This window comes from Halopiger thermotolerans, from assembly GCF_054654555.1.
Map to the genome: position 1 here is coordinate 1,498,509 of NZ_BAAIEU010000004.1, position 108,252 is coordinate 1,606,760.

Genomic DNA, 108,252 nt, shown 5'->3' on the forward strand with positions numbered 1-108,252 from the left:
CTCCCAGCCGGCCTTCTGCGAGCACAGCAGCGAGAGCGCCGGCTGGTCGGTCGACAGTTCGACGGTGTGGACCGGCGCGCCGTCGATCTCGCCGAGTTCGTGGCTCGGCGTCGCCAGCCCGGCGGTCTGAATCTCGGTGAGCAACAGCCCCGCCTCGATACCGCCGTCGAACTCGACCCCGAAGTCCAGCACCGTCGCCTCGTTCTCGAGGTCGTAGCCGCCGATATTGAGCTCCTCGGCGTAGTCGAGGGCTTCGTCGACCAACTCGATCGCCATGCGATTGAGACTCTCCATACTCCACGCATCCGTCCCCGGCGTAAAACAGTTTGTCAGTTCTCGTCTGACCAGCGTCAGACGGCGCGTAGAACGCCGAACGGCGCCCTTCGATATCGAAGCCGCCCGTCAGACTGCGGGCTCGTATCCCGCGTCCGCGATCGCGTCGGCGATCTCGGCTTCGTCGACCGCCGCCTCGTCGTGCTCGACGCGGACCTCGCCGTCCTCGTGGCTCGCCGTCGCCGCCGACACCCCCTCCAGCGCTTCGAGCGCCTCGGTGACCGTCGCTTCGCAGCCGTCGCAGGACATCCCGCGCACCTCGAGCGTGGTCTGTTCCATGGGTGTGGTAGCCCCTCGAGGGGGTTGAGGGTTGTGCCCGCGAGACCCCGGCGGCCGGGAGACGCGTTCCGGAGCGGAACGGGCGCTACTCCTCGCTTTCGGCTTCGTCCGCGTCTCTGTTCGTCGCCGATCGGCCGAGTTGTTCTTCCACGGCCTCAACTTTCTCCGCGGCCGACTCGTCGCTGGTTCGCTTGTCGTCGATCTTCAGTACGGTGCTGACACGATCGGCGTCGACCGCCTCGTGGGCCGCCTGCGCGGCCGCGAACAGTTCGTCCGTCGATTCGGCTTCGATCACCGTCCCCATCGGATTGGTCTCGTACTCGACGTCGAACTCCTCGAGGGCGTCGACGGCCTTGGCGACCTCGCCGGACATGCTGCCCTCGATCACCGGTGCGACGCTCAGCAAGGCGATTACCGTCATACGTACACCTCACGGTCGGTGCGGTCCTAAAACCGTGCCATGACGGATCGCGGTGACCCGTCGGTACGGACGGGGTGACGCGACGGAAGAAAGTGAGCGGATGTGACGGACCCGGATTCGGGGTCGGGGTCGGAGTCGGACCCGTACTCAGCGTCGTCGATACCGTTCTTTCAGTTCGAGGAGCCGCGAGCCCGGTTACGGCCGCGTCCGGCCTCCGAGGGCGGGTAGACGATAACGTCGCCGTTCGCGTAGACGTACACCTCGTGCTCGAGGGCGGTGAAGGCGACGTGGCCGCCCGTGCGCTCGGTGCCGTCGGCCTTCTTGCTGAAGAGCCGGTCGAGCGCGTCGGGGTCGACGCTGTCGTAGAGGGAGAACTCGCCCTGCGAGACGTCCGTCTCCGCGATCGAGGCGAGCGCGTGGACGATCGTCGTCGTGATCGTCGCCGTCCCGTCCGGGTCGTGGTGGAAGACGTAGCGGTCGTTCGTCTGGTCGTACCGCAAGTCGTCGCCGGCGTCAGTTGAGAGCTCAGTTTGCATGGAAGATCTGCGAGTCAATCGTCTATTGATTCGTAGTTACTCGGAGTATAAAAGGTGATCGCAGCCGATATCGGTAAACGAACGTGACGGAATTCGACACTAATAGTTCAGATTCGTGGATTGTTGCTACCAGAAACGAATCGCGGGCGCCCCGACGCCGTCCTCGCAATCGGCGACGAACGGAAAGCGTCGCTTACTCGCAAAGACGCGACCCTGTTCGGACCGATCGGTCTCCAATCGGCGATTAGATCGGTCGAACCGACGGCGACCGCCGGGGGAAACCCGACCGCGGATCGGAACCGACGGCTCGGCACTCGACTACTCCGGGGTCGCGTGGAACTCCTCGAGAATGTCGAGGCCGCGTTTGGTTTTGACGAACTCCGGGATGGGTCGTTCGGACGCGCAGTGCTCGCAGACGTATCGGTTGCCGGGCGACGGGAGGTCGGCCGGATCGGCCTCCCACTGGTCGCCGCAGTCGGGGCACTCGAGTTGGATCCAGCCCTCGCGCATACACGCGGTAGTAGATGACGAGTCCTCTTAATTCGATCGCGAAACCGCGTCCCTAGACCGGCGGGATCGCCGTCCCGCGACGAGTCGAGGGCTTGCCACGGCCGCCCGCGAACTTATTCGAAGGGGCCCCTGACCGGGACGTATGGCAACCGGATCGACGGACGACATCAGTGCCGCGCTCGAGGAGTTCGAGGACGACATTCCGGCCACGATAGATCAGGCTGCGCTCGACCGCATGCACACCGTCGCGCGCGTGCTCGACGAAGGTGCCCGCGTTCCCGGGACGGACTTCCGGCTCGGACTCGATCCGATCGTCGGTATCCTCCCCGGCGCCGGCGACACCGCGATCGGGGTCGTCTCGCTGTACATCGTCGCTGAAGCCGCCCGGCTGGGGGTCTCCCTGTCGACGCTCGGGCGGATGCTCGCGAACATCGCCGTCGACGTGGTCGGCGGCTCCGTCCCCGTTCTTGGCGTTCTCTTCGACGCGTTCTGGAAGGCCAACAAGTGGAACGTCGTGCTGGCGCTCGAGGACCTCGCCGAGACCGAGCGTCACCCACAGACCAAGACGGAGCCGGAGACGGTGACGATCGAGTAGGACGGATCGACGATACGGTAGGCTCTGCGTTCTCCGACTCGAGTAGCCAAAAGTTCGAACCGGCCCTGCGACCGGAAGAACCGAGTTCTCCTTCAAATTCAGGGCCGATTTCCCAACTTCACGTACTCTCGCGACGCGCTGTCACAGTCGCTCGAGAGTTTGAGTTCGGAGAGAAGTGCGCTGGCTGGGATTTGAACCCAGGTTGTGACCATGGCAAGGTCACGTGATACCACTACACTACCAGCGCCCTGTGGTGCTTCGCTGCACTCATTTCTACTGTCGGGTGGATATATAAGGCCTACGAATCGGACCGCCATCGGTATGGTAAACCACACTGACTGTCGGTGAAACGCGAGTCGAATCGGCCGCAACTACCGGCAAAACCGTACTGATTCTCGCGCGGGCGGACGCGATCCATAACCGGTCGAGAGTGTGTGTCCGTTCGGCACGAATTCGCGGGTGTGAGGCGTTGTCAGCCGGAATCGAATCCGCTATTCTTTTAAGACCCTATCCGCAATACATCGCTACAGTCTAGTGACGCGGCGCCGAAGCGTCTCGGCATGACCGTCAGCGTACTCGTGCCGTCGTCGCTCACCCGGGAAGCCGAGGACAAACGCGAGGCTACTCGCAAACTCGGATACGTCGCCCGCGCGGCGACGATCTTCCGGGCCGATCGCCTCGTCGTCTATCCAGATCCGGATGGCGAAACGGGGCGGTTCGACGGCGGGTTCGTCAGCACCGTCCTGCGGTACGCCGCAACGCCACCGTACCTCCGCAACGAGGTATGGGGGATGCGGGACGAACTGGAGTACGCGGGCGTCTTGCCGCCGCTGCGCGCCGTGTCACAGACCGGCTCCGAATCGAACGATTCGGGGTCGATAAGACAAGGGATCGTGACCGAGGTCGGACCTGAAGGGCGCGTCCGGGTCAATTGCGGACTGCAACACCCGATCTCCCTCAACACGCCTCCAGACATGGAGGTCGAGGAGGGGGAGCGCGTGACCGTCAGGATCTCTTCGCGACGACCGGTCCGGGCCAAGCTCGTCGACGAGCCCCTTCCGGGGCTTTCCGTCGAGCGGACGGACCTATCGGCAGCACTCGGCCGTGAGGACGCCGGCGTCCGAATCGCCGCCTCTCGACACGGTGAACGACTCACCGTCGGGCGGCTCGAGACGCTGGCCGGACGCGTCGACCGCGACGGTTTGACCGTCGCTTTCGGCGCGCCCGAGAGAGGGCTGCCGGCCATCCTCGGAATCGAGGCGTCCGAGGTCGCCGCCGTGTACGGCGGTGACGCGGGCGATGGCAACGTCGAACCCACAGCCGATCCGAGCCCGGATGACGTTCCGGGACCAGGGTTCGACCTCTGGCTCAACACGGTTCCGGATCAGGGAAGCGAGGTCGTGCGAACGGAGGAGGCTCTGTTCGCCACCCTCGCGCCCCTCTCACTACGAGAGTGATAGAATGCCACAATCAAACGCACCACGCAAAGGCTCACTCGGGTTCGGTCCACGGAAGCGCGCCTCCTCGGAGGTGCCGCGCTTCAACTCGTGGCCGGACGACGAAGGACAGCCGACGCTCCAGGGTTTCGCGGGCTACAAGGCCGGCATGACCCACGTCGTCATGGTCGACGACCAGTCGAATTCGCCGACCGAGGGGATGGAACAGACCGTCCCCGTGACGATCGTGGAGACGCCGCCCATGCGCGCCGTCGCCCTGCGAGCGTACGAAGATACGGCGTACGGGAAACAGCCGATCACCGAGGTCTGGACCGACGAGTTCGTCTCCGAACTCGATCGCGTCCTCGACCTCCCCGGTGACGACTACGACCCCGACGCCGCCGAAGACGAACTCCGCGGCTACCTCGACGAAGGCCGCGTCGACGACGTTCGCGTCATCACGCACACGGTGCCGAGCGACGTTCCCTCGGTGCCCAAGAAGAAGCCCGACGTGATGGAAACGCGCGTCGGCGGCGGCTCCGTCGAGGAGCGCGTCGACTTCGCCCTCGAGCTGCTCGAGGACGGCGGCGAGCACGTCATGAACGACGTGTTCCGCGCCGGCGAGTACGTCGACGCAAGCGGCGTCACGAAAGGGAAAGGGACCCAGGGCCCCGTCAAGCGCTGGGGCGTCCAGAAACGCAAGGGCAAGCACGCCCGGCAGGGCTGGCGCCGCCGCATCGGGAACCTCGGTCCCTGGAACCCGTCCCGCGTCCGGTCGACGGTCCCCCAACAGGGCCAGACCGGCTACCACCAGCGGACGGAACTGAACAAGCGCCTCGTCGACATCGGCGACGGGGCCGACGCGACGGTCGACGGCGGCTTCGTCAACTACGGCGAAGTCGACGGACCGCACGCGCTGATCAAGGGCTCGCTCCCCGGGCCGGAGAAGCGCCTCGTGCGCTTCCGCCCGGCGATCCGACCCGGAGACCAGCCGCGCCTCGATCCCGAGGTGCGCTACGTCTCCACCGCATCCAACCAGGGATAACATATGGAAGCAACAGTACGCGACCTGGACGGCTCCGACGCGGGCTCGGTCGAGCTCCCGGCGGTCTTCGAGACCAACTACCGCCCGGACCTGATCGCCCGCGCCGTGCAGGCCGCCCAGGCAAACCGGAAACAGGACTACGGTGCCGACGAGTTCGCCGGCCTCCGCACGCCGGCCGAGTCGTTCGGCAGCGGCCGAGGGATGGCCCACGTCCCGCGACAGGACGGACGCGGTCGCCGCGTTCCCCAGACCGTCAAGGGACGCAAGGCCCACCCGCCGAAGGCCGAGAAGGACTGGACCGAATCGATCAACACGAAGGAGAAGAAGCTGGCCGTCCGCAGCGCGATCGCCGCGACGACCGACGAAGAACTCGTCGCCGAGCGCGGCCACGAGTTCGACGACGACGCCGAGATTCCGGTCGTCGTCGACGACGAGTTCGAGGACCTCGTGAAGACGAAGGAGGTCGTCTCCTTCCTCGAGGCCGCCGGCCTCGCGGATGACATCGAACGCGCCGACGAGGGTCGCAGCATCCGCTCGGGTCGCGGGAAGACCCGCGGACGCAAGTACAAGACGCCCAAGTCGATCCTGTTCGTCACCTCCAGCGAGTCCGGTCCGTCCCGTGCGGCCCGGAACCTCGCCGGTGCCGACGTGACGACCGCTGCGGAGGTCAACGCGGAGGATCTCGCGCCCGGCGCGCAGCCGGGTCGACTGACCGTCTGGACCGAAAGCGCTCTCGAGGAGGTGGCCGAGCGATGAGTTCGATCATCGAACACCCGCTCGTCACGGAGAAGGCGATGAACGACATGGACTTCGAGAACAAGCTCCAGTTCGTCGTCAACCCCGACGCCACCAAGCCCGAGATTCGGGACGAAGTCGAGGAGCGCTTCGACGTCTCCGTCGACAACATCAACACCCAGGTAACGATGAAAGGGAAGAAGAAAGCGACAGTTCGCCTGTCCGAGGACGACGACGCCCAAGAAGTCGCCTCGCGAATCGGGGTGTTCTGACGATGGGACGACGCATTCTCGGACAGCGACGCGGTCGCGGTACCTCCACGTTCCGCGCCCCGTCGCACCGATACAAGGCAAAGCTCGATCACAAGAAGGCCGAGGACGACGACGTCGTCCGCGGGACGGTCGTGGACATCGAACACGACCCCGCGCGATCGGCGCCCGTCGCCGCCATCGAGTTCGAGGACGGCGAACAGCGCCTCGTCCTCGCACCCGAAGGCGTCGCCGTCGGCGAGGAGATTCAGGTCGGCGTCTCCGCGGAGATCAAGCCGGGCAACACGCTCCCGCTCGCGGAGATCCCCGAAGGGGTGCCGGTCTGTAACGTCGAGGCGAACCCGGGCGACGGCGGTAAGTTCGCCCGCGCCTCCGGCGTCAACGCGGACCTGATCACCCACGACCGCAACGCCGCGGTCATCCAGCTCCCCAGCGGCGAGGTCAAGCGCCTCGATCCGCAGTGTCGCGCCACCATCGGCGTCGTCGCCGGTGGCGGCCGCACGGAGAAGCCGATGGTCAAGGCAGGGAACAAGTACCACAAGATGAAAGCGCGCGGGACCAAGTGGCCCCGCGTCCGCGGTGTCGCGATGAACGCCGTCGACCACCCGTTCGGTGGCGGCGGCCGACAGCACCCCGGGAAACCGAAGTCCGTCTCGCGGGACGCCCCGCCGGGACGGAAGGTCGGTGACATTTCCTCGCGCCGTACCGGCCGAGGTGGGAACAAATGAGCCAGGAGTACCGAACCGGCCGCGAAGGTGAGGAGTTCACCTACCGCGGTCACACGCTCGACGAGCTGCAGGACATGGAGCTCGAGGAAGTCGCGGAACTGCTGCCCGCACGCCAGCGGCGAAGTATCCAGCGCGGTCTCTCCGTCGAGAAGCGGAAGCTTCTCGAGGAGGCCCGCGAGAAAGACGAGGAAGAGACGGCGAACGCGCCGATCCGGACGCACCTGCGCGACATGCCGGTGCTGCCGGAGTTCGTCGGACTGACCTTCGAGGTCTACAACGGTCAGTCCTTCGAGCGCGTCCGCATCGAACCCGAGATGATCGGACACTACCTCGGGGAGTTCCAGCTGACCCGCCAGTCCGTCGAACACGGACAGGCGGGGATCGGCGCGACTCGCTCGTCGAAGTTCGTCCCACTGAAGTGATCTACGCATGGGAATCAACTACTCAGTCGACGCGGACCCGGACGAGACCGCGAAAGCGATGCTCCGGGAGCGTCACATGAGCCACAAGCACAGCAAGGAGGTCGCCCGCGAGATCAAGGGCCGAACCGTCGGCGACGCGCAGGAGTACCTGCAGGACGTCATCGACCAGAAGCAGTCGGTGCCGTTCAAGTCGCACAACGCCGGTGCCGGCCACCGCTCCGACATCGAGGGCTGGGACGCCGGCAAGTACCCCGAGAAGGTCTCCGGCGAGTTCCTCGACCTCCTCGAGAACGTCGAGGCCAACGCCGACCACCAGGGCTTCGACGGCGAGTCGATGGAGATCGTCCACGTCGCCGCCCACAAGGTTGGCGAATCGGTCGGACGCAAGCCCCGCGCGATGGGGCGTGCGTCCTCGTGGAACACGCCGCAGGTCGACGTCGAGATCGTCGTCGCGGAACCCGACACCGACGAGGACGACTCCGACGAGGGTGATAACTAATGGCTGACGAACAACAATTCATCGAGAACGGCCTGCAGCGGTCCCAGATCGACGAGTTCTTCCAGGAAGAACTCGGCCGCGCGGGCTACGGTGGCATGGAGGTCGCCAAGACGCCGATGGGCACCCAGATCGTCCTCAAGGCCGAAAAGCCCGGGATGGTCATCGGCAAGGGCGGCGAGAACATCCGGAAGGTCACGACGGCCCTCGAGGAGAAGTTCGACCTCGAGGATCCCCAGGTCGACGTGCAGGAGGTCGACGAACCCGACCTCAACGCGCGCATCGTGGCCGACCGGCTGGCCAACGCCCTCGAGCGCGGCTGGTACTTCCGCAAGGCCGGTCACACGACGATCGACCGGATCATGGAAGCCGGCGCGCTCGGCGCCGAGATCGTCCTCTCCGGGAAGGTCACGGGCGCCCGTTCGCGCGTCGAAAAGTTCAACCGCGGCTACATCAAGCACAACGGCGAACCCGCCGAGGAGATCGTCGACGAGGGCCAGGCGACGGCCGTCATGAAGCTCGGGACGATCGGCGTCACGGTCAAGATCATCCCGCCGGGCGCCGAACTGCCCGACGACTTCGAGGTCAGCGAGGACGTCGACCCCGAGGAACTCGTCCCCGAGGCCGTCGAGGCCAACGAGGCCGAAGGCGTCGAGGAACTCCTCGAGGGCGAACCCGAGTCCGAGGAAGCTAGTGCCGAGGCCGCCGAAACCGAGGCGGCCGAACCCGAGGCACCCTCCGACGAGGCCGACGTCGACGAAGAGGTCGTCGAGGAAGTCATCGAGGAGGAAGTCGACGCCGACGCCGACGAGGAGTTCGACGAGGTCGAAGTCCCCGAAGGCGACGCGGACGTCGAGGAAGAACTCGACGAACTCGAGGAGGACGTCGAAGCCGAAGCCGAAGAACTCGTCGAGGAGATGGAATCCGAAGACGACGAAGACGAGGGAGGTGACGCCTGATGGCGATCCTGCACGTCGAAGAGATCCGCGACATGACCCCTGCTGAACGGCAGGAGGAACTCGAGGAGCTCGAGACCGAACTGCTGAACGCGAAGTCCGTCCTCGCCGCCGGTGGCGCCCCGGAGAACCCGGGCCGCATCGGCGAGCTGCGTCGCACCATCGCGCGGATCAAGACGGTCCAGCGCGAGGAAGGCGACCTCGAGGACGAAGAAGCGGAATAACACACTACTATGGCACTGACACCCGAGACCCTGCCGCGACACGAACTCAACGGCCTGCCGGTCCGCGTCGTCGAGAGCACCGACGACTCGCGGGTCGGGATCGCCGGTCGTGTCGTGATCGAGACGACGAAGACGCTCTCGATCGAGATTCGCGACGACGGCGAGTCTCGGGTCGTCACGGTGCCGAAATCGGGCTCGACGTTCGAGTTCGCGATCACAGATGACGCCGCCGACTCCGCCAAGGGGTCGGGGACCGCGTCCAAACTGGCCGACACTCAACCTGCCTCGTCCGCCGATTCGGACGGGACAGAAAGCGCTGGCGAGGGCGCGGCCTACGTTACGGTCGATGGATCGCGCTTGCTCTCACGACCCGCCCGACGCACGGAAACGAATGGTGATTCACCATGGCAATTGGACTAGACGTTGAAACCCCTCCGGAACCAGAAAACCCGGAGGAATACGACTACGAGAAGTGTCCGTTCTACGGCGAGCTCTCCGTTCGAGGCCAAGTCCTCGAGGGGACCGTCGTGTCGACGGACATGGAGAAGACCGTGGTCGTCGAGCGAGAGTACGACGTGGCTGTACCGAAGTACGACCGGTACATGAAGCGTCGCTCGCGCATCCCGGCCCACGTGCCGGGCGTGCTCGAGCCGCTCTCGGTCGGTGACACGGTCAAGATCGCAGAGACCCGACCACTGTCGAAGACCAAATCGCACGTGGTCGTCGAAGTAACCGAAGAAGCGACTGCGGAGGACATCGCCGAGCTCACGAGCCAGGCCGAGCCTGAGCCGGAGCTGTCGGCCGAAGACCTCGCCGCAGGCGAAGCCGAAGATGAGGGTGATCAGTGATGGAGGCGATGAAAGCCGATGTCACCCAGGGGCTCAAGAAGGGCTCGCTGGTCACGTGCGCCGACAACACCGGCGCGCGCGAGCTGAAAGTCATCAGCGTCTCGGGCTACCACGGCACCAAGAACCGCCAGCCGAAGGCGGGGCTCGGTGACAAGGTCACGGTCTCCGTGACCAAGGGGACTCCCGAGATGCGCCGCCAGGTCCTCGAGGCCGTCATCGTCCGCCAGCGGAAGTCGATCCGCCGGCCGGATGGGACGCGCGTCAAGTTCGAGGACAACGCGGCGGTCATCATCGACGAGAACGAGGAGCCCCGCGGGACGGAGATCAAGGGCCCGATCGCTCGCGAAGTCGCCGAACGGTTCGGCGCGATCGCCTCCACCGCGACGATGATCGTATAGAACCATGACAAAGCAACCACACAAACAGCGAACGCAGACGGAGCGGGCGCCGCTGCACAAGCGGCAGAAGCAGCTCCACGCGACGCTGTCCGACGACCTCCGCGAGGAGTACGACACCCGTCGCACCCGCGTCAACGCGGGCGACACGGTCGAGGTCATGCGCGGGGACCACGCCGGCGAAGAAGGCGAGGTCCTCAAAGCGATCCTCGAGGACGGCGTCATTCACGTCGAGGACGTGACGGTCGAGACGGCCGACGGCGAGGAAGTGCCCCGGCCGCTGGACCCGTCGAACGTCCGGATCACGGAGCTCGACCTCGAGGACGAGCGCCGCGAGGCGCGCCTCGAGGGCGATTCCGAAGCGGAAGGTGATAACGAATGACGAAACACCAGAAACGACTTTCGGTCCCGAAGACCTGGCCGGTCGAGCGCAAGACCGAGACCTTCACCGTGAAGGCCGGCGCCGGCCCCCACGGTGAGGAGGGCGTGCCGCTCGTCGTCCTGCTACGGGACGTGCTCGGCTACGTCGACTCGACGAAGGAAGCGCGATATGCCCTGAGCGAGGACGCGATCCTCGTCAACGGGCAGCCGATCAACGACGAGCAGCGTCCGATCGGCATCTTCGACATCATCGCGTTCCCCGGCCGCGAGGAGTACTACCGCGTCTTCCCCGACGAGGGCGGTCGGCTCGCGCTGACCGAGATCGACGCCGAGGCCGCACAGAGCCGTCTCGGCAAGATCGACAACAAGCAGCAGGTGCCCGGCGGCGATACGCAGCTGACGCTGCACGACGGGACGAACGTCCTCGTTGAGGACGGCGCCGAGTACAGCACCAGCGACTCGATCGTCATCGACAACGACGACAAGTCGATCGTCGCGCACTTCCCCTACGAGGAAGGCGCGCTGGTCACCGCCATCCGAGGCAACCACGGCGGCAAGATCGGCGAAGTCGAGACGATCGACGTGACGCCCGGCAGCGGCTCGAACACCGTCACCGTCGACACCGAGGACGGCGGGTTCGAGACCATCGAGGAGTACGTCGTCGTGATCGACGAGAACTTCACGGGTGATGACGAATGAGCGAAGCCGACACTGAGGCCGACTTCCACGAGATGCGCGAACCGCGCGTCGAGAAGGTCGTCGTCCACATGGGCGTCGGTCAGGGCGGTCGCGAACTCGGCAAGGCCGAGGACATCATCGAGGAGATCACCGGGCAGGAAAGCGTCCGGACTCAGGCGAAGAAGACCGAACCCGACTTCGGCATTCGCCAGGGCGACCCGATCGGCACGAAGGTCACCCTTCGCGGCGACGACGCCCACGAGTTCCTCGAGAAAGCCCTCCCGCTGGCCGACCTCTCGGCGAACCAGTTCGACGACACGGGCAACTTCAGCTTCGGGGTCGAGGAACACACCGACTTCCCGAGCCAGGAGTACGATCCGAACGTCGGGATCTACGGGCTGGACGTCACCGTCAACCTGGTGCGTCCGGGCTACCGCGTCTCCAAGCGCGACAAGGCGACGCGGTCGATCCCCTCGAAACACCGACTGAACCCCGAGGACGCCGTCGCGTTCCTCGAGTCGACCTTCGACGTCACCGTGGAGGGATCCGCAGATGAGTGAAAGCGAAACCGAAACCGAGGCCGAAGCCGAAACCGACGCCCAGACCGAGGCCGACGCTCCCCGAACGGGCGAGCACGCGGCCAAGCGCACCGGCCAGATCGAGGAGTGCCAGCGCTGCGGTCGCAAGCAAGGGCTCGTCGGGAAGTACGACATCAACCTCTGTCGGCAGTGCTTCCGCGAGATCGCTCGCGACATGGGCTTCAAGAAGTATCGATAACATGACCGGGAACGATCCACTCAGCAACGCGCTTTCGGGCATCGACAACGCCGAAAGCGTGGGGCATCTGACCCACGAGGTAACGCCCGCCTCGAACGAGATCGGCAGCGTGCTCGAGGTCTTCTACGACCGCGGGTACATCGACGGCTTCGAGTACGTCGACGACGGCAAAGCCGGTCGGTTCGAGGTCGAACTGAAAGGAGCGATCAACGAGTGCGGCCCCGTCAAGCCCCGCTACAGCGCCGGCGCCGACGAGTTCGAGAAGTGGGAGAAGCGATTCCTCCCCGCTCGAGACTTCGGCGCGCTCGTCGTCACGACGAGCAGCGGCATCATGAGCCACTACGAGGCTCGCGAGCAGGGCATTGGGGGCCAGGTGATCGCATACGTCTACTAACCATGCGAGTCGAACTGGAAATCCCTGACAACGTAACCGTCGAGATCGACCACCTCGACGTGACCGTCGACGGACCGGAAGGCAGCGTCACCCGCCGCCTCTGGTACCCCGACGTGAGCGTCGACGTGGAAGACGACAGCGTGGTGATCGAAAGCGAGTCCGAGGACGCGAAGACGAACGCGACCGTCGGCACTTTCGAGAGCCACATCGAGAACGCGTTCCACGGCGTGACCGAGGGCTGGGAGTACGAGATGGAGGTCTTCTACTCCCACTTCCCGATGCAGGTCCGCGTGGAGGGCGACGACGTCGTCATCGAGAACTTCCTCGGCGAAAAGGCACCGCGACGTACGACTATCCACGGTGATACTGAGGTTACCGTCGACGACGAGCAGCTCGTCCTCTCGGGTCCCGACAAGGAGGACGTCGGGCAGACGGCGGCCGACATCGAGCAGCTGACTCGCGTCAGCGGCAAGGACACCCGCGTCTTCCAGGACGGGGTCTACATCACCAACAAACCCGCCAAAGGAGGTGCCTGATAGATGGCAGCCGAAGACGACGAACCACAGGAACTCGAGGACATCAGCGGCGTCGGCGAGAGCAAGGCCGACGCGCTTCGCGAGGCCGGCTTCGAGTCCATCGAGGACGTCAAGGAAGCCGACCAGGACGAACTGGCCGAAGCCGAGGGCATCGGTAACGCGCTCGCGGCTCGCATCAAGGCCGACGTCGGCGACCTCGAGGTCACCGAAGAAACGGAGGCCGAGATCGAAGACGAAGGCGCCGAAGAAGCGGAAGAAGAGCTCGAAGAAGACGTCGAGACGGAGCTTCGCGCCCGCGGCCTGACCGAGAAGACCCCCGAGCTCTCCGAGGAGGAGGAGCGACTCCTCGAGCGCCGCAAGAGCGAGGGCAAGCCGCAGTTCAAGCGCCAGGACTACCACATGAAAAAGCGGACGCCCGAATCGTGGCGCCGCCCCCGCGGCGGGCTCTCGAAGCAGCGCAAGGGCATCAAGGGCAAGGGCCCGAAGGTCCAGGCCGGCTTCCGCACGCCCGAAGCCGTTCGCGGAAAGCACCCGAGCGGCTTCGAGGAGGTCTACGTCGAGAACGTCGACGACCTCGAGGGCGTCGACGGCGACCGCGAAGCCGTTCGCATCGCCTCCTCGGTCGGCGCGCGCAAGCGCGAGCGGATCGAGGAAGTGGCCGAGGACGAGGGCATCCGCGTCCTGAACCCGACCTACGAAGAAGTCGAGGTGGAAGCCAATGACTGATCTCTCCGCACAGAAGCGACTGGCCGCCGACGTTCTGGACGTCGGCGAGAACCGCGTCTGGCTCGACCCCGACGCCCAGGCCGACATCGCCGAGGCCATCACGCGCGACGAGATCCGCGAACTCGTCGACGAGGGCCACATTCAGGCCGAAGACGCCAAGGGCAACTCCCGCGGCCGCGCCCGCGAGCGCAACGAAAAGCGCTCCTACGGCCACCAGAAGGGCCCGGGCAAGCGCCGCGGCAAGAAGGGCGCACGCCAGAACGAGAAGGAAGAGTGGGAAAGCAAGATCCGCGCACAGCGCCGGAAACTGCGCGAACTCCGCGACAAGGGCGAACTGACGCCCACGCAGTACCGCGAGCTCTACAAGAAGGCTGGCGGTGGCGAGTTCCGCAGCGTCCGGTACCTGTTGAACTACATCGACGACAACTACGGTGACCAATAATGGCGACAGGACCACGATACAAAGTGCCGATGCGGCGTCGCCGTGAGGTCCGGACGGACTACCACCAGAGGTTGCGCCTGCTGAAGTCGGGTAAGCCCCGACTCGTCGCTCGAAAGAGCAACAAGCACACCACGGCGCAGCTGATCACTCCCGGACCTCAGGGAGACGAGACGCTCGCGAGCGCACACTCGAGCGACCTAGAGGAGTACGGTTGGGAAGCACCCACGAGCAACATTTCCGCGGCGTACCTGACCGGCCTGCTGGCCGGCCAGCGCGCCGTCGAGGCCGGCCTCGAGGAAGCGGTCCTCGACATCGGCCTCAACACCGCGACGCCCGGCAACAAGGTGTTCGCGGTCCAGGAAGGCGCGATCGACGCGGGCCTCGAGATTCCGCACAACGACGAGGTCCTCGCGGACTGGTCGCGCACGCGCGGCGAGCACATCGCCGAGTACGCCGAACAGCTCGACGAGCCGCTGTACAGCGGCGAGTTCGACGCGACGGAACTTCCTGAACACTTCGACGAGGTACGAGAGGCGATCCTAGAATGAGCGCAAACGACTACAACGACGACGGCTGGGAACCCGTCACCCGTCTCGGCCGGATGGTCCAGGAGGGCGAAATCGACACGATGGAGGACGCCCTCAACTCGGGCCTCCCGCTGAAGGAGCCCGAGATCGTCGACCAGCTCCTCCCCGGACTGGACGACGAAGTGCTGGACATCAACATGGTCCAGCGAATGACCGACTCCGGACGACGCGTCAAGTTCCGCTGCGTCGTCGCCGTCGGGAACCGCGACGGCTACGTCGGCTACGCGGAAGGCCGAGACGATCAGGTCGGGTCCGCCATCCAGAAGGCGATCGGCATCGCGAAGCTGAACATGATCAAGGTCCCCCGCGGCTCCGGGTCGTGGGAGGACCGCTCGGACCGGCCCCACTCCCTGACCCGACGCACGAAGGGGAAGGCCGGCTCCGTCGAGGTCGAGGTCATCCCCGCCCCCGAAGGGCTGGGACTTGCCGCCAGCGACACCGTCCACGCGGTGCTCGAGCTGGCCGGCATCGAGAACGCCTGGACCAAGAGCCACGGCAACACCCGAACCACGGTCAACCTGGCGAAGGCGACGTTCAACGCGCTGGAGAACGCGTCCCAGTCGCGTCACCCGCAGCGCCGTTCGGGTGCGAACCGAGACCGAGACGAAGCCGAGGTGACTGAGTAATGAAGGCAGTCGTCCAGGTTCGCGGCGAGGTGAACCGCCAGCAGGACGTCCAGGACACCCTGGAGATGCTGAACATCCACAGCGTCAACCACTGCGCGCTCGTCCCCGAGACGGACACCTACACGGGGATGGTCGACAAGGTCAACGACTACGTCGCCCACGGCGAACCGAGCGCCGAGGTGCTCGCGACCGTGCTCGCGAAGCGCGCCGAGCCCCTCGAGGGCGACCAGTCCGACGTCGACGCCGAGTGGCTCGACGAGAACACCGAGTACGGCGACTTCGAGGCGCTGGCCGAGGCGCTGCTGGCCGAGGAGACGACGCTGCGCGAGCAGGGGCTGTCCCCGACGCTTCGTCTGCACCCGCCCCGCGGGGGTCACGACGGCATCAAGAAGCCGACCGCCGAGGGCGGCCAACTCGGAAAGCATACAACGGACGAAATCAACGACCTGTTAGAATCGATGCGATAACCATGACGAGTAAAAAACGACGCCAACGCGGTTCACGAACGCACGGCGGCGGCTCTCACAAGAACCGACGCGGTGCGGGCCACCGCGGCGGCCGCGGCCGCGCCGGGCGCAGCAAGCACGAGTTCCACAACTACGAACCGAAGGGCAAGCACGGCTTCAAGCGCCCCCAGGACATCCGCGAGGAGGTCGCCGAAATCGACGTCCAGAAGCTCGACGAGGATGCGATCCTCTACGCGGCCGAGGGCGTCGCCGAGGAGACCGACGACGGCTACGCGATCGACGCCCGCGACGTCGTCGAGGACGGCCACGAGGTCGACACCGTGAAGGTCCTTGGCTCCGGGCAGGTCCGCAACGCCCTCGAGGTCACGGCCGACGCCTTCTCGGACGCGGCCGAGGAGAAGCTCGCGGACGCCGGCGGCGAGGCAGTGCTCTCGGATCGAGCGCAGGAACGGGACGAAGCAGACGCTGAATCCGAGGCCGACGCCGACGAAACCGAACAGAGCGAGGACTAACGATGGGATGGAAGGAAGCCGCTGAACCGGTCCTAACGCGGATGCCCGCCGTCCAGCGTCCGGAGGGGCACGTCCCCTTCAAGCGGAAGCTGGCGTGGACGGCCGGCATTCTCGTGTTGTACTTCTTCCTGACGAACGTCACGCTGCTCGGTCTGCAGGGCGAGGGTAACGACCTCTTCAGTCAGTTCCGCGCGATTCTCGCGGGCTCGCAGGGGTCGGTACTGCAGGTCGGTATTGGACCGATCGTCACGGCGAGCATCGTCTTGCAGTTGCTCGGCGGTGCGAACCTGCTCGGCCTCGACACCGACGATCCGCGGGATCAGGTCCTCTATCAGGGCCTCCAGAAGTTGCTCGTCGTCGTGATGGTGACACTCACTGGGCTCCCGATGGTGTTCGCCAGCGGCTTCCTGCCAGCCCAGCCGTCGCTGTCGATCGGCGGCCTCCAGTTCGGTCAGACGCAGGTCCAGCTGCTGATGTTCGCCCAGATCTTCGCTGGCGGTATCCTCCTCCTCTACATGGACGAGGTCGTCAGCAAGTGGGGCGTCGGGAGCGGGATCGGCCTGTTCATTATCGCCGGCGTGAGCCAGCGACTCGTGGCCGGGTTGATCCAGCCCGCACAGGGCGGGTTCTTCTACAACTGGTACATGATCCTCACGGGCGAGATGGAAGTCGGCTCCGTCGTCTCGGCCGAGGGCCTCTCGACGCTGCTGATGAATGACGGCGGGATGATCATCCCGCTGTTGACGACGCTGCTGATCTTCGGAATCGTCGTCTATGCGGAGTCCGTGCGTGTCGAGATCCCGCTCAGTCACGCCCGCGTGAAGGGAGCTCGCGGTCGCTTCCCGGTGAAGCTCATCTACGCGAGCGTCCTGCCGATGATCCTCGTCCGCGCGCTGCAGGCCAACATCCAGATGCTGGGCCAGATCCTGAACAGCCAGTGGGCCGGGATGCCCGCCTGGCTCGGCCAGTACACCGACGGGCAAGCGGTCGGCGGGTTCTTCTACTACCTCGCCCCGATCTACTCGCCCCGAGATTGGATGTGGTGGACCGGCGCTGTCACCCAGGAAGCGTGGCAGGTGCTGATCCGCATCTCCGTCGACCTCACCTTCATGATCGTCGGCGGCGCGGTCTTCGCCGTCTTCTGGGTCGAGACGACGAACATGGGTCCGGAGGCCACCGCCAAGCAGATTCAAAACTCCGGGATGCAGATCCCCGGCTTCCGGCAGAACGTCGGCGTCATCGAGAAGGTCATGGAGCGGTACATTCCGCAAGTGACCGTCATCGGCGGCGCCTTGGTCGGTCTGCTGGCCGTCTGGGCGAACATGCTCGGCACCATCGGCTCGGTCAGCGGCACGGGCCTGCTGCTGGCCGTCTCCATCACCTACAAGCTCTACGAGGAGATCGCGGAAGAGCAGATGATGGAGATGCACCCGATGATGCGCCAGATGTTCGGCAAGGAGTAACGACCATCCGGCCGTTCTCCGTTATTTTTCGACGGACGAGACACGTCTGTTCGGTCTGACCGACCTCGCGACGGAAAGTGGTCGCAGCGACGGTCAGCGAGTTTCTGCGGTTCCAGTAGCGCGAATTCGATCGGTACTTTCGTCCCGTCTAGTGGAATACTGCCACATCCGTTTTTAGAAGTAGAATCGAATTACAGGTTTAGTTAAACTAGTTTAGGCTATCCAAAAAGTGTATGACTTCTGAAGGTTATAAGGCGGTCGAGAGCGTACGACCATGCGATGAGTTCCCAAGAAACAGTACGTCAACAGGCCGGCACCGTCGAGGAAAATCAGCTCCGGCTCGATCAGGACAAATCCGAGCAGATCGTCGAGGCGCTGAACACGGAACTGGCGAATTCCTACGTGCTGTACCACCAGCTCAAGAAGCACCACTGGGTCGTCGAAGGCGCCGAGTTCCTGCCGCTCCACGAGTTCCTCGAGGAGGCGTACGAGCACGTCGAGGAGGGGGCCGACGAGATCGCGGAGCGCGCCCAGGCGCTGGGCGGCGTCCCCGTTTCGGGCCCGTCGAACCTCGAGGAACGTGCTACTGTCGAGTTCGAGGGCGAGGACGTCTACGACGTCCGCACCATGTTCGAGAACGACCTCGAGATGTACGGTGACATCATCGAGTCGATGCGCGACAGCATCGAACTCGCCGAGAACCTCGGCGACCCTGCGACCGGCGAAATGCTGCGCGAGATCCTCGTCCACCTCGAGGAGGACGGCCACCACTTCGAACACTACCTCGAAGACGATACCCTCGTCCTCGAGAGCGCCACTCACTGAACGGGCGATCTGAGTGGCACTCGAACGAGGCCGTCGGGAGCCCGATACGGGCGAGCACCGTCAAGAGTAGGGTATCACCGCGGCGAACCCGCTCCGGGTCGACGCGCCGACGCCTCGAACGTCGACCGCGCGGGATCGTTCACCCTGTTCTCCCCGTTTCGCAAGCACTACTGAACGGCTGCCGGTGCCGAGCACGAGGCGGTCGCTGGCTTCCTCACGGAACGCTCGACGATGTTCCGGATCGAACGCCTACAAGCGCGTGCGCGATATCAACGACGACATCGCCTTGGCGGACCGCTCGGCGATATGGCGATGATCGAACTCCTGGCCGCCATCTCAAGACGCTGGAAACGGACGCGCGTCCCCGTCGGTCCCTCGTCGACGAGACTACGTTCGTCGTGAACGACGCGATCAGGTGAATCGCCTCGGAGAACAACTCCCCATCGGTGGCCTTCTTCGCTGTATACCGTCCCCGCCGATGCTCGGGACTGCGGTCACGGCAGCAGATACTCGAGAGACGGGTCGAATCGAAAACGGTGGCCGACGCGATGACTGTTCGAAATCGGGGGCAGCGGTCGTCCGGGGTTCGCGGAGTCGGGCCGGAATCCGGAATCGACCGCGAATCGCGATTACTGGATGGAGTACCCGGCCGCGATGGTCAGCAGGAACACCATGAACACGGCGGTTCCCATCATGTAGGTGATCGCGCGCGGTTCCTCGACGAGGTGCTGGTAGTAGCCGGCGATCAGCAGGGACTTCGTAACGATGAGGACCATCGTGCCGGCCATCGCCATTCCGTACGTGAAGAAGTCGAAGTGGAAGAACACGAACTTCCCTGTCGCCAGTGCCACCAGCGCGACGTAGATGAGGGTGTACGTTCGGATGTCAGCCATTAGTGTGCATTGAGGCTGACGACCACTTATACCTTCCTCATATCGTCGTTCCGGCGTCGAGCGAACGTGCCGCGGGCCCGGTACTCCTCGGCGACGGCCGGCCCGACCGAAACCGGTTCGATACTGCGAACTTCTTTATTGCGTGCCTGTCTGGTGGAGACTACTGTGACTTCGCGTCGCGCGTGTCCGGGACGGTCGCGGCTGGTTCCGATCGTCGTCTGTCTGCTGCTCCTCTCTGCGGGGCCGATCGCAGCGGGTGCGGCGGCAGTGACGGCGGCCGACGCCGAGCCGTCGACGGACGACGAGATTCGGATCGACGACGACCTGCCGGCGAACGGAACCACCGTCGAGGTGATCGTCAGACTCGAGGACCCGCCGACGACTGACGCAGCCGTCGCTGCGGACCCCGATACCGAGGCCGACGTCGACGTCGAGCGCCTCGAGGAACACGCCGAGGAGACCCAAGAACCGGTCCTCGAGTACGCGTCCGATACGCCGGGGATCACCGTCGCCGAGGAGTTCTGGGTGACCAACGCCGTGTTGCTGGAGGTAAACCTCCGGCGGGTCGACCTCGAGACCTTCGAGCGGTTTGAGACCGTCGAAGCGGTTCACGGGAACTTCGAGGTTCCCGCTCCGGACCCGCCCGCGGCGCCGACCGCGCTGAACGGAACGCCGACCGCGAGCGCGGCGAACAGCGCCGCCGGAGCGACGGGTGCTCGCAGGTCGGCCGTGACGCCCGCGATCGCCGCGATCGACGTTCCCGCGGTCTGGAACGCCTACGGAACGCGCGGTGCGGGCGTTCGCGTCGCCGTCCTCGATACCGGGATCGAACCCTCCCATCCCGATCTCGAGTTGTACACCGAGGACCCGACGGATCCGACCTATCCCGGCGGCTGGGCGGAGTTCGACGACACCGGCCAGCGGGTGGCGAACTCGACGCCCCACGATACCGGCGTTCACGGGACCCACGTCAGCGGCACCGTGGCCGGCGGCGACGCGACCGGAACGGGGATCGGCGTCGCGCCCGACGCCGACCTCATGCACGGGCTCGTCATGAACGAGACGAGCGGGACGTTCGCCCAGATCCTCGCGGGCATGGAGTGGGCGCTCGCGGAAGACGCGGACGTCATAACCATGAGCCTCGGGACGACGGGGACGTACCCGCAGTTCATCGAGCCGATTCGGAACGCGAACCTGAGCGGCGTGATCGTCGTCGGCGCGGTCGGGAACGAAGGTCCGGGAACCTCGGGATCCCCGGGGAACGTCTACGAGACGGTCGCCGTCGGCGCCGTGGACGCCGAGGGGGCGGTCGCATCGTTCTCAGGCGGCGAGCGACTCAACCGGACCGACTGGGCGGCGGCCCCGTCCGACTGGCCGGCCGCGTACGCCGTGCCCGACGTCGTCGCCCCCGGAGTCGACATCGCGAGCGCCATGCCGGACGGCGGCTACGCGCGCATGCCTGGGACGTCGATGGCCGCCCCCCACGTCGCCGGCACCGCTGCCCTCTTGCGGTCGATCGATCCCGACGCGACGCCGGCCGACCTCTCGAGCGCGCTGACCGAGACGGCTCGGTACCCGGTCGACGAGGGCGAGTCAGCCGCGAAAACGCGGTACGGTGCCGGGATCGTCGACGCCGACGCCGCTGCGGACGCGCTCGTCGCCCGTACCGGCGACGCCGAGTCGTCGATGGAGTCCGGCTCGAACGCAAACTCCGATCGGTCGGCTGAGGGCGGCGCAGACGCCGATAGTGCGACCGGCGACGCGTCCGGCGTCGGATGGGGGGTTCGGGTCGCAACGATCGGACTGGCGGCGGCTCTCGCGATCTACGCCGCCGCGGCGCCGTCCGGGCCCGGTGGCTGGCGACGCGAGCGGTAGTCGTCGGTCGCGTCCGGGTTTCGGTTCACGTCACGTGCGGATGAGGCGGACTGCTATTCTCTCTCCGCAGTGCGTTCGTCGAATCCGAGTCGGACTCGTCGGCGACGACCGTCGAGAGCGTCTCTCGACGGGTGCCGACTCGTCGCGACGCTTCGCTCGCCGAGATGGGCGATGGGTACCGATCCCCCGGAAATCGTTTCCCGTCTCGAGCGTCCGCAACGGGCTCGCGGCGCCGTGAACGCGTATGCGGCGTTCGCCGACGATCAGCGACCGACGATCAGCGACCGACGATCAGCGGCCGACGATCAGTGACCGAGGACTCCGCGTCGACCGATCCGAGTACTGACCGACCGTCGGCGCGGGAAAAACGAGTTCGCAATCGCGAATCGGAATTCGAACCGGCCCGCCTCGAGGCGGGTCGGCCTCAGAAGAGGTAGAACAGCGGGAACAGGAACACCCACACGATGTCGACGAAGTGCCAGTAGAGCCCGAAGTGCTCGACCGGCCGGTGATCCTCGAGGTAGGCGTCGACGCTGACGATCCGGTAGATCATGAACAGCGCGATGATCACGCCGAGGATCACGTGCAGGGCGTGCAGCCCGGTGGTCACGAAGTAGATCGAGTACTCGATGCCGGACCACCAGTAGTGGCCCGCGGTGAACTTCGCGTTGTACTCGTAGGCCTTGATCCCCATGAACACCAGCGCCAGCAACACCGTCGCGACCATCGAGGCGAGCATCTTGGTTTTGTCGCGGCGCTCGGCGTATGCAAGCGCCAGGATGACGGTAAAGCTCGAGGTCAGGAGCACGTAGGTGTTGATCAGCCCCGCCATGGTGATCGAGTCGAGGTGCCAGTTACCCCAGCCCATGTGCAGACGCATGAAGACGAACGCGCCGATCGCGCCGCCGAAGACGACCACGTCGGAGGCGAGGAACACCCAGATGCCCATCTTCATGTCGTCGACGCCGCCGAACGGCCAGCGTTCGGCGATCGCCATCTCGGGCGCGTTGAAGTCTTCGACGCCGAGCTTGAACAGCGAGACGCCCATGATCCCCAGTCCGAGGGCTATCAGCGCCGGGTAGACGACGGTCGGCTGGGCGCTCGTTCCGGCCAGGCCCTCGGGCGCGTGTTCGCCGACGCCTTCCGCGAACTGGACCACGTACGGCGTGAGTCCGGAGAGTCCGAGGAAGAACGTGAACGTCCCGAGCCCGATGCCGAACGGCCAGATGCTGGCGTGGTCGACGTGTTCCTCGTCGTGCGTCGCCGTCGACTGCGCGGCGGCGCTTTGCCCGTGAGCGACGCCGCCGTCGGTCGCCGCGGCCGAGTCATCGAGGAACTCGAGGCGGCCGCTGGCGTACGACGGCCGGCCGGGCCAGTTCTCCGCCGGCGGGGGCGAGGGGATCGCCCACTCGGCCGTGCGGGAGAACTTCCAGGGGTTGTCGGGCGCGTCGGGCCCCGAGAGCCAGCTCTTCCCGAGCGTGTAGAACATGATCAGGAAGGAGGCCCCGAGGACGAACGCGCCGACGGTCGCGATCTGGTGGTAGATCTGGAACCCGTCGGGGTAGTTGAAGACGCGGCGAGGCGTCTCCCAGGCGAGGAACAGCGGGAAGTACAGCAGGTTAAAGCCGATGAAGTAGACCGCGAAGTTGAGCTTTCCGAGCGTCTCGGAGTACATCTTCCCGGTCATCTTGGGCCACCAGTAGTAGAGCCCGCCGATGAGGGCCGTGACGCCCGAGACCATCACGTAGTGGAAGTGGGCGACGACCCAGTAGGTGCCGCGGAACTCGTAGTCGAGCACGACCGCTCCGAGGAAGACCCCGGTAATCCCGCCGAGGATAAAGAGGACGAGCGCGCCCATCGAGAACAGGAACGGCGTCGTGAACCGGACCCGTCCCTTGACCATCGTGTAGATCAGCGAGAAGACCATCAGGTCGAACGGCAGCGAGATCCCGATCGTCGTCGCCATCATCAGCGTCTTGATCTCGAGGTTGATGGTCGACAGGAACATGTGGTGCATCCAGACGAGGAACGACTGGACGGCCACGAGGACCATCGCGATGACGACCCACTTGCGGCCGACGAGCCGTCGACCCGTGAACGTCTGGAACGTCTCGAACATGACCCCCAGCGCGGGGAAGAAGACGATGTACACCTCGGGGTGACCGAAGAACCAGAACAGGTGCCCCCACAGGAGGCTCGAGCCCTGGTCGGTCGCGAAGTACTGCGTCAGGAAGGTTCGGTCGACGGCCAGCAGCAGGAGCGCGGCCAGCAGCGCCGCGAAGGCGAACAGCATCATCCAGACGGTCAGCAGCCACGACCAGGTGAACATCGGCATGTTCCAGAGGCCGAGCCCCTCCGCGCGCGAGCGGTGGATCGTCACGAGGAAGTTCACGGTCCCCATCGTGATCGAGATCGTGAACAGGACCAGCGCGAGGATCGTCGCGTTACCGCCGGTCGCGGCCTCCATCGCCGTCGTGTACGTCGGGACGTTCAGCGGCGCGTACAGCGTCCAGCCGCCGGCGAACGCCTGTCCCAGGAAATAAGAGAGGCTGAGGAGAACCCCCGAGAACAGGTAGAACCAGTAACTCATCGCGTTCAGCCGCGGGAACGCGAGGTCCTTCGCCCCGATCTGCAGCGGGACGAAGTAGTTCGCGAACCCGGTCGCGAACGGCGAGAGGAACCAGAACACCATCAGGAACCCGTGGGTCGTCACGGCCTGATTGAACTGGAGCCCGCTGAGGAGCCCGGTTCCGCCGGGCGCCCAGAGATGGGCGCGGAACAGCAGCGCCATGACCCCGCCGAACAGCAGGAAGAACAGCGACGTCGCGATGTACATCATCCCGACGTCCTTGTGGTTGGTCGTGACTAGCCACCGCTTGAGCGTAGTTTTCGGTGGAAGCTCACTCATTCGCCGTCACCTCCGTCGCTCGTTTCGTTAGTACCTGTCTGGTCATCGGTTGCGTTGTTGGCGTCGCTACCCGATCCGCCGCCGTCGGCCGACTCGTTGCCGCCGCTGCCGTCGCCGCCGTTGCCGCTACCGTCGCTCGCGTTCGGACTCTCGAGCGTGTACGTCTCCTCGACCGGTCCGGAGACGTCGATCGTCTCCTCGACCGGTTCGAACTGCCCGTCGGTCGGCGAGATCGTCAGATCGTACTGACCGCCCCGCTCGAGGGTGACGGTGATCGTCCCGTTGTCGAACTCCTCGGAGTCGGGGGTGAACGTGTGGCTGAGGTCCGCGTCGTACTCGCTGTTGTTCTGGTGCTCGAGCGTGACTTCGAAGCCCTCGGTGACCGGTGTCTCGTTGGCGTCCTCGAGGGTGATCGTCGCGGTCAGCTGCTCGTTCTTCCACTCCTCGTATGCCGACGGCTCGAGGACGGTCACGGGAGCGGTCATCCGCGAGTGTCCGGGACCGCACAGTTCGTAACACTTGGCGGTGTGGTTGCCGGGGTTGTCCGCCATGAACCAGGTTTCGTCGACCTCGCCGGGAATGGCGTCGGATTTCACCCGTAACTCGGGTATGCCGAACGTGTGCCAGACGTCGCGTGACGTCGTTTCGATCCAGATCGGCTGATCGGCCGGGACGACGAGCCCTTCGCCGAAGCTACCGGTTTCGATACCGTTGTCGTAGTAGAAGTCCCAGCCGAACGCGTAGCCTTCGACTTCGATCTCGATTGCTTCCTCCGGTTGGTCCGGCCCGTCCTCGACGTACAGCAACATCCCGTAGGTCCAGACGACCAGCGAGATGACGATGATGGCACTCAGGCCGAACGAGAGGAATAGTTTCTTGCCGCCCTTTCCGCCTGTCGGTAGTTCCCCGACGCTCGGCAGGTTCTCGTCGTCGCCGACCTCGCCGGTGTCTCGGTACTTGTACGCGTTGTACAGGATGTACGAGACCACGACGATGCCCACGAGCGTCCCGAGTCCGAGGAAGACCAGAAAGATCCCCTCGAACACGTCGACGCGCGTTGCCTGCTCCGGAATGAGCTGCATCGGGGGGAGTATTGCGCTGAAGATTGTGTTCACCTCTATTGAAGACCGGTTATATGTCGGACGATGGTTGCCGGGGGCACTTATCTATTTGGAAACTGCCCGACGCGCGGCGGCTCACCGGCACGTTACCGGCGAATCTGACCGACGATTTCCGTGCCCGTCGTTCACTCCTCTCCCATTCGTTGGATTGCGTCCCCTTCTTTCTGTCGCTTATTCGCCGATCGGATATCGACGTAGCAATGAATTCACGGCTCGGCTACACTCCTCAGTCGAACAGGTTCGGTTCGGCTCGAGAGAACCATACGTAGTTAGATAGTTCGCACCGATTCATACGGGGCAGTTGACCTCGCGCGCGCCACACGACAACATACCTGCAGCCTGTCGTCCCTCGACGGAAGGAGATCGGCGGCCCGCTACACTTCGACGACCCACACGCGAAATTCCTCCGGCAGCCCGTAGACGCGCTGGAACGTCGCGTCGATGAACTGGGCGATCCTGTTCTGGTCCGCTTTCGCGCTCACGCGGACGTTCACACCTTCGACCTCCTCCGGACGCGTCAACTCGTCCACCTTGAACGCCGGAAACTCGCTCAGCAGGTCCTTGAGCGCGTCCAGTTCGTCGTCCGTGCAATCGAGGTTGATCGTCCCGTCGCCGAACTGGATCCAGGGGACGCCGAGTTCGGGGTCGAGCCCGGAACTCGATTCGTCGCCTTCCTCGGCGTTGGCGACGCCCGGTTCGTCGCCTTCGCCGCCGGCCGCGGACTCGGACTCGAGGACGCTCGGATCGACCTCGAGCGTGAGAAAGCCGCTTCCGCGCTCGCGGTGTGCGGTGATGGCGTCGACGTACAGTTTTCGGCGCTCGGCCGGATCGGCTGCGTCGAATCGCGTCATACCAGTACGGATGTGCTCGTTTCTTTAAGCCTTTATGTGGTGGTCGTGAACGGTGGCATATGGCACAGCCACAACTCGTGATTATGGGCGCCCCCGGAGCGGGAAAGGGGACTCAGTGTGCGAAGATCACCGAGGAGTTCGACATCGATCACATCACCACCGGCGACGCGCTTCGCAACAACAAGGAGATGGACATCTCCGACATGGACACGGAGTACGACACGCCCGGCGAGTACATGGATCAGGGCGAACTCGTCCCCGACGAGGTCGTCAACGCCATCGTCGACGAGGCCCTCTCGCAGGCCGACGGCTTCGTGCTGGACGGCTACCCGCGTAACATGGAGCAGGCCGAGGAACTCGAGGGCATGACGGACCTCGATCTCGTGCTCTACCTCGACGTCAGCGAGGAGGAGCTCGTCCACCGGCTGACCGGGCGTCGACTCGACCCCGAGACCGACGAGATCTACCACGTCGACTACAACCCGCCGGAGGACCCCGAGGTCGAGGAACGGCTCGTCCAGCGCGAGGACGACACCGAGGAGACGGTCAAGGAACGGCTGCGCGTCTACCGGGAGAACACCGAACCCGTCATCGAACACTACGAAGAGGAGGGCCTGCTCGAGCGCGTCGACGGCGAGCAGAGCCCCGACGAGGTCTGGGAGGACGTGAAGGCAACGATCGAAGACGCGGCGTAGGCGGCACTTACCTCTCGCGGACGTCGACCGTGTGTTCGGCGATGTTGAGATACGTCAGCTGGGGCGGTAGCAGGCTCGGGTCCGGATAAATGCCCACGTCTTCGTTCTGGAGTTTGCTGTCGTACTCGAAGTCGATACTTCCCGCTCCACCCTGTATCTCGACCGACGAGGCGATTATCGATCCGTAGAAGTTCGGATTCGAGTGAATGCACACCTGCTTGTCGCACCCGTGTCGTTCCGTCCAGTCCTCGTTCGTTCCACCGGCGTAGATGACGCCCTCGAACCGCGACTTTCCGCCGGGACCGAAGTCGATCTCGGACTCGTCCGACGTGACTAGCTGGATCACCGTCGCGTCCTCGTTCGTGTAGCACCCTGACTCCGTGACGCAGGTGTTGCCGCCGTTCTCGGCGTCGTAGTCTCCGGTGAGATATACGCTCAACTCGTGGTCGTTCTCGTGCTCGCTGACCGTGATCGTCTCGTCGTTCGCGTTGATGTCGCCGTCGACGACGAGCGTCGCGTTCCCGTCCGACAGATCGAAATCGAGGTGGCCCGCCTCTTCGATTCCGTCGGCAACGTAGATTCCGTCCTCGAGGCTGTGGTTGTGTTCGTCGACTGTACCGAGACGCGTGATTTCGGTTCCCTCGAAGGTGTCTTTCGGTTCCCGCGTCGCGTTGACCAGTCGATCGACTTCCTCGTTGAGCGGTGGATACGCGACTTTCTGCGTGAGGTTGTCGTCGATATCCGCACCGCCCTGCATTTCGAAGTCGGTCGCGTAGATCGCGCCGGTTTTGAACGCGTCCGAGACCTCCTGATAGCCGAACTCCGCGGTCACCGTTCCCGTCTGGTCGTCGTGCACCTCGACGTTTCTGACCGTCGTCGCACCGCCCTGCTCCTCGAAGAAACGCTCCCAGCCGCGGTAGTACTTGCTCGTCACTTCGATCGTCACCGTATCGTTTTCGACGAGACTGCTACCGCCGAGCGGATCCGTTTCGTAGTGCTCCACGACGACGTCTCCGGACCCGAGCCGCGTTTCGTCGCGGACCTCTGTAATCGGGAACGACAGCGTTTCGGATTGGACGTCGTACTCGATCGGCGGCGCAGAGACGATCCGTGTCTGGTTTCCGGTTTCCCTGAAGACGCCGCCCGCCTGATAGGCGATCGTCGTCCCGTCGTCGTCCTGGTACTCGATCGCCCCGATCGAGACGCTCTTGTTGACGTCGCCGCCCGTAATCGAGATCTGCCCGGTATCGGTCATCACGACTGCCCCGTCCTGATCCGTCTCGAGGTTCAGCGACCGCGAGCTATCGCCCGCGGACGAGGCGGTCAACATCTCCTGACTGAGCTCGACGAATCCGCTTTCGATTCGCTCGTGTTCGGACTGGCGCTGGACACTCGTGAGACTCTCGTCGGCGACGAGGACCATGCTACTGCCGACGACCGCGACCATTCCGATCAGCAGTATCAGTCCAAGTAGCGTAGATTCTGCCCGACCTGATGAAACGGCAACGGATCTTCCATCGCGACGCCAACTCATGGCCGTCTCGAGGCAAACGAATGGGATAACGTCCTCGTCCGATCAAACGATTCAGAACCGTTTAGATCCGTTCACGGGAATCATTCTCTTTCCGGTGAGATAACGGAACAACCACCAGTGACGCTAAACCCCCGCCACGTCGCAGAATGAACTGTTTGAACGATAGGGACGCCCGATCTGCAGTCGACCAATCGAACGTCGGCTTGGACTGCCGTCGGATACCTAACAGCGATCAATACGGAGGGGACAGCGTTCGAATCAGTCGATCGACAGCCGTCGTTACCCGTTTCCGATCGTCACTGCCTGCTCTCGCACGGAGACGGCGTACTCCCGCGGCGATGTCGCCGAGATGTCGTCGAAGGCAACCTCGAACGATTTCGGCGACGATGCCGTCACGTCTGCGGCGAGTTTGTCGAAGATGTCCGTAAGGTCCCCAGCGTTATCGACGTGGCTGTAGTTGCCACCCGTCTTGTTTGCGATTTCCTTCAGCAGGGATTCGTCCACGTTACTGCCCAGTCCGACAGTGTAGATCGTGATGTCTTTGTTAGCTGCCTCTCTGGCTTCGTCTTTCGTCTCCTGATCGAGCACATGTTTACTTTTTCCACTAACGTCGTTCTTGCCGTCAGTCAGCAGGATCATGACCTTCTTTTTCGACGCCGAGTTACTATCGTACAGCGAACGCCCCTTTTCAATCCCGGCAGCCATATACGTTCCACCGCCTGCGTTTGCCTCGAGTGACTGATTAACCGCATTGAAGTTTGAATCTAATCCGGGACCGTGGAGGCGGTCTGCGTCCGTATCGAATTCGACTGCCCCCGCTCGGTCCGTCGAATTCAATTGGCCGATAAAGTTCCTGGTGGCGTCCACACGGAGACCATGGGGGTCGCTTCCACTACACCCAAAGAACCAATGACACCCCCCCATCGAACCGGATCGGTCTAGTACGAACACAACGTCGATTGGCGGACGAGTCTCCGAATATTGTACCCTGACGTCCCTGTTCTGCTTGGGAATCGGGATATCAGTTCGCAGCGTTTTATCGAAGTGTATCTCAACGTTGTTCCCGATATTGGCTTGGCCGCCGACGACTGCACCGTAGACCTCAGCGTTACTCTTAACGTGGAGATCGGACGACGGCGCGTAAACGACGCCCTGGAATTTGCCCTTTAGATCGACGTCTGCGTTGCTCGTCCCGTAGATCCAGAGGTTGTCCGCTTGGTCGCCGCTGACAGTGACGTCTTCCGCGGTGATATCCCCGGAAACGTAGAACGTCACGCGGCCACTGCCGACGACGTTGACGGTATCGAGCTCGAGATCGCCGTCGACGGCGACCCTGACGTCTCCGTCGGTCGTATCGATCGTATTGATGGTATCGACGGTTCCACTGCTGTAGTAAAAGCCGTCTTCGGACGGGTTACTCGTAAGCGTCCCCGGCACACCTCTCGTCGTATTCTCGTACTCGTCTACGAGCGTGTGCGCACGATCGACGTGTTGGTCGATGTCGTCGATCCCGTCGAACGAGTCCGCCATTTTCGCCCCGAAGACGGACGGGGGCGTCGTGCCGGTTACGTTGTACACTTCGGTTCCGTTCACCACGTCGATCCGCCGCCCGTCCGGATTCGTCGCGAACGCGATACTCGACGTCGTTGTCCCGGCCGAACCGGAGAGTCGACCGTTAACGACGGGGACGCCAGTAACGTTTGCACCCGGGAGTGAGAGATCGCCGTCGGTTACGAACAGATCCTCGGTGTGGCTACCGGGCGTCCAGCCGACGCTCCCGTTGTACCGATCGACCGTCATCGACTTGGCGAAGAGGTGGTCGTCGCCGACGTAGAGGCCGCCGTATATCGTCGGCGTAATTCCGACGTGCGTCGTGAACCCGTCTTCCCCTTCGATCGGCGCGATGACGGTCACCGCGTTCGCGGACTCGTCGTGACAGACCGTCGCCGAATTGACGTGGCCGTTCGTTCCACAATTGGCTCCGCTCGAGGCATCGAACTCGTCCTTCAAAAACCGCGCCCAGCCGTTATGGTAGGGGGTGTCCGACACGGTAATATTGATGTGGTTGACGAATCCGATGTCCTGTGTCAGATCCCCGTGCTGACTGCTCGGTACTGGTCGGCTGGAAACGCGGTTTTCACCGCCCTCGATATTGCCTCCGAGATTCGTCACGTCGAGTTCGACTATGCCGGTGTTGTTCGGCCGTTCGTGGTATTTGATGTTCGGCCTCGAGACGAGTTTCGTGTTCTCTCCCTGCCCCTGCCACACTCCGCCCGCCTGATGCGCAAATAGATTGCCGGATTCGTCCTCGTACTTGAGCGTACCCAGGTCGATGGTTGCGTTCTTTTCGGCGTAACTATTGACGGCGGTCACCGTAATTTGTCCCTCGGTAGCGATCTCGTACTCGCCTTCCTCCCGGAGATAGACGGCGCCGCTCGTGCCGTTGTCGATCATCGCCGTCTGAAGGTCCTTGTCGAACTGCTGCATCATCTGCTCGCTCTGCTCGGCGGATATCTGCATCTCGGTCGAATCGATCGCAACCGACCCGATTCCGAAAACGAGGACTGCACCGATAGCGACCAGGCCGAACAGCAGTATAATCCCCACCTGTGGACTTACCCCTCGGTCTCTCGACCTGCTCGCCGCCCGCACCCTCCCGGTTTGATTCATTTGTCGTCAACCAGTTAACAGTCATATTATAAATATTTGGAGGCAATCCCCTCGCAAATACGCCGCACGATCCGAAATAATGCCCGCAGGTCGTCACTAAACCCGGCGAGTACGGTCGAGATACCGGACGCTTCGAGCGAGCCACCGAAGAAAAACACTTGTATACCTCACGTACCCTAGCACACTCAGATGACGCGTACAGCCGAGAAAGTCAACGACCTCGTCCGCGAGGACGCCTCGATGGAAGCGGCTCTCGAGGCGATTCGCGAGCGGGCCGACGAGAACGGGGGCGAGGTTCAATGGGCCGACGTCAGCGACGAGTTGACGAGCGGACAGTGGGGCCGGCTGATCGAGAAGGGCGTACTGGTCGACGGCGACGAAGGGTTCGAAATCGCCGATCGAGCGGCCTTCGACGAGGCGCTCGACGGTGACGGCGACGTCGCCGGCGCCGATGTCGACGTCGATGCGGAACAATCCAAGTGGTCGCAATGGGACAAGATGGCCGGCGTCGCGTCCCTGCTGTTGATGTTCGGGTACTGGTTCAACCCCGTTCGGAACACGGTCGGCAGCACGATCGATATCGTGCTCGCACCGCTGGACGCCGCGTTGCCGTTTTACGCCGTGATCATGTCCGTCGCCCTGCTGACCGGTCTGTACTCGACGCTGCTGCAGGCCAACCTGATGAACCCCGAAGTGATGGCCAAGTACCAGAAGCGGATGAAGGCCATGCAGGAGAAGATGCAGGACGTCCAGGATCGCAAGGAGAAGGCCGAGGAACGCGGCGCCAGCGACGCCGAAATCGAACGGCTCGAGAACGAACTCGAGGAGGTCCGCGAGGAGCAGATGGAGGCGATGTCGGACAACCTCGGGATGTTCAAAGAGCAGTTCCGGCCGATGGTCTGGATCATGCTGTTGACGATCCCGCTATTCCTCTGGATGTACTGGAAGATCCTCGACGGCCACGTCACCGAGGCCGAGATGACGATGATCATGCCGATCGCGGGCGAAGTCTCGTTCAACGAGTCGCTGCTCGGGCCGATGTGGTCGTGGATCGTCTGGTACTTCCTCTGCTCGATGGGCTTTACCCAGCTGCTTCGCAAGTCGCTGAACATCGATATGACGCCGTCGACGGCCTGATCGGACCGATCGACCGCCGATCAGGTCCTCGCCGTCGGATTCGACCGCAACTGCGGCCCGCTTCGATTTTGCCGCGGTCAGCCCACCGCTCGAGGGATTCAAAACCCATTTTACCCGGCACCTCGGAGGTCGAATATGTTGCTCACCGTCTCTGGCCCGCCGGGAAGCGGGAAGAGCACGACTGCGGAGTTGCTCGCTGACGCGTTCGATCTCGACCACGTGAGCGGCGGTGACATCTTCCGCGAACTGGCCGAGGAACGCGGTTACACGCCGCTGGAGTTCAACAAACTCGCCGAGGAGAACGACCAGATCGATCGCGACCTCGATCGCCGCCTGCGCGAGATCGCCCGCGAGGAAGACGACCTCGTCCTCGAGTCGCGACTCGCCGGCTGGCTGGCGGCCGAACAGGCCGACTTCCGGTTCTGGCTCGACGCGCCGGCCCGCGTTCGCGGCGAGCGGATCGCCGAACGGGAGGACAAAGACCCCGAGCGCGCGACCGAGGAGACGAAGGCCCGCGAGGCCAGCGAGGCCCAGCGCTATCGGGAGTATTACGGCATCGACATCCGAGATCTGACGATCTACGACCTCTCGGTGAACACGGCCCGATGGGATCCCGACGCGGTGCTGGACATGCTCGTGACCGCCGTCGAGGAGTACGATCCTGCGGGCGACGAAGGGAAGGCCCACATCGATCTCGACTACGAGTTCGAATGACCCCCTCGCTACGCGGACCGCCCGAGGAACGCTCGCCGGTCGAACTGCTCACGTTCGGCGTCGTCAACCTCGACAAGCCGCCAGGGCCGTCCTCCCACCAGGTGAGCGGCTGGCTCCGCGACGCCGTCGCCGAAACCCTCGCCGAGCGGGGCGTCGACGCGACCATCGACCGCGCCGCTCACGCGGGCACGCTCGATCCGAAGGTCACCGGCTGCCTGCCGATCATGCTCGGCGACGCGACCCGGCTCGCGCAGGTCTTCCTCGAGGGTCCAAAGGAGTACGTCGCCGTCCTCGAGTGTCACGGCTCGCTCCCGGCCGACGCCGAGTCGGTCGTCGCGGAGTTCGAGGGGCCGATCTACCAGAAGCCCCCGCGCAAGAGCGCCGTCGCGCGGCGGCTCCGCGTGCGCGAGATCTACGACCTCGAGGTGCTCGAGCGAAACGAGGCGGACCGTCAGCTGTTGCTGCGGATCCGCTGCGAGAGCGGCACCTACGTCCGGAAGCTCTGCCACGACCTCGGGCTGGCGCTCGGGACGGGCGGACACATGGGCCACCTGCGGCGGACGGCGACGACCCCGTTCGACGATCGAGACCTGTACTCCGCCTACGAATTCCTGGACGCGCTTGCGTTCTGGCTCGAGGACGACGACCCCGAACTGCTGTCCGAAATCGTCGATCCGGCCGAACGCATTCTGGAAGATATTCCGCGCGTCGTGATCCCCGAAAGCGCCGCCCGCGAGGTAGCCAACGGCGCGCCGGTCTACGAGCCGGGCGTGCTCGAGGTCGACGGTGATGTGAGTGCCGGTGATCTCGTTGCCTGTTACACGCCGAACGGCGCCGCTGTCTGTCTCGGCGAGTTCGTCGCTGATGACGGTCGGGACGTGGCGGTCGATCTCGAGCGCGTGCTCGTCTGAGGGTTCTCGAGGAATTCGTGACTCGGTGCCGGCCCAACGAGACGGGGTGGAACACGGTCACGAGGCGGCGACGAAACGACACGCTTAAACGATAGACGGCCTTCGGATAAGATGCGGGACCGTGGGGTAGTGGTATCCTCTGCGGATGGGGTCCGTAGGACCCGAGTTCAATTCTCGGCGGTCCCACTTCACATTCTCTAAGTGTCCAACTCTTAGATGCTCATCCCTCTGAGCCCGCCGAAAATCAAATTCTCGGTTTCGGTATATTACCACATAGCGGACAGTCTATTCAGGGTGGTCGGCGTGACGGTCGCACCGTGACGGTTGACTGGCCAGTTGACGTGTCTCCACTGGGATCCAAGACGAGCGCCACTACGAGGTTCAACAGAACCATTCCAGTGACGATGGCCGCCTGCTCCTAGCTGAACTCATCAATCGCGTGCGGCGGTCAGTTCATACTCGCGTGCAACGCTCGGGGACACGCATCAAAAATAGGCCAGACAATTTAATGTGGAAATCCGAAACGGAGTAGCTCCGTTGTTAGTTGACTTCGACGTCCGACGTAATTGTCTGGTCAGCTATTGTTGAGCTACTTTCCCCGTCACTCCATGTAATCACCACTTCATCACCTTCTGCAAGCGCGACATCTCCGCTACTCCCACCACTTGCGTCAATCTTAACGGTGACGGTGTCGCTAGCCGTTAGTTGGGAACTTGAAGTAGTCATACTGAAGTCACTACTACTGAAGTCACCGGAAGTAGTAACTGAGAGGTCCAGATTATCTGCCTCAACAGGGTCGCCATTGTTATGTGTAAAGGTGACAATAGTCTCGCCGCTGCTCGCAGATACACTACCTTCAACCTCAGAATCAAAGACAGTGTTCGGAGCTTCGGGGCCGCCCATGTTACTTCCAAGATCCATCACGAAGGTAGCGATCACAGCGGCCAAAATTACAGTAATAGCTACCATGAGTATAACTCCGATAACGGGAGATACAGCGCGTTCATCCTCCGATCCGACCAGTTTGTCACGGATTTGTGTTCCGTCTATCATATTATCCCACGCCGTGAACGGTCGGAAGGATTATGCGAGGTGGTCTGGAACCACCGACTGCGCGGGGGATTGGAGCACCCATCCCGTCGCACCCTTCCTGCCGTCCCGCTTGGCGCTGATAACTACCAGTGGAAGCGGGGTATATATAATTTCCCGATAGTGTATCTGATCGAACGAAAATACAGTCAGATACACTTTCAAGTGTGATAATTAGACGGTCGTAGAACGCCTACAGTACCGCCTTGAAGGAACGCCCTCGTGCGGTCTCAAATAGGTCTCTCGAGTTCCAAGCTATTTGACACCGGGCCGATCGCTGCCGTCGATGTCCGACTATAGGGAATGAACCCCGAACGAATCTCTCGCGCGCACTCACGAGGAGCAGAGTTCCCGACACATTCGAAATCGGAGAACGTGCAGGTGCTACTGCGGTGAACCTACGTCCGGGCACGACACGAGCCGCGACACGTCCGACAGCCACTCAGTTAACCGAAGGAACTTCGATTTCAGATCGAAACCAGTAACTCCCGATCTCGGCGAACGCTGATTGCGACGGTCGCATGGCCACGGCGGCAGACCCTGCCGTGCCGGTTCTCGAGGCGCGGACTCAACCGTCGTCGGTCGATTCATCGAGGTCGTCAGTGCTGACCCGGGTGAACGACGTACCGCCGCACTGACACCCGTCTCGAGAACCGAGCGGGATGATTCGACCGGACTCGGTCTCGGTCGCTGCGTATACGGTCCCACACTCGTCGCACGCGGCGAAAAAATCGTCGTTGCCCGGTGTCATGTATCGGCGTTTGGTACTTAATACGGAAACCAAATTATATAGGTCTAGGGTAACCGGAACCGGCTCTCCGCGGACGATTTGCCGTACGATCGGTTTCGCATGTCCGATTCACGGCGACGTTCCGGGTTTGAGCAGGTGCGACTGACGTCGGCGCACGACGTCTCGAGGCTCGAGCGAGTCCCTCGCGATGACTCGCCCGCGGCTACGAATTAGTGCCTCCGGAATCGCCATGGAGTTTCCATTCATCGTCCTAAATCGAACGCCTTGGTATAAAGATTCAAGCCGCTACTGTCGCGTATACTCCGATAGCACTGATGAACGTCCCGTCTATCGGATCGGATATCAACACGCATAATCGGATAGCACGGGGCGAGTGCGAGCGGCATCAAGTCTGCAGACGGTCGGTTCACCCGTCGGACCCGATCGTCGCTGAGGGGGGACGACTCGAAGCGACTGCCGATGCGAGGGGAACGCCCGGGGTATGATACGGCAACTCGACGACTACCTATCGCCGGCCGTCACCAGGACGACGCTGTACCGCGTTGTCCGCCTCGGCCTGCGGGTGTACGTCGTCGCGTTGCTCCTCGCAGGGGGTTACAGCCTCCTCTGGCTCGCCGAGTTCGCCGGCGTCGTCCCCGAGACGCTGGTGTCGGCGATCTGGATCGCCATCGCCGTCATGGGATCGCTCTTTCTGGTCCTGCTGTTTCCGCTCTTTTACGTCTCACAGCCGCGTGACCGCTGAGTCGTCCGGTCGTCGATAGCGGCGGCCGGAGCCGAAGGTCGTCGCTATCGAGCGCTTTATCGCCCTCGACTCCCGAGACTCCGCCGATGACGGTCGTCCTCGCCGGCGTCGGCGCCGACAGCACGAACCTCGGTGCGCTCGGACCGCTGTACGACGACAGTCGGTTCGAGTACGTTCCGATCCCGGAGAAGACCCGCGAGACGAGCGAGACGGAAACGCTGGGGTCGTGGGAGCTCCGCGCTCACGACGAGCACCGCGTCGCGGCGGATCTCACCACCCGCATCGAGCCCCAACCCGTCCGCGGCGGCGTCGAGACCGTCGCCGGCGACGCCCTCGAGTCGTGGCCGCTCCACCGCGACCCCAACTTCGAGGCGCTGACGTACGGCGAACACCGCACCAGCGGCTACGTCTCCCGCCTGCGAGCCCTCGAGCCCGGCGACGTCGTCGGCTTCTACGCCGGCCTGCGCCGTCCCGGCGGCGAGCGCGCCCATCGGTACCTGATCGGCTACTTCACGGTCGATCGGGTCGACGTGATCGCGCCCGAGACGCCGCCGGCGGAGCGCGAAGCGATCCTCGAGGCCCATTCAGAGAACGCCCACGCGAAACGCGCTCGAGACGGACGGCCGTACCTCGCGGACAAGACGATCGTCCTCGTCGACGGCCGTGAACCCGGCGGGCTCTTCGACCGGTATCCGATCCGGATGAGCGAGTACGCCGTGATGCCGGGCAACGAGCGCCCGCAGTACTACCTCCGCGAGGAGATCGAGTCGGCCTGGAACGTCACCGAGGGCGGCGCGAACATGATGTTCAAGCCGGCGTACCGCTGCGACCTGTCGGGGGACGCGTTCCGCGACCGGATCGGACTGCCGGGGGAACGGTCGGCCGCGGACGCGGCGGTCGACGCGCCGAGCGATCCATAGCTGGGGGACCGCGACATCAGTCGGTTTCATGTACCGATAGGTCGAATTACCGATGAGTGACCGACGACAGTTCCGACTCCCGTTCGCGCCACGATCGCGTCACCCGCCACCGGACGGCGGGCCCGCGCAACTCCCTTGCGCACTGGACCGACGCCAAACATCCGCTGCGGGTCGCGATCAACTACGTCGTCGTCTGGCTCGTCCGGATCTCGCCGAGCCTGCGGCTCAAACGCTGGCTCCTGCGCCGCATCGGCGTCACCGTCGGGGACGACGTCTCGTGGGGCCTCGAGGCGACGCCGGACGTCTTCTGGCCCGAGTTGATCACGCTCGAGGACCACGCGATCGTCGGCTACGACGCGACCCTGCTCTGTCACGAGTTTCTGCAGGACGAGTTCCGGACGGGCGAGGTCGTCGTGGGCGAACGGGCGATGATCGGCGCGGGGGCGATCGTCCTGCCGGGCGTCGAGATCGGCGCCGAGGCGCGCGTGGCGGCGAACTCGCTGGTGACGCGGGACGTCGATCCGGGAACGACGGTCGCGGGGGTTCCGGCGCGGCCGATGGGGGAGGACGGGGACGGTGACGACGCTGCGTCCGCAGTCGACGACACGGACGACGAAAACGAGGGCGGCGAGCGGTAACGAGTCAGGTCGCAGCGGTTCGGTGCCGATCCCGAGTTGCGTTCTCCCGGACCGATTACAGCGACGGCCAGGACTTGCGCGCCTCGTTCCACGAGGTGATGCTGGCGATCCAGCGCGCGGCGATCATCTTCTTCAGGGTCTGGGCCGGGACGCCGCCGAAGGTGTCGACGGGCAGGGAGACGCCGAAGGCCGGCTTGACCTCGTGGGCGACGGCCTTCTCGCCGACGGAGACGACGGTCCCCTTGTCCTCGTGCTCCCAGGTCTTGAGCGGTCGGTTCTCGATCGCGCGGGAGATGTTCTCGCCGGCAACCTCCGCGGCCTGCCAGGCTGCCTGGGCCGTCGGCGGCGCGGGCTGGTCGCCCTGGTCGATGATCGCCGAGTCGCCGATCGCGAACACCCGTTCGTCGGAGGTCTGGAAGTTCGGCTCGGCGTTGACGCGGTTGTGCTCCTTCTCGAGGTCGGCGTCGTCCAGGGCGTCCCGCCCCGTAATGCCGCCGGTCCAGACGAGCACGTCGTGGTCGAGGGGCTCGCCCTCGTCGAACTCGATGTGGTCCTCGGTGGCCTCGGTAATCGGGTCGTCCGTGTGGATGCGGACGCCGGCCTCCTCGAGCAGGTCGCGCAGGGCCTGCTGGATCTCGGGATCGTTGCCGGGGAAGATCTCCTCTAAGGCCTCGACGAGGTGAATCTCGATCGGCGCACGGTGCTCGTCGCGGAACTCGGCGATCTCGCCGGCGGTCTGGATGCCCGAGAGGCCGGCGCCGCCGATGACGATCTGGGCGGGGTCGCCGCGGGTGGCCTCCTGGCTGGCCTCCTGGACGGCCTCGTGGATCTCGAGGGCGTCGTCCAGGCTCTTGAGCGTCAGGGAGTGTTCCTCGAGGCCGGGGATGCCGTAGAAGGCGGTTTGGCTGCCCAGCGCGACGAGGACGTAATCGTACTCGACGGCTTCGCTGTCGGCGAGTTCGACGACCTGCTCGTCGACGTCGAGGCCGACGACCTCGTCCTGGATGAACCGCGTCGAGGGATCCGCGATCTCGGTCACGGGGAAGGTGATGTCCGACCGAACGGCCGGATCGCGGATCACGCGGTGGGCCTCGTGGAGCACGAGGTGGTAGTCGACGTCGGCGATCCACGTCAGTCGCGCGTTGTCATCGAGTTCCGACTGGAGTTTGGTGACCGCACCGGCACCGGCGTATCCGGCACCGAGTACGACGACGTTCTCAGTCATACTAACTAGTCTAAAACCCTACGATACAAAGGTATTGGAACCGTTATACCGTGGTTCTTGTTACCATTAGTCGAGCGTCGAGGAGCGAACGAACCGATTAGAGGATCCGCTTGCCGAACGCGCTCGCCGTGAGTTCGGCCGCGAGCGCCGCCGTTTCGTTCGCCTCGTCGAGGATCGGATTGACCTCGACGACGTCCATCGAGCGGAGGATGCCGTCGCGGTGGTGGCGCCTCGAGACGGCCTCGAGGGCGGCGTGGGCCTCGCGGTAGGTGACGCCGCCGCGGACGGGGGTGCCGACCCCCGGCGCGGCCTTGGGATCGATCACGTCGAGGTCGAGGCTGACGTGGACGCCGTCGGTGCCGTCGGTCGCGACCGCGAGCGCGTCCTCGACGACGGCCGTCATGCCCCGCTGGTCGATGTCGGACATCGTGAACGCGGTCATCTCGCTCTCGCGGACCAGTTCCCGCTCGCGCTCGTCGATGCTGCGGAGGCCGACGTAGGCGATCGACTCCTCCCGCAGCCCGGGGGTGTGGGCCCAGTCCATGTCCTCGAAGACGCCCCGACCGAGCGCGGCGCCCAGCGGCATGCCGTGCACGTTGCCGCTGGGCGAGGTTTCGGGCGTGTTGAGGTCGGCGTGGGCGTCGAACCAGATCGCACCGATCTCCGCGTCGCGCGCGGAGCCGTGCAGCGACCCGATCGCGACCGAGTGGTCGCCGCCCAGCACGAGCGGGAACTCGCCGTCGGACAGCGTCTCCGCGACGCGAGCAGCGAGGCGGACGTTGACCCCCTCGATCTCCGGGAGGAACTTGGCGTTGTCGACTCCCCCGCTCTCCTCGGCGACCGGTCCGGCCCCGGACGCGTCGTCCGCGTCGGCGTCGACCTCCTCCGCGCGGGGCATCGAGAGGTCGCCGTCGTCGACCGGGTCGACGCCCGCGCGCTCGAGTTCGTCGGCGAGGCCGGCGTATCGGATCGCCGACGGCCCCATGTCGACGCCGCGGCGGTTGGCCCCGTAGTCCATCGGCGCGCCGATGATTCGAACGGTCGAATCCGTGCTCATGCGCGACCGTACGCCGGGCGTCGGTTTGGTCGTGACGATCCCCGCTCACCCGCCCGGGATCGGTCGGTGGCGGCGGTCGACTCGAGCGGTCGAGCGGTCGGATTCGGCGTCGGTAGATTTAGGGGTAGACGGGGCTAAATTCCGGGCATGATGCTGAGCGACGTGATGGAAGACTACCTCAAGGTCATCTACCAGCTCCAGCGGTCGACCGACGACCGCATCAAGACCTCCGAGATCGCCGCGGAGCTGGACGTCACGTCGCCGACCGTCACCAGCATGCTCGACAAACTCGAGGACCGCGGGCTAGTCGACCGGGAGAAGTACCGCGGGGTGACGCTCACCGACGAGGGCGAGACCGTCGCGCTCGAGGTCGTCCGCCACCACCGCCTGCTCGAGGCCTACCTCACGGAGCATCTCGACTACGACTGGTCGGAGGTCCACGACGAGGCCGACCGACTCGAGCACCACATCAGCGAGGACTTCGAGGCCCGCGTCGCCGACGCGCTCGGCCAGCCGGACGTCGACCCACACGGCTCGCCGATTCCGAGCGCCGATCTCGAGCCGCCAGAACGCCCCGAGGGCCGCACCGTCTCGGAGTTTTCGGAGGGCGACACCGTCGTCGTCGAGGAGGTCGCCGACCGCGATCCCGAGGTGCTGTCCTATCTGGCCGAGCACGGGGTCGAGCCCGGCGTCGAACTCGAGATCGTCGAGGTCGCCCCCTTCGGCATGGTGACGGCCCGCTCGAGCGCGCACGCGGAACCCGTTTCGCTGCCGGAGGCGGTCGCCCGACACATTCGCGTCTCCTCGCCGACGCAGGTCGAACAGTAGTTTTTCGACGATATTTGGCACGCGTTGCTCCGCCCTCGAGACCGCGCAGACGGCTCCCGTGCCGGAACCGAAAAGAAACGCCTTACTATCCCCGCTGCCGATACCGAAATCCGGAAGAACGACCGACGGCACCCGTCGGGTTTAAGGAAATCAACTACGAACAATTCACCATGTCATCAATTGAACTAACCCCGAGTCAGAAGAAGATCCTCCGCGCGCTCACGAATCTCCACAAGGAGTCCGAGGACGCGATCAAGGGGGAGGACATCGCCGAGCAGGTAGACCGCAACCCGGGCACCATCCGCAACCAGATGCAGAGTCTCAAGGCCCTCCAGTTGGTCGAGGGCGTACCGGGGCCGAAAGGTGGCTACAAGCCGACCGCCGCGGCCTACGAGGCCCTCGAGATCCAGCAGATGGACGACCCGGCCTCCGTCCCGCTCGAGCACGAGGGCGAGCCCGTCGAGGACGTCATCGTCGAGGAGATTGACCTCTCGAGCGTCCACCACCCTGAGCTCTGCCGCGCGGAGATCCACATGCAGGGCACGATCGACGGCATCTCGGAGGACGACGCCGTCACCGTCGGCCCGACGCCGCTCTCGAAGCTCGTCATCGACGGCCGCGTCGACGGCAAGGACGACACGAACAACATCCTCATCCTCCGGATCGAGGACATGACCGCACCGGGCGAGGAGCCGGCGCACTGATCGTCGTCCCTCTCCAGTCGCCGACAACCGATACCGCCGCCGACGCCACTCCCGATCGGCCGGCCGGACTCTAGACTCGTCTCTCCCGATTTTCTCGCCGTCTCGGTTTCGGTCGCCGTTCTGTGCCGTTGCTATTCCGTACCGGTCCCGCTAGCGCTTCGAATCGGACTCGCGCCGCCGCTCGAGCGACCATCACGAGCGAAAGCGAAGAAAACGGGTTGTAACTCCGGAGTAAAGTACCGTCTCCGTCTCGAATCGAGGCGCGCCGATCAGTCGTCGGCCGCGTCGGCGTCGGACTCGGACTCGATCGACGCGACGGGAACGACGTCGACGCTGGCGACCGCGTCGTCGCCCTCGACTTCCATGACGATCACGCCCATCGTGTTGCGACCGACGGTCGAGATCTCGTCGACGCGGGTGCGCATGATCTGTCCGTCCTCGCTCATCACGACGAGCTGGTCGTCGTCGTCGACCGCCTTGACCGCGGTGACCGGTCCGTTCCGGTCGCCGGTCTTGATGTCGATCAGCCCCTTCCCGTACCGGGACTGGCGGCTGTACTCGGAGAGGCGAGTCCGCTTCCCGTACCCGTTCCGGGTCACGGTCAGCAGGGCCTTGTCGTCGGCCTCGTCGGTCGCGACGAGGCCGGCGACCGCGTCGTCGCCCTCGAGTTTGATGCCGTTGACGCCGCGGGCGGTGCGGCCCATCGCGCGGACTTCGTCCTCGTCGAAGCGGATCGTCATGCCGCCCTCGGTGGCGATCACGAGGTCCTTCGTGCCGTCGGTCACCTCGACGTCGACGAGTTCGTCGCCCTCCTCGAGATCGGAGGCGATGATGCCGGTCGAGCGGATGTTATCGAACTCCTCGCCGGCAGTTCGCTTGACGTAGCCGTTGCGCGTGACCATCGTCACGTACTCGTCGTCGGCCAGCGCGTCGGTGTCGACGATGGCGGTGATGTCCTCGCCGTCGTCGAGATCGAGGATGTTGACCGCCGACTTCCCGCGGGCCGTCCGGCCCATCTCGGGGATCTCGTAGGTCTTGAGTCGGTAGACTTTGCCCTGGTTCGTAAAGCACAGGAGGTAGTCGTGGGTGTTCGCCCGGAAGACAGTCGAGACGCGGTCGCCCTCCTTGACGTCCGCGCCGATGATGCCCTTGCCGCCTCGACCCTGGGGGTCGAACTCCGCGACGGGCATCCGCTTGACGTAGTCGTCCTCGGTCATCACGACGAACACTTCTTCCTCGGGGATGAGGTCCTCGTGGGTGACCGTCCCCTCGTCCTCGACGATCGAGGTGCGCCGGTCGTCGCCGTACTCGTCTTTGACCTCGCGGAGTTCCTCCTTGATGACCTCGAGCAGCTTCTGTTCGCTCTCGAGGATGGCGGTCAGGCGCTCGATCTCGGCCTGCACGTCTTCGTACTCGTCCTCGATCTCGGCGGCCTCCATGGAGGTGAGGCTACCCAGTTGCATCCGGACGATGTGGTCGGCCTGATCCTGCGAGAAGCCGTAGGCGTCCTGCAGCGCCTCTTTCGCGTCAGAGCGGGTCTCGCTGTCGCGGATCAGTTCGACCACGTCCTCGGCGTTCTCGACGGCCTTCAGCCGACCTTCGAGGATGTGCGCGCGGTCCTCGGCTTCCGCGAGGTCGTACTCGCTGCGCCGCCGCACCACTTCGCGCCGGTGGGCGACGTACTCCTCTAAGGTCTCCTTCAGCGAGAGCACCTGGGGCTGGCCGTCGACTAAGGCGAGGTTGATGACGCCGAAGGTCTTCTCTAAGTGATTCTCGAGCAGTTTGTTCTTGACGACCTCGCTGTTGGCGCCGCGCTTGAGTTCGATGACGATGCGGACGCCGTCGCGGTCGGACTCGTCGCGCAGGTCCGAGATGCCCTCGAGTTCGCCCTCGTTGACGTCCTCGGCGATGCGCTCGACGAGGCGGGCCTTGTTGGACTGGAAGGGCAGTTCCGTGACGACGATCCGCTCGCGGCCGTTCTTCCACTCCTCGACCTCGAACTCGGCGCGCACGCGGAGGCGTCCGCGGCCGGTCTTGTACGCCGAGTAGATGGCGTCGCGGCCGACGATGTTCGCGCCGGTCGGGAAGTCGGGACCTTTGACGTGCTCCATCAGGTCCTCGACCGTCGCGTCGGGGTTGTCGATCAGTTCGATCGTCGCGTCGATGACCTCCCCGAGGTTGTGCGGCGGGATGTTCGTCGACATCCCGACCGCGATCCCCGAGGAGCCGTTCACCAGCAGGTTCGGGAACGCCGCCGGCAGGACGTCGGGCTCCTGCAGGCGGTCGTCGTAGTTCGCCGAGAAGTCGACGGTGTCCTTCTCGATGTCTTCGAGCAGTTCCTCGGAGATGGGCGACATCCGGGCCTCCGTATATCGCTGTGCGGCGGCCGGGTCGCCGTCCATCGAGCCGAAGTTCCCCTGGCCGTCCACCAGCGGATAGCGCATCGAGAAGTCCTGGGCCATCCGGACCAGGGTGTCGTAGATCGCGCTGTCGCCGTGGGGGTGGTAGTCACCCATCGTCTCCCCGACGATCGAGGACGACTTGCGGTGCGAGGAGCCCGAGGAGACGCCCATCTCGTGCATCGCGTACAGGATGCGGCGGTGGACGGGCTTTAAGCCGTCCTCGACGCGGGGGAGCGCACGACCCGCGATGACGGACATCGCGTAGTCGATGTAGCTCTGCTCCATCTCGTCCTCGATGCGGACGTTCTCTACCGCTCGCGCCTCTACGTCTGTGGGGTCGGGTACGTCTGAACTCATGTAGCCATCACCTCAATCATATGTCGATCCACTCGGCTTCCGGCGCATTCTCCTTGATGAACTGCTTGCGCGGTTCGACCGCGTCGCCCATCAGCACGGAGAACATCTTGTCCGCCGCGGCCGCGTCCTCGACGGTGATCTGCTTGAGAATGCGGTTGCTGGGATCCATCGTCGTGTCCCAGAGCTGCTGGGGGTTCATCTCGCCCAGGCCCTTGAACCGCTGGACCTGCGACGGCGACCCGTCGCACTTCTCCTCGATGATCTCGTCGCGCTCCTGATCGGTCATCGCGTCGTAGGTCTCGCCGCGGTAGCGGATGCGGTACAGCGGCGGCTGGGTCGCGTAGACGTAGCCGTTCTCGAGCAGCGGCCGCATGTGCCGGTAGAAGAACGTCAGCAAGAGCGTGCGGATGTGAGCGCCGTCGACGTCGGCGTCGGTCGCCATGATGATTTTCTCGTAGCGGACGTCCTCGATGTCGAACTCGTCGCCGACGCCGGCGCCGATCGCCGTGATGATGTTGCGGATCTGGTCGTTCTCGAGCACCCGGTCGAGCCGGTGTTTCTCGACGTTGAGCACCTTCCCGCGGATCGGGAGGACGGCCTGGAACTCGGGGTTGCGGGCCTGCTTCGCGCTGCCGCCCGCGGAGTCGCCCTCGGCGATGAACAGTTCGGCGTCCTCGGGATCCTTGGTCTGACAGTCGGCGAGCTTGCCGGGCAGCGACGTGGATTCGAGGGCCGATTTCCGCCGCGTCAGCTCCTCGGCCTTCTGGGCGGCCATTCGCGCTTTCGCGGCCTCGACGGCCTTGTTGATGATCGCCTCGGCGGTGTCGGGGTTCTCCTCGAAGTAGGTGCCCAGCCCCTCGTGCATGGCGCTCTCGACGATGCCGCGCACTTCCGAGTTGCCGAGCTTGGTCTTCGTCTGGCCCTCGAACTGCGGGTCGGGGTGTTTGACCGAGATGACCGCGGTCAGCCCCTCGCGGATGTCCTCGCCCTTGAGGTTGTTGTCGAGGTCCGAGAGCATGTCGTTCTCGTTGGCGTAGTCGTTGACCGTCCGGGTCAGGGCGGTCTTGAAGCCGGTGAGGTGGGTGCCGCCCTCGCGGGTGTTGATGTTGTTCGCGAAGGCGTGGATCGAGCCCTGGAGCTCCTCGGTGGCCTGCATGGCCACCTCGATCTGGATGTTCTGTTCCTCGTCTTCGAAGTAGATGACGTCGTCGTGCATCGCCGAGCGCGTCTCGTTGAGATACTCGACGAACTCGCGGATGCCGCCCTCGTACTCGTACGTTTCCTCGACCGGCCCTTCCTCGTCGGCGTCGCCGGCGTCCTCGCGCTCGTCGCGCAGCGTGATGCGCACGCCGGAGTTGAGGAAGGCCAGTTCGCGAAGGCGGTTCGCGAGCGTCGAGAACGAGAACTCGTCGGCCTCGAAGATGTCGGTGTCGGGCCAGAACCGGACCTCGGTGCCGGTCTCCTCGTCCGGCTCCATGTCGCGAACGCGCTCCATGTCGCCGACGGGCTCGCCCGCTTCGAAGGCGTGGCGGAAGACGCCACCGTCGCGCTTGACCTCGGCCTCGAGGCGCTCGGAGAGGGCGTTGACCACCGAGACGCCGACGCCGTGGAGGCCGCCGGAGACCTGGTAGGACTTGTTGTCGAACTTGCCGCCCGCGTGGAGGACCGTCAGGATGACCTCGAGGGCGGGGCGATCGTACTCATCGTGCGTGTCGACGGGGATGCCGCGGCCGTCGTCCGCGACGCTCACCGAGCCGTCCTCGTGGATGGAGACGGTGATGTCGTCGCAGTAGCCGGCCAGCGCCTCGTCGATCGAGTTGTCCACCACTTCGTAGACGAGATGGTGGAGTCCTCGAGAGTCGGTAGAACCGATGTACATCGCCGGCCGTTTCCGCACGGCTTCCAGGCCCTCTAAGACCTGGATCTGTCCGGCGCCGTACTCGCTTTCCTGGGACATGAGAAACCTGCTTTCGGGTAGTGGCTACCGACTAATAAAGCTCACGTACGCGCTCGCGCGCGATACGCGAGAGCCTACTAACGGGGCCGCTTGCGGCTGCAAGCCGCCCCGGCCGACGGAGCGAACGGCGGCCGCCTCGTCCGATACGTCAACAGTCCCATTGGTACGACTGTTAGATCATCACGAAAATCTATTCCTACATTTGATATCTCAAGCTCTCTTCTCAAACAGATGCCGGTCTTTTACTCGATTGCACAACGCTATCCCACCAGATCACGGGGACCTTCTCGTCGGAAGTCGGCGCGATCGGTCGTGGATCCGTCCGCACGACGTCGTCGCGTTCGGCCGGCTCTCGGCGAGGGGCGTCCCGCGGTTTTCGGGTGAGTCCCGACACATGTCAGAAACCAGTACCGCGGTCGACGCTTCTGTTAGTATTGCTAAAGAAACAATTCACCAATACGGACTCGGTCTCCTCTTCGCGGCGAACATCTTCGGAGCCGGGTCCGTCTACATCCTGACGGAAACGGGAATGTTGTTCGGTTTCGGCCTCCTGTGGGTGCTCCCACTCGCCCTGGGGGTCGGACTCGCGATGCACGAGATGTCGGCGCGACTCGCGGCGAAGAACGAACCCTTGATGGACTATATCGCAGACATCATCGGCGACCGCGCGGCGACACCGTTCGCGATGGGGATCTCCGGCATCATGCAGTTCTGGAGCGTCGCCAACTACGCCATCGCCGGCGCCGCGCTCGTGTACCTCACGCCGCTGTCGAACCTGTACGTGGGGATCATCGTCTCCGCAGCACTGGGGATCGCGCTCGTCGAACTGCGCGTCTACAGCCGCGTCGAGGGCGTCATCGCGGCGCTCGTGTTGGCGATTTTCGGTTCGTACCTGATCATCGTCGCCAACCTCGAGCCGTCGATCGGCGCCATTGCGAACGGGTTCGTTCCCGGGATCGTCGGCGACTTCGAGTACATGACGATGATCATCGCCCTCCTCGGGACGACGGTCTACTACCCGAACTTCTTCATCCAGACGAGCATGAACCAGGAGAAGGATTGGGACGTCGTCTCCCGCTACCGGCGGGACCACACCGTGGGGCTGGCGGCGGCCGTCCTCCTGAGCGCGACGGTGATCATCGCGGCCGCGGTCGCCGTCCCCACCGGCGATCTGACGCTGACCACGCCCGCCGAGCCGCTGGTCGACATGGTCGGCCCGTGGGTGTTCAGCGTGTTCATGCTCGCGGTCGGCGCGGCGTCGTTCAGCAGCGCGACCGGGACCCTGTTCGCCGCCGGGTTCATGGTGCCCCAGTCGTACGGCCTCACGACCCGATTCGGCGACGTGTACTTCCGCCGAACCGTCCACTTCCTGATCATCCTCTCGGTGGCGCTGGCGATTCCGATCCTCGCGTACACCGGGTTCACGCCGGTTAGCCTCGCGCTCATGATGCCCGCGGTCAACGGCGTCGTCGGCCTGCCGATTACGGCGCTGGCGCTGTACGGCGCGGTGTGTCGGTACTACGACCCGTCGTGGGCCGAACACGCGGTCTTCCTGACGGCCGTCGTCCTGATGTTCCTCACCTCGATCCTCACGGCCGAGTCGCTGGCGCAGTCGATCACCCAGCTCGTCTAAGGCCCTCGGATCGCTCTTTTCGCGTGCCGATCGTATCAGTGGCATAATCAATCAGGCGGACGAAGACGGACGCATGTCCGACACCGCCGCGCCGACCGACTGGATCGCCGACCGACCCGGACTGACCGCGCTCGGTCTGATAAGCGCCCTCCTCGCGCTGTTCGTCCTCCTGCCGTACCTCCAGTTCGTCCTGTTCGGCGTCGTCCTCGCGTACATCCTGTTTCCCGTCCAGAAGCGCCTCGAGCGGTACCTCCGGCCGACGATCGCTGCGAGTGCCGTGGTCGTGGGAACGCTTCTGGCCGTCCTGTTGCCGCTCGTCTACGTGCTCGCGGTCGCCGTTCGCCAGTCGCTCGACGTCGTTCGGTCACTGCAGGAGGGAGAGGTCAGCGTCGCGGTGATCGAGGCGCTGCTCGCAGACGCCGGCCTCGCCGTCGACCTCGCCGCGGTGTACGAGGCGAACCAGAACCGAATCGCGACGGCGATTCGAGAGGTCGTAATGGGCGCGATCGGCCTCGTCGGGAGTCTGCCGAGCCTCTTCATCGGACTGACCGTCACGCTGTTCGTCCTCTTCGCCCTGCTGCGCGACGGGGACCGGCTCGTCGCGTGGATCCAGTGGGTGGTGCCGGTCGACGACGAGGTGCTGACGGACCTCCGATCGGGGCTGGACGAACTCATGTGGGCCTCCGTCGTGGGGAACGTCGCCGTCGCGGCGATTCAGGCGGTGATGCTCGGCGTCGGGCTGGCGATCGCCGGCGTCCCCGCCGTCGTCTTTCTCACCGTCGCCACGTTCGTCCTCACCCTGTTGCCGCTCGTCGGCGCGTTCGGCGTCTGGATCCCGGCCGCGGCCTACCTCATCGGGACCGGTCGGACGACCGCCGGCGGCGCGATGATCGCGTACGGACTGCTCGTTACCTTCTCCGATTCGTACTTCCGGCCAGCGTTGATCGGGCAGACCGAGGGGTTCAACGCCGCGACCGTCGTCGTCGGTATCTTCGGCGGGATCGTCGTCTTCGGAGCCGTCGGGCTGTTCGTCGGCCCCGTGATTCTCGGGGGTGCGAAGCTCGGACTCGACTGTTTCGCCCGCGGACGCACCGGAGCGCGGCCCGCGGGACTCGGCCATCCGGAACTTCGGCCGGACGCTGAGTCGGATTCGGATACGGACCAGGATCCGGACTCCGAGCAGCCAGCGGCGGACGACGACCGCGAGTCCACCGAGTAACCGTCGACCGATCCGACCCGGTGACCCGTCGGGTCGTCGATCCCCGTCCCTCGAAACCGGAAGAGTCAGAAGGTCAGCCACGAAGCCACGATAACGCCTCCCCCATGCTCGGTCTCCCCTTTGAACCCTCGCTGCTCCTGTTGCTCGCGTCGATCGCCTTCTTCTCCGGCATCGGCATCACGACCATCGGTCCCGGCGGCATCTTCGTCACCATCGCGCTGTACTCGCTGACCGGGCTCGCCTCGAGCGAGGTCGCCGGCACCGCCCACGCGACGTTCGTCTTCACCGGTCTCGTCGGGAGCGCGGCCTACCTCCACTCCGGCGAGATGCGGACGGGCGAGGGCCGGGCGCTCGCGATCGTCCTCAGCGGCTCGAGCGTCCTCGGGGCGCTCGTCGGCGCGTACGTCAACGGCTTCGTCCCGCGGGGGGTGTTCGGCCTGCTGCTCGGCGGGGTCGCGACGACCGTCGGCGGGGTCATCCTCTACCGGGAACGGCGCGGGTTCAGCCCCGTCTACGACCTCGAGCCGCTGGAACCGCGCGGCCGCCTCTCCCTGGGCGCGCTCGGATTCGGGCTCGGCGTCTGCAGCGGCCTGCTGGGGATCGGCGGCCCCGTGTTGGCCGTGCCGGCGCTCGTGCTCGTCGGGATCCCCATGCTGCTGGCCGTCGCCGTCGCGCAGGTCCAGTCGATCTTCATCGCGGCGTTCGCGACGACCGGCTACGCCCTGCAAGGGGGCGTCAACGTTCCGCTCGCGGTCGTCGTCGGGTCGCCGCTGCTGCTCGGCGTCGTCGTCGGCTGGCGGGTCGCCCACGTCGTCGATCCGGAGCGGCTGAAGGTCGCGCTCGGGGTCGTCCTCTTGGGCGTCGGGCCGTACCTCGCCCTCTGAGACTAGACTAAAGGCTCGGCCGCCCGTTATCGATGACATGGCACGCGTTCTCGTCCCCTTCGACGACTCCGATCCCGCGCGCGAGGCCCTCGAGTACGCCGCCGACCTCTTTCCGAACGGGCGGTTCGTCGCGCTGACCGTCGCGGACACGTCCGCGCTGCCGTTCATCCCGAACGCGGCGGAGGACGCGACTGACGAGCAACTCGAGGACCTGCTCGGCGAGGCGACCGAGCAGCTGGCGGCGGCCGAGGCTCTCGCGGCAGAGCGGGACGTCGACCTCGAGACGCACACCCGGATCGGCTCGCCGGCCCGGGAAATCGTCGAGTTCGCCGACGCGAACGACGTGGACCACGTCGTGATGGGGAGTCGCGGTCGGTCGGGCGTCACCCGCGTCCTGCTGGGCAGCGTCGCCGAGGTCGTCGTCCGCCACTCGTCGGTGCCGGTGACCGTCGTTCGCTGAGACCCTGGCGTCGCCGTCGGTTCGTCCCCGCCACTCGGCCGGCGACAGGCGCCACGTTTCTTCCCTGCAGTACGGCCGCGGAACTATCAACTGCCAGCACAATCCACTTGGGGACGGTTCGAAAACACCGTTAGTACATGCTTCCGTTCGTCGCGCTCCTGCTCGGTCTCGTCGCCGTCGCGGTCGCGCTCGAGCGAGTGTCGTACGAGGCGCTCGAGCGGATCCCCTCGGTCGCCACCGAGGAGTTCCCCGAGATCGACCGGGAGTTGCTCGGCAAGTTCAGCAGTTTCGACCCCGAACTCGGCTGGGTGCCCCAGCCGAATCAGGAGAAGCAGAAAGACACCGGGGACCACCTCCCCGGTGAGGAGGTGCGGACGGTCGTCACGTACTCGACGGACGAGTACGGTAGCCGGGTCTGTCCCGCCGCGGATCGGGACGAGGACCGGGCGGCGACAGCCGCCGACGGGGAGCGGTCCGGGGGGACCGCGAACGCCGACGTGACGGTCTCGACCTACGGCGATTCCTACTGTTTCTGCCGCGAGGTCAACGACGACGAGACGTTCCAGCACTACATGGCCCAGGAACTGGACACCCACGTCGCCAACTACGGCGGCGGCAACTACGGGCTCGATCAGGCCCTGCTGCGGCTCAAGCGCCAGTACCCCGAGGAGCCGACCGACTACGTCTTCATGGTCGTCACCGCCTCCTCGATCGCTCGCATCCTTAGCGTGTGGAAACACTACCAGGAGTTCGGCAACATCCTCGCCGTCAAACCGCGGTACGTCCTCGAGGACGGCGACCTCGAGCTGATCGACAGCCCCGTCGACGAGAAGGAGGACCTGCTCGACCTCGAGTCGAAGGCCGACTTCCTCCGGGAGTACGACTTCCACTACGACCACTGGTTCAAGCCCCACTACGCGACGCGGCCGTACGCGACGGACTTCCTCGACGACGCCGAGAAGGTTCGGTACGCCCTCTACGAGGCCGGCATCGAGATCGAAAAACGCCTCGAGCGGCCGCTCCCCGGCATCGACTTCGACCAGGCCCAGACGCAGTCGGTGCTGCGGATGGAGCAGTCCCGCGTGCGCTACCACGAGCGGCTGTTCGAGACCCACGAACCGCTGTTCGACGCGCTGATCGAGGAGTTCGTCGACTACGCGAACGAGCAGGACTTCACCCCCGTGTTCGCGATGGTCCAGCAGCTACGCTACGCCAAGTACGAGTCCGAACACGGCCCGATCTACGGCGACCTGATCGAGCGGCTGGACGAGCGCTACGACGACCTCGAGACGGTCGACATGGCGACGCACCTCTCGCCCGACGACGGCGACGTCGAGTCGCTGTACGTCGAGCGCGGCGAGGGCGGCCACTACAGCCCGGAGACGAACCGGGAAATCGCGGCAGTGCTGGCCGACGTCGTCGAATCAGCAGAAGCCGACGGGCGGGAGGCGACCGCCTCTCGGGAGTGAGCGCCGGATACTGCGGGCTCGAGCGGCGGTCCGCGGACCGTTCGGCGACGCCATCGGTCCCGATACCCAACGTGATTTGGCGTCAGGAATACGGTAGCGCGGTCCCTACGACGGAATACAGCAGGGCGCCACATCATCACTGCGCCATACACCATACACTGCCCTGCCCTCGACCGCGACGCTTCTTCGCGGTCGATTCCTCACATCCGGAAGCAACTGCCACGCGCCTCGAGTGCGTGCGTCCGCTCGCACAGAGATCGTTTCGAGGACCCGATCCGACGATACCGGAGGACCCGATCAGTCGACCTGCAGCAGTAGCGATTCGCAGAGCGCGTCCGGCCCCGCCTCCTCGAGCAGTCGGCGCTGCTTTTGCGCGCCGCTTTCGCGCTCGTAAACGCGCTTGATGCCGTCGATACCGAGTCGCTCGCACTCGCGGTCGACGAGTTCCCCCAGGTCGACCGTCTCCTCCATCTCGCGGTCGAGGAGGCTGGCCTCGTGGCCGTAGCGGATCGCGCGCCACTTGTGCTCGTCGAGGAGTTCCCGGCGGTGATCGCGGCCGTAGCCGGGCGCGCCGTCCTCGTACTCTTCGGCCAGCGCCTCGACGAGCGCGTGGGCGTACTCGACGAACGCCATCACGACGTCGGGGTCTGCCTGCCCGTCCGGCGTCCGGAGTTCGACCGTCCCGTGGGCCGTGTGCGGGCGCACGTCGTACCAGAGTTCGCCCCGGTCGTTGATCGACTCGGTCTCTAACATCCGGCGCTCGAACCGGTCGAAGGCCTCGAAGTCCTCGAAGTAGGTCGGCATGCCGGTGTTTGGCAGCCCCTCGAAGATCTTCGCGCGGGCCGACTGGAGCCCGGTGTCGAACCCGTTCCAGTACGGCGAATTGGCCGACAGGGCGAGCATGATCGGCACGTACCACCGCAGTTCGTTGGCGATCCAGACCGCCTTGTCCGCGTCGTCGACCCCGACGTGGACGTGGACGCCGGCGGTCGTGTTCCGGTGTTGAGGGTACTGGATGCGGTCCAACTGCGCGCGGTAGCGGGGCTTCTCGGCGTGCTCGAGTTCGCGCCACTTCGCCAGCGGGTGGAGGCCGGCGGCGGCGATCTCGTAGCCGTGCTCACGGGCGTGGTCGACCAGCGCCTGCCGGATCTCAAGCAAGGCGTCGCGGGCGTCGTCGGGGTCCTCGATCAGCGGCGTCTGGGTTTCGATGACGAACTTGAACAGTTCGTGATCGAGGCGGTCCTCGAGGACCTCGGGCGGATCGTGCTCGTAGACGAGTTCGTCGGTCCCGCTGGTGGGCCGACCGCGATCGTCGACGACGAAACACTCCTCCTCGATCCCCAGCGTGCCCATGCGCGTGAACGATTCCGGCGACCCGCGTTCCATCGTGGAACCCTTTCGACGCCGGGAGTAAATACGGTTTGGAGTCGGATCGAACCGCCGGCTTCGGTTCCGGTCGGTCGATCGCAGGCGACGACCGTCCGACGGCCGTTTCGCGGGGGTCCGCGAGCTACTCAAGGAGACGACCACCGGTCGAAATATGTTCTTCCAGCGGAATGATCCGGCGAGTGAGTTCGATTCGTGTCTCCGCCCTTCCCCGCGCTCGTCGCTGCACTCGGCCGATGGCTCACGTTCGGCGCCCTGTTGCTGGTTCCGGGCCTCGTCGCAACCGCGTTGTGGACGCCGTTCCTGCTGTCGAACCGACTGCAGGCGCTGTTTCGCTCGCTGCCGCCCGCCGGCCGCACGCTGCCGACCTACGTCTTCGGCGGCATCGCCGCGTCGATCCCCTACCTCGCCGGCATCCTGAGGATCCTCGCACTCGTCGACTCGAGCGGCGCGGCCTGGAGCAACGCCTTCCTCACCCTCTGTTTCCAACTGGGCGTGCTGTACGTCGTCGGTCTCCCCTTCCTCTGTGCGGTCGGCCTGCCGCGGCTCGGCGTCGACTGGGATCCGACGGGATACGGCTGGCGGACGTGGAGCCTGCTCGTCGCCGGCGGCGCCTGGTACGCGCTCCTGTTTACGATTCCGCTCGCACTGTTGAGTCTCGCCTTCGCGTTGCCCGGCGGCTACTAACACTGGAACCCTTGGCCGATGACAGATGGTGCGTGCTAAATCCTGGGCGCGAATGTTACACGAAATCAAGTCCGATTTGTGATGGTGGGTTCGCTCAGTACAGGGGACGTATGTACCGATATAAGGTAGATCTACTCAAATTTGATTAGTTTAAATACGGAATAGAATGAGGGATTACAGTCAAAATATACATGTGAGGGAATTCTTGTTCACCAGTCAAAGGTATACGGTGGACAATCACATCCTTGAACCGTTATTTTGTCTATTCCTTGTATACAGCCGAGAGTATCAAGACTGAGTCTTCCCGAGCATTTGTTTCCTCTTGAGGTGACCGTTTCGGTAAATAGTTGACCGTCACAGTGAGTTCCGTAGACAGTCATACGTTGAGTCGCCGATCCCCCCTCAGGAGTACTGGCATCGCCAATAACTTCGAGATATTCCTCACAACCTGACGGACAGTCTGGGTTCACGTAGATGGACATTCCAGACATATACTGACAATCATTTTTTTCAGCACGTTTCTTATAATCCCTTGTCGGTGGTCCCCGTTCTTGGGCCGCTACTTGGCTGCTAACTATGGCTCCGCCGAGAACAAGTGCACCTGCGGTAGTCCCTCCTTGACGAAGCAGTTCACGCCGGTTTGGATCATTCATTTTCTCACCAGATGTTATTAGAGCACTCCCTACTCCGTGAAGTATAAGCACTCACTGCTAACGACCACCATCTGGGTTATAAATCCCTATTGGTGTTTTTAGTAAAATTCCCTTTCTATCACCAAATAGGGTTGAGGATTTTCATAAATCACATGAGGCAATCATGTCGATCAGACTTCAATAAGCAGGATATATTGAATAGATAGTTTACTAATTTCGGCGTGAAACAAACGAAGCCATCGTGCTGCATACACTCTCTGTATTCAGCACGGCTACTGTACCTATCATCGACATAAGATTTTAACAGAACGGCTGAGACTGTACTCTACCTCTCACCGCGGCCGCGCGACGATCCCTAAGTGATCCGCGTGGTACTCCTCGAGCCGCTGCGACTCGAGGATTTCGTAGCCCGCCTCGAGTTCCTCGCGAACCTCGCCGAAGACCTCGCCGGGATCCTTCGTCACGTCCTCGCTTCGGGCCTTCACCGCGAGCAGGAGTCGGCCGTCCTCGGCCAGGAACTGCCGATTCTCGAGAGCGACGCGCGCCTGCCCGCGCGTCGCGACGTCCTGGACGATCGCGTCGACGTCGGACTCGACGACGTGGGCGTACGTCTCGGGCTTGCGGGCGTCCTTGAGCAGCGGGAACAGCCGCGGGCGCGACTCGGCTGCCTCGAGCAGGTCCCGGACCGGCCGCGCGGCGAACTCGACGGCGTAGGTCGGGCCGGCGAAGTCCGCAACGTGACTGACCGTCGTGCCGCTGGCGGCGCCCAGATAGAGGACGGTCTCGTCGTCCCCGCCCTCGAGGCCGGTGTCCATCCCCAGCTCGAGCATCGCGCCGAGCTTGGAGCGGTCGGGGTTCCACGCGCGCCACTCGCCGTCGGTCGGTTCGCCATAGACGGGTTCGCCCCGCGTCGCGAGCCGGTCGGCGCCGTCGAACTCGCGGCGCTGGACGCCGTCGGGGAGCGTCTCAGTCACCGTCCTCACCTCCGTTGCCGTTACCACCGTCACCGCCGCCGTCGTCGGTGCGGGCCTGAATCGTCTCGATGCGCTCTGCGAGTTCCGCGTCGAGTTCGGGCTTTCGCTCGCCCGAGTAGTGGTCGACGCGGGCGGCGATGGCGAGCTTGCCGGCCAGCGCACGGGCGGCCGATCCCCGGTGTTCGGGGTGGGTTCCCCGGACCGCGTCGTGAATGTAGATGATCCCGTGCTTGGGTGAGGGCGCGTGACCCCGAAGGTGGGCAAAGAGCGCGTCCTCCGCGCCCAGCACCTGAATCGTACCGCTGGGTTTCTTCGCGAGTTCCTCGAGGCCGCCGGCCAGCGAGAGCAGCCGCGCCGCGAGCACGGGGCCGGCTAGCGCCGCGAGGTTCGGCGCGACGGTCGGCGTCTGCCGTTCGACGAACTCCCGGAGGTCCTCGGCCTCGTCCGCGAGGCCGGCGACGCGCTCGGCCAGCGAGACGAGCGCCGCTTCCTCTGGCGCGGGATCCTCGCGCTGCGCCAGTTCGCGGGCGTATTCGACGCCGGTGCCGGCGTCGGGGTCGACGGTCCCGGCCCACTCGGCGAGTCGCTCGGCGAGTTCGTTGGCCGTCCGCTCGCAGTCGTCCATCGCGCGCACCGCGTGGACGAGCTGGCGGTCGTCAGCGCCCTCGCGTTCGGCGACCGCGGCGCGGGTCGCGGCGGTCGTCGCTTCCTTCAGGCGGTCGTAGTACTCCTCGGTCGACTCGACGGCGCCGGTGCGAACGGCGAGGGTCGGCCAGTCGTTCGGTTCGTCGGCGCGGCCGTCCCGTATCGCCTCGGCGGCCGCGTCGGTATCGCCGGCATCCGCGTCCACAAACCAGCCCGCTGCCGCTGGATCGGTCCCGTCGCTCATTACCCGACGGTTGTCCCCCTGCTCGTATATGCGTTCCCGAAACGGGCCGTCGGCTCGGATCGGCGCTGCGTGAGACTCGAGGCCGGTCGAGCGTGATCCGTCACGACTCTCGGCGTCGCGCGAACTCGTGGACGGTCAACCGCGTCGGCGGCGGCGCTTCCTCGCGTTCCCGGTCCCGGTTTGGCTCGAGGGTCTCCCAGCGGAGGGCGTACTGCGTATCCCCGGATGAGTCGCCGCCGTCTTCGACCCAGTTGACCTGCATGTCGGGGTACTCCGTCCACACCTCCCGGAGGTCCTCGGGGTAGGTGTGCCACGGCGAGTACCAGTCGGTCGGCGTCAGCGTTTCCTCGTCCAGCACCCACTTGCCGGTGCCGTACTCGACGTGGTCGTAAGTCTGGACGAGTCGGCCGTCCTCGCGTTCGACCGGGCCGAACTCGATCTCGAAGGGGATGGTTCCGCCCCCGCCGAAGGCCCAGCGGTAGTCCCAGTCGCTCGTCCGGTAGATCGCCCAGCCGTCGGCCTCCGCGCGGGCGTTGTAGAGCTGCGTATTTCCCTCGTGGTCGAACTTGTGGTAGCTGACGATGACCCGTCCCTCGGTGTCGAAGCCGAGCTTGGTGTTCCCGTTGATCATCCCGCCGTAGGGCGGCACTGGGTCGACGAGGTCGCCCGAATTGACGTCGATCGGCAACTCGAGCGGGTCGCCCTGGCTAGTTTCCCACTCGCGGAGATCTGGACTGCGGGCGTAGCAGAGGTCGTGGTTCGTCTGCGCGCCGCCGTGGTCGCGCCAGACCCAGCACAGGTGGTAGTCGCCGTCGGGGCCGACCACCGGCCCGTGGGGATAGGCGTTCATCGCGTCGCCGCCGTAGGTCAGGGGCTCCTCGAGCAGGCGCTCCCACTCTCGACTCTGTTCGTCGTAGACGTTGTAGCGCCAGTCGCCGCCGCCGCTGTAGCCGTCGCGGTATTTGAACACGAGTTCGTCGTCGGGACCGCGGAGGAACTGCGGGTAGGTGACCTGCGATTCCTCGCGGCCGACCATCTCGTCGATCCGCTCGAACGTCGTGACGTCGAGCGGCTCCTGCGTCCGGTAGTACTTCAGCGGGTGGACGTGCATGTTCCCGCTCAGGTGGAGGTAGCCCTCGCGGTCGACGGCCAGCGCCAGCGAGTTATGTGCGTCCCACTCGATCTTCCGGTCTTCGGGCAGCCGCGTGACGGTCCAGTCATCGTCGTTCGTACTATCCGTCCCGAGTTTCCGCCGGCCGACCGTCACGTTCCGGTCGGCGTCGTAGAACGCGACGAACTGGTAATCGCCGTGCGTGTGCAGATCGAACGCCGCCGCCGTCCCCGCCCAGACGTCCGCGACCTCGCACCGCGCGCGCTTCTCGAGTTCGGTATTCGGTGACACTGCTCGAGCTATCGCACGCTCGACGTATTAGCCCTTGTGACGGTTTGCGACTGCGGGCGCGAACCTGGGGAAAACGAGGTTGGGGGACAACGTCGCCGCCGGACGGCGGTGGCGGTCAGCCGAACAGCCGGTCCCGCAGCGACCGCGAGGTCGGCCGTTCGGCCAGGATGACCGAGCAGTCGACCTCGTCGATGACGTCGTAGGCGACCGAGCCCCGGAGCAACCGCGAGAGCAGCCCGCGCTCCGTCGCGCCGATGATCAGCAGCGAGTGCGCGGCCGCCTCGTCGGCGATCGCGGCTTCGACGTCGCCCGAAGCGTCGATCCGAATCCCCGCGTCCTCGAGGTCGTGGTCCGCCGCCCACTCGGTCAGGAAGGCTTCGCCGTCGGCACGCTCGCGCTCGTCGTCGACGACGTGCAACAGCGTGATCTCCGAGCCCAGTTGGTCGCGCATGTAGCGCGCAATCTCCGCGCTCAGATCGGAGTCGGGACCGCCCGCCGTCGGCACCAGCACGCGGTCGGGCTCGAGCCCGCGGTCGTTGAGCACGAGGAAGTCGCAGGGGAGGTCGTGGGTGAGTTCGTCGATCGCCCCCTCCGCGCGGCCGGCGCTCCACGGGCGGCTGCCTCCCCAGCCCATGACGACCGTATCCGCGTTCTCGCGTCGCGCGACGTCGAACACTTCCTCGAACGAGCGGTGGGAGACGACCGTCCGCACGTCGACCGGCACGTCGAGGGTCTCAGTGTCTTCCCGAACCTGCTCCATCAGCGTCTGGGACTCCGCGTCGATGCGCTGGATGTGTTCGGATCCCTCGCGGAGCGGCGTCTGGTCCGGGACTTCGACGATGTGGACGGCCTGCACGACGCCGTCGTTGGCCTTCGCGAGCACGCTCGCGAGCTCGAGCAGTTCGGACTCGGTGCGGGGGTTCGAGACGGGGACGACGACCGTGTACACCTCGCCGCCGGAGGGGCGCGCGGCGGTCGCGGCGCTCACCGCGACGTCGGGCATCTCCTCGGAGCGGTCGAGGATCCAGTTGGCGAACACGCCGGCGTTTTCGACCCGCGTTCGCGAGTACAGCAGGTACCACAGTCCCGCGAAGACGACCAGCGCGGCCGAGAGGCCGATGACGAACGGCTCGATGTACGCGATCAGCGCGAACGACGAGATTGCACCGACGATCGGCACGACCGGGTACAGCGGGACCTCAAAGTCGGGGTCGTAATCGGCCGGCTCGGCCTCCCGCATCACGATCAGCGCGAGGTTCAACAGCCCGTAGACGATCAGGTGGAGCACGGAGCCGGCGGTCGACAGCAGTTCGATGTTCCCGACCAGGAGGAAGACGACGATGAGCGATCCGGTGATCATGATCGATTTGAACGGCGTCCCGAACCGCGGGTGGATCTCGTTGACCGACGGCGAGATGATCTTCTCCCGCCCCATCGCGAAGTTGATCCGGGACGAGGACAGGATCGACGCGTTCGCGCTCGAGGCGGTCGCCAGGAGGCCGCCGAACAGCAGCATTCCCCAGCCGAGGAGGCCGAGGTTGTAGCCGAAGATCTCGTACTGGCCGAACAGCAACCGGGCCGCTTCGACGACGGCCGTCTCGTTGTTGGCCACCAGCTCGGTCGGCACCGCCGCCAGCAACACGAGGAGGAACAGCGCGTAGACGACCGTGACGATCGCGACGCTGCCGATGACCGCCAGCGGAAGGTTCCGCCCTGGGTTCTTGATCTCCTCGGCGACGGAGGTGATCTGGACGAACCCGAGATAGGAGACGAAGACGAGCGCGGTCACCGGTAAGACCTCCCCCATCGCGCCCTCCTGCACGATCGGCTGCAGCGAGTCCATCTCCGCGTTCAGCAACCCGACGACGGTGAACGCGGCGAGGATCGCCAGCAGCGTGACGACGATGACTATCTGGAGGCCGCCGGTCTCCTTGGCGCCGACGTAGTTAACGGCGATAAACAGCACCGCGCCGACGAGGCCGATCGTCTGTGCGGCGCTCACCGTTATCGGGCCGAGCGCGAGCGCCGGGGCGCCGACGAGCTGGTTGACGTACTCGCCGAAGCCGTACATGTAGAACGACGACGCGAACGCCAGCCCGAGCCAGTTCGCCCAGCCGCTGATCGAGCCGAACAGCGGCCCGAGCGCGCGGTTGATGTAGAAGTACGCGCCGCCGGATTTGGGCATCGCCGTCCCGAGTTCCGACGCCGACAGCGCCGTGAACATCGCGGTGACGCCGCCGATGACGAAGGTCGCGGCCGCGAGCGGTCCCACGTCCGCGACGGCGGTCCCCGGAAGCACGAAGATCCCCGCGCCGATCATCGTCCCGATCCCGATCGTGATCGCCGACAGGAGGCCGAGGTCCTTCGCGAGTTCGTCGTCGCCGCTCATCGTTTCCACCCCGATTCGGCCGCGTTCGAACGTGACGCTGTAGTCCCCACCATGTATCTCTCGGTCTCGGTCTCGCTCGTCTGCGTGTCTCGTCCGACGGTCGACGGAGACATTGGCTTACGCTCGGCTGCCGCAGCGGTACGGTTGCGAACCGACAGGCGCGTCTCCTCGTATTTTTACGAACATAGTAAATCGAAGCGGTACGCGTCCCTTAATTCGTTCGTTTAACGACTAATGACCGTATTCGCGAAACGCGCAAACATTTCAAATTTTGAAGCTCCAGCGCGGCGTCGGTGGCCCGCTCGAGTTCGCGCGCGGACGGCGCCGCGGCAACGGCGGTCAGACGCCGAACGTCGCCCGGAGCATGTCCCGCGTCCCGGGCCCGAGCCCGACCGCGACGACGGTGATCATCAGCAAGATTGCGTAGCGCGGGCTGTCCTCGAAGACGGTCTCGTCGAAGATCCAGACGACGACGACCGCCGCCGCGAGTTTTACCAGCAGGAACGGCCAGGCCTCGCCGGTGGCGGCGACGACGCTCGGCGGGAGGAGCGCGCCGGTCCAGTCGACGATGGCCGCGTTGATGGGGTGTTTCGGGACGAGGTTGTGCTCGTGCCCGAAGGCCGTCGCCCAGTCGAGGCCGATGACGTTCGCCACGCCGTCGACCGCGTGGGCCCAGATGACCACGATCCCCATGTATTCGGTGCCGCGGTTGATTCCGGGCGCGAACCGTTGGATTGCGGCCCAGGTGAGCCCCGTCGCGGCGGTCGCGCCGACGAGCGTCGTCACCAGCAGAAGCGGATAGAACTCCGCGTACGGCTCCGTCGCCGCCGTGTAGCCGAGGTGGGCGAGCGCGAGCGCGAGCAGTCCGGTCCCGATCGCGAACAGCGGGTACTCGTACCCCGAGACGTAGTCGTTGCGGTCGAGCCAGATCGAGACGAGGACCGCGACGAGCGTGATCAGGAAGACGGTGAAGTAGATGAGCGGACTGATGATGAACCCGGACCACGGCAGGTCGATCGGGAGCTCGCCCGTCGCGCGGAAGGCCGCGGCGTTCGCGTCCTCGACGACCCGCAGGGCGCCCCCGAACAGCATGAACGGGAACAGCCCGTAGAAGCCCGCCCGATACCGCTCGATATCGAGGCGTTTGATGAGGAAGACGATCCCGATGACGCCCAGGATGAGCGTCGGGATGTAACCCGCGTAGGAGACGAACGTGTATCCCGGCGAGGCGGTCGGACCGGCGCCGGGGCCGGCCTGCGAGCACGGGATCTGCTCGCCGCCCGCCCAGGCGACGCAGCTCCAACTGTGCGCGTCGGCGACCACCGGTCCCCAGTAGTACTGCCAGATGAACTCGACGTACACCTGCTGGGGGAACGCGGTTGCCGCCGCCGCGATCCCCGCGACGAAGAGGACGACGGCCGCGGCCCAGACGCGCTCGGGCCCGTACCGCTCGATGGACTCGTACATACCCGATATCCGACACGGCGGGCGCTTACCGTTTCCGGTTCTCGATTCGCGGGTCAGCACGGTGGAAGATTCCCCGCGACCTAGGCGGCGTCGATCTCCCGCGCCGCCTCGAGCAACTCGTCGTGGACACCGCCGTTCGAGGCGACCAGTCCCCGGCTGTCGTGGCGCCAGCGCTCGCCCTCGAGGTCGGTGACGGTGCCGCCGGCCGCCCGGATCATGGCGACGCCAGCGACGGTGTCCCAGGGGTTCGCCCGCAGGTTCGTCACGACGCCCTCGAGCGCGCCCGAGGCGACCATCGCGAGCTCGAGTTGCGCGCAGCCGAAGCGCCGGACGTCGCCGAACCGGTCGACGAGCGCGCGCGTCGCCGCGGCGTACTGATCGCGCTGGTCGAAGTCCCACCAGAACGTCGGGCAGACGTGGGCCCGCTCGGGGTCGGTGCAGTCGCTGACCGACAACGGCTCGCCGTTCAGGAAGGCGCCGTCGGGACCGACGCGGTAGGCGTCCTCGAGGGCGGGACAGACGGTCGCCCCCGCGACGGGCTCGCCGTCGACGACCGCCGCGACGGCCGTCCCGAACGCGCGGACGCCGTCGACGTAGTTGTTCGTGCCGTCGATCGGGTCGACGATCCAGGCCGGGCCCTCGTCGGGAACCCGCTTCAGCGCGTCCTCCTCCTCGCCGACGATCGCATCGTCCGGGAACGCCTCGCGGATGACCTCGATGACCCGCTCCTGGGCGTTCCGATCGACCTGCGTGACGACGTCGGTCTTCCCGTCCTTGCACTCGACCTCGAGGTCGGCGCGGAACGAGTCGGCGGCGATCGCGGCACCCGCCTCGGCGGCCCGGGTCGCGACGCGCGCCCGTCGCTCCGGTTCGTACTCGGCGGCGACCTCGCGATCGGCATCGCGTTCGCTCATTGGTCCCAGTCGCGTCGCGCGGCGAAAAGGCCTAGCGGTTCTCAACGACGGGCGATACTCGACGGTCAGGTGGCGCTCAACACCTGTACTCGATTCGCCGATCGACCTCGAGATCGCCGACCGGACCGGTCGCGTTCACCGGCTGCTCGACGGCGTAGACGGTCACCGTCTCGAGCTCGGCGTCCGCCTCGTACTCCGAAGCGACGCGGTCGCAGAGGTAGTCCGCCAGCGGCTCGTACTCGCTTTCGCCCGCGCTCCGCAGATCCAGCCCGTACCGCATCCAGAGCGTCGACGGGTACCTGTCCGCGGCGTCCGGCGGGCGATCGATCGCGCCCGACTCGTTTCTGAGCGTGCCGATCCGTTCGCCGGACTCGAGGTCCGCCTCCCAGGCGTACCACCAGTACTCGCTGATCGGCTCCGGCGCGAAAAACGCCCAGCTCACGTCTTCGACGCCGTCCACCGCGGCTTCGTCGGGCATCTCGACGACCCCCAGCCCCGCGGCCTGCCACGCGATCAGTCCGACGAGGAAGCAGACGAGCGCGGCGTTCGCGGCGACTCGTGCGCCGCGGCGCACGGCCGGCGGGACTGCGGAAATCGAGCGCGACGAGAGCGAGGGCAGTCGCCGACCGCCGTCGGTCGCGACCGCGCCGTCCGCCGCCGACGCGAGCCGCCGCTCGAGGCCGGCGCGCTCGAGCCCCCTCTCGAGGCGATCCCAGACGCGCGGCGGGAAGAACAGCAACAGCGCGGCGACCATGACGAACGGGAAGGCCCCGAGGCGCATCGTCGCCGCCAGCCCCAACTGCGCGCCGACGAACGCGCCCGCCAGCGCGAGCCGCAGCCGATCGCGGAAGACGAGCAACAACGGGGCCGCGGTGAGCAGCGACGACCACGCCCAGTTGGCCGCGACGAGCAGCGGCGTCACCTCCGCGAGGTAGGGGCCGAGGCCGACGATGAACTGCTCGAGGTGGAAAATCTGCGCGACGGCGGTGCCGTTCATCCAGGCCTCGCTGCGGGTCTTGAGCACGCCGTTGACGGCGTAGATGGCCACGAAGTGGACGAGGACGGTCGCGGTCGCGACCGAGAGGAAGCGGCCGTCGACGGTCGCCGGAGAGTCGGCGTTGGTGCGGTCAGCGGCGTCGCGACCGGCGCGACGTCCCCGCCGACGCGCGTCGATCGACCAGCGAGCGCCCAGCGGCAGGAACAGTCCGAGAACCAGCAGGGACAGCAGGATCGTATCGCCGCCGTTCAACACGTAGGGGTTCCGGGCCTGCATGGACGCGAGCAGGAGCGTGGAACCGAGCGTCGCCAGCGTCGTCCGGTAGCCGACGAGCACCAGCACGGCGAAGCACCCGGCAACCGCGAACAGCAGTCCTTGCGCCCACGCCGTGCCTGACAGCGCGTGCAGCGAGAGGGCCTCGAACGTCGGGTAGAGTTCCGCCAGCGCCGACCGCGGCAGCGTTCCCGCGTCGGTGTAGAACGCGTACAGTCCAGGCACCCGCAGGAACAGGAGATCACCGAGGAGTATCAGCCCCAGCGCGATCCGGAAGGCGGCCAGCGCCCGCGGATCGATTCCGAGTCGCGGTGCGACGGCGGCCCGAAGCCGCACCGCTACCGCTTTTCGGTCGACCTGCGTCGACGTATCGGAACTGGAGGGAATCATACGGGGACCGCTCGAGGCTCGAGTCGATCCCCGGTTCTCAGCAATCGTATAAGTGTTTTGTCGTTACTGCCGGCGGCGGTCGCTCGCGCTCGAGGGAAGCTACCGCCGTCTATCGGCGAATCGTTCCGGAGAAGCTTTGCGAGGGCAAGACGCTCCGTCTTGCCGCACTGTTGCAGTGCGAGGGGAGGGAATCGAACCCACGAACCCCTACGGGAGCGGATCTTGAGTCCGCCGCCGTTGACCGCTTGGCTACCCTCGCACGCGGTCGTTCGTAGGAGGGTATCGTTTGAATAGTCTGCGATTTCCCGTGCAGCGACTCGGCTACCGACGGGTCGCGCCGGCCGATCAGGCCGTCGGTTCCTCGAACTCCAACTCGAGACCGACCTCGAGATCGTCGGCCGCGTACCGTGTCTCGCAGTTCAGGCACTGATAGCCGCCCTCGACGTGTTCGTAGAGGCGTTCCCCGCAGTCCGGGCACCGGCCGTAGGGCTGATTCATTCAACCGAACTGACCGTTCGAAGCGGAATAAACGCTCGCCTTCTCGCGTGTCCGTTTTACGTACGGCCGCCGCCGTGACCGATCGACGATCGGCGAGGCGGAACCCGAGCGCAACCCTCCACGCCGAACAGTATACCCGTCGCACGCACGAACGGGTAACTATGAGCGATCACACCAGCGACCCCACCGTCGCGCCGCCGCCCGACGGCACGGCGCCGACCGGCTGGCTCGCGTCCGCGGGCCGCTGGGAGCACGCGACCCTGCGGGAAGCGACGGTCCACGGCGTGCGCCTGTTCAACAACGGCGCCTACCACGAGAGCCACGACTGCTTCGAACTCGAGTGGTACAACTACGGCCGGGGCAGCGAGGAGAGCGCATTCCTCCACGGGATGGTCCAGGTCGCTGCGGGCGCGTACAAGCACGTCGACTTCGAGAACGACGACGGCATGCGGTCGCTGTTCAGGACCGCCCTCCAGTACTTCCAGGGCGTTCCCGCCGACTACTACGGCGTCGACGTCCTCGAGGTCCGGACGACGCTGACCAACGCCCTCGAGGACCCGTCGGTCGTCGACGGCTGGAAGATTCCGATCGACGGCGAGCGACCAACCGCGCGGGCGGTCGACTACGAGTACATCGAGGCTCTCGAGGAGTGACAGATCGCGCTGCCCGCCCGCGAAATCGCCTCCGAGTTTGCGAGACGGTACCGCGATTTCGCGCCGTCGTGATAGGACGCTGATCGGCAGGACGCGTGACAGACCGAACGGCCTTTGTCCGCGTAGCCCAACTAACGGGTAATGAGAGTCGCACAGATCGGGTCGGGAACGCCAGAGATCGCAGTCGTCGCGGGCATCCACGGGGACGAACCCTGCGGCGTCCGCGCCGTCGAGCGACTGCTCGAGGAGCGCCCGACCGTCGAGCGGCCCGTCAAGCTCATCGTCGCCAACGAGAAGGCCCTGGAGCGACGGGTGCGGTTCGTCGACGAGGATCTCAACCGCGCGTTCCCGGGCGATCCGGACGCGAAGACCCACGAAGGAGCGCTCGCCCACCGACTCGTCGAGGAACTCGAGGGCTGTCTCACCTTTTCGATGCACTCCACGCAGAGCCACGCCGAGCCGTTCGCGATCGTCAACGGCGTCGGCGAGACCGCCGAGGAGATCGTGCCGCAATTGCCCGTGGCGGCGATGGTCGAGACGAGCAACTTCGCCGAGGGACGGCTCTTCTCCGCGATCGAGACCATCGAGGTCGAGTGCGGCCTGCAGGGGTCGGAGACGGCCGCGCAGAACGCCGACCGGCTGATGCGGGCGTTCCTGACCGCCGTCGACGCGCTGCCCGGCGATACGATGCGACGCGATCTGCCCGTCTTCCGGCTCACCGACGTCATCCGCAAGCAGGAGGCCGACACCTACGAGGTGTTCGTCGACAACTTCACCGAGGTCGAGGCCGGCGAGTCGTTCGCAGCGGCAGACGGCGACGAGCAGGTCGCCGACGAGTCGTTCTACCCGGTGCTCATGTCGTCGAACGGGTACCGCAACGTGTTCGGCTACGCCGCCGAAAAGGTGGACGTGTTGACGGCGCCGCCGGCGGCCGACTGATCGACTCTGGTTCTCGTTCGTCGCGGCGTTGGTGCTTTTTCCGCAGAGGGCTGCTCGTAATCGGGAGTTACGTGCGTCACGGATCGTCCCTCAAGCACGGCCTATCGATCGACTCTCACCCGATCGACGCTGCGCAGTACCGTCACGCGTCGCTGGAGCAGTTATGGCACCGAGTGACACACGGTGAAAACGACTAACGGGGTCCCTACGAGACACGACGTATGGTCGACAAAGACGCCGTTCGTCGAGGGTACGACCGGCTGGCGGCCACCTACGCTGCGGAACGCGATCCCGACGACGGAGAGTGGCGGATGCTCGAGCGGCTGCGGGAGCAGTTGCCGTCACCTGTGCGGGTGCTCGACGCCGGCTGCGGGCAGGGCGACCCGATACTGCGCCGATTGGTCGACGATCCCGCGATCGAAGCGACCGGCGTCGACTTCTCGCGCGAGCAACTGCGGTTCGCGAGCAACGCCGTCCCGGACGCCGCGCTCGCGCAAGGCGATATCACGTCGCTCCCCGTGGGAGATGACGCGTTCGACGCCGTGACCGCCTTTCACTCGCTGATTCACGTCCCCGAATCGGAGCATCAGACGGTCATCGACGAGTTCGCGCGCATCCTGCGTCCGGGCGGGCTGACCCTGCTGACCGAAGGGACGAACGACTGGCACGGCACGAACCCGGACTGGCTCGAGACCGGCGTCGAGATGCAGTGGCACATCGCCGGCGCGGACGCGACTCGCGAGCACCTTCGGGCCGCCGGATTTACCGTCCGCGACGAGCGGCTGGTCGGCGACGAACTCGCCGACGAAGACGCTTCGTGGACGGTGTTTCTCGCGCAACTCGAGGCCTGAGCGGGCTGCTCGAGCGCTCGAGTCGCCGACGGCTACCGGACAGTACCGTGGGCCGACGCAAGGTCTATCCCTCCGCGCCGCCATATAGCGGATATGGACTTCCCACCGAACCAGGGACTCGATCAGGAGGAGGTAGACGAGCGCGTCGAAGAAGCCATCGAGGAGAACGAGGTCGTCCTCTTCATGAAGGGGACCGAGCTCATGCCCCAGTGTGGCTACTCCCGCAAGGCGCTCGGCCTGATCGACCACCACCGCGACGAGTACGAGACGGTCGACGTCCTCGAGTCGCTCGACGAGTACCGGCAGGCCCTCTCGGAACGCAGTGACTGGGAGACGATCCCGCAGACGTTCGTCGACGGTGAGTTCGTGGGCGGCTCGGACATCCTCGAGGAGCTCGAGGAGCGCGACGAGCTCGCGGAGACGCTCAACGCGGCGTAACGGTCGAGTCCGTTCGCGGTCGGACCGAGGGTCGAACGCCGTTCTTTCCGGAATGCTCGACACGTTCGTGACTTAAATTAATCCAGATACGCGCCACACGCATTTAATAGCAGATCATATAAGTCACGCGCCCGTACACTGAGGCAAGCGACCGTCGCTCCATCCCACATCCACACTCCACTATGTCAACAGAGGAATCCAGACACGTTTATCGGCTGCACTCGACGCTCGAACTGCCCCTCGAAGACCTGCGAGACCACCTCGAGGAGGCGAAATACCCCGACGGCATCGACGACGTGGAGCTCACGCGGCGGAACAACACGCTCATTCTCAAGGCCGTCGCGGAGGACCAGTCGGTCAGCAAGTACACGCCGACGGCCCAGCTCAAGGCCAGCGTCACCGAGAACCGCGTCTACGAGGAGGATCCCGACGAGCGCCGCCAGTCCTTTAGCTGGGACGAAGAGGAGGAAGAGGAGATCGAGTCCGAACTCGTCGAGTTCGCGGCGTTCAAGGGCGACCGCGAGACGGTGCTGCAGAACTCGCTGCTGCAGTACGAGATGTTCCTCGTCCTCTGCGAGATCGCCGAGGCCGCCGAGAAGGGGACGCTGACTGCGATCTCGGAACGCGACGGCGAACTCGAGGCGACCCGCATCGTCGACGGCGAGCCGCGACCGGCCAACATCGAGGTCGTCGAGGGGCCGCGCGATCACGGCTCCGGCGAAGGGGGCGTCAACTGGCGCGACAATAAGTTTATCAGCGACTAACGGCCCGCGTTTCTGCGCGGTGTCGCTACTACTGTCGATCAGTTTTTGAGCGTCGCAACTGAGGGCGACTCGAGCCTCGAGTATCCGTTGTCGACGGCCGAATCGCTGATCCTGCCGTACGCCGCTCACCCGGCGGTAACGATCCGCTCGTACAGGTCCGGGTAGCCTGCAACCTCGTGCGACCGAGAAGCGCCAAGTAGTACGCCTGCACGCGCTCACGCCACATCGTCCAACTGTCGTCGCTGATCGCGGCATTGCGATCGACCTCCGCCATCCGGACGCTTGCGATCCCCGGTTCTGCGAGGACGACCATGAACGGGGTCGGATCCGAGCCGACGACCGACCGGTAGGTCGACCGCGCGCCCCGCTTCGCCGCGAACGCGTGGCCGGAATCGAACCCCTCGTCGTCCGGCCCGATGACGAGGTCGGTCACCGCTGCCTCGTGTGCCCGCCAGTCCGCCAACCCCCTCGCGGTTCCCAGCGCCTGGAGCACGTACAGATCGTGCTCGACCGGGGTCCGCCAGAGCGACGAGAGCTGCGACGGGAAACACGACTGAGCGAGTCGCCAGTGGGCGAACTCGTAGGGACCGTACGACTCGACGTCGTCGACGTACCGCGACTTCACCTCGTCCCGCAGCGGCATCGACTCGAGTTCGGTCTTGAACTCGCCGACGAGTCGCTCGAGGTGCGGGCCGTAGTCGTCGGTATCCGCGGCCGCGGCCTCGAAGTCCGCCCGAAGGTGCTCGTAGTAGTGCTCGGCGGTCTCGACGGCGACCGCGGCTCGGCGGACCTTCGACGTGATCTCGCCGATCCTGGCGTCGCCGTACGTCTCGGGATTCAGGTCCGGATCGTCGGTCTCGGAGTCGGCGTGGACCTCGTGGAGGTCGCCCCAGTCGGTGAGATAGCGACCGCGCTGCAACTCGAGTTCGACGCGGGAGTACCGCGCCAGATCGCGCTCGGGGTCGACGACCGGATACGGCTCGAGGGCGGCCGCGAGCGAGTCAAGCCGGTCGAGCAGGTCGAGCGTCCGCTCGGCGAGGGCCTCGAGGTCGGCTTTGTCGAGTTCCGCGCGCAGATCCCCCAGTTCTCGGGCGGCGAACCGAAGGCCGTACCTGGCGTCGAACAGCGCGTCGTTGTACTCGCCGGCCTCGAGCGCGTTTTCGGCGTCCTCGAGCCAGCCGCCTGCGCCGTGGAAGCGACGGTCCGAGCCCTCGGTGTCGATTTCCTCCCAGCGCTCTCTCGCCGCGGACTCGGTTTCGGCGAGGCGAGAGACGGCGTCGCGGGCGTGTGCCTCGGTTACCGTCGGTCGCCAGAGCGAACTCGCTGCGGGCGGCGTCGGATAGTAGTTCGTCGCCCAGTCGGTCAGAACGTCCGGAAGGGCGGTCGGCTGGATCGCAGCGGTGGCGGCGGTGAGTCCGCCGCCGAGCGCGGTGCCGCCGGCGACCCCGCCGAGCAGTTGCCGCCGAGTGAGGGAGCGTGGATCGGGGACCATCGTACCTGTTGGTGAGATATGATATCGTGAAATACCTTTCCCACGTGGTTGCGGCGGGGTGACCGAGCGCTCGAGGAGCGCGCTCCGAACCACTCGACGCAGCGGCGGCCGACGGGAGCGGCGGGCGGCGAAGGGCCGTAGTTCCCTCCTAGCTGCGCGGAGCGGCCCCGTCGAACCCCTGTAGTCTCACGTTTTCGCGCGTAGACCCACCCAACGCCGACGCTCGAGCGCGAGCGCCGAGCCCCGCCGGTACGTTACGGCGACCAAAATTCGCCGCCCGCCCCGCTACTCGAGCCCGGATCGGCCGCCGTTTCCAGTAGCGCGCTGATAACGATATAGCGCGTTTTGGAAGGGACAGTTGTCATGAGCTACGAGGTGATACGACGTGCGCTGTCTCTTCTTTAACAATACGCCGGCTCACGTTCATCTGTACAAACACACCGTCGACCGGCTCGAGGCGGACGGACACGACGTGCTCGTGCTCGCGCGCGGCGACGAGTTCACCGAGTCGCTGCTCTCGTACCACGAGCTGCCCTACGAGACCTACGGCGATCGCGGCGAGTCGCTGTCGTCGCTGCTGCGGGAGCTGCCGGCCCACCTGTACGCGATGGGCCGCAAGGCGCGGGCGTTCGATCCGGACGTCATCTTCGGGATCGGGCCCTACGCGGCCTACACCGGCACGATCACGGGCACGCCGGCGATCGCCGTCCTCGACTCGGAGCCGTCGCTGGACCACGTCGTCTCCCGGCCGTTCGTGCAGGCGTTCCTGACGCCCGAGGCCTTCCAGAAGGACCTCGGCGCGAAACACTACCGGTTCGAGGGGTTCAAGGAATCGGCCTATCTCCACCCCGACGTCTTCGAGCCCGACGAGTCGGTCCGGGACGATCTGGGCGTCAGCCCGGACGAACCGTACGCGATCGTCCGACTCAACGCCTTCAACGGCCACCACGACGTCGGCCGTGAGGGGTTCTCGCTCGAGCAGCGCCGGCGGCTGCTCGAGGCGCTCGCCGAGCACGCGACGATCTTCGTCTCCGACGAGGGCGGCGAGCTCGATTTCTCGAATATCGACGCGCAGCCGTACGATCTCCACCCGGCGCGGATCCACGACGCCCTCGCGGAGGCCGACCTGCTGGTCGCGGACACGCAGACGATGGTCACCGAGGCCGCGCTGCTTGGCACGCCCGCGATCCGGTCGAACTCCTTCGTCGGCGAGGACGACATGGGCAACTTCCTCGAGCTCGAGGACGCGGGGCTCGTCGAGAACATCGGCGAGTTCGACGCCGTCCTCGAGCGTGCGGAAGAACTGCTCGCGGACGAATCGGCACCCGAACGGTGGGAGCGGCGGCGGGACGACTACGTCGAAGACATGGTCAATCTCACGGAGGTTCTCTCGAACATCGCACTGGCGTACAGCGAGACGAGCACCGACCCGGTCCCGGTCGACGTCACTGGACCGAGCACGGGTGCGGGAACGGGCCGCGGCGAGGGGGTGAACTGACCGATGCGCGTCTGTTCGGTCGTCGGCGCGCGCCCGCAGTTCGTCAAGGCGGCAGTCGTCTCCCGCAAGCTCCGGGACGTCGGCGAGGAGGTGCTGGTCCACACCGGCCAGCACTACGACGAGGAGATGTCCGACGTCTTCTTCGAGGAACTGGACATCCCCGAACCCGAGTACAACCTCGGGGTCAAGTCCGACACCCACGGCCGCCAGACCGCGCGGATGATCGCCGAACTCGAGCCGGTCGTCGAGGAGGAAGACCCCGACGTCCTGTTGCTGTACGGCGACACGAACTCGACGCTGGCCGGCGCGATCGTCGGCTCGAAGCGCGACGTGGCCGTCGCCCACGTCGAGGCCGGCCTGCGCAGCGGCAACCGGGAGATGCCCGAGGAGATCAACCGCATCCTCACTGACCACGCCTCTGACCTCTGTTTCGCGCCCAGCGAGGCCGCGGTCGACAACCTCGCGGCCGAGGGAATCGTCGACGGCGTCCACTGGACCGGCGACGTGATGTACGACGCCGTCCTCGCGGCCCGCGACCGCGCCCGCGAGAACTCGGCGATCCTCGAGGACCTCGATCTCGAGCCCGACGAGTTCATCTTGACGACGGTCCACCGCGCGAGCAACACGGACGAGCGCGAGAACCTCGAGGCGATCCTGGACGGCCTCGCGGACGCGCCGCTGCCGGTCGTCTTCCCCGCGCACCCGCGGACGGTGAATCGGCTGGAGGAGTACGACCTCTGGGAGCGCGCCGACGAGGCCCTCGAGATCGTCGAGCCGCTGGGCTACCTCGATTTCGTCCGGCTGCTCGACACGGCCGAGCGGGTCGCCACCGACTCCGGCGGCGTCCAGAAGGAGGCCTTCTTCCTCGGGACGCGCTGCGTAACGATGCGCGAGGAGACCGAGTGGACCGAGACCGTCGACTGCGGCTGGAACCGGCTCGTCGGCCCCCGTACGGATTCGATCCGCGAAGCGCTCCGGCGCGACTGGGAGCCCGAATCGAATCCCCAGCCCTACGGCGACGGCTCCGCCAGCCGGCGGATCGTCGGGCTGCTCCAGGCGGAACTCGAGGCGGCGGAACCGGACCGGCGGATCGAGGCGCCGCCGCTAGACTAGGGAATCCCGCAGGCGAACTAGCCGCGGATTCTGACGCGGTCGCGTTTCGGTAGCAGCCGCGTTTGCCGGCTTTACTGCGGCACAGTTCGGGGTGTCGCGCTCGCATTCGGCGCCCGTGAGAATCTCAATCACGGTTCGAAGCGCGTCGCGTCGATCGCCGAACGCCCCTCGAATCGGACGCCTTAGAGTTCGTCCGCTGATATACTCCCTCGCCGGAGACGAGACCGACGGTCTCGCTCGGCCGCCGGTCGGGTCTCGTGGCTTCCGTCAGGCGTTTCCGGTCCCCAAAAGAGTTTAAGTCTCCTAATTACATCTAATTACACGAGATGACCGAGAACTTCCCCGACTACGTCGACGTCGACTACGACGACGGCGACGGCGAAGATCCCGAGGATTACCCGCACATCCAGGACAAGATCGAGAAGGCCATCGAGGTCACCCGCGAGGGCCTCGAGGCGTACGAGAACCCGGCCGTGATGTGGACCGGCGGCAAGGACTCGACGCTCACGCTGTACTTCATCAAGGAGGTCGCGGACCGCTTCGACCTCGAAGTGCCGCCCGCGGTCTTCATCGACCACTACCAGCACTTCGACGAGATCCACGACTTCGTCGACCACTGGGCCGACGAGTGGGACCTCGAAGTTATCTACGCGCGCAACGAGGACGTCGGCGAGTACGTCGACGAGCACGGCCTCGACCCCGGCGACGACATCGAGATTTCCGAACTGTCGGAGCACAACCAGCACCACGTCCGCGAGATCCTCGAGTACGAGGAGGACACGTTCCCGTTCCTGCTGGACACCTACGTCGGCAACCACCTGCTGAAGACGGTCGCGCTCAACGACGCCTTGGAGGAGTACGACATCGACGGCGTCATCTCCGGCGTCCGCTGGGACGAGCAGGAGGCCCGCGCCGACGAGACGTTCTTCTCGCCGCGCCACGACCCTGACATCTACCCGCCCCACGACCGCATCCAGCCCATCCTGCAGTTCGACGAGGCCGCGGTCTGGGAGGCCTTCTGGAACTTCGTCGTGCCGGACACCGTCGACGAGTTCCCGGACGACGGCTACGTCCCGCAGGCCGACGACGACCTGCCGGAGGGCGTCACCCAGGAGGACATCCCGATCTCGCCCAAGTACTTCGCCGGCTTCCGCTCGCTCGGCAGCGAGGTCTCGACCGAGAAGAGCGACGAGGATCCCGCCTGGCTGCAGGACCTCGAGGGAACGACCGAGCGCGCGGGCCGCGCCCAGGACAAGGAGGACCTGATGGAGCGCCTGCGCGACCTCGGCTACATGTAGAACGCTCGGAGACGATTCTCGCGGTCCGCTTTTTATACGCGATCGAACCCGTCACGTCCACAACGAGTACGACGTCCGGCTTTCGCCGGTATCCTCGTTTATCGCCGTTGGTACGCCGAAGCCGCTGGAATCGAGAGCTCAGAGCTCGTCGAACCTCAGAAAACGACAATCGTTTGAACTGTGGTCAGGTACTCGGGACCGGTCTCGAGGAGACGCTCACGCCGATCGGTGCGGTAATCGTCGGCGCGCTGATCGGGCTGTACTTCGCCTTGGCTGGAATCGCCGGCGTGTCCCTCCGAACGGCGGCCGGTGGCGATGTAGTTACCAGGACTCGCTCGGCGGGAATTATCGGTGTCGTCTCGATTTGTACCGCCGTCCTAGGCGCTGCGGGGTACGGATACGGATCAGGGGCCGATGCCGGGTTTTTCTTCCTTTTCGGCAGCTACTTCCTGCTTCTCGCACGGATTCAGCGGGCACAGCAGGAACCCTCGACCGCCGTCGGCGGCCGGTCACGAATCAGTGTACCGCACGATACTGGCCGTGCGCGATACCGATCACGAGCATGACGAGCCCGAAGACGATCATCGACGGAGCGACCATCATCAGGACGGTGTCCGTCGTCATCATCGGCGCGGCGATGAGGCCGCCGATGCCGAGCGCGATCACCGCGATGAACGCGGCCGCGGTCGTGGGAAGGTCGAATTCCATACGTGACCGTTGGGAAGCGACCGCCTAATGGTAACGGAATCCGGAAATCAGTTCGTCGAGGCGATTCCGGCCCGTTCTTCGGTCGGACCGCGAGCCGAAAATCCCGCGACCATCGCGAAAACGATGGTAGCAGCCCGTCGCAGCCTTAGTTCGACGGTCGAACCAGATTCGCCAGCGCCACGACGATCCCGAAGAACCAGCCCAGCGGGAAGGAGAGTCCGAACCACATCCCCGCGTAGGCCGCGCCCTCGAGGCTGTAGTTCGCCCAGAGGTACTCGTTGACGCCGCCGATAGACAGCGGGTTCTCGAGCAGCCAGGCGGCGAACGCGTAGCTGGGCTCGAGGACGTACGGCTCGAGCGCGGGCGTCACGAGGGCGGCGACGACCGGGGGCAGGAACAGCGCCGTCATCGCGAAGGGATAGGCGAGGACGACGGTCGTGACGCGGCCGCCGAACTTGGCACAGGAGGCGGCGAGCGCGGTCGCCAGCGTCGCGACCCCGCTCGCGGCGGCAACGGCCAGCACTGAATCGAGCGGGATGTCGACCTGTTCTATGTACGACATCGCGCCCCAGGCGAGCGTCAGCAGTCCCCAGCCGACCAGCGCGAGGGCGGTGACGCCGACGATGCCGAGTCGCGTCCGGGTCGAGTCGAGTTTCGCCGCGTAGTAGCGGGTCGCGAGACCGACGACTGTGAGCGGGTAGAGGAGGAGCAGACCGATCGTTCCGAGCGCGCTCCAGCCGTGATAGCCGATCTTCTGCGGGAGCGTTTCCGGCTCCCACTTGCCCATGACGGAGTGGCCGCGGCCGCGCTGCCTGGGGAAGACGATCTCCATCCAGGCACCGTGTAACCGCCGTAAGTCGGTCTTAACCGCACCGACGATCCCACCACCGCCACGACTCCGTGTGCGGGTGGACATACCCGATCCAAACTGCCGGCGTACCGTAAGCTTTCCTTCTTTTTCAGGACGAGTTACAGGTTAGCGATCGGAGCCGACGTCGTCGGTTTCCGACCGAGAACGGCCGAAGGGCGCGATTTACGGCGGTCAGAACCGGTCAGTTCCACGGGGCGAATCCGGGATCGACCGCGCGCTCCGTCTCGTCGATCGCGTCGATCGCGTTCACCTCCTCCCGGTCCAACTCGAGGGTCAGCGATTCGAAGTTGTCCCGGATGTGAGCCGTGCCGGTCGCCTTCGGGATCGCCGTAATGCCCTTCTCGCGCAGCCAGGCGAGGCTGACCTGCGCCTCGGTGACGCCGTGCTCGTCCGCGATCTCCTGGATCGTCGGCTGGTCGAAGACGGCGCCGCGGGCCAGCGGACTGTACGCGACGACCTCGACGTCGTAGTTCTCGCAGGCCTCCCGAACGTCCTCCTGGGGCAGCAGGGGGTGGCACTCGACCTGATTCGCGAGGATCGGGGCGTCGCAGACGTCGACCGCGACCTCGAGCTGTTCCGGTTGGAAGTTGCTCACGCCGACGTGCTCGATCAGCCCCTCGTCGTAGAGTTCCGAGAACGCAGACAGCGTCTCCTCCGCGTCGTACGTCTCGGCCGGCCAGTGGACGTACAGCAGGTCGACGTAATCGACGCCCAGCCGGTCGAGGCTCTCGCGGGTCGTCTCGAGGACGTCGTCGCCTGTGAGGTTCGCCTTCCAGACCTTGGTCGCGAGGAAGACGTCCTCTCGGTCGACGTCGGCCCGTTCGATGCCCTCGCCGACGAGCTCCTCGTTGTCGTAGGCCTGGGCGGTGTCGATGTGACGGTACCCTGTCTCAAGGGCCGTTCGCACGCTGTCGGCGCACTGATCGCCGGTGTTTTGCCACGTTCCGAGTCCGAGCATCGGCATGGCGCCGGCGGTCGGACACGTCTCCGGATCGATCGCGTCGGCGTCGTCGACTCCCATGTGCGATCGGACGGTCGCGACGCGAAAATGGGTTGGGGTGCTGGTGGGTCGGCCGGCCCCGTCGATCGACCCGGAAAGGCCGATCGGGCAGGTCTCGCGGCCCTCGCGACTCGGCGGCAGACGCGACGCATTCCGGACGGCGATTTCGCGGGACGCGGTTCCCGTCACGAGATTTCACCGGCTGGCCGGACACACAACCAGGCTGTTCAGTAATACAGAACAGCCGTCCGTAGACGCCGGAACCGTTGCCTTCATCGCTCTGACGAGCTCGTCGCGGTGACCGGCCCCGCTTCCGCAGCTACCGCCTCGATCCGTTCGATTAGAGCTCGCCGCCCCACGGTATCGGACGACGTACGATGAATGTAGCAGCCCTCGAACTTCTACGGGTAGCGCCCGAGTCTGCGAATTAACCACTCATATTTCGGGAAGCAATTGGACGGGTGCACGCTTTCGCCGGGGATCGGTTGGCCGCTTCGCCGTCTTTCGGCGTTTCGTCAGAGAAAATCACGTTCGCTATCTTTCACGTGTCTGAAGGATTACTACTAGACGACCATATTCCGAAAGTTATTAACGGTCGAATGTGGCCCTACGTAGCAATGGCACGGACACTCGAGACGGATCCGGACCGGGTTTACGAACGGATCGTGACCGAGGTCGCGGCGATCGACGGGACGGATCCGACGGAGCTGCCGCCGCTGTTCAACGCGGTCGATCCCGACGCCTTGCTCGATATCTTCTCGGCGACCGATTCCGGCGTCTCGAGGACGGGACGCGTCGAGTTTCCGTACGCCGGCTACGAGATTACGATCGTTTTCGACGGCGATCCGACGCTCCGAATCGAACGCGCGTGACCGCCGACGTCGCGGGACTCGAGCGGATTTGGGTCTGGGTCCGGGTCCGCGCCCGCCTCGCCCTCGGTGGTCGAGCGCCGGCTCGGCGTGTTCTCCTCAGTGATCGATGCCGGGCCGCTGAAACGTCGTCTCGTCGTCCGTCGGATCCGCGATAGCGCGCTCGAGCTCCGGCGCGGCCAGAATTTCGGTACTTCCCGACTGGTGTGAGAGCTGGAGCTAAAGCGTTGGTCTCATGAGGAAGATGTCTGGTTGAGTGAATGTGTTCAGTATCCCTCAGCCAGACGGTGTTCTTTCGGATTCGGACGTGAAAGATTTAGCGGAAGACGTCATCTGCCAGCTCCCCTTGCCAGGGATCGAGGGCTCGCCCCTCGATCCCGGCGATATCTGGGCTGTTGTCATTCTTGCAGCAGTCAATCAGACGTCCATCTGGGAGACGTGCAAGGACAACGACAACGCTGTCTGTGACGATACTGTCATGGACTGGCTACATACGCTCAACCGGGAGTGGCTTGAGCGGGTTGCTAACCGCCTTCTCAGAGAGTTAGCGATGACGATCCTCGACCCTGATCGGTCGAGGATCGTCTCCATTGACTTCGTCGATAACCCCTACCACGGAACGTACGCCGATGAAGAAGGTGAACTCTGTCGCATGCACGCGAAAGACGGAACAACGACGTGCCACCGGTACTGCACGGCGTATCTCGTCTCGAACGGAAAGCCAGTGACGTTGGCGATGACGTACGTCCGTAGTGATGAGAAAGAGGCCGACGCGGTCGAGCGCGTCCTCGACCGCGTCGAGGCCTATCCCTTCGAGATAGAGCTTCTGTTGGCTGATCGCGGCTTCTACAACGAACGTATTCTGCGCCGCTCACGGGAGGTTGCTGCGACTGTCGTTCCCGTCCAAAAGAAGGGCAAGCGCATGAGGAAGAAGCTGGATACGCACTGCTCGTACATGACAACCTATCGGATGTACAAAGGCCGCGAGCGGGAACTGGAATTCCCGCTCGCGGTCGCTGTATCATATCACGCCGGAGATCGCGGGAAAAGTGGCGAGGTCGTTCGAGGCTATGTGGCGTGCGATCTGGCCGATCGCACGCCGAAACAAGTCGAACGACTCTATCGGAAACGGTCAGCGATCGAAACGAGCTACCGTGTATTTCGCCAAGCACGAGTGGTAACGACGACACAAGACCCAATCATCCGCTTCGCGTTCGTCCTGGTTGGATTCCTGTTGGAGAACCTCTGGCTTGTGCTTCGATGGGCGGTCGTCGCCCGCCCCCAGCGGGGCGGGCGCGACCTGCCCGAGGAATTCACGTTCAAGACGTTCTCTGACTGGATCAGACATGCATTAGAGGAAGAGCTAGAGCGGAGTTGGGAGATCGAGATGAACGGAACAGGTGTGCCAGAAGCATACGCGCCGGCCGCGGGCTGAGGTCAGCCCGCGGCCTTGGGCAAGCTCCGGGTGAGCAACAGCATTCGCCTAGAACAGCGTATCTCAGCCTTCTTACTTCACTTCTCCTCATGCGTGGATTCTACTTCCTGTTCACTCAGTTACCACACCGGCATTCACTCCGTTCGTCCATGACTCAGCACAGTTCACGAAGCGACGTTCGGGAAGTACCGATAATCATCACCCCACTCTTCCTGCTGAAGCGTCGTTCCATATGTTAGATACTCGCTCAAATCCGTATGCTCCAACACATTATACTCTACATAGCCCTCATTCCGAAGGAATCGAACGAACGGCTGAACATAATTGAAAGTCGTCTGCGTCGTACTCTTCGCATACCCTTCCTCGTTAATTAACCACAGCACAAAATAATCGAGAAGATTGTTATCAGAATACTCCGACGTATCTATACTATCGAAGTCTGGCGCAAGGTCTGTCTCCCTATCTATATCCGTATAATGCAACCCACAGTCCGATAAGAATCGCTCAAAACGCCCAATACTGTACTTGTAGCCGTTGAAAGTCTTCTGCGCCTTATCCTTCCCACGCTTCGAATTGATATACGCATTCTTCAACTGTTCAAACTCAGGAAGGTCTTCAACATCACTCATTCTTCCACCTCAACCAAGAACGGCATTCGGTTCACAGCAAGCAGCTGAATCTCATCAACATCATCACGCATACGCCGTGCAACATTCAACATTTCAGCACTCTCAATCCCCAGATACTCCGCTAAATCAGCAATATTCCCATACTCTGACGCTCTATCTGCCTTCTCATCATCAACAAACCGTTCTTCACTCATCGCAGATTGAATTTGTTCCCGAGCCTGCTCTTCCGACTCGAAATGCGGAAGCACTTCATACACATCAGGAACCAAATTGCGCTGTCTACCTTCCTGTTGACGACGCCACAGTTGGTCAACCTGACCCTCCATCTGCTCCACCACATCAAGAATATCCCGAGTATCAGCACGAACAAGGTCTACCTTCTCTTCCAACTCGGACGTATCCACATCAACCGACCCTTTGGCCGAATCAAGATTCCCTGCTTCCCGAGAAATTAACTCTTCAACCGCTTCTCGAATCAACTTACTACGGTCATCATACAGATGCGGAAGTGTGTTCGGGAATTCATCGTCTGGCAAATCAGGGTCGTAAGGAGTACACACCGCATCCCACTTCTTCAGTTTATTCTGCTGGACTCGAAGGGCAACTCGTTCCCATTCAGTCATCTCTACTCACAACATAGTACTCGGATGTTATAACGCTGTGTGTCACATTCACCCCACTACAACCAGAAATCGGAGATCATCATCGACGCGGCCGAGTGGGTCCTCGAGGAGTTCGGCTCGGCGGCGGCCTTCGACGAGTTCGTCACGGACGAGGACCCCGCCGAGGTTCGCGAGACGCTGCTCGAGGTCCGCGGTGTCGGGCCGAAAACGGCGGACTGCGTGCTCCTGTTCGCGGGCGGCCGCGGCGGGGTTTTCCCGGTCGATACGCACGTCCACCGGATCTACCGGCGGCTGGGTATCGCGCCGGCCGACGCCGACCACGAAGAAGTTAGAGAAGTACTCGAGCGCGAGGTACCCGCCGCGAAGTGCGGCTTCGGCCATACGGCGTCGATCCAGTTCGGCCGCGAATACTGTTCGGCGCGCAAACCGGCCTGCCTCGAGGATCCGGAGGCGTGTCCGATGACCGACCTTTGTGATCAGGTCGGCGTCTACCCCGAGACAGGCGAGGTGGTCGATCCGGCCGACGCGCCCGAAGTCGGCTCGAACGACTGAGCGGAACTCATACGCTTGGGTGAGCTCGGTCCGTGTTTCTCGCCGCAGCGTGACGGTCCGCGACCGCTAAACCAACTTACACCCACGAAGCCGACGGAGTACGAAAGCGTTTCCGCGGTGACGGAGGCGGTACCGCCACCGATACGGATCGGCAGAGACGACGAAAATGACCGTCGCTGTGCGAATAGAAACCACGACGGCTTTTTCTCTCCTGCGCACCTCCCTTCGGCGTATGATTACTGCTCGGATGCTGCCGATCGAGTTAGCGGCTGTAGCTGGGCGGGCAGTCGTCCCCTCTGTTCGGAGTCGCTATCCGGGCGGATTCGAACCCGCGACGATCCGGTTCGAGAGGAGGGCCACCGTATGAGCAAAAACGCCGTCCGAAACGACGTGACGAACGACTCACGCTCCATCACGACCGCGTTCGAGGCGCTCCAGTCGAGCCCGGCGTTCCGCGGGCCGGTCGAACCGCTCGAGGACCACGAGCACGTCCACGCGAACGACCACTTCGCGCTCATCTACGAGTCCCAGGAGGAGCAGTTCGCCGCCGCGATTCCGTTTCTCCGGCAGGGCCTCGAGCGCAACGAGCGGTGTCTGTACATCACCCACGAGAACTCTCGTGAGGAGGTTCTCGAGGCGATGCGGGACCGCGGGATCGACGTCGACGCCGCCCTCGATTCGGGCCAGCTCTCCGTGCACGACGAGACGGAAACCTACCTCCGAAACGAGACGTTCGACGCGGACGAGACGGTCGCGTTCATCGACGCCGCGATCGAGGACGCGACCGAGGAGTACGAGGCGCTCCGCATGACCGGCGAGATGAGCAGCGTCTTGCGGGACGATCCCGAGGGCGAGGAACTCGTGAAGTGCGAGGCCAAGGCGAACTATCTGTTCGACGACGCGGACGGCATCGCGCTCTGCCAGTACAATCGGAATCGGTTCTCGTCGGAGGTCATCCACGACGTCGTCAGCACCCATCCCCTCCTCATCCACGACGAGCGAGTCAGTTACAACGTCTACTATACGCCGCCCGAGGAGTTCTTCGGTCCCGAGAAGACCGCCCGCGAGGTCGATCGCCAGCTCGGGGCGCTTCGGGACCAGACCGACGCGAAAGTCGAACTCCAGCGGCGAGAGCGCTTCCTCCGGGAGAGCCACGAGATCACCGCCGAGACGGACCTCGAGTTCGAAGCGAAACTCGAGGAACTGCTGGCCCTCGCCTGCGAGTGGCTGGATCTCGACGCGGCCGGGCTGACGCATCTCCCGGCACGGGACGACGAGTTCCACACTAAGTGTACCATCGGGTACGGAGACGGGTCCAACGAAGTATGGACTGATCCCAGAGCGAGATGGTACTGCAGGCAGGCGATCGAGAGCGACGAACCGGTCGGGATGGCGGACGTCCGCGGGACCGAGTGGGAAGACGACGAGATCCATCGGGAGCACGGACTGACCTGTTACCTCGGGACGAAGGTGACGAACGGCTCGACGCCGTACGGAACGCTCTGGGTCGGCAGCACCGAACCGCGCGACCGCGAGTTCACGGCCACCGAGCGAACCTTCCTCAAACTGATGGGCCAGTGGGTGAGCTACGAACTCGAGCGAGAACACCGGGAACGGTCGCTCGAGAAATCGAACGAACGGCTCGAGCAGTTCGCGTACGCCGCCTCCCACGACTTACAGGAACCCCTGCGAATGGTCTCGAGTTACCTGCAACTGCTCGACACGCAGTACGGCGACGCCTTCGACGCGGACGGCGAGGAGTTCCTCGGGTTCGCGGTCGACGGCGCCGACCGCATGCGGGAGATGATCGACGGGCTGCTCGCGTACTCGCGGGTCGAAACCGGCGGCGATCCGTTCGGACCGGTCGAATTAGAGACCGTGCTCGACGACGTACTCGAGGATCTCCACCTCCAAATCGAGGACGCCGACGCCGAAATCGCGGCCGACGATCTTCCCCGCGTGGAGGGCGATGGCAACCAACTCCGGCAAGTCCTCCAGAACCTGCTGGACAACGCGATCACGTACAGCGGGAGTTCACCGCCCCACATCCAGATCGGTGCAACGCGTCGAAAGCGGGAATGGGTAATCTCGGTCAGCGACGACGGAATCGGTATCGAACCGGAGAATCAAGATCGGATCTTCGATATCTTCGACCGGTTACACAGTCGCGACGAGTACGACGGGACGGGGATCGGACTGGCGCTCTGTCAGCGGGTCGTCGAGCGCCACGGCGGCGAGATGTGGGTCGAGTCCGAGCCCGGCGAGGGATCGACGTTCTTCTTCACGCTCCCCGCCGCGTAATCTACTGTTCGTCTTCGGTCCCTTGGTGATAGACTCCCACGATCGCAGAAACTCTGCTGACCCGTGCTCCGCAACCACTAAACGCGGTACGCACCGAATAGACTGTATATGGATTGGACCGAGAAGTACCGTCCGACGACGCTGTCGGAGGTCCGCGGGAACAACAAGGCCCGCGACCAGTTGCGGGAGTGGGCCGAGACCTGGGACGAGCACCGGGACGCGGTGATCGTCCACGGCAGCCCCGGCGTCGGGAAGACCTCCGCCGCCCACGCGCTGGCCGAGGACATGGGCTGGCCCGTCATGGAACTCAACGCCAGCGACAGCCGCGGGGCCGACGTCATCGAGCGCGTCGCCGGCGAGGCCTCCAAGAGCGGCACGCTCACCGGCGGCGAGTCCGGCCGCCGGCTGGTCATCTTGGACGAGGCGGACAACTTCCACGGCAACGCCGACTACGGCGGCTCGCGGGAGGTCACCCGCGTCGTCAAGGACGCGAACCAGCCGATCGTCCTCGTGGCCAACGAGTTCTACGACATGAGCAACTCGCTGCGCAACGCCTGCGAGACGATCGAGTTCCGCGACGTCTCGAAGCGCTCGATCGTCCCCGTCCTCCGGGATATCTGCCGCCGCGAGGGCGTCGAGTTCGAGGAGGAAGCCTTAGAGAAGATCGCCGAGTCGACCAGCGGCGACCTGCGGTCGGCGGTCAACGACCTGCAGGCGGTCGCCGAGGACGCGGAGAAACTGACCGTCGAGGACGTCGTCACGAGCGAGCGCGACACCACCGAGGGGATCTTCGACTTCCTCGATACGCTCATCAAGGAGGCGGACGCCGAGGGCGCCTTGCGCGCCTCCTACGACGTCGACGAGAACCCCGACGAGATGTTAAACTGGATCGAGGACAACGTCCCGAAGGACTACGAGGGGGCCGAACTGGCGGACGCCTACGAGTTCCTCGCGAACGCCGACCGCTGGCTCGGCCGCGTGCGGGCCACACAGAACTACTCGTTCTGGCGGTACGCAACGGACAACATGACCGCCGGCGTCGCCGCCTCCCGCCGGGAACCCAAGGGCGGTTGGACCCGCTACGGCCCGCCGAGTTACTGGCGCAAACTCGGCAGTAGCAAGGGCACCCGCAACACCCGCGACGCCATCGCCGAACGCATCGCCGAGCGCGAGGGCACCAGCGTCGCGACGGCTCGCCGGGAGATCCTCCCCTACCTCGCGGCGATGACCCACCACTGCAAAAATCGCGAGCTGACCGTCCGCATGGCCGCGACCTACGAACTCGACGAGTCGGAGGTCTCGTTCGTCACCGGCAGCGGGAAAGACACCAACAAGGTCCAGTCGATCGTCGAGGACGCCGAGGAGCTGCGCGAGGAGGCGACCGTCGAGCACTCCGGCGGCGCCTTCTTCGAGGCCGAGGACGCGAGCGGCGGGGACGACGCGACCGACGACGAAAGCGAGAACGATCAAGCGACGCTCGCGGCCTCGAGCGGCGCTGGTACCGATGCCGACGGCGAGGGCGACTCGAGCACGGCGACGGACACGGACGAGGCGGCCGCCACGGAGACGACGGAGCCGGACGACGATCAGTCGGGATTGAACGACTTCCTCTGAGCCGATCGGTCACTCTCTCGGTAGAGACATATCGAAACGTAGAACGAACGACACTATTACGTCGGTTCGCCGCGTCATCTGCTGACGGTGAACGGGCCCATGACCGACCAGCAACGCTGTCCACTCTGTACGGAGCGCTACGCCGAGCGAACGAATCTCCGGATCCACCTCGAGGTCGAACACCGGAAATCCGAGATCGTCTCGGAGTTGATCGAAGCCGACCGCCGACCGTCCGACGCGTCGGACGCGACGGACAGGTCGGTAGCGGTCGACGGCGAGCCCCGAGCGCCGCGGACGTAATTTCGAATAGAGGGTCAATACCCGGGGTCCGCGCTCCCGTCCGTTTTACGAATTCCCCACCGCGAGCCGCTCGAGCGGCTCGAGCAACGCCGTCGAGAGCGCGTTGGCGACGCCCTCGGCCAGCGCCGTCGGTCCGCCCTCGAGCGGCGGGACCGTCTCGACGCGCACGCCGGTCAGCCGCTCGAGTTCGGCGGGGTTCGTCCGCTCAGCGAGCGACGCCCCCTCGTACTCGTTACAGACGATTCCGGCGACCGGAACGCCGCGGCGCTCGAGGGCCTCGACGGTGAGCGCGGTGTGGTTGAGCGTCCCCAGTCCGGACCGCGCGACGACGACCGCCGTCGCCTCGAGGTCGGCGACGAGGTCGATCACCTCGCGGTCGTCGGCGAGCGGAACCCGGAGACCGCCGATCCCTTCGACGACGGGGAGCGGCGTTCGCTCGCATTCGCGGCGACAGGCGGCCAGGATCGACTCGTAGGAGAGTTCCTCGTCGGCCACTTCGGCGGCGACCCGCGGCGCGAGCGCGGGCTCGAGGTATCGGAGGCAGGTCGCGGCGTCGGGGTCATCACACGCGTCGGCGACGAAGCCGGCGTCGTCGTCGGGCGGGTGGCCGGTCTGGGCCGGTTTGATCGCTCGCGCGTCGATTCCCGAATCGCGAAACTGACGCGTGAGGGCCGCGGTGACGACGGTCTTGCCGACGCCGGTGTCGGTGCCGACGACGGCGATCGGTTCGATCGCGTCGGTCGATTCATCCGTCTCGGTTCGCTCGTCACTCATAGGGTCAGCGCGCTCAGAGCAGTCCTAACTCGGTACCGACCGTCCGGAACGCCTCGAGGCAGGTGACGATGTCGTCCCTGTCGTGGGTCGCGATCGGGGTCACGCGGATCCGGCTCGTCCCCTCGGGGACCGTCGGCGGCCGGATCGCCGGCGCGATGATATCGCGCTCACGCAGTCCCTCGGCGAGCGCGAGCGCGTCCTCGCGGTCGCCGACGATCACGGGGAGGATCTGCGAGTCGCCGGGGACGTCGAACCCCATCGTCTCGAGGCCGTCCCGGAGGTGGGCGACGTTCTCCCAGAGCCGTTCGCGGGCGTCGCCGTGACGGGACAGGTGCAGCGCCTCGCTGGCCGCCGCGGCGGCCGGCGGCGTCAGGCCCGTCGAGTAGACGAACGACCGCGCCTCGTTGACCAGACACTCGATCAGGTCGTCGCTGCCGGCGACGTAGCCGCCCTGACTGGCCAGCGCCTTCGAGAGGGTGCCCATCTGGACGTGAATGCGGTCCGCGAGTCCCTCCGCCTGCACGACGCCGCCGCCGTCGACGTACAGCCCCGTCGCGTGGGCCTCGTCGACCATGACCCATGCGCCGAACTCCTCGGCGAGATCGCAGATCGCCGCGAGGGGGGCCACGGTGCCGTCCATGCTGAAGACGGTGTCCGTGACGACGAGCCAGCGCTCGTCGGCCGCGTCGTCCTGCTCGGCGCGCGCCTCGAGTTTCGACCGCAGGTCCGCGACGTCGCGGTGGTCGTAGACGACCGTCTCGGCACCCGAGAGCCGGCAGCCGTCGATGAGGCTCGCGTGATTGAGTTCGTCGGAGAAGATGACGTCCGGCCCGAGTGCCGCGATCGTCCCGACGTTGGCCGCGTACCCCGAGGAGAAGGTCAGCGCCCGGTCGCAGCCCTTGGTTTCCGCGAGCAGCCGCTCCAAGTCGCGGTGGACCATCGTGTCGCCGGTGACGAGTCGGCTGGCGCCGGCACCCGTGCCGACGGTCGCGGCGGCCTGTCGGGCCGCGTCCTGAACCCGCTGGTCGGCGGTCAGCCCCAGGTAGTTGTTCGACGCGAACACCAGCGCCTCGTCGGTCTCGAGGACCGGTAGGTCGGCGCCGGAGGGTTCGGCGAAGTAACCCCGCTCGGCGACCCGATCGACGGGCGAGAGGGTGCGCTTCAGGTCGTCGTCCTCGAGGGTCGTGAGTCGATCCTCGAGGTCGAACCCGCGGTCGCGGTCTTCCATTCGCGTGAACGGAGTCATTGCCGTAGTATCACTCTCACGGTTCTCGTCCGGCGGTCAGGAGCGCACAGTTCCGAGCAGCGGCGGGGCCAGGGTCAGAAGCCGGGCATCAACTCCGCCGGGCCGAAGACGCCGTACTCGCCCGCACGGTTCCGCCGGACGCCCGCTTTCAGGTAGCCCAGCGCGGGCCCGTTGACGTTCGCTTCCATACTCGTCTCGTCGCCCAGTTGGAAGGTGTTCGTCGCGCGCTCGCCGTCGAACGTCGTCCCCGTCACCGAGACGGTGGTCGTCGTCGGCTTCTCGTCGCTGCGGACGTCCAAAATGCCGCCGACGGTGACGTCCGCGGCGTCGCAGATCCCCGCCCGCTCGAGCAGCACGTCGTCGGCGTGCTCCATGTCCTCGAACTCGATGACCCCGTCGTGCTCGTCGATGATGGCCTCGATCTCCTCGTCGGAGAGGTCGCGGGCCGTCTCGATGTCGTACTCGGGGAGGTGCGCGATGTCCTCGCGGACGGTGCCGCGGTTGTCCTCGTAGCCCGACTTGAGACCGACGCCCCACCAGATGTCGACTTCTTCGACCTCGACGAACGACTGGGCCGCCAGCGCGGCCGCGCCCGTGAGGAAGCCGGGGGTCGCGCCCGCGCCGCAGATGAAGGTGATGCCGGCCTCCTCGAAGGCGTCGCTGCGCTCGTCGAGCATCTCGATCACGCGCGAGCGTTTGAGCACGTCGATCAGGACGCCCGAGTAGCCGCCCTCGACGAACCGATCCGCGGTTCGGGGGATGAAGTCGTGCTCGTAGTTGGGCAACGCGAGCAGGACGGCGTCGATCCCGTCGCCCGCGTCGATGACGTCCTGAATGGGATCGTCGCTCGAGCGGGCCTGTGCGGAGGCGACGACGCCCCGTTGCTCGCCGCGCTGTTTGACGCCGCTCGAGTCGGCCGTCGTCCCGCCGTCGTCGGTAGCCGTGCTGCCCTCGCCAGTCGCCGCGCCGCCGTCGGCCGCAACGTCGTCGGTGTCGTTCGGTCCGCTGTCGATGTTCCCTTCCGTCGCGGCCAGCAGTTCGTCGACGTCTAACCCGTCGAAATCGACGGCGACGCCGTGTCGGTCGCAGGCCGCGACCGGCGTCACCCCGTCTTTGTGCTGGCTGACCTCGAGCGCTCGTCTGCCGATACCGCCGGTGCCGAGTACTGCAAACGTCGTTTCGTCCATGAGTCTGGTTGGATTTGCGTGAGTCGAATCAGTCGTCGCTCGGTTCCGCATCCGCGTTCGCGTCCGTCGCCGATTCGGCCGTCGACGCCTCGTCTTCATCGCGGCGCGCCTTGACCGCCGCCGGGTCGAACGCGTTGGTCTCCTGGTTGGGCTCGAGGCCTGCGCGCTCGATGATTTCCAAGTCGTCGGCGGGCGACTGGCCCTCGGTCGTGAGGTAGTCGCCCGTCAGCAGGCCGTCCGCGCCGGCCTCGAGCGGCAGGTGTTGCTCCTCGGGCTCGAGGTTGGCCTCGCGACCGCCGGTGAGACGAACCCGCGCCTCGGGGTGGAGTAGCCGGTAGACGGCGACCGTCTTGACGATCTCCTCGGTGGTGATGTCGACACCGCGCTCTGCCAGCGGCGTCCCGGGGACCGGGTTCAGCACGTTCACCGGCAGCGAGGAGACGCCGATATCCTGCAGGGCGATCGCCGCCTCCACGCGGTCGGTCGGCGTCTCGCCCATGCCGAGGATCACGCCGGCACAGAGGTCCATGCCGGCCTCTTTGGCGACCTCGAGGGTCTTCACCCGGTCCTCGAAACTGTGCGTGTCGACGATCTCAGGGAAGTACCGCGGCGAGGTCTCGATGTTGTGATTGTAGTGCTCGATCCCCTCGTCCGCGAGGATTTCGGCCTCCTCCTCGGTGAGAATGCCCAGCGAGGCGTCGACCTCGAGGTCGCACTCCTCGCGGACGAGCCGGATCGCCTCGAGGACGTCCTGCCATTCGTCGGGACGGTGCTCCTTCGAAACGCCCTTCTCCGCGACGACGATGCCGAACCGCTGGGCACCGTCGCGTTCGGCTCGCTTCGCGGCCTCGAGGATCTTCTCCGGGCCGAGGAAGCCGTAGGTGTCGATGCCGGTGTCGAAGTGGACCGACTGCGCGCAGAAGCCGCAGTCCTCGGCGCAGTTGCCCGCCTTCGCGTTGACGATCGAGCAGGCGTCGACGGTGCCGTCGCCGAACTCGTCGCGGACGACCGCGCCGGCCTCGGCCAGCGGGCCGACCGGCTGGGCGATCAGCGCCAGTCCGTCGGTGCGATCGAGCCGCTCGCCGGCCAGCACCCGCTCGAGCGCATCGTCGACCGTGTCGTTTCCCGTCTCGTAAACCACACTCGCTAGAGCGATTGACGAAGATATAATAGTTGGGGACGGTCGCTGTGCGCTGACCGTTCGAACGGGTGGATCGTACGGCCGACGCTCGGACATTTGCTGACAGACGAATTTCTCCGCTGATTAGTGGCTGTTCGTAAACTCGACCCGGAAGTTCGGACTGAAAACGGCCGTCACGCTAATATGGTACTCCCCTAACGGATCGTGACTGAAAAAATTGCCAAACTTAATGACGTGTGATTATGTAGCTCTACAGAGCGAGCCTATGAGCGACAGTACGATCGACGATAAATCGGGCGACGGCGGGTTCGACGCGGGGGCGAGCGCCGACGATCTGTTCGGGGCGATCGCGGACGACGAACCCGAGACGGCGGGGGTCGATCGGGACGGGGACGCCGGCGCCGACGACGATCGCGGCGACGACGGGATCGAAGACCGGACCGCGGCGAACGTCTTCGGACAACTGAAAGACGACGTCGACGGCAACGAAAACGCCGACGACGTCCTCGAGGGCGCGACCCCCGAGGAGATCATCGCGAGCGCGGACGAGCCGGTCGAACCGGAGTGGGAACTCGACGACGACCTGCGAGCCGACGACGAGGAACTCGAGGACCTCCTCCTGTCCGGCCGGACGAAGGGCGAGGAGTTCCTCTGGGTCGATCCGGAGTCGGACGCCGACGAAGCGGACGATCAGACCGTCGACGCCGGCGCGGCCGACGATGGGACCGACGCGGAGACCGAGGAGGCGGCGGTGGATCCGACCGTCGGTTCCGACGCGGCCGGCGATGATGCGGAACCGGCGCTCGTCACCGCCGACGAGTCGGCGGTCGACGAGCCGTCAGTCGACGACGAGTCCGCCGACGAACCCGCGGCTGACGCGTCGGATGAACCGGTCGACGACGACGAGACGGCTGCCGAGGCCGAGGCTGACCCTGACGCCGACGAGCAATCTCATGACGCCGACCCGGCCGCCGAGGACGACGCGTCCGGGCTCCTCGGCTGGGTCCGGTCGAGGCTCTCCTGACGGTCCCCGAGCGGCGCCGCTCGATCGCCTTCGAATCGAGCGCCGGCGATCGGCGCGGGCGATTCCGGCGATTTCGGTGATCCGACTTTTCTCCCGCGTAGTCTCCCCGTTACGGCTCCGGATGCCACGCGAGCCCCGACCGAACGACCGTGTACGGCCGCCCACCACACTCCGGGCAGGTCGTGCCCGCGTCCGGATCGAACGGCCGCTCCGGGATCGTGTGAACGGCGCCGCAGACGTCGCACTCGAGGTGGACGGGCATGCGAGTCGGTAGGCCGCGATCCTGGATGGCGGTTCTGCCGGGGAATGACGGGCCGCGACGCGGACGGGAGCGTCGCTTCGCCGGTCCCGATACCGCGAACGGGACTCGAGGGTCATACCGGACCGAGAGTCGCCAAAAGAGAAGCGAACGAGAGCGGTGGGCGCGAACGCCGCGTCGCGCCGATCAGGCGAGGAACTCTTCGATGTGGTCGGCGACTTCTTCCGGCGTATCGCCGACGGGGACGCCCGCGTCGTTGAGCGCCGAGATCTTGCTCTCGGCGGTGCCGGTACCGGAACCGGAGACGATCGCGCCGGCGTGGCCCATGCGCTTGCCCGGCGGGGCGGTGCGGCCGGCGATGAAGCCGGCGACCGGGGTGTCGACGTGCTCGTCGATGTAGGCGGCGGCTTCTTCCTCGTCCTCGCCGCCGATCTCGCCACACATGACGATGGCTTCCGTTTCGGGGTCGTTCTCGAACAGCTCGAGGGCGTCGACGAAGTCGGTGCCGATGATCGGGTCGCCGCCGATGCCGATCGCGGTGCTCTGGCCGAGGCCGCGCTCGGTCAGGTTGTCGACGACCTGGTAGGTCAGGGTGCCCGAGCGGGAGACGAGCCCGACCTTCCCCTCGGAGAAGATGTTGCCGGGGAGGATGCCGAGCTTGGACTCGCCGGGCGTGATGAGACCCGGACAGTTCGGGCCGATCAGGCGCGTGTCGGTCTCGGAGAGGCGCTTGTTGACCCGAGCCATGTCCTGGGTCGGGATGCCCTCCGTGATGGCGACCGCCAGATCGAGGTCGGTGTCGAGCGCCTCGAAGATGGCGTCGCCCGCGAACGCCGGCGGGACGAAGATGACCGAGGTGTCGGCGTTCTCCTCCTCGACGGCCTCGTGGACCGTGTCGTAGACGGGGACGCCCTCGACCTCCTGGCCGCCCTTGCCGGGGACCGCGCCGGCGACCACGTTGGTGCCGTACTCCATCATCTGCTGGGCGTGGAACTTGCCTTCCCCGCCCGTGATGCCCTGTACCACGACGCGCGTGTCGTCGTCGACTAGAACGCTCATTGTTCGGTCACCTCGTCAGCGTATTCGACGGCACGCTGAACCGCGTCCTCGAGGGTCTGCTCGACCGTCACGAGGTCCTCGTTGAGAATCTCCATGCCTTCCTCCCAGTTGGTGCCGGCCAGGCGGACGACGACCGGCTTGGGAATTTCGTCGAACTGTTCGAGCGCCTCGTTGATCCCCCGGGCGACCTCGTCGCCGCGGGTGATCCCGCCGAAGATGTTGAAGACGACGCTGTCGACGTTGTCGTCCGAGAACACCATGTCAAGGGCGTTGGCGATGCGCTGGGCCTTCGCGCCGCCGCCGACGTCCAGGAAGTTGGCGGGCTCGCCGCCGTAGTGGTCGACGAGGTCCAGCGTCGTCATCACGAGCCCGGCGCCGTTGCCGATGATGCCGACGTTACCGGAGAGGCGAACGTAGTCGAAGTCGTACTCGTCGGCCTTCTGCTCGAGTTCGTCGCCCGAGGACGCCTCCTCCTCCATCTCGGCGAGTTCGGGCTGGCGGAACAGGGCGTCCTCGTCGATGTTCATCACGGCGTCGGCCGCGATGACCTCGTCGTCCGAGGTAACCATCAGCGGGTTGATCTCGGCGTCGGCGCCGTCCTTCTCGTCCCAGAGCTGGTAGAGCGTGGTGAGGACGCTCGAGACGTCGCGCGCGACCGACTGGTCGACGCCCGCGTCGTAGACGGCCTTCCGGGCCTGGTAGGGGTGCATGCCGAAGGAGGGGTCGATGTGTTCCCGGGCGATGGCGTCGGGGTCCTCCTCGGCGACTTCCTCGATGTTGACCCCGCCCTTGGTCGAGACCATGGCGACGGGCTTGCCCTCGCCGCGGTCCATCGTGATGCCGACGTAGAGCTCGTTGACGAAGTCGACCGCTTCCTCGACGAGGACCTGATCCACGTGGTAGCCCTTCAGATCCATCCCGAGGATGGACTCGGCCGCCTCGCGGGCCTCGTCCTCGTCCTCGGCGAGTTTGATACCGCCGGCCTTCCCGCGGCCGCCGACCTGTACCTGCGCTTTGACTGCGACTGGATACCCGATCTCCTCGGCCGCGGCGACGACGCCGTCGACGTCGGAGGCGAGTTGCGAGTCCGGCGTTGGGATGCCGGCGTCGGCGAAGACCTCCTTCGCCTGATACTCGTGTAATTTCATGGGCATTCGAACGGCCGTTCCGACCCCGCTTAAATCCTGCCAGTTTCCACTCGCGACGCGAATCCATCGACGAGCATGGACCTCCGGCGCTCGAGCGGCCATATAACGGGCCTTCGATCCGGCTATTTATTCCGTATCTAAACCGTGTGAGGGAGAAACTCGCCCAGTCGTCGAAGTTTCGAGGATCGATACCGCGATGCGAACCGAATTTATCGACTCTTTCCGGGGGCGGGCGGTTCGGGTTCGACCGACGAGTCCCGAGGTCATCGAGACGGACCCGACGGGCGTCACCGGTCCAACCGCAGCGTTTGACTCGCGCGAGCACGAACGGGAAAGCGAGCCGATACCACACCACGCATGCACGCCGCCATCCGATTCCCGCCGGAGGTCGACCCCCGGTGACGAACCCCACTCGCACGCGCCGCGTCCGGCGGTGGGCGTCGTCGCTCGAGGGCGCCCTCCGGTTTCTGGTTCATAGCAACCTCTTCATCTCGCTGGCGACCGTGGGAGTGGCGACGACGACGATTCTCCTCGCGGACCTGCCGGTCGAGCCGCTGCCGATCTTCATCGTCTTCGCGGCGACGCTGTTCGTCTACACGGTCAACCGGTTCCTCGACCTCGAGGAGGACGAGCGAAACGTGCCGCGACGAGCCGCGTTCGTCAAGCGCTACGGCCGCTTCTGGCTCGCGCTCGGCGGCGGCCTCTACCTCGCGGCGATCGCGGTCGCGGTCGCACTGGGGTTGCCGGGCGCTTGGTACATGCTCCTGCCGGTCGTGGTCGCCCTGCTGTACTCGGTGGCCGGGATCAAGCGCGTGTTCCTGGTGAAGAACCTGTTCGTGGGGCTCGCGTGGGGCGTGATCCCGCTCGGGGTCGGCTACTACTACGGGCAGCTCCTGTCGCTCGAGATCCCGTTCGTCGCCGGCTACATCACCGCCATGATCACGATCGCCGCCGTGATCTTCGACATCAAGGACATCGAGGGCGACCGCGAGGAGGGGATCGCGACGGTGCCGAACCGGCACGGGCCGGCGACGACCAGACGCGTCTGCCAAGCCGCAAACGTCGCGGTCGCCGCGGCGGTCGTCGCCGTCGTCGCGCTCGGTCCACTCTCGACGGAGTTCCTCGTCGTCCTCGCGATGAACGGCTACGTGGCCTGTTACATTCCGTTCGCGACCGAGGATCGCGGGCCGCTGTTCTACGGGTTCGTCGTCGACGGCGAGCACGTCTTTCTGGCCGCGCTCGTCGTCGCCCTCGAGTGGGCGGTCTGGTAACCCTCGCAGCGCGGCCGCTGGGGCGAGTTCAGACTCCGGTAGGGATGTCGGTCGAAAAGGCGCTCAGTCGCGATCGGTCTCGCTCCAGTCGCAGTCCTGGCACTTCCAGCCGGTCACGAGCTCCGTCACCGACGGCATGTACGTGACCTGCAGGACGTTGCCGCCGCAGTCCGGACACTCCCTGTCGGCCTCCTCGATCGAGTCGACCTCCATCACGGAGCCGCCCTCGACCAGTTCGGCGAGTTTCTCGGCCGTCACCATACGCCCCTGAACGACGCGATTCTCGCTCACACTCGAGGTAGCGAGCCGATCGCCCTAAGCGTTTCCGGAGCGACCCCCGACGGCGGTCGGCGGGACGACAGCGGCCGACGCCGGCGTCTCCCCCGAAACGCGGCGAGGTGCGGACGGCGACTTGGCGTTGCGGGCACAACCGTATAGGGTCCGAGCCGCGAACGGACGGGTATGGAGACGCGATGGGCTACCGTCGACGGTGTCCACCTGCAACTGCCCGACGACTGCACCGTCGAGGAGCTTCGAGACGGGCTGCACAAACCCGCCGATGCGGTACTGGTCGCGGTAACCGGCGATCTCGTGTCGGTCGTCCACACCGACGATCGGCCGCTCTCGGAGATGGTCGCCGGGTGTGCGGACACCTATTACTTCAGACGACCGGACGACGCCGACCGAAACGAAATTCGGTACTTCCCGAACGTCGCTTCGTGAACTGTGCTGAGTCATGGACGAACGGAGTGAATGCCGGTGTGGTAACTGAGTGAACAGGAAGTAGAATCCACGCATGAGGAGAAGTGAAGTAAGAAGGCTGAGATACGCTGTTCTAGGCGAATGCTGTTGCTCACCCGGAGCTTGCCCAAGGCCGCGGGCTGACCTCAGCCCGCGGCCGGCGCGTATGCTTCTGGCACACCTGTTCCGTTCATCTCGATCTCCCAACTCCGCTCTAGCTCTTTCTCTAATGCATGTCTGATCCAGTCAGAGAACGTCTTGAACGTGAATTCCTCGGGCAGGTCGCGCCCGCCCCGCTGGGGGCGGGCGACGACCGCCCATCGAAGCACAAGCCAGAGGTTCTCCAACAGGAATCCAACCAGGACGAACGCGAAGCGGATGATTGGGTCTTGTGTCGTCGTTACCACTCGTGCTTGGCGAAATACACGGTAGCTCGTTTCGATCGCTGACCGTTTCCGATAGAGTCGTTCGACTTGTTTCGGCGTGCGATCGGCCAGATCGCACGCCACATAGCCTCGCACGACCTCGCCACTTTTCCCGCGATCTCCGGCGTGATATGATACAGCGACCGCGAGCGGGAATTCCAGTTCCCGCTCGCGGCCTTTGTACATCCGATAGGTTGTCATGTACGAGCAGTGCGTATCCAGCTTCTTCCTCATGCGCTTGCCCTTCTTTTGGACGGGAACGACAGTCGCAGCAACCTCCCGTGAGCGGCGCAGAATACGTTCGTTGTAGAAGCCGCGATCAGCCAACAGAAGCTCTATCTCGAAGGGATAGGCCTCGACGCGGTCGAGGACGCGCTCGACCGCGTCGGCCTCTTTCTCATCACTACGGACGTACGTCATCGCCAACGTCACTGGCTTTCCGTTCGAGACGAGATACGCCGTGCAGTACCGGTGGCACGTCGTTGTTCCGTCTTTCGCGTGCATGCGACAGAGTTCACCTTCTTCATCGGCGTACGTTCCGTGGTAGGGGTTATCGACGAAGTCAATGGAGACGATCCTCGACCGATCAGGGTCGAGGATCGTCATCGCTAACTCTCTGAGAAGGCGGTTAGCAACCCGCTCAAGCCACTCCCGGTTGAGCGTATGTAGCCAGTCCATGACAGTATCGTCACAGACAGCGTTGTCGTTGTCCTTGCACGTCTCCCAGATGGACGTCTGATTGACTGCTGCAAGAATGACAACAGCCCAGATATCGCCGGGATCGAGGGGCGAGCCCTCGATCCCTGGCAAGGGGAGCTGGCAGATGACGTCTTCCGCTAAATCTTTCACGTCCGAATCCGAAAGAACACCGTCTGGCTGAGGGATACTGAACACATTCACTCAACCAGACATCTTCCTCATGAGACCAACGCTTTAGCTCCAGCTCTCACACCAGTCGGGAAGTACCGAATCTAAAGATTGAGCGAGATAGGAAATTTGCTCTCTGAAGGAAACCTCCTTCTCTCTGAAGAGAGGCAATCACACAGAGTTGACTGAACACTCTATTGAGGGTGAAGGAACCTACATTTAATGTCGGAGATAAGACTTAGCAGAAGTTGATACCTTGCTATTCTACTCGATTATAGCAGAACCCCACTAAGGTTGGAAACCGTCTCATTAGATATGTTCGAGGATATTCACATCTCGTCTAGCGAGGACAAGACGTTCTTGAGAATTATCTACGAAGAAGGTGAAGCAGGCACACACCAGCTCACCAACGAAACAGAATACAATAACAGTCAAGTCCACCGCCGCTTTCGCAAATTCGAAGAAGCGGGCGTCCTCACCACAGAAACTCGGAACCCAGAAGGCAAACACTGGAACCGAGAACGCTTCGCCACGTTAACCGACGAAGGAAGAACGGCTATCGGCCAAGGCGAACTCGGCAACATCTTCACACCCGACAACCGTGACCGTGACGACCTCGAAGAACGTGTTCAAGAACTCGAAGCACAAGTCGAACACCTCGGAGAAGTCTTGAAAGAAGCCGAAATTCGCATCAAAGCCCAAAGATGGGCAATCGAAGAATCTCCCATCGACCTCGATGTTGACGAGTATGTTGACAAACTCAAGAACTGACTACGCTGGCGTCACAGCAAAAATCGTCTGACATTTATAGCATCTGTGATAACAGTACCCCGATTTTTTGTCCCGTTTAACCTTTCTAACCTTAATTTTCTGCCCGCATTCCGAGCACTTCGGATGTTTCACCATATGAGAGCTTGAGCGCATACAGAGTTGAAATAAGCTGCTAGAAAATACGAGATGAGAAAGAGTGAAAACTATTCTTCGGGCGTCCCGTAATCGTTAATCACAGGAATGTCAATACCCTCAGACTCACTCTCCACATTAATCTCTTCATCACATTCAGGGCAAACGTCTTCACGATAATCATCGTGGAACCAACGGCCATCATCTTCGATGTTGCGCCGTTGAACTTCTTCACCACATTCAGGACACTCAACGATATCCCACGGATAGCCATCCTCGACCTCTTCACCCACCTTCTCTAACTTGAACTTCTTAACACTCATAATCACCACCGCTCTGCTTGAGCGAAGAATTCCATAATCGTGCGTGAGCGTGTTCCTCGCTGAGACCGTAGCCGACCTGCAGCTGCAGGACTTCTCTCTCTAATTCTAAACCAGTACGCCAGTTTCGGGAAGTATGCTTGTCAGCCATACAACACATACTTGTAATTCAACTCCTTTATACTTTATTGCGTTTCAAAACTCACCGAAACAAATAAGGCACAAGACAATTAATTAACAAACGGGCGATTCAGCCACTATCCGTTTCGGACAGTATGCTTGTCAGCACATTCTGAATCGCCCGTTTTCCTCGCTCTCCTACTCTAAATCAAGAAAAAAGCAAAACAAGAAGTGACACCTATACAGGATTCACTTCCACGGCCACGTACTCTCCCTCATCATACTTGGCCAAGACCTTCTCGCCCTTCTCCAAACCAGACTCGTCAACCCGAACAAGGTCAGCCGATTCTTGGCTTACGCCAAGACTCCAACCAAACTCAGCATACACAATTTGAACAATCTCAGCCTTCATTTATGCATCACCGCTGTTGTCAGCGAGGAAATCGTTGAATCGAAGAAGGCGTTGACGTACCTGACTGTTACCCTCAGACTCAATAGCATCAACAAGCTGATTAGACAACTCCTCCTTAGCCTGTTCTGCATCTTCTTCGTCAACGTACCAAATATCTTCCTCAGGAATTTCAAAATCGACCCGAAGATAGTCCTCAGCCGTCTTGTTCTTCTTGTACCTCCACTCTTTCTTGACAATCCGACTTGACCCTTCGTTCTTGGAGTGAAGATTGTTCTCAATATCATCTTGAACAGCCTTCTTCGTCCACTCTTTCGAAGAGTTTGCAATTGATGGAGTCAACTGTTGAAGAACCTGCTTCGCCTTGTCCCGAGCTGCATTCGGACTGTACTCGAACTCACGTTCGAAGACCGTCTTGACGAGACTCTTCGTCACAGCATCCTGACCCTGATTCTCTTTCTTCCACTTCAACACGCATACGCCCGCATCCACAACATCAACGCTGTTGCGTCCCTTACATACGCTCAAATCGTACTCAGATGGGTTCAGCGGCTCACCTTCTTCCACGATAGCCCGAATGTCTTTCAGCTCCTCACTATCCTCAGAAGACCCTGTGTGTGTGCCAGAGGTACTGGTTGGGGTGCTGTCCCCTTCGCAGAGAACCTGATGAATTTCATTAATTTTCCGTGTCTGTTCTGCAGACTCACCAAGGTATTCACGAAGTGCTTCTGCAACAATTTCACCCATATGACGGTTTGAACCGCCTCTTTCATAGGATGCATCAGATAACATCTCATACACATCTTGAGGAATGTGAGTATTCAGATTCGCTTTCTTATTCGATTCAACTTGGTCTTGGGAAGAGTTATTTTCTTCCATATTCTACACTAATGAAACAATACCCCTAAAGTGTTACTACTATTATATTATTATACAACAATAATTTTCTATAGCTAGTAGTATAGTAGCTACTCTGACAACCAAATAACAACAAACTAAACAATAGGTAAAAGTAGAACCGCCGTTTTAGAGCCTCTTCTTCAGATATAGATTTTAGCCAACCAGAATCTCAACTATCCCGACACTACCCCAACCCGTTTCTCTGGCACACACACAAACTGATTGAGTTCTGTGAGAGATATAAAACGAGAATATAGTTCTGCCGAAGGTCGTAGACCTTCTTCACTCAATATCGTCAGAATCGAGGAATTCGTCGCCTTCTGAAAGTTGTTCGTAGATTTCTTCGACTTCTTCGTCAGTCACATCACATTCAGAATCGTCAGATTCGCCGTGTTCTTCACGCATCTGTTGAAGAAATTCTTCGGAGTCAACTATCACAGGGTCGCAAATGGAGATATCGTCACACATCTTCAATCACCGCTTAGTATTGAGCGTCGTAGTCAGGGAGATGTTCTGCTAAGAATTCTTCTTGAACTGTTTCCATCATATGTGTTGCTTGGCCTTCGTCGTAGTTTGTGTAGATACGTTTGATTTCGTCGTAGTGAGCGTCAGCGTTGATTCCTTCTTGAGTTAGGAGGTCTCGATAGTATTGGTATCGTTCTTCATCTCCACTACTGACTTGTCCTTCATCGTCACATACGATTAAGAACGCACACAAGGATTCGAATTCTTGGAGTGCTGTTTTGAGGTGTCCTTTGCAGAGGTTGTAGTTTTCTAGACTGTCGTGTTTGCACTGGAGGTCTTGCATCACCTCCCAAATGCAACGGTCAGAAGTTTCTTCCTTCATGTTATTTGATAGGATAGTGTTCACCAAAGGAGCTGCGCTTCCTTCAAATTCAGAGATGCGAAGCATCTCTAATGGTTGGAATTGTAAGTGTTAGTATGAGTGCTGACCGTACTTCTGCTTCTTCTGATAGAGGTGAGTTTGCTGAGTGTCCTGATTGTGAGTTTGATGAGTTACGGGAAGATTGGAATGGGTGTCCGATGTGCTTGAATGAGGTAGACGAGTCTGTTTTCGAGGGGGATGATGGAGCGAATGCAGTTGGAGCGATTATATTGGTGATATTGGTTGTAGGTGGAATGTGGGTGTTCTCGAAACTACAGGAAGCAGGATTCTTTGTTGTGTGAACAGCGTTTGTACGAGTCTGTTTATTTCTGGTTGTAGAGGCCGGCCGAACTGATGGTCTCGGCGAGCGTCGACTGCTCGGCGGCCGCGAGCGACGCCGCGAGGTCGACGTCCGGTCCATCGTACCGGTCGATCAGCGCGTCGTGGGCGGGCTGGCTCGCCTTGTCGCTCGTGTTCTGGCTCAGGATCGTCCGAACGAGGCAGGTGAAGGCGTCCTGGCCGCCGTACGTCTTCTGCCAGTACAGTTCGCCGAGCCGATCGACGACCTCCTCCGCGCGGGTGTCGGCGGTCGCCGGATCGAACTCGGCGGGGATGCCGCCGCCCGCGGTGCCGCCGCTGATGTTGACGGCGGGTTCCTCGTCGGGCATACGCGCACGTACGGGCCGGAAATACGTGTGACTACCGGATTCGTAGAGGGATCTGCCGACGAACGGGGCCGTCCTCCCGAGGACGGAACGCGGAGAGCGCGGAGAACGGATAGTGAGTCGATTCGAGAGAATACGACGAGCGTCGACGAGATTATCGTCGCTGTCGGGACGGGTCGGCGACCTTGCAGGCGAACTTCTCGCCGCACTTCGAGCAGGTGCCCGATCGATCGTACCCGTCGTTCAGGGTGCCCACCTCCGTTTTCGTTCGCTGTACCTTTCGATTGATATCGACGAACGTCTTCTCGGAGCAGTGAGGGCAGACGACCCGTTGTGACATACTCTCCGATTGAGGACATCCCCCATTTATTGTTTCGGCCATTGGACAATCCGATGAGACGACTCGTCGCCGAAACCGCCAGACTACTCGACGGTGATGGTCACCGTCGCCTCGGCGCCGTCGGCCAGCGCGTCGACCAGTTCGCGGTCGAACCCCTCGGCGGCGAACTCGGCCCCGTTCATGATCGTCCGGTCGTCGACGTACTCGCTCGTGCGGCCGACCGCGCTGCGCTCGTTGGTGAACTCGAGGTCGGGGTCGCCCCGTCCGGTCACCGAGTCGCGGTGGCCGTCGGCTTCGATCTCGAACGTGATCGTGGCCTCGCGGTCTTGGCAGGCCGCGACGAAGTCAGGATCGAAGTCCGCGGGGGCGCGGTCGGCCTCGATCGCGAGAATGCAGTCGCCCGCGGGGGTGAGATAGTCGTCGGTCGTTACCTCGAACGTACTTGCGTGCTCGGCGGAGACGTTCTCGTGCCCGCGAGCGTGGATGACTTCCTCGAGCGGCATGGTCGATGGTCGCGTTCGAGGACGAAACCGCTGCGGGCGGAAAACGGGATCGAAACGGAACCGAACCGAAATCGGAGTACGCGCGAGACGGACGGCGGACTACAGCAGGCTCGCGCCGTCGAACTCGCCGCGGCTGTACTCGACGTCCATTAGATCGAGGATCGTCGGCGTGATGTCGAACAGGTCGGCGTCGCCGATGGTCGCGTCGGGGTCGTCGATGTACAGCGACGTGTTGTCGAAGCTGTGCATCCCGTTGCGCGGGCCGGTGTCGAAGACCTCGGCGTCGCCCTTGAAGCCGGACTTCAGGTCGAAGCCCTTGTTCGGGATCGCGACCAGGTCCGGCGCGATGTCGTCGTGGTCGCCGCGGAAGGCCGCCTCCTTCTCGACGACGCGGTCGACGACCGCGTTCCCGTCGGGGCCCTCGAGTTCCAGCAGTTCGGATTTGAGCTGGTCGCGGACCTCGTCGTAGTCGTCCTCGGAGACGGAGCCACGCGGTTCGCGGCCCTCGAGGTTGATGTAGAAGCGACCGGGGATGAACGAGTAGGCCTTGGTATCGTCGGAGATGTCGCCCAGTTCCTCGGGGTCGTCGGTCTTGAAGGAGAGCCAGCCGTTGTCGCGGAGCCACTCGTTGAAGTGGACCTCGTAGTCGAGGCTGGTGAAGCCGTGGTCGGAGGCGACGATCATCGTAACGTCCTCGGGCAGCGACTCGCGGAGGCGGCCGATGTAGTCGTCGACCTTCTGGTAGAACTCGAGGAACTCGTCCTTGTACTCGCCGTCGCGCTCGTAGTCCTTGAACAGGAAGTGGTTGACCCGGTCGGTCGTCATGAAGACGCCGAAGAACAGGTCCCAGTCGTCCTCCTCGATGTAGTGGCGGAACGCCTCGAAGCGCGCGTCGACGGTCGCGTGGGCGTCCTCGATGAACTCCGATTTGTCCTCCTGGTGGCCCAGTTTCGGATTGACGTCGATCCGGTAGTCGAGTCCCTCGAGGTACTCGCGGACGTCGTCGGGGTGGGCGGCCTTCTCGAGGCCGGGCGAGAGGAAGCCCGAGACCATCCGCTGGACGTTGCGCTCGGGCGGGAACGTGACGGGGACGTTCATCACGGTGGCCTGGCGGCCCTCCTCCTGAACGCGGTCCCAGACGCGGTCGGCCTGGACGTCCCGACCCATCGGGACGTAGGTGTCGTAGGTGCCGACCTCGCGGTCCTGGAAGCCGTAGACGCCCGTCTCGCCGGGATTGACGCCGGTCGTCAGGGACGGCCAGCAGGCGCTGGACTCGGGCGGGACGATGCTCGAGATTTCGCCTGCCGTCCCCTCGTCGGCGATCGCTGCGAAGTTAGGGAACAGCTCCTCGTTCTCTGCCAAGAGACTGTACGGCACACCGTCGACTCCGATAAACGCGACGCGGGGAGCGTCGTCGCCCCGCAGTCGATCGAACAGACCCATGGGGGGTGGTAGTTCGAGCGTACACAAGAAGGTTCGTTTCGAGACACTCTTTTGAGGAAGTATGCTACCGAATGACGTGATTTCGGGGTGCGGCTCGGCGCCCGCGACGTTAGGGGGTCGACCCGTGTCGCGAATCGTCGCGGCGACCGGCGGCTCGAGCGAGGAGGGCTCGCGATCAGTCGTCGCGATCGTCGTCCGCGGGCGGCTCGAAGTTGGCGGGGACGACCGTCAGGTGGTCGAGGCCGACGCCGTCGGACGGTTCGGACGCGTCGTGAGCGGGGGGAGTGGATGCTGCCATGACAGTCGCACGTACGCCTCGTTCACCAATAAAATTACCCATGCTCATAACGAATCCGCCCCCGCCGGCGGGATAACCGGCGGGCATCCGATCAGGCGGGTGATCGGTTTCATAGCGGACATGCGAGTGGGGGGTCGGTGTACGCATTCGGTGCGAGACTCCGAAGGAGCACCCGAGACGGCGGACTCACCGTCGTGCTACGGACGGCGGGTCGGCGAGACGACGATCGCGACCGCTCCGGCCGACCGGGTCGGCGCGCTGGCGGCGCTGGCCGGCGACGGGGTCGAAACGAACGACGACGAACGACCGAAAATAGGCGTTCAGGAGGCGATCCGAACGGTTACTGGAAGTTCTCCTCGTAGAGCTCCTGGGCGTGCTCGATCGCGTCGTAGGCGGCCTGCTTGTCCTCCCAGCCCAGCGTCTCGACTTCCTTGCCCTCTTCGAGGTTCTTGTAGGTCGCGAAGAACTCGTCGATCTCGTCGAGTTGCTGCTGGGGGATGTCCTCGAGGTCCTCGATGTGGTCGTATCGGGGGTCCTCGCTGGGGACGGCGATGACCTTGTCGTCCTGCTCGCCGTCGTCGTCCATCTTCATCAGGGCGACGGGGCGGGCCTCGATGACGCAGCCGGGGAACGTCTGGTCCTCGACGAGGACGAGCACGTCGAAGGGGTCCTCGTCGTCGTAGTACGACTGCGGGATGAAGCCGTAGTCGGAGGGGTAGTGGACGTTGCTGTGGAGCACGCGATCGAGGACGACCCCGGGGACGTCCTTGTCGTACTCGTACTTGTTTCGCTCGCCCTTGAGACACTCGACGACGGCGTAGATCTCTTCCGGCGGATTCGGTCCAGTCTCGAGGTCTTCCCAGAGGTTGACCATGTACGTGAGAGTCCACGGTCGATCAAAAAGTACTTTCGTAATCGATTCTACCTTACATTTGACGGCCACCAGACAGCCGAAAGACACGTATTGGACGACGGTAAAGTCCGATACGACACCGTCGTGGTATCGACGATTAGCAGGTCGATACCACCGAATGGTCGGAAAGTCTTAAATAGTCTGGTGACATTTGCACAGGTATGTCAGAGGCACAATCAATCACCGGCGAACAGGGCATCGCACGCGAACTCACCGCCTTCCAAACGAACATCCTCGTCATCCTCGCCAAGGAGCCGATGTACGGCCTGGCGATCAAGCGGGAGCTCGAGGAGTACTACGGAACCGAGGTCAACCACGGGCGTCTCTACCCGAACCTCGACGAACTCGTCGAGCTCGGACTGGTCGAGAAGAGCGAGCTCGACAAGCGAACGAACCAGTACTCGCTGACCGACGACGGCTACGAGGCCGTCCTCGACGGCGTCCGCTGGACGCTCTCGAAGGTCGTCACGGACGAGGACCGCGCGGCGGAAATCCGCGAGATCGTCGACGAGAGTCTCGAGAACTAACGACCCACGGTTGACGACCGAGACGACTCCATCGACGAATCGCGAGCGAACTTCGATCTCGACCTCGACCTCGACCTCGGTTTCGGTCTCGGCCTACGAGTCGAACTCGGGCATCGACTCGCCGGCCGCTTCGTAGACGAGCGCGATCGATTCGTCGATCGCGTCCCGCTGTTCTTCCGACGGCCACGCGTTTCGCACGTAGTAGTCGGTCCGAAACTCCCGGAGCTCCGATCCGGTCAGCGACTCGATGGGCTTCGCGTAGTGGTTGCCGACGAAATCGGCCAGTATCGCGGCGTTGTCGCCGTGGACGTCGCCGTGTTCCGCCCGAACTTGCGCGACGAGCTCGCGGTTGTGCTCGTCGACGGCGTCCCAGTCGTCCGGATCGCCCGTCCCCTCAAGCGGAATCTCGACGGCTCTCGAGAGATCGTCGATCCGGTCGGTTCTGATGACGCCCGCCACGTCGTCGCGCCACTCCTCGGGGTGGAGCACGAGCGTCGCGTCGTCGTCCTCGCGGATGCGGGAGGTGAAGTCGTGGTCGGCGAGCAGGTCGTCGCGCCGCTCGGCGTACGCGTCCGCCTCGTTCTCGTCGACGGCCGCTCGCTCGAGGTGGGCGAGGCGCTCGGCTTCGTCGACGACGTCGTCGGGGAGTTCTTCGGACTCCGTCTCGGCGCCGATGCCCGTGTCGGTTTTCGTCTCCGTCTCGGCGCCGATGCCCGTGTCGGTTTTCGTCTCCGTCTCGTCCGCGGATTCGTTCGAGTCGCTCGTCGGCATAGGTAGTACGCCGACCTTGGCGATAGCGCCCTATCACGGCGTCGCCTCGGGCCGGGCGGCCCCGTCTCCGGCGTCCCTCAGACGCGGTTGACGACGACCCCGTCGGCCATCCGCGCGAGAACGACGTACGGAACGGCCGCTCGTCGACCGTTCACGTCCAGTTCGAGCGCGCCACGAGAGGAGGCGTCAGCGTCGGCGCCGGCGTCGCGGTCTTCCCCTCGCTCGAGGCCCCCGATGCGGTCGTAGAACGAAGTCGCGATATCGCGAGCGACCGCCTCGTCGGCGTCGTCGTCGACCTTGTTGACCAGCGGAACGACGGTCGCACCGTCGGGGACTCCCTTCAGTCCCCCTCGCTCGTCGGCGAGGACGGCGCCGACGTGGTCGGGTTCGACGACGTCGCCGACCTCGAGGTCGAGTCCCGCGTCGCGGGCGACGGCCGCGACCCGCTCCGGTCGGTGGACCGCCTCCTCGGTGAGCGGTTCGCCGACGACGTGGGCGCTGGCGATCGGGACGACGACGTCCGTCGCCGATGGGAGTTGCGGCTCTCGGTCGTTCGGCGCCTTGAACTCCCGCGTGCGGGCACCGTCGGCCTTGATCAGGACCGGGCCGTCGTGGGCGTCAATGATCCGATCGATCGCGTCGGTATCGTAGCCGAGATAGCGGGTCTCGCCCTCGCGTTCGGGGACGAGCCCGAGGGGGAAGTCCGTCCCGTCGGCCGTCCGGAGCGCCTCGAGCGGCGACTCGGTCACGGCGACGCGACTGACCGACGAATCGAAGATCGGAATGCGGACCGACGCGGTGACGACGGCCCGCTCGAGTTGCTCGGCGAGGGTATACAGCGTGGTCTTCTTGCCGCCGGCGCCGACGACGGCGACCGCGGCGGTCGGATCGGGACGGATCCGGTCGTGTGACTCGTCGTCCGCGACCGCGACGCAGAGAGCTTCGGCTGGCGTCATTACGGCGCCGTTACCCGGCGAGGACCGTGAGCCCATCGACTCCCGAACTATCGAACCGAGAGATCCGAGCCGCCGCTGGCCTCGCTGAACTCGAGTTCCAGCTCGAGTTCGCGCTCGCGCTGGCCCGAAAACTCGATCTCGACCTCGATCGGATCGCGATACTCGAAGGGAATCTCCCAGTCGTCGCCCGTGACCGTCACCGTCGTGTCGGCCTCGAGCTGGTCGGCGAGGTCCCGCAGGAGCGTGGCGGTCTCCGCCCGCGAGAGGTACACCTCCCGCTCGAAGAAGCCGTCGGTGATCGTGCGCCGGTCGCGGTCCCGGTCCTCGGGGATGTTGACTCGATCCGACATGGTATCTAGTATCACGGTTGGCGGTATAAACCTGCACCAACGTACAGGATATCGTGTACGTACGCGGCCCATACCGCCGAAATCCTTCTTGGGACGGCCGGCGAAGGGGCCGGCATGTCGATCACCCTCATCGAGGCGCTGGGCAACGGCACGCGTCTCGAGATCCTCCGGGAACTCTCCCGAGAGCCGAAGTATGTCACCGAACTCGCCGAAGCGACGGGAATGGACGGAAAGACGGCGGTCCACCACCTCTCGACGCTTGAGGAGGCCGGCCTGGTCGACCACTATATGCGGGGCAACCGGAAGTACTACGAGCTAACCGCGGCCGTCGAGTTGCAGATCGCGCCGCCGCCCGAGCGTACCTTCGTTCTGCAAGCCGACGACGTGGAGTCAGAGTCGGGAACGGGGTCGTCGACGCGCCGCTGATCGGATTTCGGTCCGCGTCCGCCTTTCTCCCGACCGACCGGTCTCGACGGACTCGAGCGTCGCCGCGGCTCGTCGGCAGCCGCGAGCGCGTCGAAAAAAAAAAAGCGGGCGGTCGAACGGACGATGCGCCGAGGGAGTCGGCCCGAGTCGGGTTACTGGACGTTGAGTTCGCCCACCGCGTCGGTCTGGGCCTGGTCCAGGTAGATGCCCATCTCCTCCCGAGCGACGAACTCGACGGTCTGCGTCGCGCCCTGCTCGGCGGTGAAGTCCGACCGGACGTACGTGGTCCACTGGTTGGTTTCACCGCCGCTGGCGAGCACCAGGTTGTGTCCGGGCAGCGGTTCGAAGTGCCGGTTTTCGCCTTCCGGCACCCCGCGACCGATCGTGTTCTCCCACTCGATCGCGTAGGTTTCGCCCGCCTGAAGGTCGAGCGTCGGGTTCGCCTGGTCGGCGATGGCGTCGGGCGACTGGCCGACCCATTGGCCCCCCTCGAGCCGCATCGAGAAGGTCTGGCTCGGTTCGCCGGGTTCGACCTCGGGAAGCGTGACGGTGATCTGCTTATCCTCGCCGTCGATCTGGACCGTCTCCGTCACCCGCTCGTAGCCGTAGGTCCAGACCTCGAGCTCGTACTCGCCGCTCTCGAGGAGGTCGAAGCGGGCGATCGAGGGCGCTTGCGCCTGTTGGCCCTCGACGTCGCCGTTTCCGTCGGTGGCGTTGCCATCGGTGGCGTTGCCGGCGGTGGCGTTGGCGATGCTCGCGTTCCCATCGGTGGCGTTCCCCGGCTCTTGGCCCTGGCTCTGCCCCTCCTGCGCGAACGGGTCCGGCCGGGCGGCGAGGTTCGAGAACGCGTGCATGCCGTCGAGGTAGACCTCGGCGCCGAGCGGGTCGCCGTTCCCGTCTTGGACGTGGACGACGAGTTCGTTGGTGTCCTCGGGGTCGATCAGTTCGATCGGGCCGCGCATCTGGGCCGGGTGCGGCATGCAGAAGTACTCGCTCATCTCCTCGGTGGCGGTGAACTGCAGGGTGGTGAACTCGCCCTGCTCGGTCACCGTCTCCGTGGCCTCGAGTACCTCGATGTCGTCGCCGACGGCGCTGCCGGAGGTGATGTTGAAGTTGTGGGTCGAGCCGTCTCCGTTGACCCAGACGACCTCGTGCGTTTCGCCTTCGACCAGTCGCAGTGGCGGATTGGATTTGCCGTCGATTTCGTGCGGTGCGACGCCGAGCCAG

The 108,252-nt window shown here is 64.4% G+C and carries 117 protein-coding genes, 3 tRNA genes and 2 pseudogenes (2 of these 122 running past the window's edge); 65 read left to right on the forward strand and 57 right to left on the reverse strand.

From position 1 onward, the window contains the following. The 5 genes from mch to ACYQ26_RS15190 all read right to left on the reverse strand — a co-directional run. Positions 1 to 294: the 5' end (the start) of a methenyltetrahydromethanopterin cyclohydrolase gene (mch, locus tag ACYQ26_RS15170; protein ID WP_459809735.1), read on the reverse strand. 639 nt of this gene lie to the left of the window's left edge; the window shows 294 of its 933 coding nt (coding positions 1–294); it begins with the start codon at positions 292 to 294; its stop codon lies beyond the left edge, outside the window. Between the two features lie 108 nt (positions 295 to 402). Then, complete coding sequence (locus ACYQ26_RS15175; RefSeq protein WP_459809736.1) at positions 403 to 612, reverse strand: heavy-metal-associated domain-containing protein; 210 nt, start codon at positions 610 to 612, stop codon at positions 403 to 405. Positions 613 to 697: 85 nt separating this feature from the next. Continuing rightward, on the reverse strand, positions 698 to 1,033 hold the full coding sequence (locus tag ACYQ26_RS15180; RefSeq protein WP_459809737.1) for an MTH1187 family thiamine-binding protein: 336 nt from the start codon (positions 1,031 to 1,033) through the stop codon (positions 698 to 700). Between the two features lie 170 nt (positions 1,034 to 1,203). Then, a complete protein-coding gene (locus ACYQ26_RS15185; RefSeq protein ID WP_459809738.1) occupies positions 1,204 to 1,569 on the reverse strand; it encodes a HalOD1 output domain-containing protein in 366 nt (121 codons plus the stop codon). Between the two features lie 318 nt (positions 1,570 to 1,887). After that, complete coding sequence (locus ACYQ26_RS15190; protein WP_459809739.1) at positions 1,888 to 2,079, reverse strand: DUF7836 family putative zinc-binding protein; 192 nt, start codon at positions 2,077 to 2,079, stop codon at positions 1,888 to 1,890. Between the two features lie 142 nt (positions 2,080 to 2,221). On the opposite strand from ACYQ26_RS15190, the gene ACYQ26_RS15195 reads away from it, so the two are divergent. After that, the gene (locus ACYQ26_RS15195; protein ID WP_459809740.1) at positions 2,222 to 2,674 is read left to right on the forward strand and encodes a DUF4112 domain-containing protein; all 453 of its coding nucleotides are present in this window, start codon (positions 2,222 to 2,224) and stop codon (positions 2,672 to 2,674) included. 176 nt (positions 2,675 to 2,850) lie between these two features. Here the strand turns inward: ACYQ26_RS15195 and ACYQ26_RS15200 are convergent. Next, positions 2,851 to 2,921: transfer RNA gene (locus ACYQ26_RS15200), tRNA-Gly, on the reverse strand. 313 nt (positions 2,922 to 3,234) lie between these two features. On the opposite strand from ACYQ26_RS15200, the gene ACYQ26_RS15205 reads away from it, so the two are divergent. From ACYQ26_RS15205 to dpsA, 26 genes are all read left to right on the forward strand, one after another. Then, a complete protein-coding gene (locus ACYQ26_RS15205; RefSeq protein ID WP_459809741.1) occupies positions 3,235 to 4,131 on the forward strand; it encodes a putative RNA uridine N3 methyltransferase in 897 nt (298 codons plus the stop codon). 4 nt (positions 4,132 to 4,135) lie between these two features. Beyond that, positions 4,136 to 5,155 carry a 50S ribosomal protein L3 gene (locus ACYQ26_RS15210; protein WP_459809742.1) on the forward strand — a complete coding sequence of 340 codons (1,020 nt, stop codon included), beginning with the start codon at positions 4,136 to 4,138 and terminating at the stop codon, positions 5,153 to 5,155. A gap of 3 nt (positions 5,156 to 5,158) precedes the next feature. Beyond that, positions 5,159 to 5,911, forward strand: coding sequence for a 50S ribosomal protein L4 (gene rpl4p / locus ACYQ26_RS15215; RefSeq protein WP_459809743.1), 753 nt, complete (start codon positions 5,159 to 5,161; stop codon positions 5,909 to 5,911). Further along, complete coding sequence (locus ACYQ26_RS15220) at positions 5,908 to 6,162, forward strand: 50S ribosomal protein L23 (protein ID WP_120244036.1); 255 nt, start codon at positions 5,908 to 5,910, stop codon at positions 6,160 to 6,162. The genes rpl4p and ACYQ26_RS15220 overlap by 4 nt, the downstream gene beginning before the upstream one ends. A gap of 2 nt (positions 6,163 to 6,164) precedes the next feature. Continuing rightward, on the forward strand, positions 6,165 to 6,887 hold the full coding sequence (locus ACYQ26_RS15225; protein WP_459809744.1) for a 50S ribosomal protein L2: 723 nt from the start codon (positions 6,165 to 6,167) through the stop codon (positions 6,885 to 6,887). Continuing rightward, on the forward strand, positions 6,884 to 7,309 hold the full coding sequence (locus ACYQ26_RS15230; RefSeq protein WP_459809745.1) for a 30S ribosomal protein S19: 426 nt from the start codon (positions 6,884 to 6,886) through the stop codon (positions 7,307 to 7,309). Before ACYQ26_RS15225 ends, ACYQ26_RS15230 begins: the two co-directional genes overlap by 4 nt. A 7-nt stretch (positions 7,310 to 7,316) precedes the next feature. After that, entirely contained in the window at positions 7,317 to 7,808 is a 492-nt protein-coding gene (locus ACYQ26_RS15235) for a 50S ribosomal protein L22 (RefSeq protein WP_459809746.1), read from the forward strand. Next, positions 7,808 to 8,764 (forward strand): 30S ribosomal protein S3, encoded by a 957-nt coding sequence (locus ACYQ26_RS15240; protein ID WP_459809747.1) that lies wholly within the window; start codon positions 7,808 to 7,810, stop codon positions 8,762 to 8,764. Before ACYQ26_RS15235 ends, ACYQ26_RS15240 begins: the two co-directional genes overlap by 1 nt. Continuing rightward, positions 8,764 to 8,985 (forward strand): 50S ribosomal protein L29, encoded by a 222-nt coding sequence (gene rpmC / locus ACYQ26_RS15245; protein WP_459809748.1) that lies wholly within the window; start codon positions 8,764 to 8,766, stop codon positions 8,983 to 8,985. The genes ACYQ26_RS15240 and rpmC overlap by 1 nt, the downstream gene beginning before the upstream one ends. A 9-nt stretch (positions 8,986 to 8,994) precedes the next feature. Next, on the forward strand, positions 8,995 to 9,405 hold the full coding sequence (locus ACYQ26_RS15250; RefSeq protein WP_459809749.1) for a ribonuclease P protein component 1: 411 nt from the start codon (positions 8,995 to 8,997) through the stop codon (positions 9,403 to 9,405). Next, on the forward strand, positions 9,390 to 9,833 hold the full coding sequence (locus ACYQ26_RS15255; RefSeq protein ID WP_459809750.1) for a 30S ribosomal protein S17: 444 nt from the start codon (positions 9,390 to 9,392) through the stop codon (positions 9,831 to 9,833). Before ACYQ26_RS15250 ends, ACYQ26_RS15255 begins: the two co-directional genes overlap by 16 nt. Continuing rightward, complete coding sequence (locus ACYQ26_RS15260; RefSeq protein ID WP_459809751.1) at positions 9,833 to 10,231, forward strand: 50S ribosomal protein L14; 399 nt, start codon at positions 9,833 to 9,835, stop codon at positions 10,229 to 10,231. Before ACYQ26_RS15255 ends, ACYQ26_RS15260 begins: the two co-directional genes overlap by 1 nt. A 4-nt stretch (positions 10,232 to 10,235) precedes the next feature. Continuing rightward, positions 10,236 to 10,610 carry a 50S ribosomal protein L24 gene (gene rplX / locus ACYQ26_RS15265; protein ID WP_459809752.1) on the forward strand — a complete coding sequence of 125 codons (375 nt, stop codon included), beginning with the start codon at positions 10,236 to 10,238 and terminating at the stop codon, positions 10,608 to 10,610. Continuing rightward, positions 10,607 to 11,308 carry a 30S ribosomal protein S4e gene (locus ACYQ26_RS15270; protein WP_459809753.1) on the forward strand — a complete coding sequence of 234 codons (702 nt, stop codon included), beginning with the start codon at positions 10,607 to 10,609 and terminating at the stop codon, positions 11,306 to 11,308. The genes rplX and ACYQ26_RS15270 overlap by 4 nt, the downstream gene beginning before the upstream one ends. Next, complete coding sequence (locus ACYQ26_RS15275; RefSeq protein ID WP_459809754.1) at positions 11,305 to 11,847, forward strand: 50S ribosomal protein L5; 543 nt, start codon at positions 11,305 to 11,307, stop codon at positions 11,845 to 11,847. The genes ACYQ26_RS15270 and ACYQ26_RS15275 overlap by 4 nt, the downstream gene beginning before the upstream one ends. Further along, complete coding sequence (locus tag ACYQ26_RS15280; RefSeq protein ID WP_459809755.1) at positions 11,840 to 12,064, forward strand: 30S ribosomal protein S14; 225 nt, start codon at positions 11,840 to 11,842, stop codon at positions 12,062 to 12,064. The genes ACYQ26_RS15275 and ACYQ26_RS15280 overlap by 8 nt, the downstream gene beginning before the upstream one ends. 1 nt (position 12,065) lies before the next feature. After that, on the forward strand, positions 12,066 to 12,458 hold the full coding sequence (locus ACYQ26_RS15285; RefSeq protein ID WP_120244046.1) for a 30S ribosomal protein S8: 393 nt from the start codon (positions 12,066 to 12,068) through the stop codon (positions 12,456 to 12,458). A 2-nt stretch (positions 12,459 to 12,460) separates the two neighbouring features. After that, positions 12,461 to 12,994, forward strand: coding sequence for a 50S ribosomal protein L6 (locus tag ACYQ26_RS15290; protein WP_459809756.1), 534 nt, complete (start codon positions 12,461 to 12,463; stop codon positions 12,992 to 12,994). A 3-nt stretch (positions 12,995 to 12,997) separates the two neighbouring features. Beyond that, entirely contained in the window at positions 12,998 to 13,720 is a 723-nt protein-coding gene (locus ACYQ26_RS15295; RefSeq protein ID WP_459809757.1) for a 50S ribosomal protein L32e, read from the forward strand. Continuing rightward, the gene (locus ACYQ26_RS15300; protein WP_459809758.1) at positions 13,713 to 14,162 is read left to right on the forward strand and encodes a 50S ribosomal protein L19e; all 450 of its coding nucleotides are present in this window, start codon (positions 13,713 to 13,715) and stop codon (positions 14,160 to 14,162) included. The genes ACYQ26_RS15295 and ACYQ26_RS15300 overlap by 8 nt, the downstream gene beginning before the upstream one ends. Beyond that, entirely contained in the window at positions 14,162 to 14,710 is a 549-nt protein-coding gene (locus ACYQ26_RS15305) for a 50S ribosomal protein L18 (protein ID WP_459809759.1), read from the forward strand. The genes ACYQ26_RS15300 and ACYQ26_RS15305 overlap by 1 nt, the downstream gene beginning before the upstream one ends. After that, positions 14,707 to 15,375, forward strand: coding sequence for a 30S ribosomal protein S5 (locus ACYQ26_RS15310; RefSeq protein ID WP_459809760.1), 669 nt, complete (start codon positions 14,707 to 14,709; stop codon positions 15,373 to 15,375). Before ACYQ26_RS15305 ends, ACYQ26_RS15310 begins: the two co-directional genes overlap by 4 nt. Then, positions 15,375 to 15,842, forward strand: a complete 468-nt coding sequence (locus tag ACYQ26_RS15315) for a 50S ribosomal protein L30 (protein ID WP_459809761.1) — start codon at positions 15,375 to 15,377, stop codon at positions 15,840 to 15,842. Before ACYQ26_RS15310 ends, ACYQ26_RS15315 begins: the two co-directional genes overlap by 1 nt. 2 nt (positions 15,843 to 15,844) lie before the next feature. After that, a complete protein-coding gene (locus tag ACYQ26_RS15320; protein ID WP_459809762.1) occupies positions 15,845 to 16,354 on the forward strand; it encodes an uL15m family ribosomal protein in 510 nt (169 codons plus the stop codon). 2 nt (positions 16,355 to 16,356) lie between these two features. After that, entirely contained in the window at positions 16,357 to 17,817 is a 1,461-nt protein-coding gene (gene secY, locus ACYQ26_RS15325; protein WP_459809763.1) for a preprotein translocase subunit SecY, read from the forward strand. A 279-nt stretch (positions 17,818 to 18,096) separates the two neighbouring features. Beyond that, positions 18,097 to 18,642 carry a DNA starvation/stationary phase protection protein DpsA gene (dpsA, locus tag ACYQ26_RS15330; RefSeq protein WP_459809764.1) on the forward strand — a complete coding sequence of 182 codons (546 nt, stop codon included), beginning with the start codon at positions 18,097 to 18,099 and terminating at the stop codon, positions 18,640 to 18,642. 629 nt (positions 18,643 to 19,271) lie between these two features. Here dpsA and ACYQ26_RS15335 read toward each other — a convergent pair. Next, positions 19,272 to 19,535: a cytochrome C oxidase subunit IV family protein gene (locus ACYQ26_RS15335; RefSeq protein ID WP_459809765.1), complete on the reverse strand. Its 264-nt coding sequence runs from the start codon at positions 19,533 to 19,535 to the stop codon at positions 19,272 to 19,274. Between the two features lie 165 nt (positions 19,536 to 19,700). On the opposite strand from ACYQ26_RS15335, the gene ACYQ26_RS15340 reads away from it, so the two are divergent. Then, complete coding sequence (locus tag ACYQ26_RS15340) at positions 19,701 to 21,410, forward strand: S8 family serine peptidase (protein ID WP_459809766.1); 1,710 nt, start codon at positions 19,701 to 19,703, stop codon at positions 21,408 to 21,410. A 424-nt stretch (positions 21,411 to 21,834) separates the two neighbouring features. On the opposite strand, the gene ACYQ26_RS15345 is transcribed toward ACYQ26_RS15340, so the two are convergent. From ACYQ26_RS15345 to ACYQ26_RS15355, 3 genes are all read right to left on the reverse strand, one after another. Continuing rightward, entirely contained in the window at positions 21,835 to 24,318 is a 2,484-nt protein-coding gene (locus ACYQ26_RS15345) for a cbb3-type cytochrome c oxidase subunit I (protein ID WP_459809767.1), read from the reverse strand. Beyond that, a complete protein-coding gene (gene coxB / locus ACYQ26_RS15350) occupies positions 24,315 to 25,400 on the reverse strand; it encodes a cytochrome c oxidase subunit II (RefSeq protein ID WP_459809768.1) in 1,086 nt (361 codons plus the stop codon). Before coxB ends, ACYQ26_RS15345 begins: the two co-directional genes overlap by 4 nt. 413 nt (positions 25,401 to 25,813) lie before the next feature. After that, the gene (locus ACYQ26_RS15355) at positions 25,814 to 26,290 is read right to left on the reverse strand and encodes a DUF7975 family protein (protein WP_459809769.1); all 477 of its coding nucleotides are present in this window, start codon (positions 26,288 to 26,290) and stop codon (positions 25,814 to 25,816) included. 59 nt (positions 26,291 to 26,349) lie between these two features. On the opposite strand from ACYQ26_RS15355, the gene ACYQ26_RS15360 reads away from it, so the two are divergent. Further along, positions 26,350 to 26,985 carry an adenylate kinase gene (locus ACYQ26_RS15360; protein WP_459809770.1) on the forward strand — a complete coding sequence of 212 codons (636 nt, stop codon included), beginning with the start codon at positions 26,350 to 26,352 and terminating at the stop codon, positions 26,983 to 26,985. A 7-nt stretch (positions 26,986 to 26,992) separates the two neighbouring features. Here the strand turns inward: ACYQ26_RS15360 and ACYQ26_RS15365 are convergent, their stop codons facing one another. Next, complete coding sequence (locus ACYQ26_RS15365) at positions 26,993 to 28,519, reverse strand: DUF7289 family protein (RefSeq protein ID WP_459809771.1); 1,527 nt, start codon at positions 28,517 to 28,519, stop codon at positions 26,993 to 26,995. Positions 28,520 to 28,798: 279 nt separating this feature from the next. Beyond that, positions 28,799 to 31,189, reverse strand: a complete 2,391-nt coding sequence (locus tag ACYQ26_RS15370; RefSeq protein ID WP_459809772.1) for a vWA domain-containing protein — start codon at positions 31,187 to 31,189, stop codon at positions 28,799 to 28,801. 189 nt (positions 31,190 to 31,378) lie between these two features. Between ACYQ26_RS15370 and ACYQ26_RS15375 the strand changes: the two genes are divergently transcribed. The 4 genes from ACYQ26_RS15375 to ACYQ26_RS15390 all read left to right on the forward strand — a co-directional run bounded on the left by ACYQ26_RS15375 (position 31,379) and on the right by ACYQ26_RS15390 (position 34,137). Beyond that, the gene (locus ACYQ26_RS15375; RefSeq protein WP_459809773.1) at positions 31,379 to 32,326 is read left to right on the forward strand and encodes a DUF106 domain-containing protein; all 948 of its coding nucleotides are present in this window, start codon (positions 31,379 to 31,381) and stop codon (positions 32,324 to 32,326) included. Positions 32,327 to 32,461: 135 nt separating this feature from the next. After that, complete coding sequence (gene cmk / locus ACYQ26_RS15380; RefSeq protein WP_459809774.1) at positions 32,462 to 33,040, forward strand: (d)CMP kinase; 579 nt, start codon at positions 32,462 to 32,464, stop codon at positions 33,038 to 33,040. Continuing rightward, on the forward strand, positions 33,037 to 33,951 hold the full coding sequence (locus ACYQ26_RS15385) for an RNA-guided pseudouridylation complex pseudouridine synthase subunit Cbf5 (RefSeq protein WP_459809775.1): 915 nt from the start codon (positions 33,037 to 33,039) through the stop codon (positions 33,949 to 33,951). The genes cmk and ACYQ26_RS15385 overlap by 4 nt, the downstream gene beginning before the upstream one ends. 115 nt (positions 33,952 to 34,066) lie before the next feature. Continuing rightward, positions 34,067 to 34,137 (forward strand) — tRNA-Pro (locus ACYQ26_RS15390). Positions 34,138 to 34,491: 354 nt separating this feature from the next. On the opposite strand, the gene ACYQ26_RS15395 is transcribed toward ACYQ26_RS15390, so the two are convergent. Then, entirely contained in the window at positions 34,492 to 35,004 is a 513-nt protein-coding gene (locus ACYQ26_RS15395; RefSeq protein WP_459809776.1) for a type IV pilin domain-containing protein, read from the reverse strand. A 1,268-nt stretch (positions 35,005 to 36,272) separates the two neighbouring features. Between ACYQ26_RS15395 and ACYQ26_RS15400 the strand changes: the two genes are divergently transcribed. The 3 genes from ACYQ26_RS15400 to ACYQ26_RS15410 all read left to right on the forward strand — a co-directional run bounded on the left by ACYQ26_RS15400 (position 36,273) and on the right by ACYQ26_RS15410 (position 38,091). Next, complete coding sequence (locus ACYQ26_RS15400) at positions 36,273 to 36,533, forward strand: hypothetical protein (protein WP_459809777.1); 261 nt, start codon at positions 36,273 to 36,275, stop codon at positions 36,531 to 36,533. Between the two features lie 86 nt (positions 36,534 to 36,619). Beyond that, entirely contained in the window at positions 36,620 to 37,453 is an 834-nt protein-coding gene (locus tag ACYQ26_RS15405; protein WP_459809778.1) for an Nmad3 family putative nucleotide modification protein, read from the forward strand. A gap of 56 nt (positions 37,454 to 37,509) precedes the next feature. Further along, positions 37,510 to 38,091 (forward strand): acyltransferase, encoded by a 582-nt coding sequence (locus ACYQ26_RS15410; protein ID WP_459809779.1) that lies wholly within the window; start codon positions 37,510 to 37,512, stop codon positions 38,089 to 38,091. A gap of 55 nt (positions 38,092 to 38,146) precedes the next feature. On the opposite strand, the gene ACYQ26_RS15415 is transcribed toward ACYQ26_RS15410, so the two are convergent. Then, entirely contained in the window at positions 38,147 to 39,316 is a 1,170-nt protein-coding gene (locus ACYQ26_RS15415; RefSeq protein ID WP_459809780.1) for an NAD(P)/FAD-dependent oxidoreductase, read from the reverse strand. Between the two features lie 97 nt (positions 39,317 to 39,413). Next, the gene (gene rocF / locus ACYQ26_RS15420; RefSeq protein ID WP_459809781.1) at positions 39,414 to 40,373 is read right to left on the reverse strand and encodes an arginase; all 960 of its coding nucleotides are present in this window, start codon (positions 40,371 to 40,373) and stop codon (positions 39,414 to 39,416) included. A gap of 147 nt (positions 40,374 to 40,520) precedes the next feature. On the opposite strand from rocF, the gene ACYQ26_RS15425 reads away from it, so the two are divergent. Both ACYQ26_RS15425 and ACYQ26_RS15430 read left to right on the forward strand, forming a co-directional pair. Then, positions 40,521 to 41,201, forward strand: a complete 681-nt coding sequence (locus ACYQ26_RS15425) for a metal-dependent transcriptional regulator (protein ID WP_459809782.1) — start codon at positions 40,521 to 40,523, stop codon at positions 41,199 to 41,201. A 170-nt stretch (positions 41,202 to 41,371) separates the two neighbouring features. After that, a complete protein-coding gene (locus ACYQ26_RS15430) occupies positions 41,372 to 41,905 on the forward strand; it encodes an Rrf2 family transcriptional regulator (RefSeq protein ID WP_120244103.1) in 534 nt (177 codons plus the stop codon). Positions 41,906 to 42,174: 269 nt separating this feature from the next. On the opposite strand, the gene gyrA is transcribed toward ACYQ26_RS15430, so the two are convergent. Continuing rightward, positions 42,175 to 44,664 carry a DNA gyrase subunit A gene (gyrA, locus tag ACYQ26_RS15435; protein ID WP_459809783.1) on the reverse strand — a complete coding sequence of 830 codons (2,490 nt, stop codon included), beginning with the start codon at positions 44,662 to 44,664 and terminating at the stop codon, positions 42,175 to 42,177. Positions 44,665 to 44,680: 16 nt separating this feature from the next. Next, positions 44,681 to 46,621 carry a DNA topoisomerase (ATP-hydrolyzing) subunit B gene (gene gyrB, locus ACYQ26_RS15440; protein ID WP_459809784.1) on the reverse strand — a complete coding sequence of 647 codons (1,941 nt, stop codon included), beginning with the start codon at positions 46,619 to 46,621 and terminating at the stop codon, positions 44,681 to 44,683. A 394-nt stretch (positions 46,622 to 47,015) separates the two neighbouring features. Between gyrB and ACYQ26_RS15445 the strand changes: the two genes are divergently transcribed. From ACYQ26_RS15445 to ACYQ26_RS15465, 5 genes are all read left to right on the forward strand, one after another. Further along, positions 47,016 to 48,254: a divalent metal cation transporter gene (locus ACYQ26_RS15445; protein WP_459809785.1), complete on the forward strand. Its 1,239-nt coding sequence runs from the start codon at positions 47,016 to 47,018 to the stop codon at positions 48,252 to 48,254. Between the two features lie 73 nt (positions 48,255 to 48,327). Then, the gene (locus ACYQ26_RS15450; protein ID WP_459809786.1) at positions 48,328 to 49,473 is read left to right on the forward strand and encodes an AI-2E family transporter; all 1,146 of its coding nucleotides are present in this window, start codon (positions 48,328 to 48,330) and stop codon (positions 49,471 to 49,473) included. 104 nt (positions 49,474 to 49,577) lie between these two features. Beyond that, on the forward strand, positions 49,578 to 50,357 hold the full coding sequence (locus tag ACYQ26_RS15455; protein WP_459809787.1) for a sulfite exporter TauE/SafE family protein: 780 nt from the start codon (positions 49,578 to 49,580) through the stop codon (positions 50,355 to 50,357). A 37-nt stretch (positions 50,358 to 50,394) separates the two neighbouring features. Next, positions 50,395 to 50,817 carry a universal stress protein gene (locus ACYQ26_RS15460; protein ID WP_459809788.1) on the forward strand — a complete coding sequence of 141 codons (423 nt, stop codon included), beginning with the start codon at positions 50,395 to 50,397 and terminating at the stop codon, positions 50,815 to 50,817. 137 nt (positions 50,818 to 50,954) lie between these two features. Beyond that, positions 50,955 to 52,286 carry a hypothetical protein gene (locus tag ACYQ26_RS15465; protein ID WP_459809789.1) on the forward strand — a complete coding sequence of 444 codons (1,332 nt, stop codon included), beginning with the start codon at positions 50,955 to 50,957 and terminating at the stop codon, positions 52,284 to 52,286. Positions 52,287 to 52,583: 297 nt separating this feature from the next. Here the strand turns inward: ACYQ26_RS15465 and ACYQ26_RS15470 are convergent, their stop codons facing one another. Beyond that, a complete protein-coding gene (locus ACYQ26_RS15470) occupies positions 52,584 to 53,672 on the reverse strand; it encodes a glutamate--cysteine ligase (RefSeq protein ID WP_459809790.1) in 1,089 nt (362 codons plus the stop codon). Between the two features lie 195 nt (positions 53,673 to 53,867). On the opposite strand from ACYQ26_RS15470, the gene ACYQ26_RS15475 reads away from it, so the two are divergent. Further along, positions 53,868 to 54,359, forward strand: a complete 492-nt coding sequence (locus tag ACYQ26_RS15475) for a DUF8162 family protein (protein WP_459809791.1) — start codon at positions 53,868 to 53,870, stop codon at positions 54,357 to 54,359. Between the two features lie 985 nt (positions 54,360 to 55,344). On the opposite strand, the gene ACYQ26_RS15480 is transcribed toward ACYQ26_RS15475, so the two are convergent. From ACYQ26_RS15480 to ACYQ26_RS15520, 9 genes are all read right to left on the reverse strand, one after another. Next, on the reverse strand, positions 55,345 to 55,986 hold the full coding sequence (locus ACYQ26_RS15480) for a fibrillarin-like rRNA/tRNA 2'-O-methyltransferase (protein ID WP_459809792.1): 642 nt from the start codon (positions 55,984 to 55,986) through the stop codon (positions 55,345 to 55,347). Then, positions 55,979 to 56,875 carry an NOP5/NOP56 family protein gene (locus tag ACYQ26_RS15485; RefSeq protein WP_459809793.1) on the reverse strand — a complete coding sequence of 299 codons (897 nt, stop codon included), beginning with the start codon at positions 56,873 to 56,875 and terminating at the stop codon, positions 55,979 to 55,981. The genes ACYQ26_RS15480 and ACYQ26_RS15485 overlap by 8 nt, the downstream gene beginning before the upstream one ends. A 100-nt stretch (positions 56,876 to 56,975) precedes the next feature. Next, positions 56,976 to 58,277, reverse strand: a complete 1,302-nt coding sequence (locus ACYQ26_RS15490) for a BNR repeat-containing protein (protein WP_459809794.1) — start codon at positions 58,275 to 58,277, stop codon at positions 56,976 to 56,978. 115 nt (positions 58,278 to 58,392) lie between these two features. Next, positions 58,393 to 60,666 (reverse strand): amino acid permease, encoded by a 2,274-nt coding sequence (locus tag ACYQ26_RS15495; RefSeq protein WP_459809795.1) that lies wholly within the window; start codon positions 60,664 to 60,666, stop codon positions 58,393 to 58,395. A 339-nt stretch (positions 60,667 to 61,005) separates the two neighbouring features. Then, positions 61,006 to 62,133: a DUF63 family protein gene (locus ACYQ26_RS15500; protein ID WP_459809796.1), complete on the reverse strand. Its 1,128-nt coding sequence runs from the start codon at positions 62,131 to 62,133 to the stop codon at positions 61,006 to 61,008. A gap of 80 nt (positions 62,134 to 62,213) precedes the next feature. After that, entirely contained in the window at positions 62,214 to 63,047 is an 834-nt protein-coding gene (locus tag ACYQ26_RS15505; protein WP_459809797.1) for an inositol monophosphatase family protein, read from the reverse strand. A gap of 76 nt (positions 63,048 to 63,123) precedes the next feature. Further along, the gene (locus ACYQ26_RS15510) at positions 63,124 to 64,707 is read right to left on the reverse strand and encodes an HTTM domain-containing protein (RefSeq protein WP_459809798.1); all 1,584 of its coding nucleotides are present in this window, start codon (positions 64,705 to 64,707) and stop codon (positions 63,124 to 63,126) included. Positions 64,708 to 64,883: 176 nt separating this feature from the next. Beyond that, positions 64,884 to 64,966: transfer RNA gene (locus tag ACYQ26_RS15515), tRNA-Leu, on the reverse strand. Positions 64,967 to 65,052: 86 nt separating this feature from the next. Then, complete coding sequence (locus ACYQ26_RS15520) at positions 65,053 to 65,205, reverse strand: hypothetical protein (protein WP_459809799.1); 153 nt, start codon at positions 65,203 to 65,205, stop codon at positions 65,053 to 65,055. Positions 65,206 to 65,366: 161 nt separating this feature from the next. Between ACYQ26_RS15520 and ACYQ26_RS15525 the strand changes: the two genes are divergently transcribed. From ACYQ26_RS15525 to ACYQ26_RS15545, 5 genes are all read left to right on the forward strand, one after another. Beyond that, entirely contained in the window at positions 65,367 to 65,858 is a 492-nt protein-coding gene (locus ACYQ26_RS15525; RefSeq protein WP_459809800.1) for a DUF309 domain-containing protein, read from the forward strand. Between the two features lie 141 nt (positions 65,859 to 65,999). Continuing rightward, positions 66,000 to 66,797, forward strand: a complete 798-nt coding sequence (locus ACYQ26_RS15530) for a M14 family metallopeptidase (protein ID WP_459809801.1) — start codon at positions 66,000 to 66,002, stop codon at positions 66,795 to 66,797. A 221-nt stretch (positions 66,798 to 67,018) separates the two neighbouring features. Further along, entirely contained in the window at positions 67,019 to 67,648 is a 630-nt protein-coding gene (locus ACYQ26_RS15535) for a class I SAM-dependent methyltransferase (protein WP_459809802.1), read from the forward strand. A 93-nt stretch (positions 67,649 to 67,741) separates the two neighbouring features. After that, positions 67,742 to 68,086 carry a glutaredoxin family protein gene (locus ACYQ26_RS15540; protein ID WP_459809803.1) on the forward strand — a complete coding sequence of 115 codons (345 nt, stop codon included), beginning with the start codon at positions 67,742 to 67,744 and terminating at the stop codon, positions 68,084 to 68,086. Positions 68,087 to 68,268: 182 nt separating this feature from the next. After that, complete coding sequence (locus ACYQ26_RS15545; protein ID WP_459809804.1) at positions 68,269 to 68,850, forward strand: DUF7110 family protein; 582 nt, start codon at positions 68,269 to 68,271, stop codon at positions 68,848 to 68,850. A gap of 28 nt (positions 68,851 to 68,878) precedes the next feature. On the opposite strand, the gene ACYQ26_RS15550 is transcribed toward ACYQ26_RS15545, so the two are convergent. Beyond that, entirely contained in the window at positions 68,879 to 70,342 is a 1,464-nt protein-coding gene (locus ACYQ26_RS15550; RefSeq protein ID WP_459809805.1) for a hypothetical protein, read from the reverse strand. 385 nt (positions 70,343 to 70,727) lie between these two features. On the opposite strand from ACYQ26_RS15550, the gene ACYQ26_RS15555 reads away from it, so the two are divergent. From ACYQ26_RS15555 to ACYQ26_RS15565, 3 genes are all read left to right on the forward strand, one after another. Then, on the forward strand, positions 70,728 to 71,840 hold the full coding sequence (locus ACYQ26_RS15555) for a DUF354 domain-containing protein (protein WP_459809806.1): 1,113 nt from the start codon (positions 70,728 to 70,730) through the stop codon (positions 71,838 to 71,840). 3 nt (positions 71,841 to 71,843) lie between these two features. Next, entirely contained in the window at positions 71,844 to 72,953 is a 1,110-nt protein-coding gene (gene wecB, locus ACYQ26_RS15560) for a non-hydrolyzing UDP-N-acetylglucosamine 2-epimerase (protein WP_459809807.1), read from the forward strand. Positions 72,954 to 73,279: 326 nt separating this feature from the next. Further along, positions 73,280 to 74,251: a phosphoadenosine phosphosulfate reductase family protein gene (locus ACYQ26_RS15565; RefSeq protein ID WP_459809808.1), complete on the forward strand. Its 972-nt coding sequence runs from the start codon at positions 73,280 to 73,282 to the stop codon at positions 74,249 to 74,251. A 516-nt stretch (positions 74,252 to 74,767) separates the two neighbouring features. Here ACYQ26_RS15565 and ACYQ26_RS15570 read toward each other — a convergent pair. The 3 genes from ACYQ26_RS15570 to ACYQ26_RS15580 all read right to left on the reverse strand — a co-directional run bounded on the left by ACYQ26_RS15570 (position 74,768) and on the right by ACYQ26_RS15580 (position 76,851). Next, positions 74,768 to 74,959, reverse strand: a complete 192-nt coding sequence (locus ACYQ26_RS15570) for a DUF7333 family protein (protein WP_459809809.1) — start codon at positions 74,957 to 74,959, stop codon at positions 74,768 to 74,770. Between the two features lie 145 nt (positions 74,960 to 75,104). Continuing rightward, entirely contained in the window at positions 75,105 to 75,875 is a 771-nt protein-coding gene (locus ACYQ26_RS15575) for a hypothetical protein (RefSeq protein ID WP_459809810.1), read from the reverse strand. 136 nt (positions 75,876 to 76,011) lie between these two features. After that, positions 76,012 to 76,851 carry an aldo/keto reductase gene (locus tag ACYQ26_RS15580; protein ID WP_459809811.1) on the reverse strand — a complete coding sequence of 280 codons (840 nt, stop codon included), beginning with the start codon at positions 76,849 to 76,851 and terminating at the stop codon, positions 76,012 to 76,014. Between the two features lie 596 nt (positions 76,852 to 77,447). Between ACYQ26_RS15580 and ACYQ26_RS15585 the strand changes: the two genes are divergently transcribed. Further along, positions 77,448 to 77,702 carry a HalOD1 output domain-containing protein gene (locus ACYQ26_RS15585; RefSeq protein WP_459809812.1) on the forward strand — a complete coding sequence of 85 codons (255 nt, stop codon included), beginning with the start codon at positions 77,448 to 77,450 and terminating at the stop codon, positions 77,700 to 77,702. A 259-nt stretch (positions 77,703 to 77,961) separates the two neighbouring features. Next, positions 77,962 to 79,134 carry an ISH3 family transposase gene (locus ACYQ26_RS15590; RefSeq protein WP_459806279.1) on the forward strand — a complete coding sequence of 391 codons (1,173 nt, stop codon included), beginning with the start codon at positions 77,962 to 77,964 and terminating at the stop codon, positions 79,132 to 79,134. A gap of 164 nt (positions 79,135 to 79,298) precedes the next feature. Here ACYQ26_RS15590 and ACYQ26_RS15595 read toward each other — a convergent pair whose 3' ends face one another. Next, entirely contained in the window at positions 79,299 to 79,763 is a 465-nt protein-coding gene (locus ACYQ26_RS15595) for a hypothetical protein (protein ID WP_459809813.1), read from the reverse strand. Further along, positions 79,760 to 80,386: a hypothetical protein gene (locus tag ACYQ26_RS15600; RefSeq protein ID WP_459809814.1), complete on the reverse strand. Its 627-nt coding sequence runs from the start codon at positions 80,384 to 80,386 to the stop codon at positions 79,760 to 79,762. The genes ACYQ26_RS15595 and ACYQ26_RS15600 overlap by 4 nt, the downstream gene beginning before the upstream one ends. Before the next feature lie 51 nt (positions 80,387 to 80,437). Between ACYQ26_RS15600 and ACYQ26_RS15605 the strand changes: the two are divergent. The 4 genes and pseudogenes from ACYQ26_RS15605 to ACYQ26_RS15620 all read left to right on the forward strand — a co-directional run. Beyond that, positions 80,438 to 80,938 (forward strand): annotated as a pseudogene (locus ACYQ26_RS15605) (endonuclease III domain-containing protein); the annotation flags it as partial. Between the two features lie 363 nt (positions 80,939 to 81,301). Next, the gene (locus ACYQ26_RS15610; protein ID WP_459809815.1) at positions 81,302 to 83,239 is read left to right on the forward strand and encodes an MEDS domain-containing protein; all 1,938 of its coding nucleotides are present in this window, start codon (positions 81,302 to 81,304) and stop codon (positions 83,237 to 83,239) included. A gap of 108 nt (positions 83,240 to 83,347) precedes the next feature. Continuing rightward, the gene (locus ACYQ26_RS15615; RefSeq protein ID WP_459809816.1) at positions 83,348 to 84,853 is read left to right on the forward strand and encodes a replication factor C large subunit; all 1,506 of its coding nucleotides are present in this window, start codon (positions 83,348 to 83,350) and stop codon (positions 84,851 to 84,853) included. Positions 84,854 to 84,952: 99 nt separating this feature from the next. Beyond that, positions 84,953 to 85,153, forward strand: a complete 201-nt coding sequence (locus ACYQ26_RS15620; protein ID WP_459809817.1) for a hypothetical protein — start codon at positions 84,953 to 84,955, stop codon at positions 85,151 to 85,153. 45 nt (positions 85,154 to 85,198) lie between these two features. Here the strand turns inward: ACYQ26_RS15620 and bioD are convergent, their stop codons facing one another. From bioD to bioB, 4 genes are all read right to left on the reverse strand, one after another. Next, the gene (gene bioD / locus ACYQ26_RS15625; RefSeq protein ID WP_459809818.1) at positions 85,199 to 85,927 is read right to left on the reverse strand and encodes a dethiobiotin synthase; all 729 of its coding nucleotides are present in this window, start codon (positions 85,925 to 85,927) and stop codon (positions 85,199 to 85,201) included. A 13-nt stretch (positions 85,928 to 85,940) separates the two neighbouring features. Beyond that, positions 85,941 to 87,155: an aminotransferase class I/II-fold pyridoxal phosphate-dependent enzyme gene (locus ACYQ26_RS15630; protein WP_459809819.1), complete on the reverse strand. Its 1,215-nt coding sequence runs from the start codon at positions 87,153 to 87,155 to the stop codon at positions 85,941 to 85,943. 92 nt (positions 87,156 to 87,247) lie between these two features. After that, positions 87,248 to 88,360 carry a (S)-8-amino-7-oxononanoate synthase BioU gene (gene bioU / locus ACYQ26_RS15635; protein ID WP_459809820.1) on the reverse strand — a complete coding sequence of 371 codons (1,113 nt, stop codon included), beginning with the start codon at positions 88,358 to 88,360 and terminating at the stop codon, positions 87,248 to 87,250. A 28-nt stretch (positions 88,361 to 88,388) separates the two neighbouring features. Further along, positions 88,389 to 89,501, reverse strand: coding sequence for a biotin synthase BioB (gene bioB, locus ACYQ26_RS15640; RefSeq protein ID WP_459809821.1), 1,113 nt, complete (start codon positions 89,499 to 89,501; stop codon positions 88,389 to 88,391). Between the two features lie 265 nt (positions 89,502 to 89,766). Between bioB and ACYQ26_RS15645 the strand changes: the two genes are divergently transcribed. Next, positions 89,767 to 90,525: a hypothetical protein gene (locus ACYQ26_RS15645; protein ID WP_459809822.1), complete on the forward strand. Its 759-nt coding sequence runs from the start codon at positions 89,767 to 89,769 to the stop codon at positions 90,523 to 90,525. 109 nt (positions 90,526 to 90,634) lie between these two features. Here ACYQ26_RS15645 and ACYQ26_RS15650 read toward each other — a convergent pair whose 3' ends face one another. From ACYQ26_RS15650 to sucC, 3 genes are all read right to left on the reverse strand, one after another. Beyond that, a complete protein-coding gene (locus tag ACYQ26_RS15650; protein WP_459809823.1) occupies positions 90,635 to 90,787 on the reverse strand; it encodes a hypothetical protein in 153 nt (50 codons plus the stop codon). 183 nt (positions 90,788 to 90,970) lie between these two features. After that, positions 90,971 to 91,843, reverse strand: a complete 873-nt coding sequence (gene sucD / locus ACYQ26_RS15655) for a succinate--CoA ligase subunit alpha (protein ID WP_459809824.1) — start codon at positions 91,841 to 91,843, stop codon at positions 90,971 to 90,973. Further along, complete coding sequence (sucC, locus tag ACYQ26_RS15660) at positions 91,840 to 92,991, reverse strand: ADP-forming succinate--CoA ligase subunit beta (RefSeq protein ID WP_459809825.1); 1,152 nt, start codon at positions 92,989 to 92,991, stop codon at positions 91,840 to 91,842. Before sucC ends, sucD begins: the two co-directional genes overlap by 4 nt. A gap of 398 nt (positions 92,992 to 93,389) precedes the next feature. On the opposite strand from sucC, the gene ACYQ26_RS15665 reads away from it, so the two are divergent. Then, a complete protein-coding gene (locus ACYQ26_RS15665; RefSeq protein ID WP_459809826.1) occupies positions 93,390 to 94,262 on the forward strand; it encodes a UbiA family prenyltransferase in 873 nt (290 codons plus the stop codon). A 63-nt stretch (positions 94,263 to 94,325) separates the two neighbouring features. Here the strand turns inward: ACYQ26_RS15665 and ACYQ26_RS15670 are convergent, their stop codons facing one another. Continuing rightward, positions 94,326 to 94,553 (reverse strand): DUF5795 family protein, encoded by a 228-nt coding sequence (locus ACYQ26_RS15670; RefSeq protein WP_459809827.1) that lies wholly within the window; start codon positions 94,551 to 94,553, stop codon positions 94,326 to 94,328. A gap of 171 nt (positions 94,554 to 94,724) precedes the next feature. On the opposite strand from ACYQ26_RS15670, the gene ACYQ26_RS15675 reads away from it, so the two are divergent. Further along, positions 94,725 to 94,985, forward strand: a complete 261-nt coding sequence (locus ACYQ26_RS15675) for a hypothetical protein (RefSeq protein ID WP_459809828.1) — start codon at positions 94,725 to 94,727, stop codon at positions 94,983 to 94,985. A 164-nt stretch (positions 94,986 to 95,149) separates the two neighbouring features. Here the strand turns inward: ACYQ26_RS15675 and ACYQ26_RS15680 are convergent, their stop codons facing one another. Further along, positions 95,150 to 96,322: an ISH3 family transposase gene (locus ACYQ26_RS15680; RefSeq protein WP_459808613.1), complete on the reverse strand. Its 1,173-nt coding sequence runs from the start codon at positions 96,320 to 96,322 to the stop codon at positions 95,150 to 95,152. A 288-nt stretch (positions 96,323 to 96,610) separates the two neighbouring features. Here ACYQ26_RS15680 and ACYQ26_RS15685 point away from each other — a divergent pair, with 288 nt between their 5' ends. Then, positions 96,611 to 97,066: a hypothetical protein gene (locus ACYQ26_RS15685; protein WP_459809829.1), complete on the forward strand. Its 456-nt coding sequence runs from the start codon at positions 96,611 to 96,613 to the stop codon at positions 97,064 to 97,066. 203 nt (positions 97,067 to 97,269) lie between these two features. Here ACYQ26_RS15685 and ACYQ26_RS15690 read toward each other — a convergent pair whose 3' ends face one another. The 5 genes from ACYQ26_RS15690 to ACYQ26_RS15710 all read right to left on the reverse strand — a co-directional run bounded on the left by ACYQ26_RS15690 (position 97,270) and on the right by ACYQ26_RS15710 (position 99,794). Then, positions 97,270 to 97,521: a hypothetical protein gene (locus tag ACYQ26_RS15690; protein ID WP_459809830.1), complete on the reverse strand. Its 252-nt coding sequence runs from the start codon at positions 97,519 to 97,521 to the stop codon at positions 97,270 to 97,272. A 355-nt stretch (positions 97,522 to 97,876) separates the two neighbouring features. Then, positions 97,877 to 98,050 (reverse strand): hypothetical protein, encoded by a 174-nt coding sequence (locus tag ACYQ26_RS15695; protein ID WP_459809831.1) that lies wholly within the window; start codon positions 98,048 to 98,050, stop codon positions 97,877 to 97,879. Next, positions 98,051 to 98,926: a hypothetical protein gene (locus ACYQ26_RS15700; protein WP_459809832.1), complete on the reverse strand. Its 876-nt coding sequence runs from the start codon at positions 98,924 to 98,926 to the stop codon at positions 98,051 to 98,053. A gap of 303 nt (positions 98,927 to 99,229) precedes the next feature. After that, positions 99,230 to 99,415, reverse strand: a complete 186-nt coding sequence (locus tag ACYQ26_RS15705) for a hypothetical protein (RefSeq protein ID WP_459809833.1) — start codon at positions 99,413 to 99,415, stop codon at positions 99,230 to 99,232. A 13-nt stretch (positions 99,416 to 99,428) separates the two neighbouring features. Continuing rightward, positions 99,429 to 99,794 (reverse strand): hypothetical protein, encoded by a 366-nt coding sequence (locus ACYQ26_RS15710; protein ID WP_459809834.1) that lies wholly within the window; start codon positions 99,792 to 99,794, stop codon positions 99,429 to 99,431. Between the two features lie 95 nt (positions 99,795 to 99,889). Here ACYQ26_RS15710 and ACYQ26_RS15715 point away from each other — a divergent pair, with 95 nt between their 5' ends. Beyond that, on the forward strand, positions 99,890 to 100,135 hold the full coding sequence (locus ACYQ26_RS15715; protein ID WP_459809835.1) for a hypothetical protein: 246 nt from the start codon (positions 99,890 to 99,892) through the stop codon (positions 100,133 to 100,135). Between the two features lie 24 nt (positions 100,136 to 100,159). On the opposite strand, the pseudogene ACYQ26_RS15720 reads toward ACYQ26_RS15715, so the two are convergent. The 6 genes and pseudogenes from ACYQ26_RS15720 to ACYQ26_RS15745 form a co-directional block, all read right to left on the reverse strand. Then, positions 100,160 to 100,501: pseudogene (locus ACYQ26_RS15720) on the reverse strand (endonuclease III domain-containing protein); the annotation flags it as partial. A 151-nt stretch (positions 100,502 to 100,652) separates the two neighbouring features. Then, positions 100,653 to 100,838 (reverse strand): hypothetical protein, encoded by a 186-nt coding sequence (locus ACYQ26_RS15725; protein WP_013878407.1) that lies wholly within the window; start codon positions 100,836 to 100,838, stop codon positions 100,653 to 100,655. Positions 100,839 to 100,921: 83 nt separating this feature from the next. Beyond that, positions 100,922 to 101,341, reverse strand: coding sequence for a DUF371 domain-containing protein (locus ACYQ26_RS15730; protein WP_459809836.1), 420 nt, complete (start codon positions 101,339 to 101,341; stop codon positions 100,922 to 100,924). Positions 101,342 to 101,440: 99 nt separating this feature from the next. Then, complete coding sequence (locus ACYQ26_RS15735; protein WP_459809837.1) at positions 101,441 to 102,784, reverse strand: alkaline phosphatase family protein; 1,344 nt, start codon at positions 102,782 to 102,784, stop codon at positions 101,441 to 101,443. A gap of 175 nt (positions 102,785 to 102,959) precedes the next feature. After that, complete coding sequence (locus ACYQ26_RS15740) at positions 102,960 to 103,082, reverse strand: hypothetical protein (RefSeq protein ID WP_459809838.1); 123 nt, start codon at positions 103,080 to 103,082, stop codon at positions 102,960 to 102,962. Positions 103,083 to 103,422: 340 nt separating this feature from the next. Continuing rightward, positions 103,423 to 103,956: an inorganic diphosphatase gene (locus ACYQ26_RS15745; protein ID WP_459809839.1), complete on the reverse strand. Its 534-nt coding sequence runs from the start codon at positions 103,954 to 103,956 to the stop codon at positions 103,423 to 103,425. Positions 103,957 to 104,156: 200 nt separating this feature from the next. On the opposite strand from ACYQ26_RS15745, the gene ACYQ26_RS15750 reads away from it, so the two are divergent. After that, complete coding sequence (locus ACYQ26_RS15750) at positions 104,157 to 104,522, forward strand: PadR family transcriptional regulator (RefSeq protein WP_459809840.1); 366 nt, start codon at positions 104,157 to 104,159, stop codon at positions 104,520 to 104,522. Between the two features lie 93 nt (positions 104,523 to 104,615). On the opposite strand, the gene ACYQ26_RS15755 is transcribed toward ACYQ26_RS15750, so the two are convergent. The 3 genes from ACYQ26_RS15755 to ACYQ26_RS15765 form a co-directional block, all read right to left on the reverse strand. After that, positions 104,616 to 105,293, reverse strand: coding sequence for a DUF7108 family protein (locus tag ACYQ26_RS15755; protein ID WP_459809841.1), 678 nt, complete (start codon positions 105,291 to 105,293; stop codon positions 104,616 to 104,618). A 77-nt stretch (positions 105,294 to 105,370) separates the two neighbouring features. Next, positions 105,371 to 106,249 (reverse strand): selenium cofactor biosynthesis protein YqeC, encoded by an 879-nt coding sequence (gene yqeC / locus ACYQ26_RS15760; RefSeq protein WP_459809842.1) that lies wholly within the window; start codon positions 106,247 to 106,249, stop codon positions 105,371 to 105,373. 47 nt (positions 106,250 to 106,296) lie between these two features. Continuing rightward, a complete protein-coding gene (locus ACYQ26_RS15765) occupies positions 106,297 to 106,599 on the reverse strand; it encodes an amphi-Trp domain-containing protein (protein WP_459809843.1) in 303 nt (100 codons plus the stop codon). A gap of 120 nt (positions 106,600 to 106,719) precedes the next feature. Between ACYQ26_RS15765 and ACYQ26_RS15770 the strand changes: the two genes are divergently transcribed. Continuing rightward, positions 106,720 to 107,025 carry an ArsR/SmtB family transcription factor gene (locus tag ACYQ26_RS15770; RefSeq protein ID WP_459810755.1) on the forward strand — a complete coding sequence of 102 codons (306 nt, stop codon included), beginning with the start codon at positions 106,720 to 106,722 and terminating at the stop codon, positions 107,023 to 107,025. Between the two features lie 152 nt (positions 107,026 to 107,177). Here ACYQ26_RS15770 and ACYQ26_RS15775 read toward each other — a convergent pair whose 3' ends face one another. Continuing rightward, on the reverse strand, positions 107,178 to 108,252 hold the 3' portion of the coding sequence (locus ACYQ26_RS15775; RefSeq protein ID WP_459809844.1) for a cupredoxin domain-containing protein. Its footprint extends 191 nt past the window's final position; 1,075 of the gene's 1,266 nt are visible here — the last part of the coding sequence; its start codon lies off the right edge, out of view — the gene reads right to left on this strand; its stop codon occupies positions 107,178 to 107,180.

Bases quoted from the DNA above. Each gene is read 5' to 3' on its own strand.
- ACYQ26_RS15190 (WP_459809739.1), bottom strand. From the start codon at position 2,079: ATGCGCGAGGGCTGGATCCAACTCGAGTGCCCCGACTGCGGCGACCAG.
- ACYQ26_RS15730 (WP_459809836.1), bottom strand. From the start codon at position 101,341: ATGCCGCTCGAGGAAGTCATCCACGCTCGCGGGCACGAGAACGTCTCC.
- ACYQ26_RS15710 (WP_459809834.1), bottom strand. From the start codon at position 99,794: ATGAAGGAAGAAACTTCTGACCGTTGCATTTGGGAGGTGATGCAAGAC.
- ACYQ26_RS15600 (WP_459809814.1), bottom strand. From the start codon at position 80,386: ATGACTGAATGGGAACGAGTTGCCCTTCGAGTCCAGCAGAATAAACTG.
- rpmC (WP_459809748.1), top strand. From the start codon at position 8,764: ATGGCGATCCTGCACGTCGAAGAGATCCGCGACATGACCCCTGCTGAA.
- ACYQ26_RS15630 (WP_459809819.1), bottom strand. From the start codon at position 87,155: ATGGAAGACCGCGACCGCGGGTTCGACCTCGAGGATCGACTCACGACC.
- bioU (WP_459809820.1), bottom strand. From the start codon at position 88,360: ATGGACGAAACGACGTTTGCAGTACTCGGCACCGGCGGTATCGGCAGA.
- ACYQ26_RS15300 (WP_459809758.1), top strand. From the start codon at position 13,713: ATGACTGATCTCTCCGCACAGAAGCGACTGGCCGCCGACGTTCTGGAC.
- ACYQ26_RS15175 (WP_459809736.1), bottom strand. From the start codon at position 612: ATGGAACAGACCACGCTCGAGGTGCGCGGGATGTCCTGCGACGGCTGC.
- ACYQ26_RS15445 (WP_459809785.1), top strand. From the start codon at position 47,016: ATGTCAGAAACCAGTACCGCGGTCGACGCTTCTGTTAGTATTGCTAAA.
- ACYQ26_RS15510 (WP_459809798.1), bottom strand. From the start codon at position 64,707: ATGATTCCCTCCAGTTCCGATACGTCGACGCAGGTCGACCGAAAAGCG.
- ACYQ26_RS15335 (WP_459809765.1), bottom strand. From the start codon at position 19,535: ATGGCTGACATCCGAACGTACACCCTCATCTACGTCGCGCTGGTGGCA.
- ACYQ26_RS15695 (WP_459809831.1), bottom strand. From the start codon at position 98,050: ATGAAGGCTGAGATTGTTCAAATTGTGTATGCTGAGTTTGGTTGGAGT.
- ACYQ26_RS15220 (WP_120244036.1), top strand. From the start codon at position 5,908: ATGAGTTCGATCATCGAACACCCGCTCGTCACGGAGAAGGCGATGAAC.
- ACYQ26_RS15430 (WP_120244103.1), top strand. From the start codon at position 41,372: ATGTCATCAATTGAACTAACCCCGAGTCAGAAGAAGATCCTCCGCGCG.
- ACYQ26_RS15255 (WP_459809750.1), top strand. From the start codon at position 9,390: ATGGCAATTGGACTAGACGTTGAAACCCCTCCGGAACCAGAAAACCCG.
- gyrA (WP_459809783.1), bottom strand. From the start codon at position 44,664: ATGAGTTCAGACGTACCCGACCCCACAGACGTAGAGGCGCGAGCGGTA.
- ACYQ26_RS15565 (WP_459809808.1), top strand. From the start codon at position 73,280: ATGACCGAGAACTTCCCCGACTACGTCGACGTCGACTACGACGACGGC.
- ACYQ26_RS15520 (WP_459809799.1), bottom strand. From the start codon at position 65,205: ATGAATCAGCCCTACGGCCGGTGCCCGGACTGCGGGGAACGCCTCTAC.
- ACYQ26_RS15360 (WP_459809770.1), top strand. From the start codon at position 26,350: ATGGCACAGCCACAACTCGTGATTATGGGCGCCCCCGGAGCGGGAAAG.
- rpl4p (WP_459809743.1), top strand. From the start codon at position 5,159: ATGGAAGCAACAGTACGCGACCTGGACGGCTCCGACGCGGGCTCGGTC.
- ACYQ26_RS15460 (WP_459809788.1), top strand. From the start codon at position 50,395: ATGGCACGCGTTCTCGTCCCCTTCGACGACTCCGATCCCGCGCGCGAG.
- ACYQ26_RS15375 (WP_459809773.1), top strand. From the start codon at position 31,379: ATGACGCGTACAGCCGAGAAAGTCAACGACCTCGTCCGCGAGGACGCC.
- ACYQ26_RS15690 (WP_459809830.1), bottom strand. From the start codon at position 97,521: ATGAGTGTTAAGAAGTTCAAGTTAGAGAAGGTGGGTGAAGAGGTCGAG.
- cmk (WP_459809774.1), top strand. From the start codon at position 32,462: ATGTTGCTCACCGTCTCTGGCCCGCCGGGAAGCGGGAAGAGCACGACT.
- ACYQ26_RS15305 (WP_459809759.1), top strand. From the start codon at position 14,162: ATGGCGACAGGACCACGATACAAAGTGCCGATGCGGCGTCGCCGTGAG.
- ACYQ26_RS15755 (WP_459809841.1), bottom strand. From the start codon at position 105,293: ATGCCGACGAGCGACTCGAACGAATCCGCGGACGAGACGGAGACGAAA.
- ACYQ26_RS15550 (WP_459809805.1), bottom strand. From the start codon at position 70,342: ATGGTCCCCGATCCACGCTCCCTCACTCGGCGGCAACTGCTCGGCGGG.
- ACYQ26_RS15575 (WP_459809810.1), bottom strand. From the start codon at position 75,875: ATGTCCACCCGCACACGGAGTCGTGGCGGTGGTGGGATCGTCGGTGCG.
- gyrB (WP_459809784.1), bottom strand. From the start codon at position 46,621: ATGTCCCAGGAAAGCGAGTACGGCGCCGGACAGATCCAGGTCTTAGAG.
- ACYQ26_RS15455 (WP_459809787.1), top strand. From the start codon at position 49,578: ATGCTCGGTCTCCCCTTTGAACCCTCGCTGCTCCTGTTGCTCGCGTCG.
- yqeC (WP_459809842.1), bottom strand. From the start codon at position 106,249: ATGACGCCAGCCGAAGCTCTCTGCGTCGCGGTCGCGGACGACGAGTCA.
- ACYQ26_RS15365 (WP_459809771.1), bottom strand. From the start codon at position 28,519: ATGAGTTGGCGTCGCGATGGAAGATCCGTTGCCGTTTCATCAGGTCGG.
- coxB (WP_459809768.1), bottom strand. From the start codon at position 25,400: ATGCAGCTCATTCCGGAGCAGGCAACGCGCGTCGACGTGTTCGAGGGG.
- ACYQ26_RS15280 (WP_459809755.1), top strand. From the start codon at position 11,840: ATGAGTGAAAGCGAAACCGAAACCGAGGCCGAAGCCGAAACCGACGCC.
- ACYQ26_RS15620 (WP_459809817.1), top strand. From the start codon at position 84,953: ATGACCGACCAGCAACGCTGTCCACTCTGTACGGAGCGCTACGCCGAG.
- ACYQ26_RS15405 (WP_459809778.1), top strand. From the start codon at position 36,620: ATGACGGTCGTCCTCGCCGGCGTCGGCGCCGACAGCACGAACCTCGGT.
- ACYQ26_RS15285 (WP_120244046.1), top strand. From the start codon at position 12,066: ATGACCGGGAACGATCCACTCAGCAACGCGCTTTCGGGCATCGACAAC.
- ACYQ26_RS15345 (WP_459809767.1), bottom strand. From the start codon at position 24,318: ATGAGTGAGCTTCCACCGAAAACTACGCTCAAGCGGTGGCTAGTCACG.
- dpsA (WP_459809764.1), top strand. From the start codon at position 18,097: ATGAGTTCCCAAGAAACAGTACGTCAACAGGCCGGCACCGTCGAGGAA.
- ACYQ26_RS15370 (WP_459809772.1), bottom strand. From the start codon at position 31,189: ATGAATCAAACCGGGAGGGTGCGGGCGGCGAGCAGGTCGAGAGACCGA.
- ACYQ26_RS15525 (WP_459809800.1), top strand. From the start codon at position 65,367: ATGAGCGATCACACCAGCGACCCCACCGTCGCGCCGCCGCCCGACGGC.
- ACYQ26_RS15485 (WP_459809793.1), bottom strand. From the start codon at position 56,875: ATGAGCGACGGGACCGATCCAGCGGCAGCGGGCTGGTTTGTGGACGCG.
- bioD (WP_459809818.1), bottom strand. From the start codon at position 85,927: ATGAGTGACGAGCGAACCGAGACGGATGAATCGACCGACGCGATCGAA.
- ACYQ26_RS15295 (WP_459809757.1), top strand. From the start codon at position 12,998: ATGGCAGCCGAAGACGACGAACCACAGGAACTCGAGGACATCAGCGGC.
- ACYQ26_RS15315 (WP_459809761.1), top strand. From the start codon at position 15,375: ATGAAGGCAGTCGTCCAGGTTCGCGGCGAGGTGAACCGCCAGCAGGAC.
- ACYQ26_RS15765 (WP_459809843.1), bottom strand. From the start codon at position 106,599: ATGTCGGATCGAGTCAACATCCCCGAGGACCGGGACCGCGACCGGCGC.
- rocF (WP_459809781.1), bottom strand. From the start codon at position 40,373: ATGAGCACGGATTCGACCGTTCGAATCATCGGCGCGCCGATGGACTAC.
- ACYQ26_RS15225 (WP_459809744.1), top strand. From the start codon at position 6,165: ATGGGACGACGCATTCTCGGACAGCGACGCGGTCGCGGTACCTCCACG.
- ACYQ26_RS15465 (WP_459809789.1), top strand. From the start codon at position 50,955: ATGCTTCCGTTCGTCGCGCTCCTGCTCGGTCTCGTCGCCGTCGCGGTC.
- ACYQ26_RS15610 (WP_459809815.1), top strand. From the start codon at position 81,302: ATGAGCAAAAACGCCGTCCGAAACGACGTGACGAACGACTCACGCTCC.
- ACYQ26_RS15470 (WP_459809790.1), bottom strand. From the start codon at position 53,672: ATGGAACGCGGGTCGCCGGAATCGTTCACGCGCATGGGCACGCTGGGG.
- ACYQ26_RS15195 (WP_459809740.1), top strand. From the start codon at position 2,222: ATGGCAACCGGATCGACGGACGACATCAGTGCCGCGCTCGAGGAGTTC.
- wecB (WP_459809807.1), top strand. From the start codon at position 71,844: ATGCGCGTCTGTTCGGTCGTCGGCGCGCGCCCGCAGTTCGTCAAGGCG.
- ACYQ26_RS15545 (WP_459809804.1), top strand. From the start codon at position 68,269: ATGTCAACAGAGGAATCCAGACACGTTTATCGGCTGCACTCGACGCTC.
- ACYQ26_RS15650 (WP_459809823.1), bottom strand. From the start codon at position 90,787: ATGCCCGTCCACCTCGAGTGCGACGTCTGCGGCGCCGTTCACACGATC.
- ACYQ26_RS15530 (WP_459809801.1), top strand. From the start codon at position 66,000: ATGAGAGTCGCACAGATCGGGTCGGGAACGCCAGAGATCGCAGTCGTC.
- ACYQ26_RS15205 (WP_459809741.1), top strand. From the start codon at position 3,235: ATGACCGTCAGCGTACTCGTGCCGTCGTCGCTCACCCGGGAAGCCGAG.
- ACYQ26_RS15355 (WP_459809769.1), bottom strand. From the start codon at position 26,290: ATGACGCGATTCGACGCAGCCGATCCGGCCGAGCGCCGAAAACTGTAC.
- ACYQ26_RS15740 (WP_459809838.1), bottom strand. From the start codon at position 103,082: ATGGCAGCATCCACTCCCCCCGCTCACGACGCGTCCGAACCGTCCGAC.
- secY (WP_459809763.1), top strand. From the start codon at position 16,357: ATGGGATGGAAGGAAGCCGCTGAACCGGTCCTAACGCGGATGCCCGCC.
- ACYQ26_RS15705 (WP_459809833.1), bottom strand. From the start codon at position 99,415: ATGTGTGACGATATCTCCATTTGCGACCCTGTGATAGTTGACTCCGAA.
- ACYQ26_RS15750 (WP_459809840.1), top strand. From the start codon at position 104,157: ATGTCAGAGGCACAATCAATCACCGGCGAACAGGGCATCGCACGCGAA.
- ACYQ26_RS15595 (WP_459809813.1), bottom strand. From the start codon at position 79,763: ATGAGTGATGTTGAAGACCTTCCTGAGTTTGAACAGTTGAAGAATGCG.
- ACYQ26_RS15500 (WP_459809796.1), bottom strand. From the start codon at position 62,133: ATGTACGAGTCCATCGAGCGGTACGGGCCCGAGCGCGTCTGGGCCGCG.
- ACYQ26_RS15270 (WP_459809753.1), top strand. From the start codon at position 10,607: ATGACGAAACACCAGAAACGACTTTCGGTCCCGAAGACCTGGCCGGTC.
- ACYQ26_RS15275 (WP_459809754.1), top strand. From the start codon at position 11,305: ATGAGCGAAGCCGACACTGAGGCCGACTTCCACGAGATGCGCGAACCG.
- ACYQ26_RS15725 (WP_013878407.1), bottom strand. From the start codon at position 100,838: ATGTCACAACGGGTCGTCTGCCCTCACTGCTCCGAGAAGACGTTCGTC.
- ACYQ26_RS15235 (WP_459809746.1), top strand. From the start codon at position 7,317: ATGGGAATCAACTACTCAGTCGACGCGGACCCGGACGAGACCGCGAAA.
- ACYQ26_RS15505 (WP_459809797.1), bottom strand. From the start codon at position 63,047: ATGAGCGAACGCGATGCCGATCGCGAGGTCGCCGCCGAGTACGAACCG.
- ACYQ26_RS15450 (WP_459809786.1), top strand. From the start codon at position 48,328: ATGTCCGACACCGCCGCGCCGACCGACTGGATCGCCGACCGACCCGGA.
- sucC (WP_459809825.1), bottom strand. From the start codon at position 92,991: ATGAAATTACACGAGTATCAGGCGAAGGAGGTCTTCGCCGACGCCGGC.
- ACYQ26_RS15415 (WP_459809780.1), bottom strand. From the start codon at position 39,316: ATGACTGAGAACGTCGTCGTACTCGGTGCCGGATACGCCGGTGCCGGT.
- ACYQ26_RS15260 (WP_459809751.1), top strand. From the start codon at position 9,833: ATGGAGGCGATGAAAGCCGATGTCACCCAGGGGCTCAAGAAGGGCTCG.
- ACYQ26_RS15210 (WP_459809742.1), top strand. From the start codon at position 4,136: ATGCCACAATCAAACGCACCACGCAAAGGCTCACTCGGGTTCGGTCCA.
- ACYQ26_RS15535 (WP_459809802.1), top strand. From the start codon at position 67,019: ATGGTCGACAAAGACGCCGTTCGTCGAGGGTACGACCGGCTGGCGGCC.
- ACYQ26_RS15250 (WP_459809749.1), top strand. From the start codon at position 8,995: ATGGCACTGACACCCGAGACCCTGCCGCGACACGAACTCAACGGCCTG.
- ACYQ26_RS15320 (WP_459809762.1), top strand. From the start codon at position 15,845: ATGACGAGTAAAAAACGACGCCAACGCGGTTCACGAACGCACGGCGGC.
- ACYQ26_RS15540 (WP_459809803.1), top strand. From the start codon at position 67,742: ATGGACTTCCCACCGAACCAGGGACTCGATCAGGAGGAGGTAGACGAG.
- ACYQ26_RS15385 (WP_459809775.1), top strand. From the start codon at position 33,037: ATGACCCCCTCGCTACGCGGACCGCCCGAGGAACGCTCGCCGGTCGAA.
- ACYQ26_RS15495 (WP_459809795.1), bottom strand. From the start codon at position 60,666: ATGAGCGGCGACGACGAACTCGCGAAGGACCTCGGCCTCCTGTCGGCG.
- ACYQ26_RS15425 (WP_459809782.1), top strand. From the start codon at position 40,521: ATGATGCTGAGCGACGTGATGGAAGACTACCTCAAGGTCATCTACCAG.
- ACYQ26_RS15700 (WP_459809832.1), bottom strand. From the start codon at position 98,926: ATGGAAGAAAATAACTCTTCCCAAGACCAAGTTGAATCGAATAAGAAA.
- ACYQ26_RS15615 (WP_459809816.1), top strand. From the start codon at position 83,348: ATGGATTGGACCGAGAAGTACCGTCCGACGACGCTGTCGGAGGTCCGC.
- ACYQ26_RS15395 (WP_459809776.1), bottom strand. From the start codon at position 35,004: ATGATAGACGGAACACAAATCCGTGACAAACTGGTCGGATCGGAGGAT.
- rplX (WP_459809752.1), top strand. From the start codon at position 10,236: ATGACAAAGCAACCACACAAACAGCGAACGCAGACGGAGCGGGCGCCG.
- ACYQ26_RS15735 (WP_459809837.1), bottom strand. From the start codon at position 102,784: ATGGGTCTGTTCGATCGACTGCGGGGCGACGACGCTCCCCGCGTCGCG.
- ACYQ26_RS15580 (WP_459809811.1), bottom strand. From the start codon at position 76,851: ATGGGAGTCGACGACGCCGACGCGATCGATCCGGAGACGTGTCCGACC.
- ACYQ26_RS15240 (WP_459809747.1), top strand. From the start codon at position 7,808: ATGGCTGACGAACAACAATTCATCGAGAACGGCCTGCAGCGGTCCCAG.
- ACYQ26_RS15585 (WP_459809812.1), top strand. From the start codon at position 77,448: ATGGCACGGACACTCGAGACGGATCCGGACCGGGTTTACGAACGGATC.
- ACYQ26_RS15745 (WP_459809839.1), bottom strand. From the start codon at position 103,956: ATGGTCAACCTCTGGGAAGACCTCGAGACTGGACCGAATCCGCCGGAA.
- ACYQ26_RS15290 (WP_459809756.1), top strand. From the start codon at position 12,461: ATGCGAGTCGAACTGGAAATCCCTGACAACGTAACCGTCGAGATCGAC.
- ACYQ26_RS15675 (WP_459809828.1), top strand. From the start codon at position 94,725: ATGGAGACGCGATGGGCTACCGTCGACGGTGTCCACCTGCAACTGCCC.
- ACYQ26_RS15570 (WP_459809809.1), bottom strand. From the start codon at position 74,959: ATGGAATTCGACCTTCCCACGACCGCGGCCGCGTTCATCGCGGTGATC.
- ACYQ26_RS15185 (WP_459809738.1), bottom strand. From the start codon at position 1,569: ATGCAAACTGAGCTCTCAACTGACGCCGGCGACGACTTGCGGTACGAC.
- ACYQ26_RS15685 (WP_459809829.1), top strand. From the start codon at position 96,611: ATGTTCGAGGATATTCACATCTCGTCTAGCGAGGACAAGACGTTCTTG.
- ACYQ26_RS15310 (WP_459809760.1), top strand. From the start codon at position 14,707: ATGAGCGCAAACGACTACAACGACGACGGCTGGGAACCCGTCACCCGT.
- ACYQ26_RS15180 (WP_459809737.1), bottom strand. From the start codon at position 1,033: ATGACGGTAATCGCCTTGCTGAGCGTCGCACCGGTGATCGAGGGCAGC.
- ACYQ26_RS15230 (WP_459809745.1), top strand. From the start codon at position 6,884: ATGAGCCAGGAGTACCGAACCGGCCGCGAAGGTGAGGAGTTCACCTAC.
- sucD (WP_459809824.1), bottom strand. From the start codon at position 91,843: ATGAGCGTTCTAGTCGACGACGACACGCGCGTCGTGGTACAGGGCATC.
- ACYQ26_RS15400 (WP_459809777.1), top strand. From the start codon at position 36,273: ATGATACGGCAACTCGACGACTACCTATCGCCGGCCGTCACCAGGACG.
- ACYQ26_RS15645 (WP_459809822.1), top strand. From the start codon at position 89,767: ATGAGCGACAGTACGATCGACGATAAATCGGGCGACGGCGGGTTCGAC.
- ACYQ26_RS15715 (WP_459809835.1), top strand. From the start codon at position 99,890: ATGAGTGCTGACCGTACTTCTGCTTCTTCTGATAGAGGTGAGTTTGCT.